Genomic DNA, 115,343 nt, shown 5'->3' with positions numbered 1-115,343 from the left:
CAGGCCTTCCGCCTCATCGGGTAGATCGCGGTCCCAGGCTTCGTGCCGCTCGGCGATCTCTTTGGCCCAGGATGTCTCGGCAAGACCGTCGACCTGGCTGAAGCTGCCGCTCTTCAGGCTGATCTCCAGGCACGTGTCCGGCGCGAAGCGATAGAAGACCTGCAGGACGAAGGCATGGAGTGCGGCGACGATGGCCATGTCGACGTCACCGGCGAGCGCGTTGCGCAATGCCAGCGTCCGCTGCGCGGTCAGGTCGAAGACGAGCCGATCGGGCAGCGGCTTGATGCCATCGTCCTCGCCGTCGTCGCCTGAGCCGTCACCCACCGGCTTGCCGTTGACGACAACACCTTCGCCATCGTCGTCGTCATTGGATCCGGTTCCGCCGTCGGCGCCCCCTTCTTCGCCTTCATCGACATCGCCGGTTTCGGCCCGCGGCTCGTCCTCGGACCGCACAAAACCGGCGTCGACCTGGAGCTTGCCGTTCGCGGCAAGCGTAACGAACACACCGGCAATGGCCTTCTGGGCGGAATCATAGCTTTGAGGGCGATCATCGATCGCATCGAGCTCGGCGCCCAGCTGGTCGAGCTTCGCCTCGATTGTCTCGTCGGCGTCCTCGGCCCGGGCATAGTCCGCATCCAGCTTGTCGTATTCGGCCTTCAGCGCGTCGTAGCGTTCGATCTCCTCGGCGCTCAGTTCCTGCGCTTCGGCGTAGATGCGCCGCATGCCGGAGGTGTGGCCATAGGGAAAGCTGATCGCCGCCTCGACCCATTTCCAGCCTCCGGCGCGGATCGCCTCGGCATCCACCTTGAGCTTGTCGAAGACGAGCTGCTCGAGGAGCGCCGCATCCTGGAACCAACCGCCGGCATCCTGCTCGAACAGGTCGCGAAGGATGACGCCGCCGGCCGCCTCATAGCCCTCGGCGCCGACATAGACGGCACGGCGATCATCGGCCCGGACCGTAGTCTCAGTCAGCAGGCGCCTGATGTAGTATGGTTCCTGCATGTGCGAGCTGGAAATCCGCTCCCAGACCTGCTCCTGGCGCGCGTGATCGTCCGTGATCGAAAACGCCATGATCTGTTCGAGCCGGATTTCGTCCTTCTCGTAAAGATCGAGAAGCTTCGGTGACACCGAGGCCAGCCGCAGGCGTTGCCTCACCGTCGCCGGCGACACGAAGAAGCGGGCGCCGATCTCCTCCGGATCGAGGCCCTGATCGCTGAGCGTCTTGAAGGCCCGAAACTGGTCGAGCGGGTGCAGGTCGGCGCGCCGCAGGTTTTCGGCAAGAGAGTCCTCTTCGGCCGAGGTCTCTTGCCCGCGGTTGACGATGCAGGGGATTGGCTCGTTCTTCGCCAGGCGCTTTTGCTTGATGAGGATGCCGAGCGCGAGATAACGCCGGCCGCCGGCGGGCACCTCGAACGTGCCCGTCTCCTCGCCCTCGCCGCCGAGCACGGGACGGACGTTCAGGCTCTGGATCAACTTTCGCCGTCCGATGTCTTCGGCCAGCTGCTCGATCGACACGCCGTCCTTGATGCGCCGGACATTCTTCTGCGACAGCGTTAGCTTGTCATAGGGAATGTTTTCCGCGGCGTTCATTGCAATCTTCTGAATGGCGTTCTTTGCCATGGTCAGGTTCTCCATGACGGGCGGCCCGGGGCCTCTCCCCGAACCTCCAAGCCCGTCAGGAAACTCCCCTCCCCCTCTGCCTCCAAATCTCACGCCGGCGCTGCCCTGCCTGGCTGCCGCAAAGCTTCGCTGGACTGCGGACGGCAGAGTGACTATATATCTTCCATCAATGTGGAAGGATTACTGTCACGCCGGGGTTTAGTACCGAAGTGCTCACCGCCAATGAGGCGGCGGCGGTAACGCAGGTGCCGCTCAAGCAGGTGCATCGCATTATCGATGCCGGATTGCTACACGGCCGTGTCGAGACACGCCGCGGCAGCCGCGTCATCATCGGAGCCGGTCTCGTCGGCCTACGCCTCGCCTGGCTGACGGCGGAGACGCTGACGCCTGCCGCGCGGCGGCGGATCGTCGAGCACGCCATTGCCGATGATGCTGCGTCCGTGGTCGCGGACGATCCGCTTAAGGTCGACCTGAAGCCGATCACCGCCGGGGTAAGGACCGGCCTCAGCCGACTGAGGAAAGCCAAGGCCATGGTGGCGCGCGATCCAGCGGTACTTAGCGGTCATCCGGCCTTTGTTGGAACACGCGTGCTTGTTCATGACGTTGCCGACATGCTCGCCAATGGCGATACGCCCGAGACGATCCGTGCCGCCTATCCGCAACTGACTCTCGACCAGATCGGGCTCGCGGCCGACTTTGCGCTCGCCTATCCGCGGCGTGGCCGTCCGCCCGTCAAGCCGGCGTGGCGCAGCACGGCGGCGAAGTCGACACGCACAATCCGTCTCGACGATCTGCCAGCCGTTTCGTGAAATTCCTGATCGACGAATGCCTAAGCCCAGAGCTTGCGAAACTGGCGCGCGAACGGGGTTTTCCCGAGTCGAGCCATGTGCGCTGGCTGGGCCTCGCAGGCGCCAAGGACCATTTGGTGACCCGGCGCGCGGTCGATGACGGCTATGTGCTCGTCACGCACAACACGACCGACTTTCGCGACCTCTATCGCCGCGAGGAGCTGCATGTCCGGGCTGGTCGCCTTCAACACCGCCCCTGGCCTGATGAGCCTCGATCTCCAGCGCCGGCTCTTTCATCTCGCCCTTTCGGAGCTCGGTGGCGAGGAGGCATGGAACGAAGTGCTGGAGATTACGGTGGATGTCGAGCGTACCGTCACCATCGAACGGTTCAACCGCCCCGACTGACGAACCTCCGCGTTCGCTTCCTGCAATCGGGCTGCGAGAAGCCGCCGCTCGCACAATGAAAAAGCCCGCCGCGGGAATGCGGCGGGCTTGATTGGACGAAAGCATTCGGGAGGAATAAATGCCGTCCCTGATCACCAAGGCCGGGAGGAGGTGACCCGGACGAAACTCGATACCGACAGGCTACTCTGTCCCGCCGAGAAGCATTAATTATGCACCAGCAGCATTGCGCTTTTGTGCGGCGCACATCTGGATCTGAGAGATGTGTTTGTGTTGCCAGCCGACGGCGCAGGCCGTCTGCTGCGCGCCACAGCGATGCACATGTTCGGACACTGGCAGCCTCAGCAGCCCAGTGACATTCATACTCCTCGGCGCGCAGCATTGCGGTATCATGCTGCCAGATCGAGCAGCTTCTTGGCCTTGCCCTCCATCTCCAGGCGAACATCCTGATGCGGCTTGTCGCGCGCCACTCGCGTAATGCCCTGCACGAAGTCGAAAATTGAGGCGGGCGGGTGCCCTTCCTCCGAAAGCACGGCATCGATGATCTTCGTGGTCTCCGCCTTGGAGAAGCCGCGCCTGCGCAGGAAGCTCTGGCGATCTTCATCGTCGCGAGCGACGGTCCGCTGCCGCGAAGCCTTGATGCCATTGACGAACGGCATGGGCGAAGACTCCGCGAACTGGATCAGCGCTGGCTCGGCTTCCAAGGCGAAACGCGAGGCGGCATATTTGGAATGCCGGAGGGTGATTTCATCGAAATTTTCTACGCCCCACAGGCATCGATTCTGACACACTGCGCGCAGGTAAAAGCTGGCGATTCCGAGCGTTCGGGCGCCGACTTCGGAGTTCCAGCAGTAGAACCCCCTAAAAAAGACGTCGGGCGAGCCATCCGGCAGCGTGCCGGCTTCGATCGGGTTCAGGTCATCGACAAGGAAGACAAAGACATCACGGTCGGACGCATAGAGCGTTGTCGTGTCGTTGGAGATGTCGACGTTCGGATTGTAGATTCCCGTTGACCAGTCGAGCACGCCAGGCACCTTCCAACGCGTGTCACCGGTGCCGTTGCCGGCGATTTTTTGGACGGCGTCGACCAGTTCTGCGTCAAATATTCTGCCGTAGTCCGGACCTGTTACCGCTCGCAGCTCGAGGCGTCCGTTCTCGATTTCCAGTGTCTTCACCTGCTCGGCGCGGTGGTTGAGGAGACCGTGCTGAAGGTTGATCGCGGCGAGCGGGGCTGGTAGCTGGCGCAGATAGGTGGCCGGCGCGCATACCAGGCTGGCGAGTTGGCCAAAACTCCAATGCGTGGGGGCAACTGGGACAGGCGCATCGGGCAGCACTAGCCTCAGGCGCTCCGGATCGTCGCGGCTGGCCTCGACGCGGATCAGCTCACTTTCGACGATGCGGGACTTGCTGCGCTCCGACCGGCTCTTCACCGTATTCCCGAGGTCGGTGAGCGACAGGTATCGCTCGTCCGCCGGCCGGCTAAACCATTACGACGACACGCGGCCGATGCGCTGGCCGCGGCTGACGTCGACCTTGTAACCGGCACGCTCGTTGCGCTTGGGCGTGTGAATTTCCATCTGGGTCATGGGTGTCGCTCCTCGGCGGGCGCCGGGAGACTCTCTCCCGGACCTTCACCCGCCGCCGCGGCCCGCCCGGCCCTCTTCCTCTCCCGGCATCTGCGCGCCACTGGAAGCGTCGGCATTGCGGCAGCGGCCGCGTCAAGGCTGACACCCAGAGGGGGCGGCGCGGGCTTCAGGAAAGCCCGCGCCGGGAACCAAGCGCCGCTTCACCTTCCGGACGCGACAGAATTCCGCTGTGCTTTCTTGCGCACCAAGACCGGGACTACCCGGATTCAGATGGTGGCCTGCTGAAATTGGACAGGCAATTTGTACTGAGATTGGGCGACTGCCAGTTCTGTTCTGGCCCTAGCCAGAAATGTATCAATTGACCCTACGTCATGATACGCGAAGGCCGTGTTGAGGCCGGACTGAGAGTGTAATTGCATGTCGAGCAGGTTCGTCCGGCCCGTGGTGGTGCAAGTTGGCCGGCATGACCGTGAGCGCATCATATTCGATGTGAACGACGCAGCCACGATCCTGCTGCGGAGTTTCCCTCATCAGACGATGAAGCGAAACCTGGCCATGGATGCATGTCTTCAGGTTCTGCGTGGTGAAGCCCGGACGCCGGTAGCGAGACGGGCCTTCGTTGTGGCGGCGTTAGAAGCGAAAATCTTACGCAGCGACTGAGGTCCAAAAATGGATCGTAGCCCTCGATGGCCTCCAAAGTGACTGGGGGAAGCCGAGCTTCACGCCCGTCGCAGCGATGACCGTGATTTGTGCAGCCGAAGCAGAACATCGAGCCCTGCCATCGTGGGAAACACCCCGACGTTCATCTGCCTGACTCGACAACGGTCAGGAAGACGGCAATATTTACGTCGATCGGAGATGGCATATGCGAGATTTGCCGAGCGACATCGATGCTGACGTTGTGATTGAAGTCGGTCGGCTTCTCGATGATGGCGAGGATCGCTCGCCTTTGCCGGTGCATGAACTGGTCGAGCGGATTCGTGCGACACTGCAGACCCGCCTTTCCGATCGAGCAATCGAGGAACTGGTCGTCGAGATGGCGGCGAAACGTGGTTTGCCTATGGTCTTCGACAAGCCTGCAGCATAGTCAATTCTTCCACATCACTTGGCAATATCGGCGAAAGCTGGCAGCGAAAATTGCCATTGCGCTCGAATCATCGGCAAGAATGGCAGGTCGAAAAAACGGCCATGGATCAGTTTCTGCCTGCCGGGCTGGCGACGTTAAAGTGTCGGCTTGACAGCTCTCATCATGGTTCTCATTTCATCCGGTGAGTGGCAACGCGTTATGCTCGAACAGGGTACAGCGGCCCGGTCGAGCTGTACGAGGATGCTCCCGGTGGCTGGTTCGTCAGTGCGTCGTCCTCCAGCGCGTCGGCCCAAAGCTTCAGGCTCAGGAGCACAGGTATAGTTCGAACGACCGAGGCCGGCCACGCCGGCTCCTTCACGGCATCGCCCCTCAGGTCATATAGGACATGGACGAACAAGCTTGGGTCGCGGCTTTCAACGCAAACTCCATCAGCAACGCAAGCCAAATCCCGACGTAACCTGGCGCGATCTTTTGGAGGTGGCTTCCACACCCGCATAGTCCGTCAGCCGCGCCAGCACGAACTGGCATGGCCGATCGCGTTGGCGTCTGCGATCTCTCACGCTCCGCGTCTGGACGATCCCGGCCAGCCGGCGCGGCTGCGGACGAGAACGGGCAATAGCCCCGCTCGCTACGACGACAGCGCCCCTCGGATAGCCCTGACCGCCGCCAGCGCTGTCCGCATCCGCGCCGTGTTGACGAATTCCGGCCAGCTCGACAGAACAACCGCCGCGAAATCCGCCACCGGGTCGATGTAGATCAGTTGTCCGAAGACGCCGCGGGCCATATAGGCGCGGCGTGTGGTATCCTCGATCCAGAACTGGAACGGTTTGATCCGCGCCCGACCGCAACCGTCGCCGATCTCGCGGCGGCAACCGACTGGATCATTGCGCGCCGAGACTGATTGCGCAGGCTGAACCAGAAGGAAGATTATCGAACGAATAGGGCCGACTACCTAGTTGCGAAAAGCCGAACCTGACTGGGCCGCCCAGGCCGAAAAAGAAGACATTGCGACTTCACGATCAGCGCCCCTGCAACATGAAGCGCATGATCAATATCTTCGGCGTCAAGCCGCTGATGAAGGCAATCGCGGCCTGATCACGCCCGCCTGCCAGCGGCCTCATCGCTGCCGCGCTCAAAACAGCGGACGTCATACGCATTCTGCAATCGCGTCTTTACACGACCTCGGTCAGAAGCGGACGTTCGCTCACAACCGGTTCTGACCCAAGTCGACATTCACAGAAGGCTTGGACTTTCAGAAAAAGGAACAGAAGCCTGATCGGCCTTTCTGCGCCAACCCGCACCAATCTGCCCTGCATCCTAGCCGGATGCGCCTGACAGCGGCCGGTTTCGGCTGCGGTCGGAGCGCTTCAGTTCGATTTGGTGTCGAATTCGACCTTGCATCGCTGGCCGGCGGGCAAACGGTTGCCGGCGTTGGGCAGCATGATGCGCACGCCGAATGTCCTGCTGGCCGCGTCCAGCACCCGGTCGATCACCTGAACCGTGCCGACATGGACTTCATCGCGCGGCTGGCTGACGGTCACCCTGACGGCGAGGCCGACGCTGAACTTGCTGTATTCGCTGTCGGTGACGAAGGCTTCGACGCTCAACGGGTCGAGCTGTGCGATCGTGGCCAGTTTCCCGTCCTGATCGAGGTACTCGCCGGCATATAGCTTGCGCTCCATGACAATGCCGTCGATCGGGCTGAGGATGACCTTCTGGCCTAGCACCGTTCTTGCCCGGGCGAGTTCGAGTTCGAGAATGCGCTTGCGCGTTTCGGCGAGCGCCAGTTCGCGCTTGGAGATCTCCATCAGCGCGATCGCTTCCTCGACGGCGTCTTTGGAGGTGACGTTCTGGCTGGCCAACCGCTTGGAGCGGTCCATGCGATTCAAGGCCAGTTGGTATCGTGTCTGCTGGGCCTCGATTTCCGACGTGTTGGCTGCCTGTTCGGACATCACGTCGATGGTCGACAGCTCGGTGTCGGCATTCAGCCGGGCCAGGATTTGACCCTTTTTGACGAGGTCGCCACGATCGATCAGCACTTCCGCCAGAAGGCCAGGCACTGTGCCCCCGACACCCACCACGATCGAAGGATTGACGACGCAATCGAACGATGCCGCATGCGCTGCGCCGGCCAGAAACACGGCAGCGATGGAGAAGATGGGTCGCAGCATTTGACGTGGCTCCCTGCTCACCGCAGCCTGTCCAGCCGCCGGCCCAAGTCTATTCGGATTTGCCGGAGAAGGCGAGCAGCACACCCAGTCGCCGATCCTGGTCGAGCAGGTCCTTGCGCTCCGATGCGTGCGCGCGTTCAGCGCGCATCTGCGCCACCCGAAACAGCGCAAGCGCGGCTCGGCGCCTGAACCAGCTTTGACGCCGGCTAGCCCACTCGACAAGGCGTGGCGGCGCGAGATCGAGAATCGGATCTTCCAGTGAAAGAATGTCCCGCGTTGACCCCCGGTCCCCCTTGCGCGCTGTGCGCCCTTCCATCTGCCGGTCGATCCGACGGGCATCGTGGCGCTCGCTCAGCACCACATGAAGCCCGCCCATTGCCAGCGCTTCCGGATCGACCTTGATGTCCACGCCGCGCCCGGCCATGTTGGTCGCGACCGTCACCGTTCCGACACGACCCGCGCCCGCGATGACATTCGCCTCGTCCTCGCTCTGCTCGGCATTCAGCACTGCATGCTCGATGCGGGCGCGGTCGAGACATGCGCTGAGTTCCTGCGAGGCAGAGACCGAACGCGTGCCGATCAGCACCGGCCGTCCGAGGGTCCGCATCGTCTCGACCTCCTGCACGATGCGGTTCCATTTCGCCTCGCGCGTCGCACAGACAATTGGCGCGAGTTTCGCGCGCCGGGGCGGCACATGGGTTGGCACTGCAAGAACCGATAGCCCGTAGACGGCGCCCAGTTCGCCTTTGACCTCGTAGGCCGTGCCGGACATCCCGGCGAGGCGCAGATAGCGACGAAAAAAGCGCTGGTAGGTGATCCGCGCGGCGGTGCGTTTGCGCGGCGTTACCTTGCAGCCCTCCTTGAATTCGATCAACTGATGAAGGCCATCGCTCCATGTGCGATCGGCCATGATGCGCCCGGTGAATTCGTCGACGATCTGAACCGTCTCGTCGGCGACCAGATAGTGTTCGCCGCGTCGGAAAAGCAGCAACGCGGAGAGTGCTTGCCTGGCCGATTCCTCGCGTCGGATGCGGTTGCGCCAGAATCCGTCGGCCGCCTCAGCGCGCGTCCAGAGCCTGTCCTTGCCTGCTTCCGTCAATTCGATACGGCGCCGGTCCGGCAACAGCAAATAGTCGACATCCTGCTGCAGGTCCTCGACCAGACGAAACGTCTTTTCCGCCCAGTCGCGTTCGTCGACGGAATTGCTTTCCTGGGAGATGATCAGTGGCGTACGCGCCTCATCGACGAGCGCGCTGTCGGCCTCGTCGACGATTGCCAGGTGCAGACCGCGCATGACTGTTTTCGAATTTACATTGCCGACCTGGCCGAAGCCGGCGAGCTTGCGGTGCAGCAGCCCGGTCCTTTGACCAAGAGCCATGCGATCGCGCAGATAGTCGAACGCAACCTCTTTGTTGCTCGCGTAGACAATGTCAGACGCATAGACTTGCGGTCGCCCTGCCCTGTCGCCGCTCTGGATCAGGCCGGTGGTCAGGCCGAGAAAGTCATAGACAGGCTTGAGCGTCGCAAGGTCGCGCGCCGCCAGATAGTCGTTCACAGTTATGATGTGAACCGGCATGCCCGCCAGCGCCGCGGCCGATGCGGCAAGACCGGCGGTGATCGTCTTTCCCTCGCCGGTAGCCATCTCCGCCACCCGCCCGTCAAGCATTGCGAGGCCGCCCAGAATTTGAACGTTGTGGTGGCGCAGCCCGAGCTTGCGCCATGATATTTCGCGCACGATCGCGAAGCATCGTTCAATGTTCGCCTGGGTCAGGCCGCTGCGGCGCATCGCCGGGCGGAACGCCGCGACCCGCTCGACAAGCTCGGCTTCGGCTATGCCCGCATAATCACGTCCGAGTACCTCGATGCGAGGCAGCGCGCGATACATCCGCCGGAGCCTTGCCCGTTCCCGTAACGGCGAGGCCGCGCCAACCAGCCACTGGTCCAGCCAGTCGAGGAATTTCGGCGCCGGGTCTTCCCGCTCGGCGCCGAGATCGAGGGCCGGAAGCAGGACGCCGGCCGGTTGTCCGGCCGCGCTCAAGCTCCCACCCCACTGCGCTCTGGTGACATCTCGGTCGCCACCTTTTATGCCTGCGGCCCGCTATCTTCGGCCGGCAGCCTCACGTCCGCGCTTCGTCCGCCCTTGTGCGGTGCAGATTTGCCGTTTTCCCGTTTTGCTTTGGCAGAAGTCGCCTCTGGCGCCGGTTCCGATTTCTCCTCGACATCCGGGCTTGGGGCGGGCATCCGCTCCAGCATGTTGGCGAAGTGCCGCAAGGAATGGAGGTGAAGATAGGTGCACTCCAATTCGTCATTTCCAAACAAGGCTTGCAGGTCGGCGACATCGATCGCCTTGAGCTTCTCGCGGTCGACCGTCATGAAGCCGGCCAGCGAATGGCGCTCGCCGCTGTTCAAATTGAACTGCGCCTGCATCGGCTGCAGCAGCCCGAGAGACTTCAGACGATCGCAATATTGCTTGGTGCGCTGAAAGCGCGATTGATAATCCTGAAGGAAGCCGAGCACCTCTTTCAGGTAGCGCGTCTGCTGTCCGTCGCTGTCGAACAGCCGCTCGCCGCGGCCCTCCCGGTTGATGCCTTCAAAGCTCTCGTCGATGTTGAGGATAAATGTTCGGCCGCCGGCATCGGAGGAGAAAACGAACGGATAGCGCCGAACGAACGCCGGAACATATTTGCCGCTCCAGTTGCCGGCATCATCGACATAAAGGTTTTCGGTCTGCTTCACGCCAAGAATGACTGCCGGCATGATCGACTGTTCGGTGCCGGCGAAAACGATCGGATATTCCGCAGCGGCCTGCGCGAATTCGACAGCGGTCACCGGGACCGAGTTCACGTTGCGGGCGAAGGCGTAGGAGCGACCTGTCTTGATCGAAACATCTCTGTGACGGTCTGAGGTCACCGGCTTCGCGTCCTGATAGAAAAGAAGCTGAACAGTCATGGAAACTCTCCTTGAGGTGGAAAACTCGGTTAAGTCGTAGTTTCTTCGATACTCTCTCGAGTAATACTTTATACATAAGTATTCATCACATCATCTTTGCACCGTGTTGTAAAGTACTATTCTTAATCCAGCGCGCCATCTGAGTAATATATTTAATTTAAACCGAAGATTACTCTCTCCGTTCATGCGCATCAAACTCGGTAAACGCGCAGGAACACCTGCCTGATCCAGCGATATGTACGTTCGTAAAGCGGCACATTGCCGTGAAAAAAGCGGACGTAAATTCGCCCGCCGATGCGGTCGATCTTGCTTGGATTGACCAGCGCCAATTCCAGATGCATCAAATTGGCAAGCACCCGCTTCTGCGAATGATCGGTCGGGTCGAGTGAAAACTCCCCACCGCCCACCGTGCTCAATGCGGCGTTCGGCAAAGTCGCGGTCAGCGAAGGCACCTCGCGTATGATCTTGGCAGGATGCGAAACCGAAGGGTCTTCGACGAAACGCACGTCAACGAATGCCGTCTGGTTGCGAACCAGGTCGGCGTCGCCTTCCGGGATCACGGCGCGCAATGTCGGCTGATCGAACCGCGTCACATAGGCCAACGTCTCGCCACGGCGCACGAACTTGCCCTCGAGATCCTTTGCCGAGGGGACGATCAGCGTTCCGCTTGCCTGCGCCCGTACCGTTAGCGCTTCGGCACGGTCGCGGGCGAGGACGAGATCGGCGCGTGCCAGCCTGAGTTCTTCGGCCACCACCTTGGCGTTGACCTTGTCTGAGACGTCGAGCTTTTCGAGGCGGCGCTCAAGCTCCCCAACCCTCAAATCCAAGAGGACAGTCCGCGCTTCCAGCATGGGATCCTCCAGCCGCAAGATCGGGGCGCCTCGCTCGATCCGGGCGCCGGGAGTGGCGACAATTTCCATTACCACGCCATCGACACCGGCATTGACGACTCCGTCGCCCGGCAGCCAGACGACGCCCTGCGCGGCCGTCGCGTAAGGCAGCGGGATGACAAAGAACGGCATGGCTACCAGCGCCAGGCCGGCTGCAACGACGGCGAAGGCCCTCCCCCTCGTCCTTCTCAATGACGGGCTCGTGAACAGGAACCACAGCTGGCGCCCCAGCGGCACACCAACCATCAGCACCAGCGCCCACCCAGCCATCATCATGCCGACGACAAAGTAACGCTGGCTGACCAACGTGACGATCGCCACCATGACGCCGATCCGGTAGAAGAATGAAGCGACGCCGTAGCTGAACAGCCAGAACTCTTCGCCTTGTGCGGTCGCTGGCGTTTCGGCGCTTTCGATGCCGAACAGATAGTGCTGCACCAGATAGCCGAGATATTTGGTCGCGCGCTGACCAAGGTTCGGTATCTCGAGAATGTCGCTCAGAACGTAGTAGCCGTCGAAGCGCAGCAGTGGATTGCCGTTGAACAGCAAGGTCGAGACGCCGCCGATGAGCATCACGTTGAATGCGAAGGCGCGCACCAGCCCGGCCTCGGCGTTCAGCCAGACGATCAGCGCCAGACAGGCTAGCAGCCCCTCGACGATAATGCCTGCCGCACCCACCAGGGCGCGCTGCCACTTATCCCGGAATGCCAGGCTCTCCGACGCGTCGACATAGGGCACCGGCATGAAGACCAGCAGCATCACGCCGATCTCATGCACTTCGCCGCCCCAACGTTTGACGGCGTATGCATGCCCCAGTTCATGCAAAGCCTTGATGAAGGGATAGGCGATCAGGATCAGCACGATATTCTCGGCCGACAGAACCCGGTCTGTTACATCGCCGGTCAGCGCCTGCCAGTTCATCGCAGCAAGGAAAATCGAATAGGCAACCAGCGCCAGGAAAGCGACGCCGCCGAACCAGGATAGGAACGGCCGCACCAGCGGATAGGTCGCATTCAGGAACTCGTTCGGATCGAACAGCCCGACGCGAATAGCCAGCGGATTGGCGAATTTCGACAGAAGTTTACGGTTGTGCTGCTTGCTGGCGCGGTCGGCGATTTCCTCAATATCGGGTGGAATGTCGCCGAACAGCACATCCGAGGCATGAAGCTGCCCCAAAAGACGGATCACCGCGTCTTGTGTAATGACCTTTTCGTGGAGGTGTTCGCAGGCGTTGTCCCACACGTCTTGCATGGTACGTCGGCCGCTCATCAGGCTGATGATGAAATAGGCCTCCGGCGTGAAGCGATGGAAGCGGCCTGAGGTCCGATCCTGCATCACATACCAGACCTGGTTGCGGAAGATCGTGCGGTGGATGCTCACCTGGCTTCGCAGCCGCGGCTTCAATTGCGCGACGCGATACCAGGACGAACTGAAATAGCTCCCGTCCATGGTCAGCCCGCCCAGCGCCAAAGGGTGAGGCGCAGCCAGTCGATCATCTTCTGGGTGTAGACGAAGAACAGCAGCCGTTCATCCACATGGGTCTTGCTGACGCCCTCCATGCCGGGACGTAGCCGCTCGAGGGACCCTGCGAGCGAAGCCTCGACCATGAACGAGTTGCGGCCGTTGCCCTGTCGCGAGACAGAGGTGATCTGTTCGATCTTGTATGGCAGCGGCTCCCTCGGCAAGGCGCTGACCCGCAACTGGCCGGTCTGGCCGATCTTGATGTCATCGATGTCGCTCTCGTCGACTTCCAGCACCACGCGATAGGAATCGAGTGGCGCGATGTGAAACAATTCCTGGCCACGCTCGACTGCCGCGCCGACCGATTGTGACAGATCGCCGGAGACGATAAACCCGTCAAACGGTGCCACCAGCCGAGTGCGCCGCAGCTGTTCGTCGATCAGCGAGAGCTGCGCGTCCGCCTGCTTGACCTGGGCCTCGATGATCTGGCTTTCGGCGCGCTCGCCACGCGCCAGCGCGCGATCGAATTCCGTTTCCTTCTGAGCCTTGGTGGTGACCAGCCGCAGTCGTTCGAAATTCAGATCCTGGTCGTCGAGCTGCGCCAGCACCTGATCCTTGCGCACCGTTTCGCCCGCCTTGGCGAATTCCGACAGGACATAGCCGCTGAATGGGGCGACGATGGTTCGCTGCACCGAGCCGCGAATGACCGCGGGCGCAGTTACCGCATAGGGCGAGGTGGCGACGCTCAGATAGGCAGCTATCGCCACCGCGGCCAGCGTCGCAATCTTGCGCCCAATGAAGCGTGGACCGAGCAGCCTCTTGATCTGGATCCAGCCCGCCTCGATCGCCTTGGTGAAGATTGTCCGGTCGTTGCGGCGTTTTTCCTCGAGTACAGGCCCGACCACGGCCGCAACTGCATCGCAAAGGTAGATCGTCTCCTGGTCAAAGCTCGCGTCGGCGGGCCGCAGGAAAGTGAGCGCGCCCGTCATCGTGCCGTTGCTCTGCAGCGGCACGGTCAGGGCGGCGCCGTTCTTGTACTGGCGTGTCAGCGCTTCGTGCGCGATGCTGACCCGATATTCCTGACCTCCGCGCGGTGGCGCGACGACCACGGCGCGCTGGTCGATTGCCTCGTCCATCGCCGCCGCGACGTCGCGCATGAAACTGACCTTGCTGTCGAATGCTGCCGAGTGGGACACCGCCGCAACGCGCGTCCAGCGCCGGCGCATCACGCCAACGGCGACCGGGTCGCAATTCAGCCGCATGGCGAGTTCGGTGACAAGGGCAGTGCAGGCGCCCTTGTACCGCTTCTTCTCAATCACTGTCGCCAACATATCGAACGCAAAGCGGCTGCGCTGCGCAGCCTGTTCGCTCTGATCGCTCATGCCACGGCGCAGATGCACCTCCACCCAGCCGCAAGCCCACTGGATCTTGCGCATGATATCGGTGAAGGCAGCGTCGTTTCGCTTCACCGCAACGGCACAGGCTCCGAACAGATGTCCGTCGATGAGGATGGGGGACGCGATAATCTGTGTGTTGTCCGCCGGGCCTGATACACTGACGCCCTGACGCTTTCCCGTGGCCATCTCGGCGGCGGCGAGAAGTCCGCTGACCGGCGACTGTGAGTTCGGCCATGCGGCGGCCAGCACATAAGGCCCGGTATCGGCTTCCCCGAGCACCAGGGCTGCTGCCGAGGCATCGGCAATCTGGCGGCACAGGAGGCCCAGCCATGCGCCGATGAACTCATCCGATGTTCCGGCAGTGCGGAAGCGTGTCCACAGCGCCTGGTCCAGAACGCTGTAACTGACGATGCCGGCATCATCCAGCGTCCTGTGGGTATCACCTTCAAGGATGCTATCGGCCATGGACACTCGTTTCGAGGCGACGCGCGCAGTTCGCGAAATGTGTGAACTGCGCCGCCATCATTGTCTCATCGCACTCCAAACAGACTGGACAGGCGCGACAACAGACCCTTGCGGTTGCTCCATTCGGCGAGACCATTGAGGTCGTCCGAAGTTGCGTCGCCATCGTCCTGATCCGCATCGGGCGCTGCATCGTGCGGACGGTCCTGCTGCCGACCCTGTGCGGCAACAAAGGTTCCGCTGGCCTCGTCAAACACCCAGTTGAGCTGGTCGCTTGCCTGCAAGCCGGAAGGAGCCCCAGTCAGCACGATATCGTCGGTCTTGGCGCTTGCATCGGCCTCTGACTTGGAATGCGCCGTACCGCCGGAAGCTCTTGCGCTCGATATCGTCGTGGCGTCGCCAACCGATTCAGGCCGGACAATGCCTGCGCTCTGGAGCAATCCATGCTCCTGCGCGCCGACAAAGACGCCCAGGCCATCATGGAAGAGCTGCGTGTCAATCACCTGACCAGCAGATCCGGCCTCCGGCAGCCGGCGCTCGCCGGCGGCCAACTCAGCCGACATCACGCCCGCCTCGCTCTCATCGTGCTCGAAGCCCGCCTGATGACCGATTTCGTGGATCAGCACCGACAGAAGGTCCATCCGTCCATCGGCCGCGCCGCCCGGCAACGCCGTCAGGTGCCCGGAGGCATCAAGCTGGAACTCGCTGCTGTCAAGAGGTGACAGGTCAACGAACCAGCCCTGTCCGGCCGCGTTGCGGTCGATCAGCACCGCGCCGAACACCGACTGTGCCAGCGCCGAGCCAGGCAGATCGGTGATCTGCACATCCAGGTTCGACAGCTTTGCAAGCTGTGTCGCGTCGAGTTGGCCGCTGACCGACCAGATCGCCATCGCCTGCGCCAGCATTGCCTTGGCCTGATCAATGCCGACCGCCGTTGCCGTGTCTGCGGCCTGGCCGAGCGAGGCGAGCGCCAGCTGATTGGAGCTGGTGCTGAACGCCGACGCGTTGGTGCGGATCTGCAGCCGGTCGAAGGACGCCCCTGCATTGCCTGTCACCAGACCGAACTCGCCATCGGCAATGGCTGCGTTGAAGCCATAACTGCCAGCGAATGCGCCGTTGACGGCGATCGAGAGGGCAGCGCCTCGTATGGTCAGCTGGACGTCATAGTCCGTCGCTGAACTGAGCGTGCGTGCGAAGCTCTGATCGATCACCGTGCCGCCCTTCGACGTCACGTGTCCAACCAAGACCTTCTGGCCGACCACATCCAGCGTGACGAACTTGTAGTCGTTGGCGCCGTAGTAATCGAAGACGATGCCAGCGGTCCCGGCGGTCTTCAGCTTCGCCGTCAGTTCCAGATAGGCGTCCGACCCGATCGCCGGGCCGACGTCCAGCAGGTTGGTGCCGGCGCCGGCCGCCGCATTCAGCCTGCCGCCCGAGAGCGTCCAGCCTTGAGCCGCGGTCTTCGACATCGGATAGGTCGGCGGCCCGTTGAACTCGGCTGCGTAGTCGAGCGTGATCTGCGGCGGCAAGACCTGGACACGGAAGTTGTCCACCGTACCCTTCGAGCCGCTGTTGCCGACACCGACGAGGCCCTTGTTCAGCGCCACCGGCTGACCATCGACGATACGCGGCGCGAAGGTGTAACTGAACCAATTCACGCCAGCCACGGTCAAATTCACGTTCGTGCCGTTGACTGCGAGCAGAACATCGTAGGCCTGGTTCGCTTTGAGCTGCACCGGCTTGTTGGACTTGACCAACTGATGCCAGCCGCTGGCGTCGCGGTAGCCCATCTCGATCTGGTCGTTCGAGATATTGATGCCGGCATATTTGAAATCCGTCGGCGAGTAATAGTCGAAGATGATGTAGGAGTTGGCCTTCCAGCCGCCCGTCGGCTTGTCGGCCGTCAAGGTCGCCGCGATCTCGTAGTAGATCGGCGTATAGGCGTCGAGATAGAGAACCGCGGCTGCCTGATCCCAGGTGCTTGCCGACTGAACAGTGAGCTTGCCGCTGGTGACGGCGAAATTGCCCTCGTCAACCGCCAGGACCTTGGCGTTGCCATCGTTGAAGTCAGCCGTGCGCAGCACGTCTCGCTTGCCGCCAGGGATGTTGCCGGCCTGGGGATCCGTCGGACCGCCGGTCTGATCCTGCCAGAAGCCATGATCCTTCTGGGTGATCAGGCCGATTTCACCTTCCACACCGCCCATGAACATATGGACGTGGCTGTACTTGTCGTCTCCGTTGATGCTGCCAGTGTCAGCGGTGCGGGTGATGTCGACGCCGTCGCTGAATGCCTGCGCGTAGAGGAAGTCGAACAGTTGCGGCGGCACCTGGCGGCTAACCGTCGCGATACCGAACGGTGCGAACGGCACCAGGTAGGTGTTGAACTCCCCGACCCAATCGATCAGGCGGTCGCCACCGGTGTTGCCGATCAGGATGTCGAGCCCGGCCCCGCCGAAAACGCGGTCCTCATACATTGGGTGCGTCTCTGGCTGGTCATTCAGCCAGTTGTTGGTCGAGCGTACGTCGTCAGCATTCAGGAGGTCGTTGCCCCAGCCGCCATAGATGTGGTCGCGGCCGGTACCGCCAACGATCCAGTCATTGCCCAGGTCACCAAAGACCGCATCGTTGCCGTCGGTGTTGCGCTGCGCAAACGCCGTCGGCGTGCCGTTTGGTGCAAAAGCGATCGCACCGTTGACCAGCGGTCCTTCATTGTCGACGAGGTTGAGGAAATACTGACGCGTGATGGGCGGTGCGCCGGTCTTCCATACCGAACCATCGTCGTTGAACATGATTGTCCGGCGCGGATCGTACTCGTCATACAGGAAGAACTCGCCGAGCCGACTCTGCACCGGCTTCGGTGCGTTCCACGGATCGGTGTCGGGACCGAACTTCAGCACGTCGCCAGGATTCCAAGGCCGCGAGAAGTCGGTGCGCACGATGCCGACGACATTGCCCGCCGCATCGAAGCGCTGTGTATAGGAATCCGGCAGAGCTTCGCCGCCGCCGACCGCGTCGTCGCCGGAACCGCCGTGGATGAAGTCGTCACCCAGGCCGCCGAAAATGATATCGTCGACGACATTGGCGTCAAACAGCGGATTGTCGCCGCCCAGCGCATTCGGCGTCAGATTGTAAGGGGTCAGGTCGACCGCCTTCTTCATCTTGCCGCCGACATTGATCGTCTGCGTCTGCACCTGTCCGGGCGTGTAGATGAACTCGTTGAGCACATCGCCCTGGCTGGTGCGCGTATCCGGATCGGTCGCCAGCAGTGGCAGCACGCCGAACAGGGTTTCGCCGTAGGTCGCGCTGTTGCGGCTGGTGAAGATGCGGCCGTCGTCACCCAGGATGCCGTCCTCACCGGTACCACCGGAGATCCAGTCATTGCCCCAGCCGCCGATCAAATCGTCGTTCTCGGCATCGCCGAACATCCGGTCATGGCCGCCGCCGCCATAGGCGGTGTCGTCACCGGTCTCGCCATGGAACTCGTCATGGCCACCGATGTCCTGCTTGGCCCATAAGCCGAACTCGCTGCGATAGGCAGGATCGTTCGGGTTGGTTCTGGAGAACAGGTCCGGACGGAAGTCCGGGCCACCCGGCGTGTAGTCGAGCAGATGGATGCCGCGCACGACGAGGCGTTCGCCACCGGCGCGCGCCGGATCGTTCACGTCGTAGTTGAACTGGACATAGAGTTGTTGCCCAGCCGTGCCGTTCGGATTGATGTCGATTTGATTGACGCCGACGATCCGCACGATGTTGCCGTTGTCGCCGATCATGGAGTCGGCATCGCGAGCAAAGCGCGAATTGGCCAGCGTGCCATCATTCGGCAAATTTTCGTCATTGCGGTCGATCTCGATGCCGGCGCCGCCGAAAATGTAATCGTCACCGTCAGGCCGCGCATTCGGATCCGTGAGGCTGAAGAAGGACGAGGAACCACCGATCAGATCATCCTGGCCGAGGCCGCCGAATATCTGGTCGTCGCCGCCACCGCCTTCGATGTAGTCCTGACCGTCGGTCGCCGCCGCGAAGGAGGCGATCACCGTGAGCGGACCGATAGGATCGGTGACGCCGCCAGATGTGCGCGATGCGCCGACATGCGAGGTACCGGCAAAGGCAAGCTCGATGCCGCCGTCGCCCTGGACCACGTCATGGCCGAGTTGACCGAACAGCTCGTCATTGCCTTCGCTACCAGCGATGTAGTCGTTGCCGAAGCTGCCGACGCCGGCCGTGCCCTCGTCGAAGGCGAAGGTGTGCAGCGCCGCGTAATCGACCGAATACTCGCTCCACCATGGAGCCCCGTCCGGATCGCGATACCGCCGCGCGATACTGTCGACCAGCAGCAGGCCGCTGTTGTCGGCATTGACCGTGCCGAGACCGGCCGGCATCGGCCGGTCGGTACGGCTGTACATCAACGTTCCGGCCAGCGTCTGGAAGCGCAGGCTGAACGTGTCATCGAACAGATTGCCGTCAGCACCGCCCTGGCGCGACAGGTAGACGTTGTCGCCGAAGACGCGATCGTCCTGCTGGTCGCCATCGAGCAGATCATGGCCGGCGCCGCCAACGATGACGTCGCGGTCGAGGCCGCCGAACACCACATCGTCACCGCCATTCTGCAGCTCGGCCGATTTGATGCCGGTAACCAACGCCAGTTCGGTCGTCTGGATGCGCTGCTTCAAAGCTGATGGCAGGTTCGGATCGTCGACGAACATTTCGATCACGCCGTGATCGGCGAAGATGATGTCGTCGAAGTCGCCGAGCACGCCGGCAGCCGCGACCGAACTCGGCCCGTAGCCGAGATGCGAAGCACCATCGCCGAAGATCACGTCGTTGCCCGCATTCATCAGGTCACGAACCGACGACTTGACCGGCTTGATCGTCGTGCCGTTGGTGTCGGCATCCGGATTGGCCGAAGGCAACGGACTGTTGTCGACCGTATCGATGAACAGCTGGCGCGTGAAGATGTTCACGTTGATGCCGCTGTCGCCATAGATGTGATCGACGCCGCGGTTGCCGATGATCAGGTCATCGCCGGAACCGCCGGCGAGATGATCGCCAGCCTGGCTGCCGTAGATCGTGTCGTTGCCCGCGCCGCCATAGATCGTCAGGCCCACGCTCGGCAGGTTTGCCGACGACGTGCCGGCGAACAAGGCGCTGGCATCGATAATGTCGTTGCCGGCGAACTTGTAGGGGTTGGCGAGCGGGAACACCCACTCGTCATCCTCATTCTCGCCGTCCTGTAGTTCCGGGAACGGATCGAACGGCTTCTCGCCGAATTCCATGCCCAAAACATTGTGCGCCTGACCGGAATACCAGATCCCGTCCTGGCTGGTGTCGCCATAGATGACCAGTGGCGAGTTCGGCCCGGCACCCCCGGTCACGATGATATGGTCGCCGCCGATGCGCGCGCCGCCGTCCAGCGTGACGTCGACGCCTGAAACGGTCATCGCAACTCCGGTTTTCGGCGTAAGCGCAACGCTCTGCAGCGTTATCACGGTCGCGTTGAGCGCCTGGATGGTGAACGTGCCGGCAAATCCGCTCAGCTGCACCTTCTGGCCCACGTAGAAGCCATCCGCCAGCCAGCTGCCGACGCTGCGTGTCAGGCTGTTGGTGGCGATGTTGACGGTCGCCGTCCCGGTGATGGTGCGCGGCTCCGCGACGTGCAATGAACGCTCGGCATAGCTGTTGAACGCGTTGGGCGCGAGCACTGTGCCGGCCGGCTGGCCGGCGCGCGTGTTCGGTGCGCTGAGCACCAGCCTGCTGCCGTCACCCCATGTCAGCGCGGAGTTGGCCGGTGCCGGCAGTGTTGCGTCGCCGATCGCCAGAATGGTGCGCGTATAGGTTTCACCGGCAAGCTGGATCACTTGGCCAACCTGATAGCGGTCCTCCGACCAGTCGCGGCCGTCCTGACGGGTGACGATAATCTGTCCACCGGTTCCGGCGGCGATGTTCATCGGGCCGGCACTTTCCAGATACATGTTGCCGCCGCCGTGGACGAGCGTCAGCCCGCCATGTTGGCCTTGCACGTAGAAGCTCTTCATCGCGTCGCTTTGCGTTGCGAGCGGCGCGCCTTCGAGCGTCAGCGAGTAGCCGTCCTGCGAGATCTCGATGATGCGGAAGTCACGCTTGCCGCTGGCATCGACCATCGTCACCAGATGTCCGGCGAGATAGCCTTCATCCGCCCATTTGGCGCCGTCCTGGCGTGTCACGATGCCGCCGGTATAAGTCGGGTCGACATCGACTTCGGCCACCACGGTCTGCAGCACGGCGTTGGTCACGGGGTTGATGCGATTGATGGTGCGCGGTGCTTCCGAGACCGGCGCGAGTTGTCCGCCGATGACGCGCATGACCGCGCCGGCGATCGCCGCGATCTGATACTCGCCCTGGGCGAAGTCCTCATTGATCGAGATGAAGTCTCCGACCGCAAAGCCGGCCCAGTTGCCGCCGTCGGTGCGCGTGACGATACCGCCCGCCGTCGTGCTGGCAACATCCACCGACTTGTTCGTCGTGATCACATCCTTGTCGAAAGCAGTGATGGTGTGGGACCCATCCGCCACGCTGGCGAGCGTCGGTCCGCTCAGAACCAGGATCGAGTTGTCGTTCGGATCCGCGCCCTCGGCCGGATTGGCCGGATTGATCAGCGCATCATTGATGGCGATGATCGTCCAGACGCCCGGCAGGTTATCGATCTTCACCGTTTGGCCGACGAGAAAGCCCATTGCTTTCCAGTCGAGTCCGGTGCGCACGATGGTGCCGCCATTGACGCCAGATGGCGTTATATCGAACGTGCTCGTCACCTGCACCGGCGGCGCAGGATTAAGTGTGCCTTCGATGACAAGCTTGTCGTTGCCTTCACCGAGCATCAGATTGACCACCTCGATGGTGCTCTTGGTGCCGTCGGTGCCGAAATCGCCGTTCGCGTCGACGCTGATGCGTCCGAAGCTGATGCCGCCTGGGAAGAAGCCGGATTCACCGAAGGTCGGATCGCCGGTCACGCCAAGCCCCAGGCTCAAGTTGTCAGCCATGTTGAAGCCGGTGAGCGTCGTCTCCGTCATCACACCGCCGACATCTTCCTTGCTGGTGTCGTTGAAGATGTTCAGCACGTCGATCTGCTGCGATTCCGGCGGCTGCTGGCCGATCGCGATCAGGAAGTCGTCTGCTTCGCCTGGCAGCTTGAGGCCGTTCTCAAGCGAACGGTCGGCGCCGGTGACGCCACCCTCGACAGCCAATGGTCCGCGCAGCTTGGACAGATAATGGCCGGAAACCGGGAAGACCTTGACGCCTTCGCGGGTGATCGGCACTTCGTATTCGGTGTCGGCGCGCAGCTCGACCGTCTGCTGCTGGTAGTAGTTGGCCGGCGTGAACACGGCCACAGCCGCGGTGCGAACCACGCGCACGTCGTTCAGCGTGTCGCCGAGATGCGGCAGGATCTGCGCGACATTGGTGCCGGTGATCTGGATCGTGGTGTCCTTGGTGTCGTTGTCGCCGCGGATGATCGCGATCTTGAAGTCACCGATCAGATTGTCGGCCGTATCGAACAGGCGGATCCACTGGCCTTCGAGGAAACCGAATGACAGCCAGCCATCGTCTTCGTCGCCAAGTCCGGCGATGGTGATCCGATAGGTCGGCACAACTCCTTCCATGACCTGCTCGAAGCGGATATTGCCGGTGTACTCGCCGTCCCGTGCCAGATCGGACAGGATGACGTCGTCCTTCGCGCCTGTCGCGGCCAACAGCCTGTCGACCTTGAAGAACTTTCCATTCGCATCGATCGAGGTAATGAAATAATCGCCGCTGCCGGCGCCGGCATTGCCGATGCGTATCTGTTGGCCGACGAAGAAGCCTTCATCGACGAAGCTGCCGAGATCGGCACCAGTGCCACGCGTAACCTTGCCCAGGCCACCTTCGTTGGAGAAGAAAAGATTGCCGTCGAATATCTGCGTTGGTCTGAGGCCGCCAATGATGCTGTATCCGGAGCCGGGCGTGACCGCGATGCCATTGACACTGACGACATCCGCCAGGCCGTCGGTGAGGACCGCGACGCTGACGTTGGTCGACGGCGCCTTGGTCAAGCGGATCGTATAGTCGTCGGTATCCGATCCATCGCCGTTGAGCAGCGTATTCCCCTCACTCTCCAGCACAACCGCGCCAGCGCTGTCATTGTCGATCACGTCGATGTCGACATAGCCTGGGCCTGAGCGCAGGTTCGGGAACACGTAGTTGTGGTTGGCGTCGACTGTCAGCGCCTGGTCGAGCTGGAAGAAGATCGCCGCTGTGTGCGGATCCTCGCGCGGGATGTCGTCGCGCGCTTCGATGCCGACGCGCACTGCATCGTCCCAGTTGCCGCTGTCGAAAGTGATGCGCCAGTAGCCGTCGGCACCCTTGAACATGCGATTGTCGAGACCGTTCGGATCATCGACGTCGTAGATCATGATGTTTTCGTCGCTGAACTCGTTGACGTACAACTTGACGACGATCGTGTCGCCCGCGTCGGGCGCCTTGGCGAGCTGCACCAGGAGTTCGTCATTCAGCTTGGTCGTGGCATTGCCTTCGATGACCAACGAGCGGCCATCTTCGGTGTTCGTTCCGGGCGTCACCTCGGTGACATAGATTCCGGGCGTGTCGTTGTCGCGCAGGTCGACCTCGACGTTGCGCACGTCCGCGGCGTCGAAGGGATCGCCGTTCGGATAGGCCGCGGCCAGCAGTGCCGGAGCGACACCGCTGGTGTCGGAGATGACGCTGTGCTGGACGACGACCACCCGATCGCCCTCGGCGCGCAGATCGTCGGGCGCATAGAGGTACACGTTCTGCGCCGTGTTCCAGTTGGTGCTGTCGAAGGCCAGCACGATCGAGCGGTCGTTGATGATCGTCGGAACGCCGTTGATGGTAATGACATGCTGGAATTCGCCGTCGGTTCCGACGACGCCGGGATCCAGCTTCGAAAGCCAGATCGTGTCGCCGATGCCATTCGGCAACGGTGCCGGATTGATCAGCGTGCCGTCTTCTTCCTGCTGTGGCGAACGTGCCGCCGAGATCGTCACATAGACGATCTGGCCGGCCAGCGGCGCCACCGCCAGCCTGACGGTGTAACTGTCGACATTGCGCGGCCCGCCTTCCCGAACAGCTGTGAAGCCGTCCGTTTCGTCGATGCGGACGATGCCCTCCTGGGGACCCGCCACGTGATAGTCGAAGCCATCGACCAGGACGCCATCGTAGAGTGGATCGCCCGAAGTGACGAGGTGGTCAACAGCGCCGGAGGCGCCTTCCAGCTCGCGCGTGATGATGTCTTCCGTGACATCGCCCGCGACATTGATCGTGTCGGAACCCAGACCGCCGATAACGCGATAGGCTACGCCGAAAGCCGTCGATTGAATGAAGAATTCGTCGTCGCCTTCAAGCCCGTCAACCTCGACCACTTCGATCGTGGTGTAGCGGACATTGAGGCCGGCGCCGAAGATACCCTTGTCGGTGATGGCGAAATCGTCGGCGAACTCCGTCCCGAGGATAACCAGCTTGTCAAAGCCGGTGCCGCCGTCGACCGAGACCGGCGCATTGACGTTGTATTGCACTTCGTCCTCGCCGCCGCCGGCGCGGATGTCCGGGGCGCGCGCGACCGAAAATCCGAGCCCGATGATCGGCTTGGCGACGCCGAAGTCGTCGAGCACGATGACGTCGTCTGTGTAGTCGTCTGGCGTCGAGTCAGCGTCGGCGAAATTGATCACGCCATCGCCATTGGTGTCGAGCGTGACCGCCGGCAGGTCGTCCTGATCGATCGTGCCGTCACCGTTCCAGTCCTGGTTGGCGACCGCCGCAATGGCGAACGCGCGGACGATGAACAGGTCGTTGTTGTCGTCGCCTTCGAGCCGCAATTCGGCCTGGTTGGCATAGACCCGGAATTCGTCGTTGCCGGTGCCGCCCTGCGCCACCATCGGCGCACTGATGCCGGGGCTCAGCCAGCCGCGTGTCGTGGCCACCATGTCGGGGAACACGTCCTGGTCGAGCAGGCCGCCGCCGAAGAACGGCGTGACGCCGTTTTCCGCATCGCCGGTGCGCTTGGTGCCGAATATCTGGCCGATGTTGAAGGAGTCGTCGCCGGCGCCGCCTTGCAGCGAAACGATCGCGGTGGTGTCGTCGGAGTAAAAATTGTCGTTGCCGCCCTGCCCCTCGATGGTGATCCGGCCATTCAGCGCGGTGTCGTAGTTGATGCGCGCGACCTCGTTCGAGGGCTCATTGTCCTCGATCGTGTCGGCATAGGTCTTCGGCTGTCCGTAGACCATGGCGACGTAGGCCGGACGGTCGGCGGCTTCGTGCGGCAGATAGTTGGCGCCGCGCAGCAGGAAGATGTCGTCGATCGGCTTGTTGCCGCCGACCAGGCCATTCTGCGATGAATCGTACCCGAAGATGGTCAGTTCATCGACACCGTCGATGGAACGCCCGCTGTCGAGAATGTTGATGACGTAATTGCGCTGGAAGTCGGTGCCTGCGGTGCCCTGCCCCGGATTATTGGAGCCAAGCGTGTAGATCTCATAGAGATCGGTGCCCGACACGCCGTCGAGCGTAAGCGTGTGCTCGGCCGCCGTCTGCATGTTCGGAGAGGTTTGCGTCGCGGTATCCTGGAGGTAGTAGACGCGGAAGCGGTCTTCGCCATCGACGTTGTTCACATTGAGGTTCTGGCTGCCATAGGCGCGCGTCTTCGAGCCGAGGAAGATGTAGCCGGCGCTGCCCTGCGTATTGGTGCCACCGGCACCCGACGTGTCGCCGAAGTCGATCGTGTCGACATCCGTGTTGCCGAAGATTCGGGTCAGCACGGTCGGTCCGGTGACCGGGTTTGCTGTCAGCGTCGGCGTTGCCGAGCCGACCGGCGCGCCGATCGTCTTGTTGCCTGGCACCACGGTTGCGTTGGCGATGATTCGGCCACGCAACACCATCACGGTGCCGAAGGCGACATCCAGATTGGCGAGCGCATGGATGATTTCGTTGGTCGCCGACACGTCGCCATAGATGTCGATGCTCTTGGCTGCCAGCGTTTCGCTGTTGGAGTCGAGCGTCACGTTGTCGCCGACGCGCAGCAGCACGGAACCCTTTTCGGCGAAGATCTGGCCATGTGCGATCGCACGCGACGCATCCGGCTGGAAGGTCGGGAAGGTCGCACCGTCTTCACCGAAGCGGGCGCTGCCACTGTGCAGCAGGTCGAGGTTCTCGCCCTGAACCGAGGTCTCGCGCACGGTGATACGGATATCGCCATCATAGGCGTGCGCCAGCACCAGCCGCAGATTGCCGGCGGTGCCGCCGGGAACCTCCGGCGCTTCGGCCAGGTAGATGTTGTCAGCGGCTTCAAGCGCGACGTCGTCATCGCTCGAACCGCGCGATGAATCGATCTCGAGGTCGTTGGCAAAGGCGCCGATGGAGCCATTGCCGTTGGCGTCGAGGTCGATAGTCTGGCCCATCACGTCGGCCAAGTCGTCGCCCGCGCCGTTGTTGCGTGAATCCAGGATCGAGCCCGCGACGGTCCTTAGCGACACATCACGGATCGTGTGGACGGTATGTACATGCATGTCGCCGACGACTTCGTCGAGGAAGATGCCGAGGGTCGAATCCGCACTGATGTCGAAGGCGCGCAGCACACCAAACCCGCCGACGCCATTGCGGTTGTCAACGTTGATCTCGAGGAAATTGCCCGGCTCACCAATGCCGCCCAAGGGCGAATTGATGTCAAGCAGCGTCGGGTTGAGCACCTGAGCGGCGACCTGGAAATGGGTCGGATTAAACAGCCCCACCCCAGCGGCCATGGTGATGTTGCGGCCGGAGACATCGGCCTCGATCAAGGTCGGGTTGCCGTTGTCGTCGCGCGCATCAAGGATGCGCCGCGGTGAATACAAAAGCACATCGGAAGCGTTGGAGCGAATGCGCTCGACGCGCATGTCACCGGTCTTTTCCGTCAGCGCGATATAGCCATTGGTCAGCACGTCGAGGTCGCCAGCGCCGGCGATCTCGGTGATGCCAAGCACGTTGACGGTGGTCGCCGTCGGCGCGGGATTGGCTGCCGCGACGATGATGTCGCCGCCCGCAACGACCGAGCCTGCTTGCAGGCCGGGCAGCGTACGCAGGCCGGTTGCCGGGTCGAGGCCCCGGAAATCATAGGTCGACGCGATTTCCGTGTTGCCGGTGGCGAAGACGCCACGGCTCAGCGACGGGATAGCTCCCGCATCCGGCCGGAATTTATTGTAGTAGGTCTGTCCGCCGGCAGGCAACGCTGGCGCCTTGACCAGCAGGCCGCCGGACTGACCGTCGCCGAACTGTTCAACGCTGGCTTGCAGCAGCACGTCCGCCGTATTGCCGGCCTTGATCCGGTCGATCTCGACGATGTAGAAGCCGCCGGCCGGCGCCTCGCGCAGCAGCGCCTTGAGGTCTAGGTTGATGTTGCCGAGCGCGTCAGCGGTGAAGGTTTCAGCCGAAATCAGGCTGTGCAGATCGGTCAGCGCGCCCGCCGGTGCCAGATCGATGGCCGTGCCGGCCAGGGCGTTTGCCAACGTGGTCGCCAACATGACGTTCTGCCCATCGGGCGAAGCGATGATGTAGTAATAACCGCCGTCGGTGAGCCCGCCGATGGCCGTGGTCACGGCATCATAGCGGACCAGCTGGCCGGTATAGAAACGGTTCTCGACCCCAAGGAATACCTGGTTCGTCAGGCCGGCGACACGGCCGGTGTCGAAGCCTATGCCTAGCGGCAGGCCGGCGCTGTCGACGATGTCGATGTTCACGCGCGCACCGGTCGCGCCGATGTTTTCGTCGGCGCGAATGTTCAGGATGTGCGTACGGATCAGCGACTGGCGGCCATCACTGCCCGTGACGCCGCGGTCGTTGGTGGCGAACACCGATCCGTCGGTGTTGACGATCGACGTCGTGCCGATCGGGTTGTCGATCTTGCCATTGATATAGATATCGGAATGGCCACCGGTGTCGGTGATCTCGATCAGCGTCGGCGCGACTTCGCGCACCACGTTGAAGGTCAATGTCACGCTCTGCGACGGATTGAGCCATGCCAGCGGCTGCTCGTCGGTGACGACATCGATATTGTTGATAATGATGTCCTTGTCGGACTCGTTACGGATCGACACGCGCTGCAACGTATCGCGGAACGTCCAGGTGCCGCCTGCGCCGGTCATCGAGTTCGAGTCGAACACCACGTCGCCGGGACCCGGATTGACGATGTTGTTGACGACAATGTCGTTGCTTTGGATTGTGCTGCCTTGGCCTTCGGTCGCGCTGCCGCCACCTGCGGTGTCGTTGACCGACACTTCGACCGCCACATCGATCTCGCCGTCGGCGCCGATGACCAGTTGCTTGATGACCAGTTCGGGTGAGCGGCCCGAAAGGATCAGCACGTCGGAATTGAAATTGATCGATTGCGGCCTGTCATCTGGGCTGCTGCCGCTGGATCCGCCGGCGGCGAGCGAGCGCTTGCTGTCGTCGGCGTTATCTGTCTGCGAGATCGAGCCGTTCACGGTCGAGGCAAAAAAGGCCAAGTGCTCGGCCGAGCTCCCGGGTTCCTGCGGATAATCCGGATGTCCGAGCACGGCATCATTGTTGTCGCGCGGACCGGCTGTCACCAACGCGCCTGCCGCACCGAAAATCTCGGATGAGACGTCGGTGTCGTTATGAGCGTCGGAATCGACGAAGCCGAACAGGCCCGTGGACCGGGCATAGGATTTCGCATGCGTGTCGACATTGTCGTAGCGGGTGATGAGGTCGACGCCTTCCCAACCCGTCAGGTCGGCGCCTGCATTGATCCGCACCTGCGCATCCGGCCGTGCCGTGATCGTGCTTTCGGCCTCGCCCTCGCCATAGAATCCGGCGCCGCGTCCGTCGCTACCGGAGAAGACATGGAACTTGTCGACCCGCGCCGCAAGCGAAGTGCGCCGCGCGCTGAGCACGGCATTGGCTGCCAGCGAGACGATCGCGTCGGCCTGGTCGGCGTCCGGATCGGCGTCCGGGGAACCAATATTGACATGCGTGATGGCGTCGCCGTCACCGCCGAAGCCGATGCCGGAGGCGGTCGATTTGGCCGTCACATCGACGGATGCATTCGCCGTGGCCTTGGCCAATTGACCGGCAAGAACGATGGCGTTGGAGCCTATTGTCGAAACCGTATTGTATTCGATGCGGACATCGGTGGTCGGGTCGGCCAGGCCGACCGCACCGCCAGCGCTCGACTGCGAGGAGGCGCTGGTAATGGCATTGCTTGCCGAGGCAAGCGTGAAGTTCTTGCCTGCGGTGATGCGCGTGCCATCACTGATCGTCGCCGTGCTCGTGATGTCCTGATAGCTGCGCGCGTCGGCATCACCGATGGCAACGAAGCCGCCCGTGCCGTTGACCGCGTAGGAGGACGTGTTGGTCGTCACCGATGTGCTGACGGTGACGTCGCCCACGGTCGTGATCTGCGTCGCGGAGATTGTCGCCGTCACGTTCGGATTGCTGATGATGTCGGCGTCGTTAATCTGCACGCCGACGAAGCCGCCACCTGACCCCTTGGCATAGGCCGAGGAGACTCCATCGCCCGATTGCGGAGCGATTTCGCTGAGCGGAACTTCGCCCGGGCCAAACAGGAATTGTCCCGGCGACGCCGATGTAGCGCTGTCGCTGATGTCGATGCGCAGTTGCTGCTCGCTGTCGGCGGCTGCCGAGATGTCGACCGCAAGCGCCGCAAAGCTGTGATTGCCGTAAGGCCCGGGCAGGCCCGTCGGCGCCAGGATGATCTGACTGCCGCCGCTCGGCGCATTCCACAGTTCGAACGTGTTGTCGCCAGCGCCGCTGACGCCACGCACATAATAGGTCTTGCCGTCTTCGAGCCCGCCGATCGGCAGATTCCTGGCATTGACCAGCGAATGCGTATCACTGGCGCCGACATTGAGCGCCGGATTGGCGCTGAGGCCCTTGTTCGGGTTTAGCGCGATGATCGGCTGATCGAAGGTCTTCGTCAGCGTGCCCGCGGTGACGCTGTTCGCGACAGTTAGGATCAGCGTGCTACCGGAAACGCTGGCGATCGTGAACGTGCCGGAATTGGCGCCGCCGCCGCCGATGAACAGCGTGCCGGCTGCAAAACCGTTGTCGGCCCAGTTGAGGCCATCAGTGCGGGTAATACGGTCACCAAGGGCATTGCGAACGAACTGCACCTCTTCGGTGATCGCGTCGTTACGCTTGAGCTGGATCGTCGAGGGGTTGACGACATGCACGCGATAGGTCTGGCCGTCGACCAGGCCGCCGATCGCCAGACCCGTTCCTCCGCTCGCATTCTTGACGTCGTAGACAACGTGCTCGCCCTCGACGAAGCCGTGCGCCAGCGCGTTCCCGTCATCGTCGAAGAAACGGATGTTGTCGGCGTTGGCATCGGCGATTGGCGAGCCGTCAGGATTGAGGCTGCTCGAATTGACGTCCACCTGGCGACTGACGAAGGTGCGCGCGTCAGGCGCCTCATAGGTCACCGCCGTCCCGTTGACGAAGCCATGCCCGGCGATGGTTATGCTGTTGCCCGCGACATCGTCCGGCTGGAAATTCTTGAGGTAGTTCTGTGGGTTGACCGCCTTGTCGAAGCTGTTCACCAGCTTGATGTGCGACCCGTCGATGACCAGCACATAATAGAGGTTGCCCTCGGTCAGCCCAAAGCTGTCGACTGTTTCGTCCGGTCCCGGATAGTAGCGGACGGCATCGCCGCTCAGGAAATTATGGCCACCCGCGAACTCGATGATCTCGGTGTTTGGATCGATGTCGGCAGCGTTAAAGACGGAGCCGAAATAGAGCGTGTTCGGATCTGTCACGCCGGCATTGACGACATTAATCACGCTGTACTGACGGTTCACAGCCGAATCGTCCGGATCCGGCCAGTTGAGGCCGGGAATGACGGCGCCGCCACTTCCGGCATCATATTCGACCGTATCGCCGGTCACCAATCCATGCCCGTTCACGGTGATCGTGTTGGCGGTCCCGTCGACATCGACGATTTCGTAGGTCGGCTGCACGCCGGGGATCGGCGAGGCGGAAGCTTCGACCAGGATATCGCCGGTCGCATTGATCACCACGCCGGCGCCGATCGAGCTTGCAACCGTCGGGCTGACATGGGTCGTCGCATCCGAAGCGCCGGCCCCGAAAATGCCGCCTATCGAAATGCCGACAACCTTGGCGTCGCCCTCGGTTTGCGCCTGTGCCTTCAGCCGCACATTGCGCGCCGACTGGATCGAGGTGTTGTTGCCGATCGAGGCGCTGACCGATGATGGACTGGCCGTTGCGACCGCACTGTTGATCGTCAGTGCGCCAAGAACGCCGCCGCCGGCGGCTTCAGCCACGGCGAGCGCGCCATTGACAGCGAGGGCTTCGATCATGATGTCCGTGACCGAGACGATGTTGGCGTTCATCGCGGCGTTGCTCTGGCCATTGGCCTCGGCTTCGGCCACGGAAGCACCTACCGCCGCCGCGCCGAACGAATTCGCTTCGGCATTGGCGACGGCATAGTTGCGAATGCGCGACTTGATGTTGATGTCACCGGTGATGGTGAATGCACCGCCGGCGCCGATCGTGGTGTTGGCAACGGCATTGGACCTCGCGGTCGGCACCGAGCCCTGGCCGCTGAACAAGCCGCCGCCGGAGGCTTCCGCATAGGCCTTCGCGCCGCGGTCGGTCGCCGTCTCGCCATCGTAATTGTGCGACGACAGCATGACGATGCCGCCAGCGTGAATCGTCGAATTGCCGCCGATCGATGCGGTCACCGTCGGGACGACATTGACTGTCGCCAGGCTGGTGCCGGCCGCCAGGGCGCCGACCGAAAGCGCGAATATGTCGCCGGTCGCATCGTGCAGTGTCCACGCTTCGACCGTGATGAGGCCTGTCGCCTTGATATTGGCGCCGCCGCCAATCGACGCCTCCACGTTCGGCTGAACATCGACGAAGGCGAAATTGAAGGTCAGCGCACCGAGCCCGGCAGCCAGCGCGAAGGTGTCGGAATCCACATTGATCGTTGAGTCCGCATGGACCGTGATCGCCCCGACAGTATCGGTTTGACCGATCTGACTGCCCGCGCCGATCGTGGCCAGGACTTCCTTGGTGTTGTCGTCGTCATCGCCGATGGTGACGTCGCTGTAGGAGGCACCGACGGCCACAGCGCCGGCCTGTATGCCGGTCGTCAGCACGTCAAACGTCTGGTTGCTGCTCGCCGAGACCGTGAGGCTTGCGGCGCCGTTGACCACTGTGTTGTCGAGCAATCCAGCCTGAACGCGACTGGTATCGTTGACCACCGCGACCGATGCACCGAGGCCGACGAAGCCGGCCTGCAGGGCGACGGTCGTGACATCGACATTCTGGCCGAATTGGCCTTCAACGCGGATGGCATTGCCAGCCTTGAGGCTTCCGCCGGCCTTCGCTCTCACCTGGCCCGAGACATTGACGACGGAAATCGATGCGCCCAGGCCGACAAGACCGGCGCCCAGGCTGCCGACCAGGATGTCGACTTTCATCTGTTCACGCGCATTCACGACGATGTCGTGTCCAGCCTCGACCGTTGCACCGCCTTCGACGGAGGCAGTGGTGCCGCGCTCGTCGGTGACGGCGGCGGTCAGCTTGTTGGTCAGGGCGCCGGAGGTCAGCGCGTTCGCGCCAACCTTGTCGCGGGCACCTTCAACACCGGCCTTGACCCGTGAGTCGGCCGTATTGCTGTTGGCGCCGCTGCCGAAGCGGCTCAATTCCCCGGTGACGCCTTCGACGCCATCGTCGGCCTGTCCGCCGGCCTCGTTGTTGGCGGTCTTGGGACTTCCGTCGTCCTTCGTCGCGTTGCCGCTGCCACCCTGGTTGTCCTCATAAGAGTCGCTGAACGCCTCGCCGATCGACCAGACCGACACGGACGCGCCGAGCCCGGCGACGCCGATGCCGCCGCTGAAGGCGAAGCCACGCAGAACCTTGATTGCAACCGCGTTGACCGAGACGTCGCCGCGCGCCCGCACCATGGCGTCGGCATTGATCGCGGCAACCGTGTCGTTCTTGATGCTGCCGAAGTCGATGCCGCCGGCCAAGCCGACGAAACCGGCGCCGAGAGCACCCGCAAAAGACGTGACCCGGACCTCGTTGGCGGCGTTGACATAGACGCCCTGCGCCGTCGACACCGTGCCTGGATGGGCGAGGTAGTTTGCAGCGCCCTGATTGATGTCGGCGCCGACGCCGATCAGCGCCTTGGTGTCCGAATTGAGCAGCGTCACGGTGACCGAGCCGGCCAGGCCGACATAAAGGCCGGCCGCACCGGCGACCGTGACGTTGGTGACCTCTTCCGAGGATTCGGCCTGCACGATGACGCCATGCGCCTCGACCGTGCCGAACCCGCTCGGATCGCTGCCACCAACGATCGTGCCGGTCAGCACGCCGCCAATGCCGGCGCCGTTGCCGGACGCGTCGATGCTGGCATTATCGCCGATCGTCGCTTCGGTCAGCTTGTCGATATTGACGACCGCGACCGATCCGGCGGCGCCACCGCCCGACAGGCCGATGGCGACCGCACCCGCGACAACCACCACCTCGGAATCGTCCTTGGCCATGACGGCGACGTCGCCGCCGGCGACAAGTGTCGCGTTGGCGCCGACGCGGGCATAGGTCTCGGTGTCGAACGAGAGCACCGAGACGCCGCCCGCCAGGCTGACCGTGCCGCTGAAGGCAAGGCCGGCGGAGACGACGATGACCTTTTCCTTGGACGTGGCGATCACCGCAACGTCGTTATTCGCCTTCACGTCCGCGCCGTCATTGATCGTCGCGAACGTGTCGACCTTGATCACCGACACGTCGACGCCGGGCGCGCCCGCGCCCGCGCCGCCAAAGGCCGCACCGGCCCCGACACCGACATGGCTGAAGTCGCTCGCCGCCGCGACCAGGACGGACTGTCCCGCATTTCCGGGGCCGGCCATGTCCTGGTTGATCTGCGCGTCGGCTCCGATGAACGCCTTCGTCTTGGTATCGATGACGTTGACCGCCGCACCGACAGCCACGCCGACCGAACCGCCGCCGCCGACCGAAATTGCAAAAGTCTCGACATCATCCTTCGCCGAGGCCGAGACGGCCACGCCACGGAAGCCGCTGTCGACCGTCGCGGTCGCGACCCGGTTCTGGGTCAGTCCCGGATCCTGCTGGACGTCGTCGCCGCCCTCCTGGTCGAGGTCCTTGAACTGGGTAAGGCCTGACGGCGTACCGGCCTCCAGGCTGCTCGCGGTCGGCTTGTTGCCGCTCTGCGACTCGAAGCTCGACATCGCCTGGCTGCCCGCATATTGGACGTCGTAGCGGCCGGTTCTTGCCGCTACCGTGCCGTGGCCCTCGCCGGTGACGCGTGCGCCTGCGCCGATGAAGGCATCGGTCGCCTTGTCGACCACCGCAACGCCGGCCGCGACGCCGACGCCGGCACTGCCGCCAATCGCCACGCCGCCAACGATCAGGTCCATCTCGGTTTCGTCGAGCGCCTGGACGAGCACGCTGCCGCGTGCCCGCACATCCGTCAGGCCGCCGATCGGCGCCAGCGGGTCCGATCCAATGAAGGCGCGGGTTTTCAGGTTCAGCACGAAGACGTCGGCCGTCAGCGTGACGCCAGCGCCGCTCGACGCCCCCGCAGCCACGGAGAACGAACCGATGTCCTCGTTGCCGGTTGCTTCGACCGTCACATTGCCGTCGACGTCGATGTCGGCGCCCGCCTCGATCGATGCCGTCGTCGTCTTCGTGAGCGTCGACACATTGACGCCTGCACCGACGCCGACATTGCCGGCAGAAACCGCGAGCGAGCCCGCGACTGTCAGGATATCAGTTTCGTCGCTTGCGAAGACCGAGACGCCGGGATCATTGGCGAGCGTCTGGCCGGAAACCTTGCTGTTCGCGCCGATGCGCGCCGTCGTTGTCTCGGTCAGCACCGTCACGGCGACCGAACCGGCGACCGCCGCCTGCGCGGAAGCCGCACCGGCGGCTGCGATGATCAGCACGTCATCGGTGGAAGTCGCCGATACGGAGAGGCCGTTTGCCCCACCGGTGACCACGTCGGCGTCGCCATAGAGCTCCGCCTTCACGTCGTCGAGGTGGACAAACACCGTTCCTGAAACGCCGATACCAGCGCTTTGGCCGAACGCCGCCGCGCCGGCCAGCAGGAACACGTCCGCATCCCCGGTCGCCGTCACGGAGACATCTCCGCCGGCGCCCAGATGCGATTTGTTCAGCGTGCTGCCGGCCTCGACGAAGGCCTGCGTCGATGTGTCGAGATAAAGCACGCCGACCGACGCCGCGACACCGGCCGAGCCGCCGGCGCTGCCGCCGAACGTCGCCGCGATCGAAGTGATGTCGTCGAAGGAGTCGGCGTTGATGACGATGTTGCCCGCGGTCGTATCCAGATCCGCCCCGCCGCCCATCCAGGCGCTGGTGTTGCGTGTGATCACCTGCACGTCGAGGCCGATGCCGACGCCGGCATTGCCGTTCAGCGTCAGGCCGATGCCGCCCGCCCCGCTGACCACGGTCAGCAGGTCTGTCGCCTCTATCTTGATGCCGGTTCCGGCCTCGAGGTCGGAGTTGTCGTTCACCGAGGCGTGCGTCTCCATGAAGATCACGTTGACGCTGGACGAACCACCGACGGCAAAGCCGCCGGACGCGCCGGCGATGCCGGCAGCGAAGCTGGTGACGGCCAGCGAGCCGATGACCGGCAGGGTCTCCGTTATCGGTAGCAGTTCGGCATGCGAGGTGACATTGATCGCGCCCTGCGCTTCGGCGTCGAGATTGATGCCGGTCTGAGCCTTGGTGTTGAGATCATTGACGATGTTGACGGTGACCGCGATGCCCACGCCGCCACCGCCGCTGCCGGTGCTCAAAGCCGCACCGCCGGCCAGGTTCTGCATTTCATTGAGACTGACGGCGCCGATCTCGATATTGCCGGTGTTGGCATCGAGATCGACATTGTCGCCGACCGAGGCCAGCGTGTTGACGTCAAGATAGTTGACGCCAACCGAGCCGCCGATCGCGGTGTTCTTGGAGACCGCGCCGGAGAGGGCGCGCGCCTGGAACGTGTTCTTCTGTCCATTGCCGGTCGCGGCGCGGACCTCGATCGATCCGGCGGTCAGATCGGCGCCTGAACCGATCATCGCGTTGTTGTCCAGAAGCACGATGTTGAGGCCGATCGCGGCGGCAACGCCGGTATTGGAACTGGTGTTCGTGGACGTTGCCGTGGCCAATGCCCGGGCGTCGGTCGTGCTGATCGCCTCGACCTTCATCGCACCGGTGCCGGATATCGTCACATTGCTGGCGATCTGCGCCTGGTTGTCCGCATCGAGGAAGTTGACGGCGATTGTCGCAGCCACATTGGTACCGCCGGAGCCGTTCCCGCCCTGCGTGCCCTTGCCGGTCTGCCCACTGCTGTTGCCATCGGCCTGGCCAAGGCTGCTGCCGCCGCTCTGCGTCGGCGTCTTGGTGCCGCCGCTCTGGTTCTTGGCCATCGCGGTCTGGTTGGTCGTCTCCTGATCGGAGCTGGCACTGTCGGTTGTGCCATCGGACTTCTTCGTGGATTGGCCCTTCGAGCTCGCCTTGGACTCTGCCTTGGTGTCGAGCGTCGAGGTCGCGGTGATCGTCACCGTGCCGACGTTCTGGAAATTGCGGCCGAGGAAAGCGTCGTTGGTGACTTCGCCGATATTCAGCGCAATCGACGCGCCAACGCCAACGCTGCTGCCGGCAGCTTCGCCATCGGCAAGCGTGTGAACCGTACCGGTGTGCGACGCTTGCGCGGCCAAATTGCCCGTCAGCGTGATCGTTGCGCCGCCGCCGGTGCCGATGTGCGCATCCGTATCGTTGTCGAAATAGGCGACAGCAATCGCGCCGCCGATACCGGTAGCGCCTGCAGCGCCGGCCTTGGCCGTCGTTGTCAGCGTGTCATTGGATGTCGCGGTGACCGTGAAATTGCCTGTCGTCCCGTTGACCGTCTCGCCGTTCTCGACGCCGGCAAACGTGCTGTTCAAGCCGATGCCGAGCGCGATCGACGCGCCGACGCCGACACTGCCCGAGCCACTTCCGGCCCCAGAGGAGGTCGCCGTCGTTGTGGTTACGGTCGTATTGATCGCCGTGAGCAGAACATTGCCGCCGGTCAATGTAACCGTCGCGGCACCACCTGCCGGCTGATCGGCATGGTCGAGACCAATCACCCCAAGCGTGTCGGTATCGGCGAAGCTCAGCGCGAACGAGCCGGCCACGCCGATATCGCCGCCGCTGGCGCCGGAGGTCGACTCAGCGCCGAAACGATGCGTCACGTCACCGCCGACGTTCTTCATCTTGGCTTCGGCTTTCACCCCGTCGGCCGTAATGATGCTGCCCGCCCCGATTGACGCCTCGTTGCGCATCGTCGCGATATTGATCGCCACAGCGACACCGACAGCGGTGCCGCTGTCGCTCGTCTTTGCGGTGCCATCGGCTTTCGCCGTCGCGTCCATATTGTTGGACGACTGTAAATTGAGTTCACCGACGCCAGCGCCCTCACCGGCAACAACCGTGCGCCCGTCATTGATCGATGCCACCGCCAGTGATGATGAGACGTTGAGAGCAAGCGCTGCCGCGACGCTGACGTCACCGCCGCCACTTCCACCTGAACTGTTGGCCGACTTGCTGGCGCTGTCGCCATCATTCGACTTGCTGTTGGCAAGACCGACTTCCTTGTCCCGTTGCTCGTCGGCCTTGGTGTTGCCGTCCTCGTCTTTCTCGGCGCCGGCCGCGCTCGCAATCGACTCCGCCTTGCTGGAACCGTCATTGGCGGCCGACAGACTGATCGATCCGTTCGAACGAAGATTGCGGTTCGATGTCGAGAACGCACGGTTGTCCACGAAGGCAAGCGCAATCGCCGCGCCGATCGCCGTCGAGCCGATGGCATCCCCATCGGCCAGCGTCGTGCTGACGCCGTGATTGCTGGCGCTGGCCGACAAACTGCCGGTGATGTCGAGTTCGCCGCCGGAACCGATGGACGACTCGGTATTGTTGTCGATGACGTCGATCGCCACCGCACCGCCGATACCGACATCGCCGCCTTCCGCACCGGCTTCCGCCGTGGTCGCAGCTGTGTGGTTGCCCGTCGCAGTCATGGTGACAGCGTCGCCGGCAACAATGTTGGCGTTGTTGCGGATCGATGCCGAGGTGGAATTGTCGACGATGGTCAGTGCGACCGAACCGCCGATGCCGAGTTCGCCCGCAGCGCCGCTCGCGTCGTCGGGAACCGCATCGGTCTCGACGTTGGTGGTGGAGTTGGCGGTGAGCGACAGATCCGCGCCGTTCAGATTGATCGAGGCGTTTGCCGCGATGTCGGCGGAAGCCTCGGTGATGACGATGTTGATGGCCAGCGAACCGGCCACCTGCGTCTTGGAGCCCTCGCCTGCGCCGGAAGTCGCCTGGGCGACGAAGCTGTCGCCGGCCGCAATCGTGGCGCTCAATGACACCGCACTCGCCGACAGCGACGAGGCGCCGCCGAGATAGCTGCGTGTCGTGACGTCGGCGATGCTCAGCGCCACTGCAACGCCGATGCCGGTCGCGCCCCCAGCGGAAGAGTTGGTGTTGGTGCCGTCCGCCGTCGCCGTTACACTATCCGTCGATTGCGCGGTCAGCGTGATCGCGCCGCTCGATGTAAGGGTGGAGGCCTGAACGAAGGCTTCGGTCGTCGGCCGATAGTCCGACACCGTCACCGCGCCGGCAAAGGTGATATCGCCGCCGCTGGTCGTCGCCTTGTCGGACGTATTGCCGTCCTTGTTGGCGTCCTTCAGACGTTCCTCGGATTCGTTGTCACCGCCCGCACTTTGGTCGGATCCGCCTGCCGTCGACCTGGCAATCGTCGTAATGTTGCTGGTCAGCGTCGCACCCAGCGCGATCGAATCCGGCGTATTGCCGGCATTCGCGCCAATCGTCGAGCCGCCCGAGACATTGGCGCGTGTCGTCGCATTGACCTCTGAAACCGCAACGCTGGCGCCCTTCCCGCCGCTACCGCCATCGGCCTCTGTGGTCATCGTCAAATTGCTGGTCGCAGTCAGCGAGACCGCGCCCGAGACACTGAGCACGCTGCCGGCGAGCACCTCGGTGATCGCGTCGCTGACCAGAACGGTGACGGAAACCGCGGCATCCTTCTTTTCATCGTTGTCGGAACCGGCATCGGACTCGTCCTTCGCGGTCAGCGTGACGGTTACGGTGCTCGACGCCGACAGGCTGGCTGCGGTCACATTGGTGCTGCTGAACTTGACCCGTGCTTCGGGCAGGATCGTCGCGATGACACCCGCGAGCGGCCCGACCTCGGCAGTCTCGGCTTCGACATTGGCTGTCGCGGTTGCGGTGAATTGAGCCGCGCCCGTCACGATGATCGTGGCGCCGGTCAGGTCGATGATCGCCTCCGGGGTCGCGAAATACGCGCCACCCGTGATTTTCCCATCGTCCACCGCCGCTGCAGTCAGGGTCACCGAACTGGCATTTATGATGCTGGAAACGCTGATCTTCTCGGCATTGACGTTAACGGCGCCGGCAGTCACCAACCCGGAGATCGTCACCTCATCCTTGCCGTCCTGGCCGTTGATGAAGATTGCGGCCGAACCGAGGTTCACCGCACTGATCGTCAAGGTATCCTTCGAAAAAATGGGAATGCCCAGATCATCGCCCAGATTGATGGTCAGACTGGTGCTGGGTTTGTTGAAAGTGATCGATTCGAATGTCGGAATGAGGGAATCCGACGACAGCGTCAGTGTCGCGCCGTTGTCGGTCAGAGTCGCTTCATCGTCGGCATTGCTGGTTGTGATGACCCGGTCCGCAACGACACTGTTGTCGATGATCGGTTCGAGTCCGTCATAACGGAGCACGACACCGTCACGCGTGATTGTGCCCGACGTCTGACCAGTGGCTACATACTTCACCGAGGCGAAGGTGCCACCGTCGAGAACCATGCTGTCGAAGCCGGTATCGCCGCCAGCGATGACGCCATTCAATTTTCCGGCTGCACCAACAAAAAAGGTGTCCTCGTTGCCAGCGGAACCGATCAGGTTCTCGACCGTAACGAAGGACACCCCAGCAACATCACCCGAACCGTCGCCAGTGAGATGCCAGTCGGTGTCCTGCGGGGGCCCGACCACAGCGTCGCTGCCGGCGCCGCCACTCAACACAACCCTGCCAGCCAGGGCGGGGTCGATCTCGCGCAGCACAAAACTGTCGTCGCCCACGCCCGCGTCAACGGTCAACGAGACCGCCGGAACTGCAAACCTGTAGGTGATCAGATTGTTGAAGGCTCCAGCGTCAAGCATCGCCAGATTGTCATTGGAACCATTTGAACTTCCGATGCGGATCATCCGCGCCTGCCCGGAACTGTCGGCGTAAATGCGCTGGCTGGCGGCCGTGTCATCCTCGACCGCGCCAACGCTCGCCAGCCCGATGCTATGGGTCAACGCTCCGGCTTGCGCGGTAATGTTGCCCGACTGACCGGCGTCAGTCGCCAGCCGCACGGTGTCAAAGCTGCCGCCGGTCATGGCAAGCGTGTCGTTGCCGCCACCACCGTCGAAGCGCACGTCGAGCGCCGCCAGGAAGTTTTCGCCGAAGTCTATGGTGAGCTTGTCGTCGGCAGTAGTGCCGCGCACCACGATATAGTCGACCTGCTGCACGTTACGCTGGTCGACCAGCGTGTCCGACTTGTTGTCATAGATCTGGATCGCCTGGATTAGATTGTCATAGCGCAGCGAATAGTCGGCGCCGGCCAAGTCGTTCATATCGACTGCGAAAGGCAAGACGTCAGCTGACAGCAGATAACGCGGCTCAAGCGCTTCAAGCGCCAAATTCGGCAGATCTGATGTCTTACTGGGCCGTCGGGCTCGCCCCGGCGAGCGCCTCAGGAGCGAACTCGCCAGCCAGCGACCAAATACACCAGGGACTGGCGTCTTCTCTTTGTTGGCTAATCTCTTCTGAAATGCTTCAAAAAAAGCTGGCCTCGACAAAATGTTCATTTTGTCCCCCCCCGATATAGCAGTTTGAGCTAATTGACCGCAGGCTAACGTACATTCGAAAATTCCTGAACGCAAGGCGATCACGAGACTGCGACCTGGCTATCTATATGTAAAATTTGTCTCAATGTAGCAAATGTAAGTATATTTGTAATATCCATGCTCGTATCAACAATTTTCTCCGACTTATATGAGAAGAAACATCCATATGACAGTAAGTATCGCAATTAGTTTTTTTTATTTTTGTATAATTTAGGCTGGATTCGCGAGAAAGATTAACAACATAGCTTAAATTATTATTTGCTGTTGAAGTTTCTTCGCGCAGTTTCCGTGACGGCAGGTAGGAAATCTGATGAAGCAGTTCGGCACGAATGTCGCGCCAAGCCATCATGGCTGTGAATTCGCAGGCCCGCGCACCCCAACCAAGCGGAGCGGCCATGATCGTGAAACGGGATCCTGTTTTTTCGCCGAACAGGACCCGGTTTTGAGGAGTTGAAGGGCAGGCCCGGTGGGGGCCCGATCAGCGCGGTGGCGGTTGCTAAATCAATGATCGTGGTCGGGCCTGGAGGATGCGCCAGAATGGTTGATTTCATTAGCCTTTTCAGGCCAGAATCAGACGTCCTGCGGTATTTTTCCGTATGATTCCGCGATCGACGACTGGCCATGGTGAGTTGTCGCTCCGCAGCATCGACGTTTCGCTGGTTCAAATCACGGCCCCCGTAAGCGCGGTGGCGCTGGAGGGGTTGCGGCTACAAATGACGTCCTAGATTAGCCTACAGCGGGCTGCGCCCGATCCGCCATTGATAGGGTGGTGGCGAGCCGTTCACCGCGTAGTCCCCGACGATGCGATCCTTGTAGATGCGTGGGTTGTGGGACGACAGGGTACGGGCATTGCGCCAATGGCGATCGAGGCCGACCGGCTTCCTGGTCGAGGACGCACCCAACGCATCGAAGATAATCGTCGACGCCTCAAGAACCAGGTTTGTGACAACCGTCACCGCCTGCGATGTCTCGAGTTCGGCGATAGCGTTGGCCTTTTCCTCCGCATCGGCGTTGCCGGCGAAGTGTGCCTGATAAGCGCGTTCGATGGCCTGCGCGACCTGCAAAACGATGGCGCCAGCCGCATAGGCGTTGCTGCGAATACGGCCGACGACCTGAAGCACCTGCGGATCCTGGCTTGAGCGCGGGCCGGCTGCATTGGAGTATGAGCGATTGCGCGCGGCGACGGCGGCAGCAGTCTCGTTGGCCATCGCCCGGCCGATACCGGCAAGGGTGGCAAGATGCACCAGCTGGTAGAAGGCGGCGCCATAGCGGAACTTGTCATCATCGACGACGACATCGTCCGGGTCGACGGTGGCATCGGTAAAGATCGTGGTGCCGCTGGCCGTGAGCGTCTGGCCAAAACCGTCCCAGTCGTCGATGACATCGACGCCCGGATCGTCGCGACGCACCTGCAAGACGATGCCTTCCCCGTCGAGCCCCGTCGCACCGACATCGATCCAGTCGGCAAACAGCGAGCCGGTGGTGTAGTATTTGGTGCCGTTGAGCACCAGCCTGTCACCCTTGTTCGAGATGCGGGTCGAGAAGGCCTCCTGTTTGGCATCGCCGATCTCGGTCCAGGCATTGCCGGCGATCTCGCCGTGGACAATCCGCTGCGCCCAGCGCTTGCGGCTCTCGCCGGTCGTCTTGTTGACGACATCCTCGACAAACCCAAAATGACCGCGCAGCGCCTGGGTGATATTGGAATCGGCCTCCGACAACTCAATCAGGATGTTGGCGAGTTCGGGCAGCGTCGCGCCTAGACCACCTTCGGCTTCGGGTATGCGCAGCGCGCCCAGGCCCGCCCGCTTCAATTTCGCAATCTCCGCTACCGGCAGTTCGCGGCCAAGCTCCCGCTCGACCGCGCCGGCGGTGATCTCACCAAATATCGGCCGGAACCGTTCTGCCAGTGTCTCATAGCGAGCGCTGGGGCCTGCGCCCCAGGCGCTATCGATCTGTGTCATGTTGCATTGTCCTGAAATTAGCTACCTCACCCGGCACGGGCGAGGCGGTCAGTGTGGTTTGGTGGCATTGGCACCGCCCAGGTAAAAGTCCTGGACATCCTCACGGGCTCGCAGTTCCTCTGCCGTTCCCGACAAAACGACGCGACCGTTTTCAAGGATGTAGCCGTAATCGGCATAGCGAAGCGCGAGATTGGCGTTCTGCTCGGCAAGCAGGAAGCTGACGCCCTGCTCACTGTTCAGGATGCGGATGATCTCGAAGATTTCCTGCACGATGATCGGCGCGAGCCCCATCGAGGGCTCATCCAGCAGCACCAGGCTCGGCTTGGTCATCAGCGCGCGGCCGATGGCCAACATCTGCTGTTCACCTCCGGAGGTCAGGCCGGCCTTGACCTTCCGCTTCTCCTTGAGGCGCGGAAACCATGTGTAGATCCGTTCGACGTCGCGCTGCAGGTCTGCCCTGCTCGGTTTGCGGACGAAGCCACCGGAGAGGATATTTTCTTCGACCGTCAGTTGTGCAAAGCAATGGCGGCCTTCCAGCACCTGCACCACGCCTTTGGCGACGAGCCGAGACGCCGAGAGGCCGCTGACCGCCTCGCCCTGCCAGACGATGCTGCCGCGGCTGACCTTGCCGCGCTCAGGTCCGAGCAGATTGGAAACCGCCTTCAGCGTCGTTGTCTTGCCCGCGCCATTGGCGCCGAGCAGGGCAACGATCTTGCCCTGCTCGACCTTGAGCGACACGTCGCGCACAGCAAGGATCGCCTGACCATAGAGCGCTTCCATATTCTGGATCTCGAGGAAGCTTCTTGCTGCAATGGTCATAGGTCGATCCTGTCGGTGCGGGTTGGTGTCAATTCGTTGCAACGCGGGGCTCGATGCCCTTTTCCTTGGCATAGGCGGCTGCTTTTGCCTTGATGACGTCGGCAAACAGCGAGGCATCGGCCTTGATCCAATCGGTCCTGGTATCCCAGGACTGACCGTTCCATTGGATGATCTTGGCGGCGATGGTTTCGCCCTTGTGATTGTCGATCGAGGTTTTCAGCGGGCTGATGAGGCCTTCCGCGCCAAGCTCGGCGATCCGCTTCTGATCGATGTCGAGGTTTTCGAGCGCCCACTGGCCTTCGGCGGCGGTCAATGGCCTGTTGCCGAATTTCTTATGGCCGGTGCGCAGCGCCTCGACGAAGGTGATGGCTTCGATCACGCCGTAATTGTAATAAACCGTGCCGAACTTCGAATTGTCCTTCAGGTCGGACTTGCCCTTGTCGAGGATATTGTCCTTCAGCGTCTTCAAGATGCCGTAGTTGGTGCCCGGCGGGAAGACGGAGACGGCGAGATAGCCCTTGGCGGCAGCGCCCGCCGGGCGGGCATCGTCTTCCGAACCGCTCCAGATATCGCCGATGATCCGATCGGCGGGGAAGCCGACGCGAGCCGCTGTCTTGATCGCCACCGGCGTCATGACGCCCCAGCCGCGCAGGAAGACCCAGTCGGCGCTTGCACGGCGGATTTGCTGCCACTGTGTCTGCTGCTGTTCGCCGGGATGCGGAACGGGGATCTGGATATCCTCGAAGCCGTATTTCTTGGCGAGGATGCCGAGTGGCTCGATCGTATCGCGGCCATAGCCGGAGTCGTGATAGAGCGTGGCGATCTTCAGGCCCTTGAGCTTGTCGTAGCCGCCCGCCTGCTGGGCGATGTAATCGACGATGATCTGGGCTTCGCTCCAATAGTCGAACACCAGCGGATACTGGTAGGGAAACACGCGACCGTCCGTGGCGATGTTCTGGCCACCGCCAGGGCTGACGATCGGGATCTTGTCGATGCGCGCCTTGTCGGTGAGTGCGACGTCGAGACCGCTCGAATGCGGATAGATTGCCGCCGTCAGCGCGCCGTTATAGCCGTTCTTGTAGCGTTCGTAGCATTCGATGCCGCGCTCGATCGTGTAGGCCGTCTCGCATTCCTGGACCAGGATCTTGACGCCATCGACGCCGCCCTCGACCTCGTTGATATAGCGGAGATAGTCGATATTGCCGGCACCGAACGGGATGAACGATGGAGCATAGGGCCCAGTGCGGTAGGTAAACAGCGGATAGAGCTGTTGGCCGGTGCCGTCTTCGGCGAAGGACGCGCTGCTCATCAGCGTGACGGCCATCGCGGCCGCGGCCGCCAGCGACATGGTCTTGGTTAAAAATGACATCGTGCAACCCTTGTTTGAGTGGTTTGGAGAAAGTGACGACTGATGCTTGGGAGGAGGCGAAAGACCCGGCGCCGAGGTGTTTCGTCTTGTCTGAGTTCAGTTGGATGATCGTGCTCGCGAGCGAAGGGCTTCCACGCCGCGCCTTCTGAGACCGGACAATCCATCCGGTTCCTTGATCAGCAGCACGACGATGATCGTGCCGAAGATGATGTGCTGCAGGTTTGCCAGCGCACCCTGATCGCCGAGAAATGACAAATCGATAATCAGCGACAGCCGGTCGAGCAGGATCGGCGTCAGCACGATGAAGGCGGCACCGAGAAAGTTGCCGAAGATCGTCGCCACACCGCCGATGATGACGATGAACAGGATCTGGAACGATTTATCGAGATTGAACGCATGCGCATCCGAGGTGCCGAGATATCCGAAGGCCCAGAGCGCGCCGGTGATACCCAGGAAAAACGAGCTTATACCGAAGGACAGCAGTTTGCGGCGTGCGACGCGGATGCCGATGACCGAGGCAGCGACATCCATGTCGCGGATCGCCATCCATTCGCGACCAACACGGCTTTTGACGATCGCGAAGGCCAGCGCGATGAGCAGCACCGTGGTTGCAATGACCAGATAGTAGCGGCCGGTGGCCGACTGGAGATCGTAGTCGAGGATCTGCAGTCGAGGCGCCGATATGGTCAGCGACTGGCTGTCATTCGAAAACCAACTGAAATTGGTGAACAGCCATTCGAAGAAGAACTGCGCGCCGAGGGTCGATGCGCCGAGATAGAAGCCCTTGATACGCAGCGACGGCAGCCCGAAGATGACCCCGGCAATCGCCGCGATCAGGCCGGCAATGATCAGAACCACCGGCAGCGGCAAGAACGGCGCGCGCAGCAGCAAATTGTAGGTTGAGAAGGCGCCGATCGACATGAAGGCAGCCGAACCAATCGACACCAGCCCGGTATAACCCATCAGCAGATTCAGGCCGATGCCGGCAAGCCCCATGATCACCGTAGGGATGATGATCGAGCTCAGCCAGTAGTCGTCGGCAATGGTCGGCACCGCAAAGGCGGCGATCAGGCCAACGACGACGGCGATAGCGCCAACCCCAAATGCAGGCTGGCGGATCGGCCTGGCCGGAGCGGATTCCTGCAGCGTGGTCACGATCAGACCCTTTCGATTTCGCGGTCACCAAACAGGCCGGCCGGACGTATGAGCAGGAAGCCGACAGCGAGGATGTAGGCAAACCAGGTGGAAACGCTGCCATTGACCAGCGGGCCGATGTAGATGTCGGCCAACGCCTCGGTCGCGCCGACAAGCAGGCCGCTGGCGATGGCCCCCGGGATGGAGGAGAAGCCGCCGATGATCAGCACCGGCAGCGCCTTGAGCGTCACCAGAGACAACGAATATTGCACGCCCTGGCGCGATCCCCAGACAAGACCGGCAACCAGGGCCACGATGCCGGCGACGCTCCAGACGATGCGCCAGATGGCAGGCAGGCGGATGCCGATCGACTGCGCCGCAAGCGTGTCGGAAGCCACCGCCCGAAGCGAGATGCCCATGCGCGTCTTGTTGAACGCGATGGCCAGCGTGGCGACCAGCGTCAGCGCAATCAACGAGGCAATGATGTCGAACTGGCTGACGTAGATGCCGCCGACCTGTACGGCGACATCGGGGATGCCGAGATCGAGCATGTGAACATCCATGCCCATCAGCAGTTGGGCAAAGCCCTCGATGACATAGCTCAATCCCAAAGTGGCCATGAACAGCGTCAACGGATCGCGGTTTCGCAAGGGCCGCAGCACCAGCCATTCGATCAGGATCGCCATCACCACCATGGCAAGCGCTGTGACGATGAAGGCCAGGGCGAATGGCATGCCTTTCTCGGTGAGGGTGACGAAGGTCAGCGCCGAGAAAAGCAGCATCGCCCCTTGCGCGAAATTGAAGACCCCGGATGCCTTGTAGATGAGCACGAAGCCGATCGCGACGAGTGAGTACATCACTCCGGCAAACAGGCCGCTGACCAATGTTTCGAAGAAATAGGACATGAGTTCCTCAGTGAACCGTGCCGAGATAGGCGGCTATCACGTCGGGGTTTTTGCGCACCTCGTCGGGTGCCCCGTCCGCGAGCTTGCGGCCGTAGTCGAGCACCACTACATGGCTTGCGAGGTTGAGCACGATGCCGACATCGTGCTCGATCAGCACCACGGTCGAGCCGAAGACGCGATTGACCTCGCGGATGACCCGGCTCATCTCCTCCTTCTCTTCCTGATTCATGCCGGCCATCGGTTCGTCGAGCAGCAGCAGCTTGGGGCCGGAGACCAATGCCCGGGCGAGATCAACGCGTTTCTGCAGCCCGTAAGGCAAGGTCGAAACTATGCTTTCCGCATGACGGTCGAGCCCGAGGAAAGCCATGGTGCGCTCGGCGCGGGCAAGAAAGCCCCGGCGCTCGGCGCTGTCCCTGCCCAGCCGGAAGATGTTTTCGAAAAAGTTGGCGGTGCCATGACGAGACAGACCGGCCAGCACGTTTTCGCGCACCGACAGGCGGCGAAACAACGCATTGTGCTGGAAGGTCCGGCCGACGCCGAGATGGGCTGCCTTCTGCGGATGGATTGCCTCGAAGCGCAAACCGTCGAAGACAATGTCGCCGGCGTCGGCGCGATAGACACCGTTGATGACATTAAGAAGCGAACTTTTGCCGGCGCCATTCGGCCCGATCAAGGCGCAGATCTCACCCTTGGCGACGCTGAAACTCAGCGCATTCAGGGCTCGCACACCCTTGAAGGACAGCGACACGTCGTGGAGTTCGAGCAGGTCAGTCATCACGCATTCACGGATTTCAAGCGGGACACCGAGGCGCGTTCGGCTTCGCGACGCTTGACGGCCTCGATGTCGCGGTACCCGTCGGCGGGATGCGTCCTGGGAAGATAGGGTCCGTCGCCGAACAGCTTCTCGCGCAATGTGCCGGGCTTGTAGGCGGTGGGATAGACGCCGCGCTTCTGCAATTCCGGTACGAGCAAGTCGACGGCGGCCTCGAAGCTTTCGGGCGTTACCGCATAAGCAAGGTTGAAGCCGTCGACATCGGTTTCATCGACCCATTCCTGCAGGATGTCGGCGATGGTGCCGGGCGAACCGACGAAGACCGGCCCGACGCCGCCGATGCCGCCCCACTTCGCCAATTCCTCGACGGTCCAGGCCTTGTCCTTGCCGGCGAAATGCTCGACCATCGAAACGATCGCATTGGTCTCGACCTTCTTGAGCGCATCGGTTGGCGCATACTGGCCGAAGTCGATGCCGCTCCAGCCGGACATGAACACCAGCGAGCCGTCATAGGACGTATAGCTCTGATACTCCTCGAAACGCTTCCGGGCCTTTTCATCCGTTTCATCGATGATCAGCGTGGTGAGGTTGTAGATCAGAACTTTCTTCGGATCGCGGCCGGCCGCAGCGGCCTTTTGGCGGATTTCGGAAACATAGGCCTTAAGCAATGATTTGGTCGGCGCGCCCACGAAGACGCACTCGGCATGCGCAGCGGCGAAGGCCTTGCCGGGACCGGAGGCGCCCGCCTGATAGAGAACCGGGGTGCGCTGCGGCGACGGCTCCGACAGATGGTAGCCGGGCACGTCGAAGAATTTGCCCTTGTGGCCGATTTCATGCACCTTGCTTGGGTCGGTGAAGATGCCGCGGACGGGATCACGCTGCACCGCACCCTCTTCCCAACTGCCTTCGAACAGCTTGTAGAGCACCTCGACATATTCGGCGGCGACCTCGTAGCGGTTGTCATGGCTTTTCAAGCCGGCCTGGCCGACATTCTTGGCGCCACTTTCCAGATACGAAGTGACTATGTTCCAGCCGACACGACCTTTGGTGTGGTGGTCGGCGGTCGAAAGGCGGCGGGCGAATGTGTAAGGGTGTTCGAACGAGGTCGAGGCGGTAATGCCGATGCAGAGATGTTCGGTGGCAAGCGCGATCGGCGCGGCCAGCTGCAAAGGATCATTGACCGGAATTTGCGCCGCTTGCTCGATCGCGTGGTAGTTCGAGCCCTTGTAGACATCGTAATAGCCGATGACGTCGGCGATGAATATGCCGTCGAAAATACCGCGCTCGAGCGTCCGGGCCAGGTCCTGCCAGTAGTCCAGATCCTTGTATTTCCACGATCTATCGCGCGGATGCTTCCACAGGCCCGGGGATTGGTGGCCAACGCAATTCATGTCGAAAGCGTTGAAGCGAATATGCCGACCCATCCGTCACTCCTTTGATAGCCCTGTCGGGCGACTGCGGGAGGAAACTACCGATAAGGCGGCCGTCAACGAAGGCAGAATATAATGTCTATAGATTATATAGAGAATTATTATTCCGCCTTGAGCGGGGATCATGGCACGCCTGCCGCCAAGGAAGCGGTAGAGGCAGCTATTCATCACGTCCGGTGTGGCAGCATCGTCTCGGTCAAGGAAGCCGTTGCGGCGACCCGAATATTAAACCCGTATTTGCAAGAGACTGACTACGAACTGGTCGAAATCATTGTCGACCGGGCCACGTTCCACGGGCAGTTCGTGTGCTTCGACCTTAAAGAGCCCTGATGGCACTTCACTGGTTCAACCCTCCGGTCTACGTCAGGACCGACCGCCCAGGCATCCGCTTCGGGGTCAGCCACGGCGAGGGTGCCGCCGAGCAGCTTCTGAAATGGACCAAGCGAGGCCCTAAGTGGGCGGTGGAAATCTGCATGGCTGCTATGGAAGGCAACGTGCCCACACAGGAGGTCCGCAGGGCATTCGAGGCGGCTGCCAAGGAAGACAAGATGTTCCTCCCCTGCTTAGTGTCTCCTGCACAATTCGGCAGCGTTACATTTCAACGGCTTGCCCCGCGACCAAAGGCCATTCGGAACCCGAGGCTGCCCGCGATCCGCTGCTGCCGCGCCATGATCCAGGTTGCCCGAAGCCATGGCTTAGGTGCCTAACAAGGAGCAGGCCCGTTAATCTCGGAGTGGCCCCCAGCAACAAGAGCTGGAGCGTAATCGAGCTTCACGCGGGTCCCGAGGCGAATGCGCTCGACCCCGGGCGATATGCATCTCGTAGCGCTTCTCGAATTCGACAGCGCCGACGACATTCGTCGGCTTTGGGCACGCCCGAAGGTCAGGTGTCGCAAGCGATCTCGCAAATTGTGCCGATGGCGGCCTGATGGTGTTCGACACAAATCCCGTTTGATCTGAAGGCACTCTGCACTACGTTCGACTCCCGGCAACCGGAGGGGCCACCAAAAATGGACAACAACGCGGCGCAATTCACCGGGAACATCCCCGAGAACTACGACCAGGGCCTCGGGCCAATGCTCTTCGCCGACTATGGCGCCGACATCGCGCGGCGCGCGGCCGCCAGGGCCCCGAAGCGGGTGCTGGAGACGGCGGCCGGCACCGGCATCGTCACCCGCCACCTGCGCGACCTGTTGCCGGCCACCGTGCATCTCACGGCAACCGACCTCAACCCGCCTATGCTCGAGATCGCGCGGTCAAAATTCCGGGACGGCGAGCAGGTCGAGATCGTCCCCGCCGACGCCTTGGCACTTCCTTTCAAAGACGGCAGCTTCGACGCGGTGGTCTGCCAATTCGGTGTCATGTTCTTTCCCGACAAACCGAAATCCTACGCGGAGGTGCTCCGGGTCCTGGCGCCCGGCGGGCAGTATCTGTTCAACGTCTGGGACTCGCACCGTTACAATCCCTTCGGCCGTATCGCGCACCAGGTCGCAGGGAGCTTCTTCCCGGCCGATCCGCCGCAATTCTTCAATGTTCCGTTCTCCTACTCTCACATCGATCCTATCAAGGAAGCTCTGATCGAGGCCGGGTTCGGCGATATCGGCATCGCTGTCATCCGGCTGGAGAAAGTCATTCCGGACCTAGCCGCATTTGCGCGCGCGGCCGTCCACGGCAATCCGCTCGCCGATCAGATCCTCTCCCGCGGCGGGGTCGAGCCGGACCAGGTCGTAGAGGCTCTGCTCGACGCGTTCCGCAAGGAATTCGGCCCCGGCCCGAGCCGCATGCCGCTTCAAGCGATCATGTTTTCGGCGTCGAAGCCGGAATAGCCGTCATTCAGTCGGGGCAACGGGATGATCTGGCCGTTGCGGACAGATTTGTCACAGATTGAAAGCCGACATCGCGGCGACCACGCTGGTTGTCGTCGCGACTCAGCGCGATCAAAGCCACCACGGTCGAAACGAGAGTCGCCACCGTACGTCGATTTGGATTGTGCGTCAGTGCTTCCACCCGGCACGCTGCAGGTGGAGCAAGTCGGATGAAATGAAGCCGATCGGCGACCGATGCCGATCAGGGATGGGGCACGGAACGCACCATCTGCCGGGCCGGCTTCTGCAGAAGGAACCGAAGCATCGCGGTATCGTTGATCCTTACGATTAGATCAAGTTGCAGACGGGGCTTCAAGTCTGGTTGATGATCTTGTTGCTTCGGATGGACCGATTTTATGGCTCGCAGCGCCCTCAAGCCGGCGAAGGCAGGCTCGCCATCGCAGAGTGTGGCGCCATCACCTGTGGAGATACAACTGGCGCTTGGAGACATGGCCCGCGCAAACGATACGAGACCCAATCGCCATGGGAAGACAGTCTTCGTAGAATGTGCTGATGGAAATCTCGGCGGCGGCCCTTGCCTCGGACACAAGCGGCAATGGCGTAATCGGGTTGGGAATCTCGACGATTGTGAGCAGGCAGGCGGTTACACCGCCGAGCATCAGTCGCACCGCATTGTGGGCAAGGACGCGTTTCGTCCCGTTTCCTCCGAAACAGATCGCCCTTCATCTTGGAAACTCGCCGGCAATCGAATTGTTCCACCTTGCTGGCGTCGCCCGCATTCGCTCACGCAGCGGCTTTGGCATCGCACAATGATAAGGAACCACGCGCACGACGCGGGATGCGTTGCCATGACCGCTGTGCAGAACAGGCATCGCAATAGTTCCAATGGGTTCGTTGCGTTTGGCGCCAACCGCCACTATGAAACGGAAGATTTCGCCGACTGTCTTTCAAGCCGCCAGGAGAGTTTCGTGACAGAAAAAGCTGAAAGCAATGCCGACAACCTGATCGAACTCACTGCCGCAGTCGTCTCGGCCTATGTCTCGAACAATCCGGTTCCGGTCGGCGACTTGCCTACCCTCATCGATCAGATCCACGCCGCATTGAAGGGCACAGCTGGCGGCGGTGTTGCGCCGGATAAGTCAGCGGTTCTCAAGCCTGCCGTGCCGATCAAGAAATCGGTCACTCCGGACTACATTGTCAGCCTTGAGGACGGGAAGAAGTTCAAGTCGTTGAAACGCCATCTCGCGACCCACTACAACCTGACGCCCGGCGAATATCGCACCAAATGGGGCCTGCCAGCGGACTACCCGATGGTCGCGCCGAACTATGCCGCAGCGCGCTCGGCATTGGCCAAGACGATGGGACTCGGCCGAAAGCCGACAGAACCGGAAAAGCCGGCGCCGGTGAAGCGGACGCGCAAGAAGACCGCGGCCTGATTGCTGCAGATTCATCGGCCTACGCAGTCCGGACACAAAAAAGGCGGGAGTAACCCCGCCTTTCCTTTGCAAAGAAGGCTTGCAGCAATCTGCTGCGCCGGCCTTCCGATTGAACCAATTCCCGCGCGCTCTTGTCGAGCGACTGCCAGTACATCCGTGACTTGCCGCGTCGTTCCGGCTTGTGCCGGGCCGCGCGAGAAACAATTAGCCTGCTTTGCTGAGATTGCCCGCTGAGGACTTGCCCGTACGGCGGTCCTGCTCGATCTCAAAGTTAATCTTCTGGCCATCGACGAGGGTCGAAAGACCTGCGCGTTCGACAGCGGAAATATGGACGAAAACGTCCTGACCACCATTATCGGGCTGGATGAATCCAAAACCCTTGGTGCTGTTGAACCACTTCACGGTTCCAGTCGCCATATGCGTATTCCTTCGTAACAATTGCAGCGTGATCCGGCGATGAAGCCGAACCGGTTCATATCGAGACTTTGGAGATAGATGCAGCAAAAGCGAGAAATCGCAAGGCCCGGATCGATCGGCCGAAAATATCAATAGCCTCTAAATGGGGCTGCGCGATAGCTGCTGCAAGAGGCAAAAGGCATGCCTCCAACGCAGCACATTTCTTGGACCAGACATTTACCTGGCACGGGTTATCGTTTGATTTTTTCAACGATGTCGTCGCTACCGAAAATCCCGCGTCTTCACCTTAATGCGGTCGATGTGCTCATTGGGATCGACGATATCGCGCGTTTTCGGCATGCCGCGCGGATCGACGCCCCATCCGCCATGATGGGCCTCGTCACCGCGGCCGTGTGGCAATGGAAATGGCGTGTCGCGGTTTCCGACGCTGGCGAGTTCGGCCGAAAGATCGGTCAACTCGTGCGCGATGAGATGCACCACCTCCCCTTCCCGCTGGATGCGGCCGCGCACACCGAGCATGGCCGACGAGAGAAGGACGCGACGGAATTTCTCGTAGATTTTGACCCAGACGACGACGTTGGCGGCGCCGGTCTCATCCTCCATCGTGAGGAACATGACGCCTTTGGCCGAGCCCGGCCGCTGCCGGACCAGCACCAGGCCGGCGGCCTCGAGCCACCGTTTGTCCCGCGCCTGCATGGCCTCCTCACAGGTCACGATGCGACGCCGGCGTAGATCGGCACGCAGAAACGACACCGGATGGCTGCGCAAGGTCAGCCCGACATGGCCGTAATCCTCGACAACCTCGCGACCCGCCGTCATCGGCTTGAGCGTGATGGCGGGCTCGTGGATCTCCGTCACCGTTTTGTGTTCACGGGACGTGGCGGCCGCGAACAGGGGCAAAGGTTCATCGCGTAGCGCCTTGATCGCCCAGAGTGCATCACGGCGGGCAAGGTTCAGATCCGGCAGAAATGCGTCGGCCTCGGCGAGCTGGACAAGTGAAGCCGCTGGCACGCCGGCGCGGCGCCAGAGATCGTCGACCGAGAGGAAGGGTTCGTCGGCCCGCGCCGCGACGATCGCGGCCGCGTCATCATTGGCGAGACCCTTCACCACCCGCAGGCCGAGCCGGACAGCGAAGCGATCTTCGACGTCGGTCGGCTCAAGCGTGCAATCCCAGCGGCTGGCATTGACGCAGACCGGTCGCACCTCGACGCCATGATCGCGAGCATCACGCACGATCTGGGCCGGCAGATAAAAACCCATCGGTTGCGAATTCAGAAGCGCGGCGCAGAAGACATCCGGATGCCAGCATTTCATCCAGGAGGACGCGTAGGCGATCAAGGCGAAGGAGGCGGCATGGCTTTCGGGAAAGCCGTAGCTGCCAAAGCCTTCGAGTTGGGAGAAGGTCTTTTCGGCAAACTCCGGGGTATAGCCGTTGTCGATCATGCCATTGATCAGTTTGTCGCGGAACTTCGAGACGCCGCCGGTGTGCTTGAAGGTGGCCATGGCGCGCCGCAGCTGGTCGGCCTCGCCGGCCGAAAAGCCAGCGCAGATCATGGAGACCTGCATTGCCTGCTCCTGAAACAGCGGCACGCCCAGCGTCTTGCCCAGCACACGTTCGAGCTCCGGTGTCGGAAACGTCACCTCCTCCGTGCCATCGCGCCGGCGAAGGTAGGGATGGACCATGTCGCCCTGGATTGGGCCGGGACGGACGATCGCGACCTCGATGACCAGGTCGTAGAAGGTGCGCGGCTTGATGCGCGGCAGCATCGACATCTGCGCGCGGGATTCGATCTGGAAAACGCCGAGCGTATCGGCCTTCCTGATCATCGCGTAGGTGCGCGGATCCTCCGACGGGATCGTCGCCAGGTCGAGGGCGATGCCCTTGTGCTCGGACAGGAGATCGAATGACTTCTTCATGCAGGTGAGCATGCCCAGGGCCAAGACATCCACCTTCATGAATTTGAGGGCGTCGATATCGTCCTTATCCCATTCCACGACCTGGCGATCCTTCATCGCCGCCGGTTCGATCGGCACGAGATCGTCGAGGCGATCATGCGTCAGGACGAAGCCGCCCGGATGCTGCGAGAGGTGGCGCGGCGTGCCGGCAAGTTGCGCGGCGAGTTCGAGGGTCAGGCGCAGCCGCCGATCGCCGAGATTGAGGTTGAGCTCGCGGGCGCGCTGCTCATCGACCGCCTCACCGTGGCCCCAGACCTGCGAGGACAGAAGTTTGGTTATATCTTCGGGCAGGCCGAGCGCCTTGCCGACATCGCGGACGGCGCCCTTGGTGCGATAACGGATGACGGTGGAGCAAAGTGCTGCGTGGTCGCGGCCGTAGGTCTCATAGACCCACTGCATGACGATCTCGCGCCGTTCGTGCTCGAAATCGACATCGATGTCGGGTGGCTCGCGCCGCTCCTGGGAGACGAACCTCTCGAACAGAAGGTTGTTGCGTTCGGGATCGATGGAGGTGATGCCCAGCACATAGCAGACGGCTGAGTTGGCGGCCGAGCCGCGGCCCTGGCAAAGAATGTCCTGGCTGCGCGCGAAGCGGACGATCGAGTTCACGGTGAGAAAGTACGGCGCGTATTTGAGCGTCTCGATCAGCCGCAGCTCGTGTCTCAGGATTTGGGCCACCTTGTCAGGCACGCCCTCGGGATAGCGGCGGTCAGCACCTTCCCAGGTAAGCTTTTCCAGCGCCTGCTGGGCCGTCAGCCCCGGCATGGTCTTCTCCTCCGGGTATTGGTAGGCGAGTTCGTCGAGCGAGAACTGACAGCGGTCGGCGATTTCGATCGTGCGCGCCAAGGCCTCGGGATAATTGCTGAAGAGCCGTGCCATCTCGTCGCCCGGTTTGAGATAGCGGTCGGCATGACGTACGCGCCGGAAGCCGGCATCATCGATGGTGACGTTGTGGCGAATGCAGGTGACGACATCCTGCAGCATGCGGCGGGCCGTCACGTGGAAGAGCACGTCATTGGTGACGACGGTGGGCACGTGCATCGCCGTCGCAAGATTTGCCAACTCGTGAAGCCTGAGCTGGTCGTTCGGACGCCTGCGCAAGGTGAGCGCTAGATAGGCACGATCGTCGAAGGCGTCGCGCAACCGCCGCAAACGAACGGCACAAAGATCATCGGCTTCGTCCGGCACCAGGACAGCAATCAGACCTTCGCCATAGGCGACGACATCATCCCATTCGAGATGGCATTTTGCCTTGCCCGCCCTGCCCTTGCCGAGCGACAGCAGGCGGCAAAGGCGCGAATAGGCCGGCCGGTCCGTTGGATAGGCCAGGATCGACATGCCGTCGGCAAGATCGAGACGGCAGCCGACGGTCAGCCGCACGCCTGTCGCCTTCGCCGCTTCGTGGGCGCGCACGATGCCGGCAAGCGAATTGCGATCGACGACAGCCAGCGCTTCGATGCCGAGCAGTGCCGCCTGCGCGAACAGCTCTTCGCAGCTACTCGCCCCACGCAGGAAACTGAAATGCGAGGTGACCTGCAGCTCGGCATATCGGGCCGCGCCAGTCATCCGAAGATCCCATGCATGAACCATTTATGCGATCCGGTCGCGGCGTCTTCGCCGTCGCCGGCGCGATAGACCCAGTAGCGCTCGCCGCTCTCATCCTCGACCTGGAAATAGTCCCTCACCGCCGCGAGCTCGGCGTCGCGCTTCCACCATTCCCCGAAGACGCGTTCCGGACCATCCGCCCGTTTCACACGCCGGCGGACGCCGCGCCAGGTAAAGGTCACGGGCGGATGATCGGGAAGAAGTGCGACCGTCTCGATCGGCTCGGGTCGCGGCAGTAAGCGGGCTGGGCGCGGCCAATGGCCGGGCCAGCCCTCGCCGGTATCAGGTGCAATTGGGGCAATGCGTTGAACCGACCGTTCGGGGACGTCGCTCTGCACCGGCGCGAAGCGATAGAGCCGGTCCTCGCCGACACGGTTGGCGAGGATGTCGATCACATCCGACACATCGGGTTCGGACGCCTCGGCGAGCGAGGAAATCATCTGCCTGGACCGCAGCGGCTCGGCAGCGGTCGCGGCAAGCCGCATCAGCTCGATGCCGAAGCCGGGATCGATAGTTTCTATTTTATCTGTGAGAAGCCGGGTCAAGCGCTTCGTGTCACGCACCGGCATTGCTGTGCCGACACGGATCGCCTCGATGCGGTTGTCGACGCGCAAGAACAGAAGATCGAGCCGGCGTGCGCCAAGCCCTCGCGTCTCGAGTGAGGCGCACAGTTCAGCGACCAGCTTGCCGGTATAGCGCGCGATTGTTTCTGCCGCGCCGATCGGCTCGGCAAAATTGCGGCGCACTTCGACGATCTCCTCCGGCCGGATCGGCTCGATCGGTTCGCTCACGCGTCCGAACGCCTGGTCGAGGCGGCGGCCGGCCTCCGGCCCAAAACGCAAGGCGAGCGACGCGCGTGGCGTGCCGGTGAGATCCGCAATTGTCTCGAACCCCAGCCGCCTCAGGCTATCGATTGCCACGGCGGGCAGGCGAAGGGCAGCGATCGGCAAAGGCAGGATCGCTTGTGCAATCTCGCCGGATGGAACCACAAGCGTCTGCCCTGTACTGAAGCGGGCCAGAGCGTGGGCGGCACCCCAGCTGTCAGCGACCGCGGCACGCGCGGCGAAGCCGGAGCCGCCAAGCCGCGCCACCATTTCGGTCAGCATCGCCGCCTCGCCGCCATGCAGATGTTCGGCGCCGGTCGTGTCGATGACGATGCCGTCCGGTGGATCCGAGGCGACGACAGGTGCATAGCGGCGCAGCGCCCACAACGCCAACCGCTCGAGCGCGATCTCGTCGGCCTCGGGCTCGGCATCATGGACAATCAGGCCCGGGACCAGCGCCTGCGCCTTGCTCGCCGGCATGCCGATGCGCAGGCCGGCGTTGCGTGCTGCCGCGTCGGCCGCAAGCACGACACGGCGACGACCATCACGGCCGATGAGGACGAGCGGCGTCTCAGGCGGAGGCGCGGCGTCGCCCGATTTCCTTCTGAAGCGGTCTGTCGGCCACATCGGAAGGAAGAGCGATACGACCCTTGGCATCGCAAGCCTCCACTATGAAATCTGCACTCTCTCCTGCACGGCATCGGATCAGTTCAAGCTGCCAGCGCGCACGCCCGACTCCCTGTACAGGCAATGGCGTCGACGGCAGGTCCGACACCCGCCAGCGTGTCTCTGCGGCGGTTGGCTGCCCAAAATCCGTTGCCTCCGTCTGCCGACGCCAGCGGCGAATGGCGATGCCGATGGCGCCGGAGCTTTCGGCGGCGAGCTGAAGCCGCCGTGAGGCCGTCATCGAAAGCCGTGCAATCTCGGCAACGACAGCGCCAAAACCTCCGCGAAGACCCTCTTCGAAACAGGCAAGAACGGATTTTTCGTCGCCGGCTTCGACATAGATTACCCGTCCCGGAGGAAGGCCGGCCTGTTCGATCGCAGGCGCGAACAGATCGGGCCGGGTAACGCACCACAGCACCTTGCCCACCGTGCGCGCGGCAATACCGGCAGCGAAGAGTGCCGCCGCTGCGCCATCGACGGCGCCATTGCCACCGCCCGCGACCTCGTGCAGACCGCCAAAAGTCAACCCGCCTCCCGGCAGAACCCTGTCGATCGCGGCCACTCCGAACGGCAAAACCATTCGGGCGCGCGCCTTTCCGCCTTCGAGGCGCGCGATGCGTTCTCGAAGGTCGGAAATGGCAGCAGGGGGCGCCGATACACTCATCTGACCCTTGAAACGCGGAAAGCCCGTGATATGTTCTACATTTGTTCTCGTCTTGGCCAAGAGTCAACCGGGATGATGTCGTGCCCCGCGGAAGGAGGGCATTCGATGCTCTCGGAAACCTCGGATGAGACGACGCACTGTTTACCGCGGCGCTCGAGACGGCTCGCGAAACCGGCGACCGCTGATGCTCTTTTCGTGTTACGATGGCTGGGATGGCGCGTAATCTCGACCTCGGCAATATGGCAGAGGCCGAAAGCTATTTTGCCCTGGCGCAGGAAGTTTTGCGCCCCCAGCACGGGCTCAACCCCAAAGCGCATGTCGTGCTGCCTTTTCTTGACTGATCCGGGGCGAGGAGGTTGTCCATGTCCACGAGTAGTGTCGACCGTCCGCTGCAGGCGGGCGACCGGGTACCGAATATTGTGTTCGAGGCGCGCCTTTCTCCTTCAGGGCCGGATTGAGCTGCGCCATCGCCGCGACATGGCGCCGGCAGAATGGACAGTGCAGGCCCTCGAAACAAACCGACCAACAACGGGCTGCGGCCTCGAAAATCGTCGAGCGCGATCTTGCCGTCGCGCGAGATCGGTAGAATGTCTCGCAGTGGTCAAGACCCCGGTCGAACGTGCGCGGCTCTACTTCCGTTACCATCCGCTACCCGGTCTTCTTAGCGCATCCGACCCGGAGGGCGAACCCTCGCGCCGCGGCCCGCATCGAAAAACCTTCCGTCCCGCCGTTCGGGTTGGAGCCCTCCATGACGGATTCGGAAGGTGGTGCCCTTGAACTCTCTCAACCGCTGCATGTGGGGATCTCCTGTTTTGTTGTTGTCGAACCGCATCGGCCCGAGCCGGCGACGGCGAAATCACCCAATAAGCGAAGCCCGAGATGGACGGACGCGCGGGACGCTCGGCGAATTTCGATCGAAACACCGAATTATGAATCTACATTCGCTTGTGCTAATTTAGCTAATGAGAAAGTAAAAGGGGAGATTGAACAATGTCTACATCGCGTCGTGCACTGCTCTCCATGATGGGTGCAACTGTCGCATACGCCGCCATTTCTGGCATCGCCTCTGCGAGAGGGGGAGGCGGAGGTGGCAAGGGCGGCAAGGGCGGCAAGGATGGCGCGATGGACATTGGTTCCGGCCTAGTTCCAGCGAGCGGAACCAGCCCAAAGCAAGTTAAAACTTTCAAATCTTTCCAAGGCAAGGCATGCAACCGTGATTACAAATCGCTTTGCGGAACGACGCCGATTGGCAAATGCGATCTTCAGAGCAAGATGGGGCAGTTGTCACCCGCCTGTAAAACTTTCGTTGAACAGCATCGCTAAAACAGAAGAACGACGTCGTCAGTGTGTCCGAGAAACGGCATTGGTGGACCGTGCTTCTAGTCTGTTAAGAGCCGTTCTTCGCTGTGCCGACGCCAAATATCGTGGTGGGGAACCGGCAGCTTCAGCTGCGCATCGTAAAACGGCGGACGTTCAGGTAGACCTGTACAACGTCGTCATCTGATCCGATACGGTCATCCGCGCAACCACCTACCGCTCACTCCGTGTGCGCGTCGAGGAAGGACTGCATCACGGCGAAGTTCTGGTTCCTCCCAAAACGGCAGGCGCGATCAGCGTGGCGGTGGAATCGACGCTCTCGCAGAACGCGAAATCAAATCAGATCGCGCAACCTGATCGCCGCTCGTCCTTGGCGGGGTCAAGCAACGCCGCGTTACGCCCGGGCGACTGATTCCCCACCGTACATCGTCGTGCGCCGGCTCCAGCCCCCCGCAACCTGCCAGGACGCCGCCTTGCTCCACGACGAAATAGGTGCTGTCATCGACAAGCTGCGTGTCCAGCCCATGATTGAACGGCTGGATCGGATCTGGGTGTGTCAAGAAAGGGCTTCTGAAGTTCGGCGACGCCGCATCCATAAGCACGGTGATGGCCGCGAGATCCTCGCGTCGCGCGATCCGGTGCCGCAAGTCTTCGTTGGCCATGTCAGACGGCCCCGCCATGTTCATTCTGGCAGCCCGGCCAAGCGATAGCCCTCCACAAAATGCCGCCGTACGTTTTCATCGCGGAAAGGTTGCGAGGCGGACCAATGCCGGATTGTGAAATTCGGATTGCTCATCATGAACATCTGTGCCTCCCGGCGCGCCTCCTCAGGACGCCCGAGTTGTGCCAGGCTCGCCGCAAGGATGCGGCGCGATGTTGTTCGATAGGTTTCGGGCCTGCGAAGCGTCTGGACGGCGGACTCGTAGTCGCGCAGTGCATATTGGGCCTGCCCCAACATCCAGTAATACCAACCGGGTGGGTGCGGGTTGAGCCGGAGCGCCTTGCGTACGTGTTCGACGCCATCGGCTGGTCGACCGTTCAGCGTAATCAGATCCGAGCGCATCGCCCATGCGTCGGCATAGTTCGGATCCAGTTTCACGGTAGCATCGAACTCAGCATCCGATTCAGCCCAGCGACGTTCATGTCCGAGGATGATGCCCAATACCCAGTGGTTCCCGGCATCGTTAGGATCGAGCGCGACGGCCTGTTGTGCTTCTGCCAAGGCCCTTGCCCGGTTGGGGTCCATCGGCTCGCCCCAGAACTCCCAGCCCAACCAAAGGTTCAGCGCCAACCAGCGGTGCGCCTCGGCATATTCCGGATCAAGTGCGATCGCCGCTTCCAGCAGGAAAATGGCCTCTTTCGCGGCAATTGCCGTTTGCATACCCAATGCCCGCGCACGTACACAGAGGTCATAAGCCTCCAGGTTAGCAGGTCTGTTGCGCGCTGGTTGGGTCGTCAAACGGCCGGCTAAGGCCTCGATGATCTTGCCCGTCACCTCGTCCTGGACTGCGAAAATATCCTCCAAGCTGCGGTCGAACCGTTCGGCCCAAAGGTGGTCCCCTCCGATTGAATCGATCAATTGGGCGTTGATGCGAACTCGTCTCGCAGCCCGCCGAGCGCTACCCTCCAGGAGATAGCGCACACCAAGCTCGCGAGCGATGCGGCGTACGTCCACATGCCTACCTTTGTAAGCAAAGACAGAGTTGCTGGCGATGACAAACAATCCGCTGGTTCTCGATAGGTCCGTGATCAGGTCTTCGGTCAGGCCATCGACAAACGCCTCTTGTTCCGGGTCGTTGCTCATATTTGTGAACGGAAGGACGGCTATGGAAGGCTTGGCGGGTAATGGCAGTGGCGCCTTCGCCGCCGGCCCCTGATACTCCGAGATGGTCGATGACACGATGCGATAAACGGCCACCGGCTCGGCGATGTTCTTGATCGCTTGAGGGCCAAGTTCGTCGAAACTGAAATCAAGCTTGCGCTTAACCTGGTCGTAGACGCTGCCAGAGATGCAGATGTCACCGGGCCCGGCTATTGCCTGAAGCCGCACAGCGACAATCACGCCATCACCGAAAAGGTCGCCGCCTTCGACAACGACATCACCCAGATTAATCCCGATGCGTAGGACAATGTGACGGTCGTCAGCGCGATCCTGGTTCGCTGCGATCATCCCCTTCTGGAATTCGACTGCGCAAGTCACGGCGTTCACCGCACTGGCGAACTCAACCAGAACGCCGTCACCCATCACCTTCACGATACGGCCGTGATGCTCGCGGACGAGTGGCTCCAGGATTCCCCTACGCCGCTCCTTTAAAGCGGCCAGGGTGCCTTGCTCGTCCCGTTCCATTAGCCGACTGTAGCCAACCACATCGGCAGCCATTATGGCTGCAAGACGGCGTTGGGCGCGTTCTTCGGCCATTTTGCATTTGCTTTCACAGAAAGCAGGGGCTCGGATTGTATTGACGCCCATTTCAAAAGTCTATCGGACAGGGCTTCGAAACTGGTTTGCCAGCATCTAAATTGGGTGAGCCAATGGCCGATTTCCCACCTAGTTTGGTCGTCATCGGCCCAATTATAACGTCACAGAAGGGTCATGACCCCCGGTTGCATCCAATGTCGCCTATCGGGGAGGGAATTGGCGAATAAAGGTCCGGACCGGGTTGATTTGAGCCGTTGCGCGAACGGCGGCTCTGGATAAGCGCCGGGAAAGACACCACCTCTCGCGACCTTCCCTTGTCGCGAAAAATAATACCGCGTCGCACGGCGGTCCGATCAGGGAGGGGTTGCCGGTTTGCATTTGCCATCTTGATGGTGAAATTCTAAGCCTTGAGGTCGCGCACTGACGTCAGCACCGGGCCCGACTGCCGGCATGCCAGTTCCACGGCAGAAGGTCCTCAAGCCGTGTGATCTGTGTCGGCGATGCGAGAGAGAACATTGGCCAGCCAGGCTTGCGGATCGACGCTATTGAGCTTTGCGGTGGTGATCAGCGTCGCCATGAAGGCGGCCCGATCAGCGCCGCGATCGGAGCCTGCAACTTGACCAAATACAGTTCGCAAGCCCCCGCGACGGACAAACTACTCTTCGTAGTTCGGGGCTCCGAATATCCGTCGGATCACCCTGTTAGCATCCGCGTGAAAGCAGCGGCCATGGCTGAGCACAATTCGCTGCGGCTGCCATGAGTGAATCGTTGCGATGGTCGCCTTCGCCTTTCGCCGCTGGACGATCAGCGGCAGGCGCATTCCGAAGAATATTTGGCCATAGGGATGATACATCCCGACGATCTTGGTCGCCGTTCGCCACGGTTCGGAAATCTTGTCCAGTTCGATGTTGATGATCGTATCGGTGAGTATCAGCGTCCTCGAAGCCTTATGGAAGAAAATGAACTCCTTGAAATAGCCGCCGGGAAAAAGCAGTTGGTCGATCTCCCGACGCCATTCTTCGGGCGGACTGACGTCGAGATCTCTCGTGAAGTCGATATCCACGTGCCGTGCCCGTGCCCGCCGGCGCACACCTGGAGAGGCCCAGGAGATCGTTTCAGGAAAGGCCCTCGCCCATTCTCCGATGTGGGCATAATGGAATTGGTTGGGCGACACGAGATGGCGAACCCTCCCCAGGCCGCGCAGTTCCCTAGCCAGTCTCTCGTCGAACCTGATCGGCGAATGGAGGAAGAGGTCGCCGTTTGAGAGGCGCACGACTGTCATTCGGGTGGTGAACGGAAGCGGCAGTTTGATTCCGCCTACAGTCAAATATTCCAATGGTCCATCGACGATGCCGATGTCCGGCGCGAGCGGCTTATAGACGTTGATTGGCTCGTAGAGAGATGCACCCATGTTTCAAGTTCCAAACATGAGAAAGTGCATCCGTCCAGTGCAAATCACCAGGCCTCATCCGAACGATTCGCACGGCCGGATACGCTGGGTAATCCCTTTCCTTCAAAGCTGTCCCCCAATTATCCCGCGCGCGCTGGCGATCTGCCGCAAGCAGCGCTGGAAATTCATGACGACATCCTTGTTCCTGTCGCGGCGCTCGCTCAAGGCCACGCCCAATTCCGGCATGCCGGTCTGGCAGGACAAGCTGTTCATCGGGCTGGCGCGCACGGCGGCCGATGCAACGGAATACTTCCAGATCCCGACCGAACACGTTGTGGAGATCGGAACGCAGGTGGCTGACAATGACGACGCTCTCCCTTGCGGCCTCTCCTTCGGCACCGAGTATGCCTATGTGGACCTAGGTTCGAAGCAGATACTCGACAATGGCGAAGGGCTGACAGTCAAGGACGACGTGGCCTTCCACACGCTGAAGGCCTTCGTCAATTTCCGCTTCGTGGAGTCAATTTGACTTTCGGCGCCGGCTGTCGACCGCGAGATCAAGTGTCGATTTCAAACTCCACCAAGCCATATACTTTCTAGGGTCAGGACCTATTAATCTGGCATCAACTGCCAAGAGCCATCGCTTTCGGAATAGGCCACGCGCCAATTGCAGACATCGGAACCAAAACGTGAGCCTAAGGGACCACAGCAAAAATTGGCTGCATTGGCAGGCCGCGACGACCTTCGAAGCACGCTTCCTAAGGAGGTTTGGCTCTCACCAAATACCCGGGAGAAGCCGCCATCGGACCCGCGCGGCGTAATCCGAATAGCCCGCAAGCTCCGCGCGAAGAATTCGGTCCTCCGTGATGGTGCGGTAGAGCAGAAACGGCAGGCTAAAGAGCACAACGAGCGCAGCCGCAAGCCACGATCCGAGCGCGGGTCCGCTCGCCGCTATGATCAGAAATCCAGCGGTGTAACCAGGGTGGCGGACGAAGGCATAAGGCCCCGTGCTGACGACGTGCTGGCCGCGGTCGGTCTGGATGCGAATGACTGAGGAGAAAAACCGGTTCACACGCATAGCCCATAGTGCAAGGGCGTAGCCGGCCGCGACCGTGAACAGGCAAACGCCCTGAAGCCAATCGGGCACGTTGTCGCTCCAATGGAAACGGCCACGGTCAAGCCCGGCAACGATCCAATGCATGAACAGAACGAGCGAGAAGACCCTCAGCGAGAGCGGCGGCTTCTTGCCACCCGGCCGCATGCGTTCGCGCAGGAGGTCCGGATCGAGCGCCGCGAACGAAACGATCATGACGACAGCGAAGATTGCGAGATAGGCCCAAAAGCCCGGGACAGCGATCGTGCCGGCCGCTGCGAACAATGCGGCAGCCGCGGCGACCACAAACAAACCTGCCTTGAAGTAAGCCGAGACGGGCATAGCTACCTTACCACCTCAAAGGAGAAGGGAAATACGGTGTCCAGTTTACCCCCGATGTCTGGCTTGGGCCAACAGGGGACGGTGGCATTTGCCACTTTCCAGGCAGCCAGATCAGCTGCGTATCACGCGTATCCAGAATCTGCTCGACGCGAAGACCGCTTGCAATCTGGTTACTGCGGGGAAACTTGATGTGCGAGGTTACCACTACCAACAAGCCCGTTGGTAGATCGGCTTCGGTCGAGCGGATTGGTGCAGCGGCCCTCGGCGTGGGCCCGCATCGTCAAAATGCCCGTATCGTCCCATACAGTCCCCTCGGCCAATCGCGACGTCTGGTCCGAAGGTTCAGATCATGGACACGCAATCACCGACACGGCCATTCGCCGATGGCTGCAATTGAGAACGTTGCCGATCAAGGTCCCGATCGGACTGGTGCGTACTCATTCGATTCGAAGACGTGATGATGAACGCGCCCGGTGAACATTTTCAGCAATTCTCCGGTCACGTCGCGGCTTTGAAACCTGACATTGGACTGCAGCGCCCGGCTGCAGGTATCCATGTCGGGATAGCGGATGGCAAGCGCCATGGCATAGACGGGAGCGCCGTCGTCACGCGCGGTGCCGTCCAGGACGCGCACCTCTTCCGCCCCAGGAAACTGCGTCCACAGCGGCACCAGCCTCTCCTTGACGAAGCGCCGGAACTCGCTCTCGCGCCCGGCGTGGATTTCCCCTTCGAAGAGGGCGTAACGAATAATCATGTCGGAGGTTTCCCGATTTTCTGCGGTTGAGAAGGCTGTCGCCCGATGGCGGAATGTGAAAAACCGGACAGTTCCGGATTTGCGGTGGGATGACGCCACGGTGCGGGCGCATCACTTGATGCGCCCGCCCCGCTGCGCGGCTACTTGCCCCAGATCTTCTTGTATTCGTCCCGGTAGCCATTGCCGGGGTCGAACGCATTGTTCGGGCCGCCGTCGAACTCGACATTGTCGGCCGTCACGACATGCAGCGGCGATAGATAGCCCGACCATTTTTCGCCGGCGATGGCGCGGTTGAGCTCGTCGACCAATTGCCAGCCCTGCAAGTTGAGCGGTTCGGCGACCGTCACTTTCTGGAACTGGCTGGCGCGGATGCGCTGATACGCCGATTCCGAACCGTCGCCGGCGGCGACATTGATCGGCGCGTCGGTGCCGGCTTTGCCGGCGGCGGCGAGCGAGGGCCCCATGAAGTCGAAATAGAGGTCGTTGATCGCTAGTGAGTGGGTCCAGGCGTCGCCGTATTTCTGCAAGAGCGACGTGGTGAGCTGCGGCATGCGCTGCGAGGTCTCGGCGATCGGTGTGTCGACATATTCGAGCACCTTGCCGCCCAACCGCTCGATCTCCGCCTTCATCTTGTCGGCTTTGGCGATGGCGATGGCGTAGGTTGAATCGGTGAAGATAACGACGCCGGGCTTGCCCTTGGCATCGGCATAGGCCCAGTCGGCCGCGGCCGTGGAGACTTGCATCGCGTCGGTCGACACGTTGGCGAACACGCCGCTTTTCTCGTCGGGCCCGATCACCGGCCCGGCATGCCAGGAGACCAACGGAATGCCGGCGGCCTTAGCCTGTTCCAGTGCCGGCGCCTGCTCGATGGCGTCGAAACCATTGATGACGATGCCATTCGGCTTCAACGCCATGGCCTGGCCGAAGGCAGCGGTGCGGCCGCCGATCGAGCCGGCGCCGTCAATCACCTTGACTTCCCAGCCGATCGCCTTGGCCGCTTCCTCGACGCCGTTGGTGACGCCCAGAATGCCGCCGTTCTTGAGGTCGCCGGCGAGCACGACGATCGTCTTGCCTTGCTGCGCCTTCGGACCGGTGGTCGGACCATCCCAGGCCGTGACCTTCTGCGCATATTTCTGGACGACCGCCATGGCGTCGGCCATCGCGTCCGCCCGGGCCTGGCCGGCGAACAGGGCCGGAGCAGCGATCGCGATCGTCATCAAGGCGACGGACGTTTTGAGGAATGTTCTGCGTTGCATGTTGGTACCTCCCTTGGTGTCAAGAAATTGCATGATCTTTCCGAACTCGGCTTTCGATTGGGGTTGGCGTCATGTCACTGGCTGATATCGCCCGCCACCGGACCAACGCCGGCCGGATGTGCGTTGACGTAGATGGCGTAGAGGGATGTCTGCGCCGTGAAGTAGAGGCGGTTGCGCTTGGGACCGCCGAAACAGACATTGGAAACAAGCTCGGGAACCAGGATACGGCCGATCAGGGTTCCGTCCTGTGCATGGACGCGCACCGAGTCGGCGCTGGAGGCCCAGATGTTGCCGTCGCGATCGACGCGGAAACCATCGAATAGGCCTGCCCCGCATTCGGCAAGGATGCCGCCTGCACGCGCCGACCGGCCGTCGGCAAGGTCATAAATCCTGATGGCGCGCGGCAGGCCGGGCACGTGGCTGGCGCCGCTGTCCGAAACATAGAGGATCGTCTCGTCGGGCGAGAAAGCCAGGCCGTTCGGCTGCACCATATCGGTGATGACGGCGCTCACCTCGCCCGAAACCTCGTCGAACCGGTAGACATGGGAGCCGCCGATCTCCGCTCTGGCGATCTTGCCCTCGTAGTGGCTTTCGATGCCGTAGACCGGGTCGGTGAACCAGATCGTGCCGTCGGATTTGACCACCACGTCATTGGGTGAATTGAACCGCTTGCCGGCAACGGTCTCGACAAGCGTCCGCCAGCGCCCGTCATGCTCGAGCCGGGAGACACGGCGTCCGCCATGCTCGCAAGCAACGACGCGGCCTTCGCGGTCGAGCGTGTGGCCGTTCTGATTGTTGCAATGGGTCTCGAAGACACTGACGGAACCATCGCCTTCGTCGTAGCGCAGCAGCCGATCGTTGGGGATGTCCGACCACAGCAAATGCCTTGCGGCCGGTACATACACCGGTCCTTCCGCCCAACGGCTGCCGGTCCATAGCCGTTCGAGCTTGGCATGCCCGATCGTCAGCTTGCGGAACCGATCGTCGAGAACCTCGTAGTCGCTCATTTCATGATCCACGGGGTTGGTTCGGCTAGTCACTTCGAAGACTGTGCCACAGTCTTGATGCTGGCCCTGTGGCTCGCGCCGCGCTTGCGCTGGGCGTAGCCGGCAATGCCGATGGCAACGAGCAGCGTCACGCCGTTGAACAGCGGCTCCACGAAGAACGAGCCGCCGAACTGCTGAATGCCGGAAATACCGACCGCCAGGATGATGACGCCTGTCATCGTGCCCCAGACATTGACGCGTCCGGGCTTGATCGTGGTCGAGCCGAGAAAGGCGCCGACGAGAGCCGGCAGGAGATATTCCAGCCCGACGCTGGCCTGGCCGATGCGCAGCTTGGAGGCGAGGAGCACACCGGTGAGCGCCGTCAGGAAGCCTGACGAGATGAAAGCTCCGATGACAAAGCGGCGCACCGGAATGCCGTTCAGCGCCGCGGCCTTCGGATTGGCGCCGATGGCATAGACGTAGCGGCCGATCGGCAGATATTCGAGGATGATCCAGAGCACGACGGCAATGCCCAAGACGTAGAGGCCAGTGATCGGAAGCCCGAACACCATGGTGCCGTTCAGCGCGTAGAAGCCGTTGGGCAACACGCCGACAACTTGCCGGCCGCCAGTGTGCCAAAGCGCCAGGGCATAGAGAACGGTGCCGGTGCCGAGCGTGGCGATGAAAGAGTCGATGCGGGCGACTTCAACCAGCAGGCCATTGAGGAAGCCGGTCGCGGCGCCGAGAAGCAGCACGATCATCACCGCCAGCGGCCACGGAACGCCGAACATAGTCTGCAGGCTGATGGCGAGGATGTGCCACAGCACGATGCCGTAGCCAACGGTAAGGTCAATGCGCCCGGAAGCCATCGGGATCATCGCCGCCAGCGACAAAAGCGCGATGATCGCCTTGTCGGAGATGATCGAGCGCAGGTTGAGCAGCGTCGGGAACGTGTTCGGCAGCAGGATCGAAAACAGCAGGATCAGCAATACGGTGAGGATCACAAGGCCGTAGACCGGCAGCAACCTGATGATCTTCTGGCTAAGTGGCAAGCCCGCCATTTCGCCGCGGGTCGGTTCGAGTGCGCTGGATTCGATCGATTGCATGGCTTTGCTCCGGAAAAGTCAGGCGGCTTCGGAAGCCGATGCCGCGGTGATCACGGCGGATGTGGTCAGGTCGTTGCCTGTGAGTTCGCGAACGATGCGTCCTCGCGAAAACACCAAAGCGCGATGGCAGATATGGGCGATCTCTTCGAAATCGGTCGACACCACGACGACGGCGAGACCGGCTTCGAGCGCGCGGCCGATCAGCCGGTAGATCTCGGCCTTGGCGCCGACATCGACGCCGGCGGTCGGATCCTCGGCGATCAGCAATGTGCGACCGGTATGGAGCCAGCGCCCGACAACCACCTTCTGCTGATTGCCGCCGGACAACGCCTCGATCGGCAGGTTCGGGTCGTTGGGGCGCAGTCCGACCGAGCCGCCGATCACTCGGGCGAGAGCAGCCTCCTTGTGTGGCGCCAGGAAGGAGAACAGGCCGCGCTGACCGGCGCCGGGATTGAGGAAGCTGTTCTCCCGGATCGACAAGGAGGCCGCGATCGACTCCTCTGTCCTGTCGCGTGCGATCAGACCGACGCCGGAGCCCATGGCGGCGATCGGGCTCGACAGGTCGGGCGCAACACCATTGATCGTCACCGATCCAGAAAAAGCCTGGCAGCCAAACAGCGCCCGGCCGACCAGCTCCTGCCCGGCGCCGCGCAGGCCGACCAGGCCGAGCAGCTCACCCTTGCGCACGTCGAAAGATACCGGGCCGGCGCCGGCGCAGACAAGGTCGCGCACGGCGCAGATCGTCTCGCCGGTCTGCGTCTGAGCCTTGCTGAAAACCTGGCTGACCGGACAGCCGACGATCATCTCGACCAGTTCGTCGGGTTTTGTATCGGCGACCTTCTTCTCACCGACCAGCCTGCCGTCGCGCAGCACGGCGACCCGGTCTGCGATGCGGAAAATCTCATCGAGGCGATGCGAGACATAGATCATGCCGACGCCGCGCTGCTTGAGCGGACGGATGGCGTCGAACAGCCGCTCGACCTCGTCGGCCGGAAGGCTGGCGGTTGGCTCGTCGAGCACCAGCACATCGGCCTCGGTGGCCAAGGCGCGGGCGATGGCGACCAGTGATTTTTCGGTGCGCGTCAGGTCCTGGACACGCGTCGTCGGGTCGAAGTCGCAACCGACGAGCTTCAGCGCCTCGTGGGCACGTTGTTCGGTGGAACGCCAGTCGATCAGACCAGAGCGAAGCGAAAATCCCTGGGCGAGCCCGACATTCTCGCCGACCGTCATCCATTCGATCAGGCCGAGATCCTGGTGAATGAAAGCGACGGACTGGCGCTGGTTCGGCCGCGGCGGCCGATGATGATAGGGCTCGCCGCGAAACAGGATGTGGCCGCCATCGGGCCGGTAGATACCGGCGAGCGTCTTGATCAGCGTCGACTTGCCGGCGCCATTCTCGCCGAGCAGCGCCAGAATTTCCCCCTTGTGCAGATCGAGCGTCACGTCGGAGAGCGCGCGGGTGCCGCCGAACTCCTTCGTAATCGACTTGAACTCGATCAGTTTTTCCTCAGCCACGAAGCGTTTCCTCCCGAGATCGCAAAACTATGTTATCGATAACATTTCTGGGCGTCAAGCGGCAAGATCGAAGGCCCCCGATCAGCTTATCTTGCCGTCGAGCAGTCGCATCATCTCGGCCGAATCCCTAGGCCCCAGTCCGGCGGCGCACAGCAGGCGGTGAAGCTCCACGACCTGCCCTGTCATCGGCAGGGGCGTCTTGGTCTTCAGCGCGAAAGCCTGCAGCGAATCCAGATCCTTCAGCATATTGTCGATGCGGCCGGTCGGCGAAAAATCACGGGCGGCGAACTTCCCCATGAACTCCTGCATGATGCTGGAATCGGCACGGCCGCCCTTGAGCGCCGCCGGGATCGCCTTCGGATCGACTCCGCCCGCTTCGGCGAGTTTTACGGCTTCGGCGACGGCCTGGAACAGCACCGCGCAGAACAGCTGGTTGATCAGCTTGGTCGTCTGCCCTGCCCCGCTCGGCCCCATGAGCGTGTAGTTGGCGCAGAGATGCCGCATCACCGTACGGGCGTGTTCAAAATCGGCCGCCTCACCGCCCGCCATGATAGTCAGCCGGCCGGCCAATGCGCCCGGAACGCCACCCGAAAGCGGGCAATCGAGCCATTTCATGCCGGTCTCGGCCGAGAGCCTGCTGGCCATTTGCGCGGTGTCGGCAGGATCGATCGAGGACATGTCGATCAGCAGTTTTTCGGGTGACGCACTCGCCGCGACACCGCCATCGCCAAACACCACCGAACGCACGATATCGGCATGGTTGAGGCTGAGGATGACGAAGCTGCTCACCCGTGTTGCCTCGGCAACTGACGCGGCGGCAGCCGCACCCTTTGCAGTCAGGGCGGCGACCTTTGCCTTGTCCAGATCGAATACCGTAACCACTTGCCCCGTCTCGATCAGACGGGTGGCGATCGCCGACCCCATGATGCCGGCGCCGACAACGGCGACTTTTACTGCTTGCGTCATCTCAACGTGCCTTTTTCCTTGATCCTGACAGGGGCGAACCCCAAAGGCGCCCAGCCCCTGCAACGCCGCATCGGCAATCCTGTCGACGGGCGCGGCGATGTCCACCGTGACCACCAGCGGTTCGTCGCCGGGATACTCCAGTGTGGCGAGCTGGCTGTCGAGCAGCGCCGGTGGAAAGAAATGGCTGCGTCGCTCGGCGATCCTGGCCTGTAGCAAGGCATGTGACCCGTCCAAAAATACGAAAAGCAACCGCCCGCCAGACCCGTGGCGAAGGCGATCGCGATAGGATTTCTTCAGCGCCGAGCAACTCGCGACGAGCCCATGGCCTTCCTCATCCGCATGGCGCAAGGCTGCACCCAACAGGTCAAGCCAAGGCCAACGATCATCGTCGGAAAGCGGTATGCCCGCCGACATTTTCTCGACATTGCCGCGCGGATGCAGCGTATCGCCTTCGACGAAGGCAAGCCCAAGCCGCGCGGCGATCTCGACGCCGACTCTCGTTTTGCCACAGCCGCTGACGCCCATCACGACGATGAGCGGGGGCTCAAAGGCAGGTTGTGATGCCGCCATCGACATAGAGCGTGTGTCCGTTGACAAAGGATGAAGCCGGGCCGGCCAGAAAAACCGCCGCGCCGACCAGTTCGCCGACATTGCCCCAGCGCCCCGCCGGCGTGCGGTTGGTCAACCAGGCCGAAAACTCGGGATTGTCGACCAGCGCCTGGTTGAGCGGCGTCTTGAAGTAACCCGGCGCGATGGAATTGATTTGCAAGCCATGCTTCGCCCAATCGGCACACATGCCGCGCGTCAGGTTGCGCACAGCGCCTTTCGTGGCCGTATAGGGCGCAATGTTCGTCCGTGCCAGTTCGCTCTGCACCGAGGCAATATTGATGATCTTGCCGCGCCGCCGCGGGATCATGTGCCGCGCCGCCGCTTGCCCGACGAAGAACACGCTGGAGATGTTGGTGCGCAGCAATTCATCCCACTTGTCGGCGGGAAACTCCTCGAGCGGCGCCCGAAACTGCATGCCCGCGTTGTTGACAAGGATGTCGATCGCGCCGAGCGTGGCCTCGATCTCGGCGACGCCTTTGACGACCGCTGCGTGATCGGTGACGTCGAAGACGGCGCTGTCGACCTTGTGTCCCTTCGCTGTCAGTGCATCCGCCGCCGTTCTGACTTTTTCGGCGCTGCGTCCATTGAGCACGATTTCGGCGCCGTGCTGCGCCAACCCCTCGGCCAGCGCCAGGCCGATCCCCTGACCCGAGCCGGTGACCAGCGCCCGCATGCCGGTCAAATCGAACAATGAACTGCTCAAATGCTCCTCCCGAAGAATGTCCCCTGAAGTGGTGCGATTTCCATCGCGCCGCGGCCAGACCCTATTGACATGAATGTTATCGATAACATAGTCAATGGGAAAAATGAACTCGCACAGGAGATGACGCGGTGACCGACATTTTGATGACAGGCCCCTATCCGGCTTGGGACATGGGAGACCTTGAGGCGAAATATCGCGTCCACAAGCTTTGGCAGGAAGAGGACAAGGACGCGCTGCTCTCAAGCCACGCCGGCGCGATCCGCGCCATCGCCACGCGCGGCGAGCTGGGCGCCAGCGCCGCTCTGATGGCAAAACTGCCGAAGCTCGAAATCGTTTCCTGTTATGGCGTTGGCACCGATGCCATCGACCTCGACTACGCCAGGGCGAACGGCATCCGTGTCACCAACACGCCGGATGTCTTGACCGAGGATGTGGCCGATATCGGCATCGGGCTGCTGCTCGCCGTCGCGCGAAAAATCCCGCAGGCAGACGCCTATGTGCGCGATGGAAGCTGGCGCAAGGGCAATATGGGGCTGGTTACGCGTGTCTGTGGAAAAAGGCTGGGCGTTGTCGGCATGGGCCGCGTCGGTGCGGCGGTGGCGAGGCGCGCGGCTGCCTTCGACTGCGCAATTTCCTATTTCGACAATCGCAAGCGCGACGATCTTCCTTATACTTTTGTCGGCGATCTGCTCGAACTGGCGCGCGACAGCGAATTTCTGATCGTAACGCTGGCGGGCGGCGAAAGCACGAAACACATCATCAATGCGGCGATCCTGGCAGCGCTCGGAGCGGACGGCATCGTGATAAACATCTCGCGCGGCAGCACGGTCGATGAGACCGCGCTGCTCGCCGCGCTGGAATCCGGCGCGATCAAGGGCGCCGGGCTCGACGTGTTCTGGAATGAGCCGACAATCGACGAGCGCTTTCTGAAGCTTTCCAACGTCGTGTTGCAGCCACACCACGCCAGCGGCACGGTTGAGACCCGCAAAGCCATGGGTCGACTTGTCCGCGACAACCTCGCCGCCCATTTCGGCGGGGAATCCTTGCTGACACCGGTCGTTTGAGAAAGGATCGCGTTCATGAAGTCGATCGTCATCCATGCGGCAAAAGACCTGAGGATCGAAGAGACCGATCCGGGCGTTCCTGGCGATGGACAGGTCGAGATCGCCGTCGAAGCGGGCGGTATCTGCGGCTCGGACTTGCATTATTACAACCATGGTGGCTTCGGCGCGATCCGCCTTCGTGAACCCATGATCCTTGGCCACGAGGTTGCCGGCACGGTGCAGGCGATGGGCGGCGGGGTTTCCACCCTCGCTGTCGGCGACCGCGTGGCTATCTCGCCCAGCCGGCCCTGCAATGCCTGCCGCTACTGCCTGCAAGGCATGCAGAACCAGTGCTTGAACATGCGCTTCTATGGCAGCGCCATGCCCATGCCGCATATACAAGGGGCGTTCCGCCAGCGCCTGGTCGCGGAGGCGTGGCAATGCCACAAGGTCGCGGATCACGTTTCCATCAACGAAGCTGCCTTCGCCGAGCCGTTCGCGGTGACGCTGCATGCCCTCAACCGCGCCGGCTCGCTGCTCGGCAAGCGCGTCCTGGTCACCGGTTGCGGGCCGATCGGCGCGCTTTGCATCCTCGCCGCGCGCGCCCACGGCGCGCGCGAGATCGTCGCCACCGATGTCATGGACGGCGTGCTGGCGAAGGCGCTTGAGATCGGCGCCGACCGCGCGATCAATGTCGCAACGAACAGCGAAAAGCTCGCCGCCTATAATGTCGATAAAGGCACCTTCGACGTGATGTTCGAGGCCTCCGGCAACGAGCGCGCCGTGCGGGCCGGCCTCGATGTTTTGAAGCCGCGCGGTGTGCTGGTGCAGCTCGGCCTCGGCGGCGACGTGTCCCTGCCGCAAAACCTCATCGTCGCCAAGGAGATAGAGATGCGCGGGAGCTTCCGCTTTCACGAGGAGTTCGCGCTCGCCGTCGACCTGATCAACAGCCGTCGGGTAGATGTCAAACCGCTGCTGACCGGCGTCTACCCCCTCGACCAAGCGGTTGCGGCTTTCGAGATCGCTGGAGACCGCAGCAAATCCATCAAGGTCCAGATCGCGTTCTGAAGATCCTTTGGTTGCACCGGAGGCGCATCGGCAGATTGCCTTAAATGACGTCGGCGCCGATCGCCGCCAGCGCGGCGCGTGCCACGTCGGAATCCTGCTCGCCGGTTCCCGAGCCGACACCGATGCCACCCGCCAGGCGTCCGCCGAAGCGGATCGGCAAGCCGCCAGGCAAATTGGTCACACCGCCCTGTGAGGCGATCGCGGCCGAGAGCGCCGCCTCGAACGCCATGCCGCCGGTGGCAGCATTGATTGACGCCGCCGTGCGCGCCTTTGCCTGCGCCGTGCGCAGGCTCAAGAAACGTGCGCCGTCCATACGCAGGCTGGCGAGGGTCTCACCGCTCGCATCGACGACCACAAGACATTGCGGCACGCCCATCGTGACGGCGCGCGTGGCTCCGGCAGCGACGGCTTTCAAGGCGCCGTCATGTGTGAGACTGATGGTCTCTCGAAACATCACCATTGGAGCCGCCTTCGCCGTCTCAGATTTTGATGCAGGGCTCAGGTGCTTTCGCGCTCGACGACGCGATAGCCTGTGAGGACGATTTCCTGTTGGTGCTGCTTCTCGCCGCCGCGGATGATCTGGATAAGCCTGCGGGCAGCCTGTCGCCCGATGCCATAGCAGTCCACGTTCACGGTGGTGATGCCGGGATGGCAGAAGGCGGCAACCTCATAGTCGCCAAAGCCGGCAATGGCGATGTCCTGCGGGACCCGCATTCCACGACGCTTGCATTCCATCAGCGCACCAAACGCCGAGAGATCCGAAACGCATAGCACTGCTTCGGTGTCCGGCCAGCGTTCCAGCATGCTGACAACCGCCTGGCCGCCTTGTTCGATGGAGATCGGTGGCACGCCAAAGGAAACGAGGCGGCCGGTCGGCAGGCCGAGTTCTTCGATAGCTCGAATGAAGCCTTCGCGCCGCTGACTGCCGCGTGTGTCGCGCGAGGTCGTGCCACCGATGTAACCGAATTTGTGATAACCCTTCTTGGCGAGCGTCTTGACGAGAAGGCCCATGGCCTCTTCGTTGGAGAATCCGACCACCTGATCGATGGGCTTCGCGGGCAGCTCCCAGGTTTCGACTACAGGGACGCCAGCGTTTTTAAGAAGCCGACGGGCGCGCTCCGTATGGGCGCCGCCAGTCAGAATGATGCCTTCCGGCCGCCGACGGAGCATCGCTTCGATTAGCTTTTCCTCCTTCTCGACCGTATAGTCGGTGTAGCCGAGCAGAAGCTGGAGCCCCGTGCTCTCCAGTTCATCTGTAATGCCGCGCGCCGTATCGGCGAAGTTGGAATTGTTGAGTGATGGAACCATCGCGGCGACAAATCCAGTCTTGCGCGAGGAAAGGCTGCCGGCCGATTGGTCGAGCACGTAGCCGAGGTCGTTGACCGCGACCATGATCTTTTCCCGCGTCGCCTTGGAAACGCGACCCCCTTCCTTCAGGGCCCGCGAGACCGTCATGGTCGACACGCCCGCCCGCAGCGCCACGTCGACCATCGTCGGGGCGTAGCTCTCGCCCGGTCTCGATGAGGCTGCCTTGGCCATCAGCGCTCTCCACCGGCCGGCCGCGTCGATCTGACCGAGGCAAGCGCCAGACACTCAGTTACGAGGTTTATCTGGCGTCCTGCCGCGTTCATGAGCCACCTCTTAGAATCGGATCGAGTTCGATATGTTATCGATATCACCGAGAGCTGGCAACAACCAGGTCGTCAGGTCCGCCTTTGGTTCCGGTTCGTGGAAACTTCTCCCAATTCCAGATCGCGGTGCGGTGCAACTCAAGAACCTCGCCGATCCGGTCCGAGTTTATTCGCTGCAAGTCGGAATCCCCGCTCAGGCGAAGCCCGCCCCGCCCCCGGCGGTACCCAGACAGAAGAAAGAAGTTCGTCCACCTGCCATCCAAATTCGATCTCAGCGAAGCGACCGAGAAATTCCCGGCGGCGTCGAAGGTCGATAGATCAGGTCGGCGTACTGGTATGCGGACATGCGACCGCTGTCCCTATCACTGACTCGAGAAATTAGTTGCGATCGACAGGCTTCTGCCAAATGCGGCCTACCTCGTTGAGCCGATCAAGCCGGACATCATCTTCAGAGAGATTGGCGAGCGACGGCCCTTCAGAGGTAAAGACCACACCTGCGGCCTCCAATGCTCGTCGCATGCGAGTGAGGTTGCCGGCGCGCGGAACTCTGTTGCCATTCTCAAACTCGCGGATGGTGTCTGCGCTCACATCGGACCTGCCGCCTAGTCGCACACGGGACCAGTTCAAGAGGGCTCGTGCTGCTCGCGACTGCTCTGCTGTAAGGATTTGCAAAACGACCCTTCTCGCTACTGACTTCCCGCAGAACAGCGTGACGGACCGAAGGTTCCGATAGAATTTCATCAACTGCTAATGGAACGGCAACTCCGAGTTTTATGGCCTCTATCGCGTTGGGAGGTAGCCATGCCTTCGGTGAGATTGCGAGACTTAAGTCCTGTGCTGAACGGCAAAGGTCCCAAGCGCGAAACATTTGGCTCGGTCACTCATTACGGGGCTGCCGGCGAACATCTGTCCCTTCATCGTCGGTTGATGAGCGCCCGTCCTTGTAGCACGCCTAGTGGCGGCTGCTCATCATCGGGAGGTTGGACATGGGAAGCCGCCGGTCAGCGACGACTGGATCCACGAAATCAAGTATGACGGCTTTCGCACCCAGATGGTGCTCGATTGGGCCGGCGGTCGCGCTTTTACCAAGATGGGGCACGATTGGTCCAAGCGCTATTGGCCGATCGTCACGGCGCTGGAAAAGCTCAAGGCGAAATCACTGATCCTCGACGGCGAGATGATCGCGCCCGAGGAGTGCGAGGATTTGCGCCCGCGGCCGGCGATCGAGCGCAAAGCGATCCTGTGGGATCTGATCAAGCCGGCTGACGGCATTATCCAATGCAGCCAGCATGTCGAGGGCGGCGGTGCGGAGTTCTTCGAGGCGGCCGAGAAGATGGGTCTCGAGGGCATGGTTTCGAAACAGTACCGCAAGGGCGTATTGATGCTGGCCGCTGCCTTGTTGCTTGCATCGGCTGCGTTCGCGATCTGGTGGGCCATCTTTCGATGAGCACGCGCGGGGTCAACTTTCTGGACAAATGGATGGCAGAACATCTTCCAAACGCCATCACCGACGATCCTGTGGCCATCAGCGACCTTGCAGACGAGGCGATGAAGGCGGCCGACAGAGAAGGGATTCCCGCCGACGAAATCAACGAAGAAGTCTTGAGCGTGCTCGAGGTCATTTTTTGATGCCATGCAGCATCGCGGCAGCATCGCGCCGGCGGCTTGGCAGGCTGATGGGCACGGCAGGGAAAAGCCGGCGGACGTCGTCTTGGGGAAGGCGTCGCCGGCAAGTGGCAGGCAGTTGGGCGGGGGTGGGCGGTAGCCTGCCAATTCATTCGCGCCGGCACTATGATCTCAACTGACCTGCTTAGCTAGTGGTAAATTAGCGCGGCCCATCTGGTCTCAGATTGCCGGGACAAAGTGCCCGAGAACTCCTCCCCGGCCATGCGGCCCGACACCCTTTTGACAGAGGGAATGCCAACAAGGCGCCGGGCCTAGCCGACGAGCTGTCTGCGGAATCGCCCGCCGTCATGCGCTGGTCGGTCACGCCCTACAGCCGGACGAACTCGTCGAGCTGCAGGCGTATTCGCTGCCCTTCCGCGAAGGCTAGGGCGAGCGATTCCAGTTCGAATGACCGGGTTAGTTCCTGGTCTTCCCCGACCACCCGGACGAACCATTCGCCACAGGCTTCGACCACTTCGATGCAAGCATGCCTCTTGCCGTTTGGTATGTCACTATCCATCGCATTGCCTCCCGCAACATGAGGACAATCGCGAATTTATATGAGTGCTCAAATCGACCACAAGGCTTGGTACAGATCGTACAAATCGTAGGGAGCGCAACCCCTGGCTCCCGATCGAGGACGTCGGCCGGCAATTGGTACCAACCCGTCCGCTGGAACAAGAAGGCGGCTCCGAGATGGGCATGTCGAGTGACCATGTGCGGTCCTCAGCGATGATCAGTGTTCGGTCACCGTGTGCCTCCAGTCCATAGGAACTCGACGATCTGCCCGGCTCGACGGCCAGCTGATAGCAGCCGTTGTCTTGCTTCTCGTCGCCGGCTAGGAGGCGGAGCGCCCAGCCATGGCCTTGCGCCCCGGCGATGACGCGCTCGATGGGCGTCGGGGCTGTCGAGCAGCGTCGGGTTCATTTCGTCAAGCCAGGCGACAGGGAGCCACCGCCGGCCGCGCACGCCCTCGTCGGCCGCGACACAGGCCGAGCACAAATCGTGCTCGACCCAATGGCACGCTATGCCGTCCGTGACGCAGGCGTTGTTTTCGGTGCAGCCGCACATCCGGCAGGCGCGGATGTGCTCGACCACGACCTGGTTACGGTCTGGCGCGAACAGGACGCAGCGACCGCTGCCAGAGAATAGGCGGCGAGCCGCGAGGGAGGCCGCTAAGAAACATGCTAAGAAGCGGGCGCGGACCTGCAGCTTCAGCAGGCTATGGCCCCGATGAGAACTCGCACTCCAGTTTGCGCGGCTGGGAAGATTTCGAGAAGGACGGACTCCTGCGCTGATAGGCCGGGCGCACAAGCAGGTTAGAACATTTGCCTGCGGCGTGCGAGATGCGCAAGGAGGGCCGTCAAACGCATCGCATTCAGGACCCGCTTCGCAGGGACACCGCCCTTGCGCGCCATCTCGACACCCCAATGCATGTGGTCGAGCTCGCGGATCGAATGAGCGTCAGGATTGATGCTGAAGATGCAGCCCTGATCGAGTGCCTTTTGATGCCAGCGCCAGTCGAGGTCGAGGCGCCACGGATGTGCGTTGATTTCGACAGCGACGCCGTGTTTCGCACACGCTTTGAGGACTTTGTCGACGTCAAGATCATAACCGGGCCGGCGCAACAGTTGGCGACCGGTCATGTGCCCGATGATTGTCGTCCGAGGATTTCCGATCGCCTCAATGATACGCTCCGTCTGTTGTTTCTTTGGCAACTTGAAGCGGCTGTGCACGCTCGCGACGACGAAATCGAACTGCTCCAGGATATCATTCGGGTAATCGAGCGAGCCATCCGCCAGGATGTCCGCCTCGATGCCCTTCAGTATGCGAAATTTTCCATTGTATGCCTTGTTCAGCCGGTCAGCTTCGCGGTGCTGTTCAGCAATCTCCTGCAACGAAAGGCCGCCTGCGTAGTGAGCGGACTGCGAATGATCGGCGACACCATAGTATTCGAAACCGCGCCTGCGCGTGGCTTCAGCCATTGCCTCAAGCGTTTCAGTACCATCGGATGCGATCGTGTGAGAATGCAGGATGCCATGCAGATCTTCATCCCGAATGAGGACGGGTAGCTTCTGCTTTGCCGCTCGCTCAATCTCGTCCCTGCCCTCGCGCAATTCAGGCTCGATAAACTGCAAGTCTAGAGCTTGGTAGATTTCTTCTTCTGTCGCTGAAGCGATCAGCTTTCTCCCGCGATGAAGCCCGTCGGCGTTTAGGGTGAATCCCTTATCGGCGGCGAACGTCTTCAGTTGTTCGAGGTGGTCTGCCGAACCGGTTGCTTCGAGCAGGCGTGCGCCAAAGTGCTTCCTGTCCGTGACAACAAGCCTGAGGGTCGTATCCTGGATACCAGTCGACTTTCTGGCCTGCGCTACCAGAGCGAAGTCGGAAACGAGCTCGCAACCGCGCCGGAAGTCACCGGCAATTTCGACGCGCGAAAACTCTGGATGCTCTTGCTTCACCGATATGACCGCATGTTCGAGAAGAGCGGCGGCCTTATGCAGGTGAAGTTGCGGTTCGCCGCTTCGTACAATGGCCAGGTTCTGTAGGAGCTTTGTCTGAAGCGCGGCGCCGAGGCCTTTGACTGGGCGTATGCGGTCTTCTCTTGCTGCCGCCTCGAGCTCCGCCAGCGAGTTCACGCCGAGCGCCTGGTGAAGCTTGAGGATCTTATCGGGACGAAGCCCGGGAATGGCAAACAGCTCCATCACGCCCGCTGGAACATCCTCGCGCAGCTTCTCAAGGCTTGGGTGCGTGCCGGTATGGTAAAGCTTGGTCACGATGTCTGCGATCGCGTCGCCGATCCCCGGGATCTTGGTGAGGGCGCCGGCGGCGATGATCCGATCAAGCGGCTGCGACAGCGCCGTCAGACTGTCCGCCGCGCGCAAGTAAGCCTTTATGCGATAAGGATTGTCGTCGCGCAGGGACGATCGTTGCGCGTATTCCCTCAAAAGACTGGCGACGGTCCTCGCATCGATTTTTGCCATGGCTTCAGCCAAACGAGGCCGATCTCCGCGGGTTCCAATCAGGCAAGGCCATGAGCGCCGCGTTGCCCTTTGAATCCCGGCTTTACTGCCTCTTCCCGTGTCGGATGCTACAGATCGGGCAAGGATTGGTCAGCGCGACCCCATCCCGCCAGAGCTTTGGAGGCTGCGCGTTTGTTTAATTCAGGGGCATCGCCCACGTGGAAATGAGAGGGCGCATCTATTGTCTTCATCTCCGCCCACGTGATCGGTGCCGCGACAGGGGCGCCCGGACGTGATCTCGCGCTGTAGGGCATGATCGCGGTCGCCCCGCGCTGATTGCGTAGATAGTCCACAAAGATGCGACCCTTGCGGCGCGCCTTTGACAGCACGGCCGTGAAATGGGCCGGATCGCTCTGGGCAACCGCTTGCGCCAGGCGAGACGCGAAGTCCTTCACCTCTGGCCACTCGGCGTCAGGGGTGAGTGGCGCGATGACGTGCACTCCTTTGCCTCCCGTCAGCATCGGGAAAGTCGTAAGCCCCAGCGATTTAAGGATGGCGCGGAACTGAAAGGCAGCTGCACGAACGGCCTCAAAATCGAGGCCCTCATCGGGGTCGAGGTCGAACACGAGGCGGTCGGCCTTTTCGACATCTTCGATCCGAGCCCCCCATCCATGCAGCTCAATCGTTCCCATCTGGACGCAAGTCATCAGTCCGTCGGTATCGTCGATATAAAGATATGGTTCCTCGTGCCCATCCTTCTCCGTGATGCCGACGTGGTGGACTTTGTCGCCAAAGCTGCCGGCGTCGTGTTTTTGGAAGAAACACTTCTTCGCGCGGCCCTGTGGGCATCGAACCAGACTGATCGGCCGGCTGCCGACCCAAGGAAGCATGATCGCCGCGACCGCTGCGTAATGGTCGGCGAGCTGTCCCTTGGTGATGTTGGACTCCGGATAGATGACGCGTTCACGGTTACTTATCGCGATGGCGGTTGTCGCAGACCCGGCGAGATCGGCTGCATGACGTTCCGTCTCAAGCACGACCGCCTCCGGCTTCTTGTCTTCGCGGAGACCAAGGTAGCTCGGATGTCGTAACGTCCCTTCATTTGTCATTTCGGTGAAGGCAATCTCAGCGACCAGCTTCGGACGGAGCCAGTGTGCGCCGCGCACTTCGGCGCGTGGTGCGTCGACGGTCGCTGCCTTCTGCTCAAGCGGCGCCATGATCTTCAAGAGACGAAGAAGTTCAGCGGTATCGAAGCCGGTGCCGACTTTGCCGGCGTAACGCAGCTTGCCGCCGTCATGAACGCCAAGGATCAAGGACCGAAACGCTCGGACCTTGTCCGACGGCGTCCAGCCGACAATTACAAATTCCTGCCGCCTGACGCATTTGATCTTCAGCCAGCTTGCGCCCCGGGACGCCACATAACTCGAATCCGCAAGCTTTGAGATGAGGCCCTCAAGACCGGCTGCGCAGAAGCGATCGAGCAGCTCTTCTCCGCGGCCGACGATATGGTCGGAGTAACGAAGGACCGGATTTTTCGCTGGCAAGATCGCCTCCAGCTTCGCCTTGCGCTCAAGAAGAGAAAGCCTTGTCAGATCCTCGCCGTCGAGCTGCAGCAGATCGAACGCATAAAAGTCGATAGTCGTTGGGGCACCCTTCAATGCATTCTGAAGCGCCTGGAAGTTAGATCTTCCTTCCGCATCGACAACCACTGCCTCGCCGTCAATCAGGGCGGAGCGTACCTTCAGCTTGCGAGCCTCGGAGAGGATCGAGGGAAACCGGCTAGACCAGTCCAGACCAGATCGAGTGTAGGCTCGCGCCTCGCCACCGCCGACGGCAACGAGAATACGATAGCCGTCGTATTTCATCTCATGGATCCAACGATCGCCGGCAGGGACCGTGTCCACGAGTGTTGCAAGCTGCAACGGCCGGAAAGCGGGCGGCGCTAAAGTGACCTCGTCACGAGCGGGCGACTTCGCTTGACTAGCGCTCGACCCATTGATTGCCTTACGCGACGTCGGCTTGACCACTCTGACCTGAGCCATACTCAGACACGAAATAGCGTTATCAGCGTCCAACGCGCGACCAATGCTTTAGTTTCGCTGCAGGCCGTATTGCTTTTCGCGATCATTGCCGACCCGCTTGATTAGCGCCGCGGCCTTAAGGCCTGTGCTTCCTGCCTCCGGCCCTTCCAACTTCCCGATTTGCGCACTGCTCACTGCCAATAATCAAGAGCAGGAACGCGCGCCCCTTCTGCCATCGGCTTTAGAAGCCCGACATTCCGGTTCCTGCCCCCTAAACGGCCTGTCAACTTTGCGCCCAATTCTCTGCCGTTGGTTGCAGCTTGGTGCTTCCTGAAAGCAGACACGTCCCGGCGACCACGCTGGAGTGTAGTCGCGCTGAAAGCGGCTTGGCAGCCAAGCCGTGCTAGTTCAGCGTTGCCAGCAAGCGTGCGGCCGCCTGGAGATCTGCTGTCTGCAGGCCCTCCCTGAATTGCTCGAAAATCGGGTGGAGAAGGGCCCGAGCGTCCTTGTGTCGTCCACGAGCGGCCAACAGAGAAGCAAGATCGACTGCTGTTCGCAACTCCCATGCTCGTGCCCCCTGATGATCGCTAAGTTGAAGTGACCGCCGATAACAGAGTTCTGCTTCTTCGCCGGCGCCAGGTTGCAAAGCTGCAAGAACAAGGTTGCCCTTTACGCGCAGCAGCTCCGGCAAATAGCAAAGATCGCCGTTTGCATCGACCTGCCTGATCGTCTCCTCAATCAGGGAGAGCGCTTCCGCTGACCGGCCCGTCGTGGCGAGGCCCTGAGCGAAGGAGGTGTTGAGCGATGTGGTGAGCATTTCATAGGGGGCGGCGTGGAGCTCGGCGAGTGAGTATCGAAGACTTTCGACACCGTCGCTCGCATTGCCCTGACGGGTGGCAATCTCCCCTCTGAAACCTCGCCCCAGCGCGAGATAAGGCCCGAGGGAATGAAATTCGGCCCGGGAGAAAAGCCGTTCGATGTGTTCTTCCGCGCTCTTCGTATCTCCGACCCACAGGAACAGCGAAACCGCCCAGACAAGTGCGATGGAGAGCGTCAGAGGATGGTCCAGAACCTCCGCATCCCCGATCGTCATCAGAGCGCGCACCACAGCCCGATCGGGATGGCCTTGCAGCCAGAGTGTCCTTGCCAGGATCGCACCGGCGAGAATCCTGCCGTCGAAGCCGAGATAATTCGTCGTGGTTTGGTTGGAACGCGGCCCGTGCCGCAATGCTGTTTCGAGCGCGGTCCGGGCTCGATCGAGTTCTCCGCTGAGGTGAAGTGAGATCCCCATCAGGGAATGCGCCAAAGTGGTGGAGACATGGTCCTCCAGGGTTTCGGCGATGACGGAACAGCGTTCCGCATAGTGCAGCGCGGTTCTGAATTCTCCCGTACGCATATGGAACATCTGCATCGGACCTAGAATCCGAAGCTGGTCGAATGCGTCGCCACGCCGATCGGCAATGGCGAGACTTCTGTCCAAAGCCACGCGCGCCGCATCTCTTCCACCGCGCGTGAACATCAGCGAAACGCCGAGCGCTGCCTGAAGATGCATCTCGTCCAATCCGCCGCTGGTGGTATCGTCGAGGGCAAGCATCGCCCGCGACGCCCAGCGATGACATTCGGTGAGCAAGGACATCGACAAAAAGAACGGCGCCGCGGCCGCAGCCAGCCGGACACCCAATTGCGTATCGCCGTCGCGTCCGAAACACCAATCCAGAGCCACTCTCACGTTGGCCAGGCCAGCGAGGTGAAGCGACCGTTGCGTGGCGGTTGCCAAGCTCGGCCACTCGGCTCCCGTTTGCTCCAGCCAGTGCAGGTAATGGGTCGCGTGACGTGCGGCCAGGGTCGCGAGCTCAGTCTTGTCGGCATTGAGCTGAAGGGCGTAAGCCCGGGTCGTGTCGAGCAGGCGATAGCGCATCGTTGCCCCGGCAGGCCTGACCGCTACCATCGACCGGGCGACCAGGCTGTCTATGGCGCCAAACACGAGATCGTCATCGACGTTTGCGCTTGTCACGACCTCGAGGACCGCATCGATCGAGAAATGGCCGACGAAGACCGCAAGCCGACGAAGCAGATGGCGTTCGAATTCGGACAACAGCCCGTAGCTCCAGTCCAAGGTGGCCTGGAGGGTCTTCTGCCTCGGCGGCGCGGTCCGTTGTCCCGGCCACGATAGTGTTAGCCGCTCGCCGAGAAGTTCGGCGGTTTTTTGCAGGCCGTAGCTGGCAACCCGCGCAGCCGCCAGCTCGATCGCGAGCGGCAGACCGTCGAGCTTACGGCAAATGTCGGCAATGATGGCTGCATCCGCGTCTTCAACCTCAAGGCGAGCGCCGCTGGCTGCAGCGCGTTCCAGAAACAGCTGGGTCGCCGGGTAGCTGTTCACCAGGGTCACGGTGAGGTCCGGATCGTCCGGCGCGCATGCAAGCGGCGCCAGCCTGTGAACGTGCTCGCCTTCGACCTGAAGGGGCTCCCGGCTCGTTACCAGCAGGTGGACTTGCGGCGCAGAGGCGAAGATGCGCGCCGCCAGGTCCGCCGCCGCGTCGATGACATGCTCGCAAGTATCGAGGATCAGGAGGATCCGACTGTCGGCCAGATAGGCTGTCAGACTGGACGCCGGGTCGTCGGATGGGAGGGAAAGCCCCAGCGTCGAGGCTATGGTCGTCGCAATCAGGCTCGGATCGCTCAGCGCCCCGAGATCGATGAAATGCACGGCGCCCGCGAATGCTTCGACCAGGTCATGACCCACCGCCACGGCAACGGTGGTCTTGCCGACACCGCCGGCGCCGACGATCGTAACGAAACGCGCGCCGGCCAATTGCGTTGAGAGGGCGGCGGCATCATCGGTCCGGCCCACCATCCGGATCAGGCGGCTTGGCAGATTGGCCCGCGGATAGCTGGCGGCGATCTCGCTCTGTACACCGTTTTGACCACCCGATCGAGAGACAGGAGCTACAAAGCAGTAGCCTCGCCCCGTCAGGGTGGCGATGTAGCGCGCGCCGTCCTTTCCGTCATCCAACGCCTTTCTGAGATTGGCCATGTGAAATCGCAGACTGCCTTCTTCGACGGTAACGTCGGGCCAGACATGGGCCAGTAGATCCGCCTTGCTGACGATCTCGTTGGGACGCACAGCCAGGGTTGCCAGTAGATCGAAGGAGCGCGCGCCCAGGTTTACAGGCATGCCTTGCCGAAGCAGGAGCCTTTCGCCCAGCGCTAACGTAAATGGACCAAACAATATCTTGTCGCTCGTCTGCGCGGCCGGCAATCTCATGACATCATTCTTCGCTGCATCCTGAAGACTTGGGAATATCCGGGCTGAGGTCTAAGACCTGTACCGCATAGCCGCCGGCAAGCGCGGATTTCGTCGCGTCGACCAGCGATTCGAGGCGGGACGTTAGGGCAATCCTGCCCCAAGAGGTGCGGTTACTGGCGGGCGCTAACACTCCATCACAGTGCATAACGGGCGCCCCAGGCGATCTTTCTCTATGTGTCGAGGCAGCAGAAGCCTCTGCTGGCCGGCGCAGGAGAATGACCATGCCTGAAGTGTCGTCGTTGCTCACAAGGCGAAGCCTGCTTCGGCCGCAGGTTTCATCGCACTTGCGCGCTTACCGGTAGCAAAGCCACACCCCGATCTCCCAACGATTTTCCAGGTACCCTTCCAAGGAACATAGACATCATGACCCAATCTGAAAAGCTATTGTACACCGCCAAGATCCGCACCACTGGCGGCAGGGATGGCACGTCGCGCAGTTCCGACGGCCGACTGGACATCAGGCTTTCCACGCCGGGCGACCCAGGTGGCGGCACCAATCCGGAGCAACTGTTTGCAGCCGGCTGGTCGGCCTGTTTCGAGGGCGCAATGGCAATCGCTGCCCGCAAGATGAGCATCATGCTGCCTGCAGGCCTCGCAATCGACGCGGAAGTGGATCTGAACGTCGCCGACGGCGCCTTCTTCCTTGGCGCACGGCTCAATGTGAGCCTGCCCGGGCTCGACCGCGACATTGCCCAGGCCGTCGTGGACGCAGCGCATCAGACCTGCCCCTACTCGAAGGCCACGCGCGGCAACATCGACGTCGGGATCAACCTGATCTAGCCCGCCGATCATATTAACCGATCGGCGCAACCACTCTCGGCAAATGTCGTCACGACAAGGTGCACCAATGGACGCATTCAAGACCCCGGAAAAGATCGACCATCATCGTCGTCATCTCTTCGGCATCGCTGCCGCGACGGTCGCGGCAGCGCAACTCGGCGCGATCGGCATTGCGCAAGCACAGGGCGGCGGAACGGAAACGACCGCTTCCCCCACACCAAGGCCACGCACCTCTTTCTCCTCGATGAAGCAGATCGACGCGGGCTTGCTGAACGTCGGATATGCCGAGGACGGTCCCGCGGATGGCGCCCCGGTCATCCTCCTGCACGGATGGCCTTATGACATCTACAGCTATGTCGACGTCGCGCCACTGCTTGCAGAGGCAGGGCACAGGGTCATTGTGCCGTACCTGCGCGGCTACGGTACGACGCGGTTCCTGTCGGACGTAACGCCCAGGAACGGTCAGCAGGCGGCGCTTGCGTCAGACATCATTGCCTTGATGAACGCGCTGGACATCCAGAAGGCAGTCGTCGCCGGCTATGACTGGGGTGCGCGGACGGCCAACATCATTGCCGCGCTCTGGCCTGAGCGCTGCAAGGCGATGGTGTCCGTCAGCGGCTATCTCATAGGCAGTCAGGAAGTGAACCGGAAGCCGCTGCCGCCGAAGGCAGAACTGCAATGGTGGTATCAATATTACTTTGCCACCGAACGGGGACGAGCAGGTTACGAGAAATACACCCGGGATTTCGCTCGCCTCATCTGGGAGCTTGCCTCGCCGAAATGGGCTTTCGACGATGCCGCTTTCGAACGCTCCGCAGCTGCATTCGACAATCCAGACCACGTCGCCATCTCGATCCACAACTATCGTTGGCGGCTCGGCCTGGCGGCAGGCGAACCCAGATATGATGCCTTGGAAAAGAAGCTGGCGGGGTTTCCGGAGATCGGGGTGCCGACGGTGACCATGGAAGGCGACGCGAACGGCGCGCCGCATCCCAATCCAGCGACCTACGCCAAGAAATTCTCCGGCAAATACGAACATCGGCTGATCTCGGGCGGCATTGGCCACAACCTGCCGCAGGAGGCCCCGCAGGCCTTTGCGCAGGCGGTCATGGACGTCGACAAGTTCTGACGGCCAGTCAAGCGGAGCTTTCCGATGAAACCTATCTACCTCCTACCGTGCGTGTTTGCGATCCTTGCGTCATCCGGCCTGGCGGCTGTGGCCGTGACAAATGAAGATGCGAAGCCGCGGGCTTCATCGCCGATCTATGGCGTCACGATCCCCGATGGATATCGGCAATGGGAACTGGTCGCGCCGGCCGAGGAAGCAGAGCCCCTGAACGAGCTTAGAGCGGTCCTCGGCAACGTCGTGGCGATCAAGGCATACCGCGACGGAACGTTGCCGTTCCCTGACGGGACCGTTCTCGCAAAGCTTGCTTGGAAGCATATCCAGTCGCCCGAATTCGAATCCGCCTCCGTTCCCGGCGCCGCCACGACCGTCCAGATCATGGTCAAGGATTCGAAGAAATACGCCGCCACCGGCGGATGGGGATTCGGCAGGTTTGTCGATGGCAAACCGGCCGACGAGACCCAGCATCGAACCTGCTTCGCCTGTCATGAGGCGCGCGTCCAGGGACATGACTACGTCTTTACGCGGTACGCGCCTTAACGGGCTCACTGGAGTCCGGCCCGAACGCCCCTGCGGGGTTAGGCAACCTATGGAAGGAGACAGCCATGTCCCAAAGATGGCTTATCACTGGAAGTTCGCGCGGCATCGGCCGTGCCTTGTCGGAAGCGGTCCTGACCGCCGGCGTCGTCTGGTGGCGACCGCACGCGTGCCCGCGCATATGGCCGAGCGCGGAGCGCTACGGCAACGCCGTCCGAGCGGCCGCACTCGACGTCACAGACCCGGCCGCGGCACAGACAGCTATCCTGCGGCTCTCGCCGCGTTGGATCGTGCGCCTGCCGCTCGGAAGCGATGCTGTGAAGATCATCGGGCAGGCCGACACCGCGAGGCTGGAGGAGCTTGAGAGATGGCGCGAGTTGAGCGTGTCCACGGATTTTCCACCGACAGGCAACGCCGCCCAGGTCCAGTTCAAGGAGACTCCGGAACATCTCCGTTCCTCGCCTGCGTCAATCACGATAAAGCCGCACCAATCAAGATCATCGAAAGGATATGTATGACGAAGAAATTACTTGCAGGGCTGGCGATCGCCGCAACGATATTCGGCAGTGCGCATGCGCAGTCCGAGAAGCCCACCGTCGTTCTGGTTCATGGCGCCTTTGCCGACACCTCGAGCTGGAACCGTGTCATCGAAATCCTCGAGAAGGATGGTTATCCCGTCGTAGCCGTCGCCAATCCCTTGCGGGGCGTCAGGAATGACGCCAAGTATGTTGCCGATATCCTTTCTGGCATTGGATCACCCGTCGTTCTGGTGGGGCATTCCTATGGCGGGTCGGTCATCAGCGAAGCCGCCAACAGCGATACCAACGTCAAGGCGCTGGTCTATGTAGCTGCGTTTGCACCGGAAGCTGGCGAAACAGCTGCCGGGCTGTCCGGCAAGTTTCCCGGCAGCACGCTCGGTCCCACCCTTGCTCCACCGGTTTCGCTTTCAGGCGGCGGCAAGGATCTCTACATCCAGCAGGACAAGTTCCACGATCAGTTCGCAGCGGATGTCTCCGATGCCGAGGCGAAGCTGATGGCCGCGACGCAGCGGCCCATCACCGAAGCGGCGTTGAACGAGCCCCAGACCGCGCCGGCTTGGAAGACAATACCAACGTGGTTCATCTATGGCGACAAGGACAGGAACATCCCCCCGCAGGCTTTCGCATTCATGGCCGCGCGGGCGCACTCGCGACAGACCGTCGTGGTCAAGAGTGCCTCGCATGTAGTGATGGTATCGAACCCCGAACCCGTCGCAAGGCTGATCGAGAGTGCAGCCGCGGCAAAGTAGCCGGTGCGCCCGCCGGTCTCAAGCAGCTGATGGTCGAGGGCGGCTTTCCTGACGGCAACGTCAAGGTCCACGGCTGGGGCAACAAGGCCTGCACCAGGGCCATATCGGTGGCCCGTGCGCGCCTACGGCCTGTGGCGGGATCTCAACAAAGACGAGGAATACCCGCTGATGGTCTGGGCGTTCGCCAAGAAGGGTTGAGTGGCGGAAGCTGCGCTTCATCGCGGTCGTGGCCAGGGGTCTTGAAAGCTTGGACGCTTGACCGGGTCCGCCGCCAATGACCTACTTCGAATTCGAGGAGGCGTTGGCGAATGGACATTCGAGCGACACTGACGGAGATATGCGAAGCCTTCAACGCGCACGATCTTGATCGCATCATGGCGTTCTTCGCCGACGACTGCGTTCTGGAGATGCCGAGGGGAGCGGAGCCCTGGGGAACTCGTTGCGAGGGCAAGCACAGCGTAAGAGACGCGCTGGCGACGCGTTTTGAAGGCTTGCCCGATGTCTATTACGGCAAGGCTGAGCATTTTGCGGACGAGGCTGCCGACACCGGCATGTCGAGATGGACCCTCACCGGCACCACCCGTGAGGGCACGAGAAGGGAAGTCCAAGGTTGTGACTTCTACACGTTTCGCGACGGAAAGGTGATCCGCAAGGACTCATACTGGAAGATCGTGGAGTAGGAGTTGGCATTCCTGTCTGATCTTTTCGTCGCCCCAAATCCCACCACTAAGTGGGACTACGCGATGCGCCTTGCCGCTCTCTTCTACGAGATGCCAATCAAGCGCGGAAGACATTCGAAGCCGCTGCCAGGAAAGATGTTCCTCCCTCATGGTTGGGTCTCCTGGACCAAGCCCGACTTTACTCCATGTCCGGCACGTCGCCACCAAGGTTGTCAGCTCGCCATATTCACCCACCCGAGGGGCTAGCTTGAGCTGACCTTCGCGTTGTGGCCGCGTCCGCGGACAGCCGATGCCGGACCGCTTTGGTTATGGAAAGGGTTGATTTTCGATGGAGCGCATTGCACATTTCGCCCCGTCGCAGGCGTCCGAACGGGGAGAGCACGATGAGAGCGTTCATGTCCAACAAGAATGGAGCTGATCACAAACAGGACATGAAGCGTAATGCAAACACGACTCCGCAGCGCCGCCTTGCAAGCAGGCACGCCCCGTAGCGACCGGAAACCCTGGCTGCCGAGTGCAGCGAATATCGGCCCAACGGCTGAAATCGATTCAACTGATAACCCGCTTCCCAGAACGCGACCTACTCGCAGCAAGCCGTATTCGCGTGCCAGGAAGTTCCTGTCCTATTACAGGCCGCATCTGCCGCTGCTGGCGGCCGATCTCGCCTGCGCGCTGCTGGTTTCGGTGACAGCGCTCTTCCTGCCTCTCTGCGCCAGCTACGTCACCAAACATCTGGTCCAGCTTCCCGGCGCACCGGAAGCCCTCAATCAGATCTATTTGATGGGCGGGGCCATGCTCGCCCTGCTGGCGGTGGAAGTGCTCGGCAGCCTGTTCGTCGACTATCAGGGCCACGTCATGGGCGCGAAGATCGAGAGCGCGCTGCGTAAGGAGCTGTTCGAACACTGCCAAAAGCTCGCGTTCAGCTTTTACGATCGCCAGCGGGTCGGCCAGTTGATGAGCCGCATGACCAACGACTCATTTTCGTTGGGCGAGCTCTTCCATCACGGGCCTGAGGATATGGCGATCGCGGTTTTCAAATTCGCGGGCGCAATTCTCCTCCTGGCCTATATCGACCTGCCGCTCACCTTGCTTATCCTCGGGGCTACGCCCTTTGCAGTGTTCTACGCGTTGCATTTCAACCGCCGCATGAACCGGGCGCTAAGGCTCAGCAAGGAGCGGATCGCGGCGGTCAATGAACGCATCGAGGATTCGCTTGCCGGTATCCGCGTTGTCCAATCCTTTGCCAATGAGGACCTCGAGATCCGCCGCTTCGACGAGGAGAATGCCCGTTTTCTTCAGAGCCGTAGGGAAGGCTACAGGAGCGAGGCCTTCTTCTCGGTCGGGAACACGACCTTCGCACAGCTTATCACGGTCGCCGTCATCGTCATGGGCGCCGTCAGGGTCGTCAATGCCGAGCTCGGCGTTGCGGATATGATGACCTTCCTTCTGTGCGTCGCGGTGCTCGTCGATCCCGTCAAACGCCTGGCAAATTTCGTGCGGCTCTGGCAGGAGGGTTACACCGGCTTCAGTCGGGCGATGGAGATCTTGGAGGTGGAGCCGGAGATCGTGGATCGGTCGGCTGCCTCCGACATCTCCCGCCCGCGCGGCGCCCTGGCGTTTCGCGATGTCGGCTTCCGTTACGAAGAGGACGGGCCACATGTTCTCAAAGAACTGTCCCTCGATATTGCTCCCGGCGAGTTCGTGGCCCTCGTCGGCGCCTCCGGCGTCGGCAAGAGCACCTTATGCGCGCTGATCCCGCGCTTTTATGAGGTGAGTGAAGGCGCGATCCTGATCGACGGTGCCGACATCCGCGACATCGGCTTGAAGTCGCTGCGGCAAAGCATCGGTGTCGTGCAGCAGGACGTCTATCTGTTCGCCGGTACGGTGGCGGAAAACCTCCGCTACGGGCGGCCGGATGCGTCGGAAGCCGAAATCATCGCGGCGGCAAAGGCGGCCAACGCTCACGATTTCATCATGGCGCTCCCGAATGGCTACGCCACGGATATCGGACAGCGCGGCGTGAAACTGTCCGGGGGCCAGAAGCAGCGCCTCACCATCGCCCGCGCGTTCCTCAAGGATCCAGCAATCCTGATCTTCGACGAGGCTACGAGCGCGCTTGACAATGAAAGTGAGCGGGCCGTCCAGGCCGCATTACTCGACCTTGCCGAAGGGCGGACGACGATCGTCATCGCCCATCGGCTTTCGACCGTTCGCAATACGGACCGGATCCTGGTGCTGACCGAACAGGGGATCACAGAACAGGGGACCCATGAAGCTCTCATCGTTGCCGAAGGAGCCTATGCCCACCTCTACAAGGCGCAGGCCAGCATCTAATCGGCGTGCGCATGGAGGAGCGCGAAAGAACGACCCCGCCGCGGACTTCCGCTAGCCCATAGATCTGGTCCAGCCGAACGAACATAATCTTGCGGCAGGTTGCGGAGCGGCCACCACCCAAGTCGACGCACTCGATGCGCGCCTTGACGTTGAGGTTGAGGGTCTTGATGGCATGGACATCCCATGCAGGCTGATTTCGGCGGCAGCGGATAGTCGTGCATCTTGAGCCAAGCGATGCAATCGGTCCGGCTCTTGCGTATCTCGATCAGCGAGAAGCGCTTGACATGCCAGGCTTCGAAGCTGGCTTGTCGTGGATGGTCGAGCCCCATCCCATTCGCAACACTTTCAAGGCCTTAGGCCAGCCGAACAAGGATATCGTCGACGACACTCGGGACGGTGCCGGCCGTGTCGATATTGATCCCGACGGGAATGTATTCGCGGGTCCCATGATAGCGGAGTACCAACGCACGCTCGTCTGGCTCGAAACCCGGCTCAGTTGGCCGTCCATCCAGACGTCGGTTCAGCGTCTCGACATCTATTTCGAGCACGAAAATCTTGTCGAATAGGTGCAGGAACTTATGGAAGTTACGGGAGCCGCCGCAGAAGAAGGTGACTGGGTGGGTGGTGTCGGCGACCAAGGATCGGACCTTGTCGACAGGCCAAATCCAGTGCGCGTAACTCCAGGCGATGCGGTCCGCGACGCCTTCAGGTGGTCCGGCCAGTGCCTGGCCTGTCTCGGGGTCGCCGACATAGGCCAAGACCCGGTCACCATGAATGACGTGGTAGCCGCGCCGTTCCAGCTCGGTAGCGACCGACGTTTTTCCAGTGCCGGATCCGCCTTCGATCAGATAGTTCCTGATGCCCATGGGCGCCGTTTACCACGGCTTTCAATTCGGTGAGAAGAGACTCTACTGCGGACGCTTCACCAACGAATTCACCTAATCAGAGGCAGCTTGGTGTCGGAGACGTCACCGCCTCCTTGCCGTCGCGCCGGCGAAGCGGCGCTCAGCTAGAAACAGGCGAAGTGATTGGAGCTCCGAAGCTTGGCTAGCAGGATGATGGCCGCTCCGCGGGGGTCAACCTTCGCTTGCTCACTCAGCGGAGACGCATACCAGGCAGCCAATTCTGCCACCAAAACAGCGATGTCCCCGTTTACCGATGCGCATTTAAGTTGTCCGTTCTTCGCCATCACGATTATTGCTGTGCCCGTGACGCCATACCCAATCGCGGCCATCCGCTGAACGCAGCTATCGCCGTCGACACGAACGTCGAAAAGAACCGATCCTGCGGTTTTCTCCGCAGCGTCAGCCACACGATCACAGAACGGCCGATGCAGGCCTTCGATGTTGCCAAGTGACTGCTCAAACAACGCCAATTCAACATGTTCCGCCACCATCGCCACGAAAATGCGCGTCGGCTGGCACAATCGGCAATAGGCCAGGTCTGATTATCCCCACACCAACCGCCCTCCCGATTCGTTCCACGTTGCCTCTTTATGCAACTTTCGAAGCACAAATCATGAACAAGGGATGACGGGGCATTCGGTTCAAATTCGCCGCTAACGTCGGCTTCGCGCCCAATGTCCGGCCGCAATAGATCAGTTTGCGACTTCCCGAAAGCAGACCTTCGTCCTTAATGCCCTTTACGATTCGGATCGCGGCGCTGAAGATCAGATGGGTCCGCGAGAGGTGGTCGACGCGCAATAGCAATGGTCTCGTAAGGTGCCACGTACGCCATCTCAAAGGCTCCGCCCAGAACCTTGGTCATCGCAAACAGTGCGGCACCGATGCCTAGTTTGGGGAGCAGTCTTGAATGGGTGACTAGGTGGGTGGCGATATCGGCCATGGCGTCCTCCTGTAGCCATGAGCATCGCCTAGGTTGACGCACGGGTCCTTGGCGCGAACCTGAAAAATCCTGAACAACACTGAAGTTCGCTTTCGCCGTGGCTTCAGCTAAGCTGCTGTACTCGGACGCGACAACTGTCGAATGGACATCCACTTCGGACCTTACCAGCTGAAACGCGCGGAACGGCAATTGCTCGGCCCGGGCGGGCCGATAGAGCTTCCATCGCGTTGCTTCGATATCCTTGGCGCGTTGCTGAAAAAGCCGGAATCGGTGGTCGGTAAGCTCGAACTCTTCGACAGCGAATGGTGGTGGGGGACAATACCCTGCAGGTACAAATGTCTGCGCTGCGCAAGGCGCTTGCTGGCGCCCGGGTGCTCGAATTGCATCCCACGTTTCGCTACAGCCGCCAGTGAGCAGGCGGCCTCAGTAAGATGGAAACTGTGAGTTATGCGCAGCGCCATCTATGGAAAGCGCTGCAACTCGGTCGGCGGGTGCTAGCTTCCAACTTGTATTTTCCGCCTATCTGGGTTTCATAAGTCGGCAAATAACTTAGGGAGGAATTCAACATGATAAAAAGGGCAATTCTCGGCGCCAGTATCCTTGCCGCCGGCATGTGGAGCGCGTCGTCATCGGCGTCCGCCGAAAGCCTGACCATGTATTGCGGCGTCGACGAGGTCTGGTGCCAGCAGACGGCGCGGGCCTTCGAGGAAAAGACCGGCATCACCGTCGACATGACCCGCAAGAGCGCCGGCGAAATCTACGCGCAGCTGCGCGCCGAGGCGGCCAATCCCAAGGGTGACATCTGGTGGGGCGGCACCGGTGACCCGCACCTACAGGCGGCCGAGGAGGGTCTGACCGAGGAGTACAAATCACCCCTGATCGATCAGTTGCAGCCCTGGGCGATCAAGCAGGCGGAAACATCCGGCCACCGCACGGTCGGCATCTACTCCGGCGCACTGGGCTTCGGCTATAACAAGGATCTGCTCGTCAAGAACAATCTGCCCGAGCCGAAATGCTGGGCCGATCTGATCAAGCCGGAATACAAGGGACAGATTCAGGTCGCCAACCCGAATTCCTCAGGTACAGCCTACAACATGCTGGCGACGATCGTCCAGCTGTTCGGCGAGGAGAAGGGCTTCGAGTACTTGAAAGCCCTGCACAAGAACGTCAACCAATACACCAAGTCGGGCTCGGCGCCGATCAAGGCCGCCGGGCTTGGTGAAACCACGATCGGCATCGTCTTCATCCACGACGCCGTGTCGCAGGTCGTTGCCGGCTTCCCGATCGTTCCGGTCACCCCTTGCGAGGGAACCGGCTACGAGATCGGCTCGGAATCGATCATCAAGGGCGCCCGCAACATGGAAGCCGCGAAAAAATTCTACGACTGGGCGCTCGAGGCCGATGTCCAGTCTAAGGCGCAGGATGCGGGGTCATTCCAGGTTCCGTCGAACAAGGCGGCAAAAACCTCCGACAAGGCGCCTGACCTCTCTGCCATCAAGCTGATCGACTACGACTTCAAGAAGTATGGGTCGAGCAAAGAGCGCAAGCGCCTGCTGAAAAAGTGGGACGAGGAGGTCGCGTCGCTGCCGCAATAGCAGATGCGCTTTCGTCAAACCCGCTGGCCCCTTGAACCGACCGCCGTCCTTTGGATGGCGATCGGATGGGTGGGGTTTGCCTTGCTGCCCTGGTACGGCATCGAGGACGGGTTCTTCGGCCTTTCCTGGCTGTTAGACGGCTACCCGTTCGAAAGCAAATTCGCACCGGCGCTGGTTCTGGCCCTCAAGGGCGGGAAACTGTGGTTGGCGCCGCTCGGCTTCCTGCTGGCGGCGCCGCTGCTTCTGTGGGGTCGCAACAAATCCGATCCGTTTTTCGGCCGGCTGCTCGTCATTGTCGGCGCTACTGGATTTGGCTGGCTTCTGTTCCAGGGCTTCGCCATCGGATTGCACGGCTGGCAGTTCAGCTGGCTGACCAGCCTGTTCGGCGATCTTGGCGACCGCCAGTTCGGCATGGGTTACGGCGCCCTGCTGGTCAGTGGCGCCTTTCTGTTCCTGTTCACCCTGGGTATTGCCGCACGCGGTGCCGTCGGCGGCGACGTATTCGTCGTCAGCTCAATCGGCTTTGTCGTCGCGGTGGTTTCCGTCTTCATCTTCATGCCGATCCTGATGATGCTGGCCAACGCCATGCAGACCGACGACGGAGGCTATTCGCTTGTCGCGTTCCTGGCCAAATTGTTCAGTTCGCGCCTCTGGAGCCTGGCTTGTCTGGCCGGCGGCAGCCGCTGCGGCGTTGCCTGGAACTCGCTGCTGCTCGCTGTACTCGTCGGTCTGCTGACCATGTTTCTGGGGCTGGTGTTCGCGCTTGTCGTGACACGCACGGGTTTCCGCCACGGCAAGCTGCTGCGTGCGCTGACCGTGTTGCCGATCATCACGCCGGCCTTTGTCATCGGCCTTGCCATCATCCTGTTGTTCGGACTGTCGGGCGCAGTGACACAGAGCGTCGCCGGCGTCTTCGGCATCCAGCCAACACGCTGGGTATACGGACTTCCCGGCCTGCTCATCGCCCAGGTTCTCGCCTTCACCCCGATCGCCTTCCTGGTTCTGATCGGCGTTGTCGAAGGCGTCAGCCCGTCCATGGAAGAAGCCTCGCAGACGCTGCGCGCCAGCCGCTGGCAGACCTTTTGGACCGTATCCTTGCCGCTGATGAGGCCAGGCCTCGCCAACGCCTTTCTGCTCGGCTTCATCGAAAGCATGGCCGACTTCGGCAATCCGCTGGTGCTGAGCGGCAATTACGATGTCCTGTCGACGGAAATCTTCTTCGCCATTGTCGGCGCGCAGAACGATGCGGCACTTGCGGCGATCTTGGCACTGGTGCTGCTAGGCTTCACGCTTGGCGCCTTTTATGCGCAACGCTTCTGGATCGGCAGGCGCTCCTATACCACTGTCACCGGCAAGGGCGACGCCGGCGTCCATCCACGCTTGCCGGAGGGGCTGACACACGCGCTATATATCATCGCTGGGATATGGACGGCGTTCACCGTGCTGGTCTACGCGGTGATCTTCTATGGCAGCTTCGTCAAGCTGTGGGGCGTCGATCAGAGCCTCACATTGCAGAACTACAAGAAGGCATTCTCCATCGGCTGGAATGAATTCGGCATCCATTGGTCGGGCTCGGCATGGAGTTCGTTCTGGACGACGATGGAAATAGCACTGATATCGGCGCCGCTGACCGCAGGGATAGGACTTCTGACCGCCTACCTTCTCGTTCGCCAGAACTTCCGTGGCAAGAATGCCTTCGAATTCGCGACGATGCTGTCGTTCGCGATTCCGGGAACCGTCATCGGTGTCAGCTACATCATTGCCTTCAACGTACCGCCGATCGAACTGACCGGAACCGGCATCATCCTCGTGCTGTCGTTCATTTTCCGCAACATGCCGGTAGGCGTGCGGGCCGGCGTCGCCTCCATGTCACAGATCGACCGCAGCCTGGACGAATCCTCGCTCACACTTGGCGCCAACTCCTGGCAGACCTTCAGACGCGTCATCCTGCCATTGCTGAGATCGGCAATGCTGGCAGCGCTTGTCTATTCCTTCGTGCGTGCGATGACCGCAATCAGCGCCGTCATCTTCCTGGTCAGTGCGCGCTACGATCTTTCGACCAGCTACATCGTCGGACGTGTCGAGAACAATGAGTACGGCATCGCTATCGCCTATTCGACGGTACTGATCGTCGTCATGCTGGTGGTCATCGGCCTGATGCAGCTGGTCGTCGGCAGCCGCAATATCGGCCGGCGCGGCATCCAGGGGGGCGACGGCGGCTGGAGCGTACGCACCAATGTCAGCCTGCCCGCAACGCCAGGCGGCCAGACGACAATAGCAGGAGCCGGGTGATGGCCGAAATTCGCGGCAATGCAGCCTCGGTGACTTTCGAGCATGTCACCAAGACTTATCCAGGTGCCAGTACGCCGGCGGTGAACGACATCTCACTTGCAATCGAAGCCGGAAAGCTGGTGACACTTCTCGGACCTTCCGGCTGCGGCAAGACGACGACGCTGCGCATGATAGCCGGCCTGGAAATGCCGTCCAGCGGCCGTATCCTGATCGGCGGCGACGACGTGACTCGGCTGCCGGCCACCGACCGCGACGTATCCATGGTGTTCCAGTCCTATGCGTTGTTCCCGCACATGACGGTGATGGAAAACGTCTCCTACGGTTTGCGCTTCTCCGGCCATGGCAAGAAGGAGGCCGCGTCCCGCGCCCGCGCCGGGCTGGAGTTGGTCGGCCTGACCGGTTTCGAGGCGCGCCTGCCCAGCGAACTGTCGGGTGGTCAGCAGCAGCGCGTGGCGGTGGCGCGCGCGCTGGTGCTCGAACCGCAAGTGCTGCTGTTCGACGAGCCTCTCTCCAACCTCGACGCCAAACTGCGCCGGCACGTGCGCGAGGAAATCAGGGAGATCCAGATAAAGCTCGGGCTGACCGTGGTCTATGTCACGCACGACCAGGAAGAGGCGCTGGCGGTTTCGGACCGCATCATCGTCATGAACAAGGCAGTGGTCGCACAGGACGGCACGCCACGCGAACTCTACGATGCGCCAGCCGACGCTTTCGTTGCCGACTTCATCGGTGAAGCTAATATACTGCATTGCGAGGTGGTCTCAGTGCAAGGGGACGAAGCGGCCGTTCGGCTCGGTTCGCTTACCTTGAAACTGCCGGCGCGTGGGCACCGGGCCGGCCCGGCGAAGCTGGCCGTCCGTCCAAGTCGCATCGAGATCGGTCCTGCCGGCGCGCCGCAGACGATCGCAGGTACGGTCGTAAAGGTCACCTATGCCGGCAGCCATCTCGAACTGGTCATTGCCACGGCGCTTGGCGACGTGTTCGTGTTGTCGCGCAACGTCGATGAGCCGTTTCAGGAGGGCCACAGTGTCGGCATCGGCTTTCCGGAGCGCGGCCCGGTTCTGATCAAAGCTTGAAGGGTTCGACGCAGAGGTCGCGAATCTGGGCGAACACACCGTTGCCGGCGCAGATCACCAGCGTGCCTTTCTCCAGAACGGTCCTCGGGTCCGGCTTGACGATTGTGCCGCCGGCTTCCTCCACCAAAAGCATGCCGGCCAGGCAATCCCAAGCGTTCATGTGCTCCTCGACATAGCCCAGCAACCTGCCGGCAGCGACATAGGCGAGCATGAGCGCACCCGAAGCGTTGCGGAAAAACACGCCGCCTTCGGCAACCAGAGAGCGGATGAGCGTAACGATATTTTGCATCTCGGCGCGGTTGGAGAAGCCGATGCCGACCGAACCTTCGGTCAGGCTGGTGACGGCACTTGTCCTGATCGGCTTGCCGTTGAGAAACGCACCACCGCCCTTGCGGCAATGGAAGGTCTCGCCGGTGGAGGGCTCGTGGATGACGCCGACCACGGTATCACCATCCTTGGCGCAGGCGATGACCACGCACCAAGCCGGAATGCCGCGCACGAAATTCGCAGTGCCGTCGATCGGGTCGATCACCCAGACATGCCCGGTCGATCCGGCGACCGAGGCATGTTCCTCGCCGACAATGCCGTCGTCCGGATAGGCAGCTTTCATCGCCGCGCGGATGAACAGCTCGACCTCTCGGTCGGCCTGCGAAACCATATCCTGATGGCCCTTGCTCTCAATGGTAAGGCTGTCGAGATCGCGGAAATATTTCAGGCCGAACTCACCGGCGCGTCGCGCGAGATCGATGGCGAAATGTTCACGCGCTTTGTTATCGGATGTCATGGGTCCTTCAGAATATGAACGCGGGCTGGAAACGGGCTGGGTGGAGAAACGTAGCGGTAGAGATGACAGGGTGCAAATGATGAGCCCTGCACCTGCGCGAAATCGTCGTCGTTTGTACGGTCAAGATGTGCGCTACTGCGTGGAGGGCTCGCCTGATTGTCTTGCTCGCCGGTCAGCCCTGACTATCCCGCATGAGCTGACCGACCACGACCAGCGCGCCATCCAGGTACGCCTCAGTGATGGAAGCCGTTGCGCCGAAGGTGGGCAAGCGCGGTCCTTTACAAAAAGCAGGTAGCTAAGCGGTTACCTGCCCGTCACGGCGTCCTTGTGGACTATCGAGAGCTTCGGTGCCTGGGCTTCCCGGATGATCTTGGCGGCCTCGTCTCTAGTGATGCCACCTTGCGGGCATAGTAAGCTGCCTCCGCTTCAAGCCCGCCCTCTAACGGCGCATCAATCGCCTGCTTTGCCTTCTTCTTCTTCTTCCCCATGAGGCGAATCATACCACATCTCGATGCTTAGCTGAACGGTCGTTTCTGAGGTGTCTAAAATTTCAAACCGAGACACTAGCGCCATCCACCAATCCTTGACGAGATAGGCGCCGATCTTGCCGGCAAACGAATCGACCAGACCTAGCCGAAGGTCCAGGCGCTCGGGCATCGCCGCCGCCGAGCGCCCCACGACCCATCTCCAGTAGGTTGATCGTCTGCAATCTTCCTTGCAGAGCCAGAAGACGACATCCGCTTCCGGTCCAAAGTTGTCTTCGGGCAGCAGCCAGTGGGTGAGTTCCCAGAGGAAGCCTGATGGACCATGACACCCTCGAAAAATTGAATTTGGAAGAGTGCTGGAAAAATCTGACAGGGTTGGGAAAACAGGATCTGACACGCGGGACCGCGTCGGTTCGCCCCAGCAATCGACGCTTTTGCTGGTTGTTGCCGCGCTTCCGGGCACGTTCTCATACTGGCAGTGCCGCTCGCTGAAATTGCCAAACCGGCAGGTCGCTGGTTTTCTTTTGCACTCACTCCGGGAGTTACTGTGATCGAGCTTGACGTGACGTGGAAGCGAATCCTTGGAGGGCTCGACTCGGTCAACCGGCTTCAGTTCATGCTGGACGATGGTATCTTCCAGCCGAGTTGTTCTGGCGTATTCCACAACGTCTGGCCGACGTCGGACGCGACCTGGCATCAGCAGGATGAACTCCTGGAACTGCTGCAGTTCCATCAGCCGATGGAGGATTTCCTGGAAGGCAGGGATCGCGTGTTCTACGATCAGCTACCCGATGTCATTCAGATCTATCGTGGGTGTAGCAGGGATCGCGTGCACGGCCTGTCTTGGACGACCGACCGACGGATTGCCGAATCCTTCGCAAGGGGCCATCGCGGAGTCCCGGTGCCAGAGCCGGTCGTGGCGCGAGTGAGCATCCCCAAATCAGCGGTCCTGGCAATCTCAATCGAACGAGGTGAAAGCGAGTGCTTGTCGATCCGGATAGCATTTCGGCCAACGCGATGGAATTGGCGTGACGACACGTCCGGATCGACTCCGCAGCGAAACGCCATTGCACTCAATCTTGTTGTCGCCACTCGTCACTCGTTTCAGGCGAAGGCGCGCTCTCCGATCCTTCCGGCGTGATCTGGATGCGCCCGGCCGGTTCTCTGGATTCACGGAGTCAAGACGGGCCGGGAGACCTATGCGGGTGGGAGGAACATGCTCTCCTCCTTGGCCGCCGCCTCGAATGCCCTGCGTACCTCCTGAGTGGGCACGTTGCCTTCCATTGCGGCCATGCAGGTCTCAACCGCCTGCTTCCACTTAGGGCCGCGCTTGGTCCACTTCAGGAGCTGCTCGACGGCACCCTCGACGTGGCTGACCCCGAAGCGGATGCCAGGACGGTCAGTCCTAACGTAGACGGGAGGGTTGAACCAATGGAGAGCCATGAGGGCTATTCGCGGCTATCAAGGGCAATAAACAGGTCCAAGGCGGTCGCCACCATCACACCTTGGCTTTCCGCCAACCGGCCCACCATGCTTGCCACTGCGAGCAGAACCAGCGCTCGCCTCGGGCCGGATTCACGCGCGTTGCCGAATAATATGCTTGGCCGGCGATGTGATAGATGCGCTCGCCGCGCTCGTTAATGTTCCCCTTGATGTCGCAGCCCATATTCCGCGCCGCGACATAGCTCGGTGAAGTGCCGTACGAATGGACCCGCGGGAGCTGGCGCTGATCGCCGCAAGCAACGGACGTAAACCAAAGTAGTGCAAGAACCATTACGAGGTGACTGGCGCGATGCGCGTGCCACCATGGCCTTCGTCGTCCTGTCCATTTGAGATGAACTGCTTTGCCCATCGCCCTCTCCCAGGAGGGAGAATGCGTCCGTTAGGAGCGGAAGTCTAGAAGTTACAGATACCGAGGGACGCCTAAGCTTTTCGCCTTTACGCTTTCCTCGGCGGCGTTTTCGCAGCTGCCTTGCGGCCAAGGCCCATGGATTTTGCGAGCGCTGATCGCTGGGCCGCGTAGCTCGGCGCCACCACAGGATAGTCTTTCGCAAGACCCCACTTAGCTCTGTACTGGTCCGGTGTCATGCCCAGCAAACCTAGGTGGCGTTTCATAGATTTGAACTTGCGCCCATCCTCGAGGCTTACGATGTAGTCGGGAAACACCGACTTATTCGGATTTACCGCTGGAGTCAGCACTGGTGGCGGTGGGGCGACGGGCTCTATTAACCCTGACAGAGCAGAATTGACGCTGAGGATCAAATCCGAGAGACCCGACACCGGAGTCGCGTTGTTCTGAACATAGGCGGCGACAATGTCTGCGGTCAGCCCCAACAGATCGATGCCCGACTGCTCGCTTGCGTCGTCCATAGTTCGGTCTCCTTGTTGACTATCTCGCTCCTACGCGGGAAGTTCAGTGAGCGCAATCACTGCACTGTTAACACCAACTATCCGTGCTGGTGTTAACAATGAGCCTCGGCGCCATCGCATGACCAACGGTGTGCTGAAAATGGGCGTGACGCAGGCCTGCCGGCGCTCATGGTTTCACCGCTTTCGCTCTCCATGCGTATGCCATACGAGCCTCGACGACGTTCGGGAACAGTTCGGTCGTTGTTTCCGCTAGCCGTGGTTCGATCGGTATGCCTTGCTCACCCGCCACGAAGATCACGGCGACGCGCGCGCCTCCTAGCCTGTCAGGCAGGTGGTCGAAGCACAGCCTTGCCGCGATCAGCGACGCGGCATAAGCGGTGAAGAGAAGCCAGACCGCGCGTTCGCAAAGCGGCACGGCAACGGTGCAGCGCGTGCTGAACGGCAGGGGCGCTGTCACGCCAGCCGATCAGCCCAATCCGGCAAGAGCTATTCGATGGCTCGTATCCTTATCGACATATGATGTCCTCGCGCTCCGCACAAAATCGGCGAGTTCGCGATTGAAAGCGGGAGGGTGTCCTCGATAAAGGGGGCGTGTCCGACTTCGGAATACCAAGAAGCGCTGCTCGTGAGGCATATCTGAAGGATGTGCTCGCCCATTGCCGGCAGAACCACCGTATCATCGCGGCCTTGGGTCATCAGCACGGATTTGCGCAGTGTGGCCAGAACGTCGTCGGAATTGACCGCGCGAGTAACGAGCGCGGCCCGCACCCTTGCCGGAACGACGATGTTCCAGCACAGCGCGACCTCATATTCGGCCTTCGGCAGTGGCCGCGCGGTGCAGCCGTGCACGAATTCGCGCATCGCCTGGATGTTTGAAGGAAGGTCGTCCGCCGTCGCGCCGGGCACGTGATCGAGAAAACCCGGGCCGATCAGGACCCCGAACACCGCGCGGTCGAGCGGACCGCCGCACCCACGAAGTTGATGCCGGCAATCGCGTCCTGACCGTATGCACGCAGGTAGTCGCAGATGATGAAGCCCGCATAGGACCAGCCGACGAGCACCGGTCGGTCGAGCTTGAGCTGGTCGATGATCGCAGCGATATCATCTGCCCATGGCTTCGGCTCGGTATACCGCTCGTGTGCCTCGGGCGCTTCCGACATCCGTGGCCGCGAAGGTCGAAGGCGACGAGGCGAAAGCTTTTCGCCAGCCGGCTCTCATACTGTTTCTTCCAGCACAGGTGATTTTGCGACCATCCATGGATGAAGAGGATGGCTGGAGCGTCGAACTTGCCCCATTCTCGCACATGCAGCTTCACGCCGCCTCCGCCGATCACAGTATGGATCTTCATCTCGGGTCCTCCTTTGCTTGAATGGCGCCGATGGTCGCCGCCTGGCGTTAGCGGGAGTGTTGTCGCGGGCGTTGAAATGAGCGTAGGAATTCCAGGCTGCGGAAGCCGCGGTGGCGCGGGCCCGGCCGTTCCCTCACTTCGGGTGGGCCATGAAGGACCTGACTTCCCGCATGAAATCGGCAAAGGCCGGCTCGTCGCCGAGCAGGATATGGTTCGTGCTGTTGAGGTCGACGAAGCGCGCTCCCGGTATGCCGGCCGCGAGTACCTTGCCTTCCTCGAAGGGAACCACGGCATCGTTCCTGGCATGCAGCACCAGCGTCGGAACGCCGACGTCTCCCAGCATCGCCGAGACGTCTATGTCGCCGAAAGTGGTGTGAAGCAGGCTGGCGTTGAGTGGCGACGTGGTCTGTCTCTGGAGATCGTTGAACCAAGCCATCTGCTCCCGGCTGGCACCCGGAATGAATGCCTCGGTGAACAGCTGGCGGAACGCGGGATTGTCCTTGCCCCATCCCTCGCGGATCAGGGTGGTCATCGCGTCATGCGTGTCGAACTGGTGGCTGTCACCCCGCTTTCGCCGGCCCCTTGCATAGCCGCCATAGAGGATCAGACGCGATACGCGCTTGGGGTGGCGGACGACATAGGCGATCGATATGGCGCAGCTTTGCGAGACGCCGAGCAGGGGGAACCTGTCGAGACCACTTGCGTCGGCTACGCTTTCCAGATCAGTGACCATGGCGTCGAAGGAGACGTCGCCGACATTCCAGTCGGAGAGGCCGTTACCGCGCTCATCGTAGCGGATCAGGGTATTCCGGGTCGAAAGCGAATCGATCCAGTGTCGCCACACCGGGCTTTCCCATTCGTATTGCAGGTGCGACATCCAGTGCGCCGCGCGAAGCAGCGGCGGGCCCCTGCCCGAAATCGCATAGGCGATCCGAACTCCGTCCGGGCTGCTGCAATAGTGTATCTCCTGGGAACGCTGGGCGCCCGTCGCGGAGCCTTCGGCCAACGCCTGGTGCTCCTCGCGCGCCAGCGGCGGTTGCAACGCGCGCTGCCTGGCCGCGGCGGCCAGCGATCGAACCTCCAAGGCGATCTGCTTGTTGGCCGGATCGAGGGACTGCAGTGTCTCCGCGTGCGAAAGCGCCCGCTCAGGGTCCGAGCGCAGTCGCTCGACAAGCGCCTGCAGGATCATCAATCGGGTGCGATCCAAGGTGTCGCCATGGAATGTGCGCCACGCCTCGAACACCGGGCAGCGCGGTAGATCCAGATCCTCAAGGAACCTCCCCCGGAACAAGGCAGCCGTCGCCTCCAGCCGTTGGGTGTCGAGTGAGCACACATCGCCGGCGGTCAGGTGGGCGACCCCCCGCACATCGACGTCGACACCGGTAGTGTCGAAAAGCACGCTGTCCCGATCGGTCCTGAGACAGTGATCATTGTCGTCGATGATGTGCCTGAGCTTCGAGAGGCTCCATCGCAGCGAAGCCCTCGGATCGTCCGGGATGTCCCAGAACACCTGGCACAGATGGTCGCGCCGCTGCCTCCGGTTCGTCACCGCCAGATAGGCGAGTAGAGCGCGGGTTTTCTTCGACGGCGGCAGCGCGATCTCCCGGGCGTCCCGCAGGACAACCAGTTGGCCAAGCATCTTGATCTCCAGTAGGCCCTTCATTTGGGACACCGATCGCCTATGCCCAGTCTTATCCGCCATGCCGCTCGGTGTAAATTTGCCGATCTTGGTGGCGTTGCGGTGTCACGGGCGTTACCTGTCGCTTGGCGAAGGCGGCGATGGCGGCCCAGTTCGCTCCCACAGAGGAAAGGGGAAGAGCGCGTCCCACTTCGAAATCCCCGCACCTTTAGATGCTGGTCATGGGGACCACGCTAGCGCCAAAGTAGCTCACAAAACGCTCAGGGACCTTCGTTGTCCCGGTTGATCTCCGCTGTCAGGATTTTGTCGGGGCAATCGACGAGTGGGACGAGGTTGGCTAGTCCCTTCACACGCTGCGCAAGCGAAAAACGAGGACTTCATGCGACGGGCTCCAGTTTTGCTCCCTCGCACGGGCTCTTCCTGATCTGGGTACCTAAGCGTTTTCGAGGGGTGGTGGTTTGATAGGGTCGACAGCTGCGTCCGGGATGGTCGATGGTCACTGAAGAGGGTTTGCCGCATTCGACAGCCACAACCGCGCATCCGAGTACATCGATGACTGGATTTCGCCGGCTACGCCATTGGCCGGTCCATCGACGCGCGTTTGACAGTCGCTGCCCTGCAAGCGGCAATTGCCGGAAGACAGCCGCCGCCTGGCTGCATTCATCATTCCGATCGCGGATCGCAATATGCGGCGGAAGCCTATCGACACTTCTTGGCAGATGCAGGGCTGTTCGGTTCGATGGGACGCAAGGGCAGTCCCTATGACAACGCCAAGGCCGAGAGCTTCATGAAGACGCTCAAGGTCGAGGCCGTTTACCCGATGGCTTTCGAAACCTTCGAGGAAGTCACCGAGCACCTTCCTCGCTTCATTGAGGAGGTCTACAACAAACGAAGGCTACATTCGGCGCTGGGATATCTCAGCCCGCAGCAATTTGAGGATCAACACGTCCGGCAGACCGGTCAAAACGCCGCCTGATAGATGTTCGCCCCAAGGGGCGCACTCCAATCCGGGGTCAGTTTTGGATGCCGTTTGACAGACATGGCCTCGCACCGCGCGGCCGGTGTCTCGGAATATTAGATGCGCGTCACCCTATCCGGGCTTTGGGATTTTGCGACTGAACGGCAGCAACGAGGGGTCATTGTTACGCGCTCGCCAAGCGGAAGAACGCGCCAGTTGCTGACCTTCATGGCGTTTCTCCAAACCTGCCGTTCGCGCTACGATCTGATGCGACCACCCTTCTCTATCCTTCGTGGGGAGAAATTCTGCGGCAAGCCTTGACCCTAAGTCGGACGTCCTTGCCGCGGCACGACAGATCGAAAGCCGTCATTCGGTTGGAGAAACGAGTCTCTTCTTGGCCTTCCAGAATTTGAGCGATTGGCCATCGCCTAAATCCTTGATGCGCTCTTCGACAATTTGATAGCCAAGACGCTCGTAGAATTTCTTGGACGGAAGTGAGACGCTTAGAATCGTCTCTCTGAGACCGTTTTTTCGAGCCCGCTCCTCCAAGTCTTGCATCAACAGCTGCCCGAATCCCAATCGTTGTCTATCAGGATCGACAAAGACAGCCGTGATTTCCTGGCCGTCAAGACTTGCAGTCGCGATCAGTTGGCTACCCTGTTCCGCAACGAGTGTCACTCCTGTCTCAATGCGCTGCAAGACCTTTTCCTCAGAGTGGAATTGCTTCAAGAATGCGATCGCGCGTGGAGGGTAGACGCCGCTGTAGCTGGTCTCGACGGTCCTGAAAATCAGGCGACTCAGAGCTGGGAGGTCGTCGATTTCAGAAGAGCGAATATTTATCTTTGGGCTTTCGGTCATGACTGCATCCCCAACCCGATCAAAGCATTTTAGACGTCGACCCGCCTGTAGCGTGAATGTCGACTCTAAAACCCGAATGTCCCGAATTTGGCGCCAACTACTTGTTCCGTTGCCGGCATCGTGCGGCAAAAGTTCCACCCTAGCCAGTCCTTCGACCCTGATGACGGGCGTTCTGCGGCTCAGGTGTATTAACCAACGGGAAGCGCCAACTGCGGACGCTTGAAGCGAAGTGCGCAATGACCGCTCCGTTGGCTCAAAGAGCGTTCCCCTCCGCCGGGTTTCGCTCTATCAACTCCGCCACAAGGCGTTGCAGCCGCCAGAGGTTGCGGTCGCGTATCCCCTTGGCTTCGAGGTGAGAAACCGTGTTGAGCAAGTACTCGGCCCCGGTGCCCCAATGACCGCAGGCCCGGGCCAGGACATCGGCAACTGCTTCAAGTGACTGACGACCGGCATAAAGAGGCGAGGCGCGGTTCATAACAAAGGTCAACGCCGGCGTGGCTCCCGAGGCGGTCTCGACCGTGATCCAGCGCGGCATGCTGTTGGCCGGCTTATAGGTGAACTCGCGTCGAACAATTTGCCGAATTGGCGTTCGAGGTTGTCCTCTGGTAGGTTGTACAGGACGCCGCTGCATTGCCCTCCACGATCGAGGGCCATCATAAGGCCGGGCTGCTCCGGCGTGCCCCGAAAGCGGGTCATGCGAAAGCAGAAAGCGCGATGCCACCCACGAGCGAGGCCTACCTGCTCACCGATATGCTCGATCTCCGGCTTCCAGATCAAGGAGCCGTAGGCGAACAGGCGGGTCGGTGCCTTCGGGGCCGGATGAGTTCGGATCATTTGCTCGACCCAGCTGTCGTAGTCGGCATCGGTGTGTAGCTCGGCACCTGCCGTCAAACCCTGGTCTTGAACGACCTTGTGGACCCGCGCGACGTGGTCCGCGGTCAAGGTCAGCTTTCTCATTTGGCTCGGCATCCCGTGCTCCATCGGATCAGGATCGCGTATCCTTGGCAGATGCTACGGGCGTTGCAAGATACGAACCGATGCACGGCTTGAATGCGCCAATTCCGGACTTTCTAGGAACGGAACTCGCCTTTCAGTGTTGCAATGCCGACGGTATCCAGCCGGAGCAATTTGTCGAAAAACCTAGTGACGGAAACGGTAAACGCGCGCCAATTGGTTCGGCACCGTCATGAGTTCGTTCGCAGTTCTGAAGCCAGCATCACGGGCCATGCCAATCCAAGTCGCGGCCGTCTCGGCATAGTCGGACGCGCGACTGTGGCTCTCGAAGGCGTCGAACTCCTCGTCGGAGATCGCTGCCCAATCCGGCCGCATCTGATGAAATCGCTTCATCCATCCCTCGCGATCTTCGCCCTCGAGGCGCGTCGGCTCCCAGATCAAGAAAAGACCACCTCGTGGCAGTAGGCTATGGATTTTGCGCATAAAGGCCACCTTATCCTGCGCAAGGAGGTGATGCAGCGACTGGCCAATCCAAACAACGTCGAGGGGGCCCTCCCAGGAATCGATGGCCACTACGAAATCCTCGCAGCGCAGTTCGACCGGACAGGTGAGAGTGGCAAGCGCTGCCTTCGCAACGTCGAGCGACGGCTGAGATATGTCGATGCCGACATAGCGTGCGACATTGCTGCCAGCCAGTGCGCCTGCCGAGCCGGGAGCGGTCCCGCAGGCGAGATCGGCAAAGACGAAGCCGTCGGAAGCCTCATCGAGCAGAACTTGGCGCAGCATTCCATAAACCTCCCTGTGGGCCATGTAGTTCGCCGCGACAACCTTCTGGTATGTGGCAAGACCTTTCGCGAATAATTCCTGATCGGACTTCATAGACCCCTCCTCTACCAAAACGGCCATCATGCGTGCAGCCGAAGACGGGTGACGAGCGTGGCGAGTTCCGCTTGGCGGTGTGTGTTGGTCTTGGCGAAAACGGCTTTGAGCTGGGTGCGCGCGGTTTCGCGGCTGATGCCGGGGGCAATTGCCGCCGCATTGATGCCATCGCCCGACGCGAGGCGAGCGGCCAGCTTGGCCTCGGCTGCCGTTAAGCCAAATGCAGCGCGCAAGCGCAGTGCATCCGGGCGCGCCAGAGACCTCAGGTCGATAAGCAGGAGGACGACGCAGCCGGCCATGAACAGATCACTGCCGAATGTGCTCAGCGCCATCACCTCTGCCAGAAGCCATGGCCTTTCGCCGCGGCTGATGACCACCGGTGCCGCGGGAGGCGCTCCGTCCCGCCGGCAGCGCAAACCGCGGGAGAGCAGGCGCCGCAGCCGGTCGTTGCTGCAGGGGTCATCGGTTGCCGGGCGACCTCTCACAAGGTGGAACTCCTCGCCAATCAGCTTCTGTGCCGAAAGGTTCAGGTGCTTTGCCCGGCCCTCTTCGTCGAGCAGAATAGCCGCGCAGCTTGCTCGTTCAAGCGACGAGAGCTCCGACACCTGCTGGAACGCTGCAAGCCACTTGGCGAGCCTTACGATCCTGCCAAGGTGCGGGCCGACGGCCGCGAAACAGCGGGTTTCCCCAGGAAAGAACCTGCCACGACGCCCGCCACGATAAAGAGGCATGCTCCAGCGATGTTCATCGACCATGAAGGGCGTTGACGCATACCAATCCCGTGCCCCGGGACGAGCAATCTCTTGGTAATATGGCAGCGTCCTGCGCTCCTCTTCCGTGGAGATCTGATCTTCGATGAGCGTCGTATAGCCTGCCCGGCGGAATGCGGGCGCTCTTCTGACGTGCGGGTCCGGAGCGTCGGCTTCATTGCGCAGCCACAATTCGTGGAATTCGGCGTGTTCGGTAGAGACGGGCATCTTCGGCGGCACCTCTTCATCGTCTGAGAAGAAGGTGCAGCTTTCGGCCCCCAGCGACTCTGCAAGTAATTGCAAGGCGCGAGGCCACTCGGCCGGCGCCAGGAGCGCATCGTAACAGGCCTCGATGGCCCGCTCAGTTCGTTCCACACGCATCGACCAACTCCGTGGTCGGGAAGGTAAGATTCAGTAGCACGTTGTGCCTCGGAGAGACAGCGCGCTATGGCGCACACTATCAAAAGCGCAGCCCGGTTCACCCATCCGGGTGATGTGAGACAAAGTCCCCGGCAGCATCCTCCCGTTTGACAACCGGATGGAGGCGCCGAGATGATGTCCTTCATTCCAGGCTTCGCTGCGCGGAAAAACCCAAACGGGCACGAGGCGCGGTGCTGGCAGTGCGGTCCGGCGACCGGCGCTGGCTGAACCCGCGTCCGCCGCGCGAGAATGCGACGGAGATGCCGCAGGCGTGGCATTGCTGGCCGCCCTCGGGAAGTCGGCGGACCATATCGGCCGCCGGGCCTGACGCCGAGATCATGTCACACAGCGCGGCAAGGGCAACTCCGCCACGTGCGTCTGATGCCAATATCCTAAAACACACCACCAATGCCTATGCCCGCGCCAATGTCTGGCGGGGGGGCTGCGGGGCGTTCAGGGGCGACCTGTGAGCGTTTCGCAGTCTTGCGATTGGAGACTGCTTTGGTTCGCGAAGGGCCGGCATCCGAAGCAACTTTGCCCGGCTTGGGCTTTACTATGACGGGCTGCTTGCAGATTCTGCCGGAGCGCAGAAAGAGATCGCCGAGCAGTCCGACGGTCGGGTCGGTCGTCGACGCGACCTGTTTGGTATTTTTGTAGAAGTCGGTGAGGGCGCGGATGGAGCCGGTGCCCCAATCGCCGTCAACCTGCATCCGGTAGCAACCCAGGCGACGAAGCTCCGTCTGAATGCTGCGTGCAAGATCGCCCGCCTTGTCCTTATCCGCTTCACCCGCCGATGTGCCGACAATGAGTGTTTCGAGGCCGGAGACGACGCTTTGGCGGGCGTCTTCAACAGTTTCAGCGGGAGACAGATTGGCGACCTGAGTGCCAACCGGCTCCGGTAAACCGGCTGACGGTGCCGCAATCTCGACCGACCGCAACGTTTGCCCGACGATAAGCACGGCAGTTTGCAGGTCGTTGGAGGCAAGTTCGACCTGCAATCTCTTCTTTGCGATGGGGTCCGCCAGAATTCGCGAAAGGCTTGCGCTCAACTGTGCTGGATCGAGTACCTGCTGCTCTGTGAAATAGAACTGCTCGCGCAGGTTCGATTGATCCCACGGCACTTGACGACCAACCGTCAACGCTTCGGTTTCGTTGCGGACGCGGATCATCATGTCCGAGATGCTGAGCCCTGGGATCTCAAGATTCTTCAGCAACGCAATGGTAAATGGGCTGTTTTCGCCGCCGCCATCGGCCGTGACATTGCCGGGCTGGGTGGCGAAGGCAACGAACGTGTTTTCACCGACTTCAACTTGCGCCAGACCATTGCCGGCGCCGGCGCCGGGACCGAGCGGATTGTTGCGGCACGCGTCCAGGAATATGAATGTCTGGCGATCCCGGCGCGCGAACCTCGCGATCACATCATTCAGCCTGATGGCGCCGGCCTTTAGTTTTTCCAAGCTTTCGGGATCGGGCGTATCGATCGGGAGCAGGTAGTTTTCGCCAAGCAACTGCACGCCGTGGCCGGCGTAGAAAATCAAAACTCCACTGGCAGTCGGCAGCTTTGCATCAGCTTCTCGAAGTAGTTTGGCGAAACCCTCGGTCGAAAGATCGGTTCCCGTCAGCACTTCGAAATTTAGCCGCTTCAGGCTCTCTGACAGCCTTGTGGCATCGTTTGCCGCATTAGGGAGATGCTCAAGCCGGGGACTTTGATAGTCGGAATTGCCGATCACGATAGCCAGCCGGTTACGGGATTGTGACGATGGGGTTTGCTCGATCGCCGCGTGAGCGGCAATCGCGGCGGCAAAGAGCAAAAGCAGAAATGTCGGAATTCGTAAAAAGGAACGGTAGTGATAGATCATGTCAGCATGCCATTCCGCCGTGCGACAATCGTGGAGGCGTCGAAACGTGCCACGAAGCTGATGCGATCCTACTTGCGCTTCTGGACCTCAGCCGAAGACCAACAGATTTTTATACCAAGAAGCGCTTCAAAGATAGGGGCCGGAGTTCCCGGTACGACATACACATGCATATGGCATGCCTTCGATAAAGCGCCCCGCATCGCGGCCGGTTGCATACAAACCACGGAGAAGTGGTTTTTCTGGGACGCTCAAATTCCTGTAAACACCGGTACGACCGTGCCATGTATCTGGAATCGATCCGCGTTCAGTTTGTTCTTTCAACGAGTTGCGTCGTCGCGCCGAACGGGCAAAGCGGCATCCTACAGAAGGCATCCTCCAAAACCGGCACAATCGCATATTCGCCAGCGGAGATCGAACTGTATCCTCACAAAAAAGCAAGTGCTATGTTTCGAAGATGCGAGAGCGTCGTTGTGACGATCCAAAAAATGCATTGGCGGAAAATCGCAATTTGGGCTTTTTGGGGATTTGCACGGAGACTTATTCGCGGAGAGGGAATGATGGCCGGCAGGAACCGGATGTTGGGCTTAAGCGGAGTATCCGCGCTGGCGATTGGCGCCGCAGCGTTTTTGGCGCCGGTTGAAGCTGAAGCCTGCCAGGCGTTCTCGGGCCTAAGTGGAGGCGCGCCGAACGTGACGATCCTCTGCCCGGCCTCGGACCCGGCGACGGCGCCATTCTTAACCAGCTATCCTGTCAGCGGAGACCCTTTCTATGATGGCAATGGCGCCGATTTGCTCATCATCTCTGGCGGGCAAATCCTGGCGACAGAAACACTGACGCCTTTCGTCGATGAGACCTTTCCGTTGGATGCCAGCACCGGCGAGGTCGGTATGCTGGGCGGCGATGACAGCGTCATCGTCTCGGACGGCGCCATTGGCGACACGGCGACTCCGTTGAATCTCAATCTTGGTGCAGGTCTCAACCAGTACCAGATGCTGGGAGGTCTTGTGACCGGATCGGTGATTGGTGGCGACAATACCGACACGTTTAATCTCAACGGCGGCACCATCGACGGCTCCCTCTTCGCCGGCGGTGGCGACGACAGCGTTAGTATCGGCGGCACGACCTCGATCGCTGGGGATACCGCGATCGGACCTGACGCCGTCGGCCTCGAGGACGGCAATGATACCTTCCTAATGACAGCCGGCACGCTCGGCGGCGCCGTGAGCGGTGGCGCGGGCAATGACACGATCGATCTGCGCGGCGGCACGATAAACGGCTTCATCGAAGGCAATAACGGCGACGACCGGATTTTCGTATCCGGCGGCGTTCTGACCGATGAAATCATCGGTGACCTAGGCGACGATACAATCACCATCAGCGGCGGAACGATCGCCGGGCCGGTTTCCGGCAACGACGGCGTTGACCATATCAGCATCTCGGGCGGCACCATTGGCACAGCGGCTGTGCTGACCCAAGTCGATCTCGGTACCGGGGTCAATACGTTCGACATGAGCGGCGGCACGGTCAACGGATCTGTTTTCGGAGAAGGCGGCGGCAATACCTATACGATCAGCGGTGGCACGGTCACCGGATCGCTGTTCGCCGGCGGCCTGAACGACAGCGTCACGATTTCGGGTACCGCCAACATCCAGGGCAATGCCCTCGGCGGCTTCGAGGGTATCGTGCCGGATGCCATAGAATTGGAAGACGGCAACGATA

At 61.5% G+C, this 115,343-nt stretch carries 80 protein-coding genes and 10 pseudogenes (1 of these 90 running past the window's edge); 30 read left to right on the top strand and 60 right to left on the bottom strand.

The window, feature by feature from the left end; all coding sequences use genetic code 11:
* Positions 1-1,620 carry the 5' portion of a ParB/RepB/Spo0J family partition protein gene (locus NKH02_RS03970; RefSeq protein ID WP_352876554.1) on the bottom strand. It extends 531 nt beyond the left edge of the window, so the window shows 1,620 of its 2,151 coding nt (coding positions 1-1,620); it begins with the start codon at positions 1,618-1,620; its stop codon lies off the left edge, out of view.
* Positions 1,621-1,829: 209 nt separating this feature from the next.
* Between NKH02_RS03970 and NKH02_RS03965 the strand changes: the two genes are divergently transcribed.
* The 3 genes and pseudogenes from NKH02_RS03965 (at position 1,830) to NKH02_RS03955 (ending at position 2,813) form a co-directional block, all read left to right on the top strand.
* Complete coding sequence (locus tag NKH02_RS03965; protein WP_352876551.1) at positions 1,830-2,429, top strand: DUF433 domain-containing protein; 600 nt, start codon at positions 1,830-1,832, stop codon at positions 2,427-2,429.
* A pseudogene (locus NKH02_RS03960) lies at positions 2,363-2,614 on the top strand (DUF5615 family PIN-like protein); the annotation flags it as partial. The gene NKH02_RS03965 and the pseudogene NKH02_RS03960, both read left to right, overlap by 67 nt.
* 19 nt (positions 2,615-2,633) lie before the next feature.
* Positions 2,634-2,813, top strand: coding sequence for a hypothetical protein (locus tag NKH02_RS03955; RefSeq protein WP_352876628.1), 180 nt, complete (start codon positions 2,634-2,636; stop codon positions 2,811-2,813).
* Between the two features lie 386 nt (positions 2,814-3,199).
* On the opposite strand, the pseudogene NKH02_RS03950 reads toward NKH02_RS03955, so the two are convergent.
* Positions 3,200-4,396: pseudogene (locus tag NKH02_RS03950) on the bottom strand (DUF932 domain-containing protein).
* A gap of 417 nt (positions 4,397-4,813) precedes the next feature.
* Between NKH02_RS03950 and NKH02_RS03945 the strand changes: the two are divergent.
* Entirely contained in the window at positions 4,814-5,056 is a 243-nt protein-coding gene (locus NKH02_RS03945; RefSeq protein WP_352876548.1) for a DUF982 domain-containing protein, read from the top strand.
* A 205-nt stretch (positions 5,057-5,261) separates the two neighbouring features.
* The gene (locus NKH02_RS03940) at positions 5,262-5,483 is read left to right on the top strand and encodes a hypothetical protein (protein WP_352876545.1); all 222 of its coding nucleotides are present in this window, start codon (positions 5,262-5,264) and stop codon (positions 5,481-5,483) included.
* Between the two features lie 628 nt (positions 5,484-6,111).
* On the opposite strand, the gene NKH02_RS03935 is transcribed toward NKH02_RS03940, so the two are convergent.
* The 16 genes and pseudogenes from NKH02_RS03935 to NKH02_RS03860 form a co-directional block, all read right to left on the bottom strand.
* Positions 6,112-6,267 carry a hypothetical protein gene (locus NKH02_RS03935; protein ID WP_352876542.1) on the bottom strand — a complete coding sequence of 52 codons (156 nt, stop codon included), beginning with the start codon at positions 6,265-6,267 and terminating at the stop codon, positions 6,112-6,114.
* A gap of 583 nt (positions 6,268-6,850) precedes the next feature.
* Complete coding sequence (locus NKH02_RS03930; RefSeq protein WP_352876539.1) at positions 6,851-7,654, bottom strand: efflux RND transporter periplasmic adaptor subunit; 804 nt, start codon at positions 7,652-7,654, stop codon at positions 6,851-6,853.
* 49 nt (positions 7,655-7,703) lie between these two features.
* Positions 7,704-9,692: a preprotein translocase subunit SecA gene (locus NKH02_RS03925; protein ID WP_352876537.1), complete on the bottom strand. Its 1,989-nt coding sequence runs from the start codon at positions 9,690-9,692 to the stop codon at positions 7,704-7,706.
* A 44-nt stretch (positions 9,693-9,736) separates the two neighbouring features.
* Positions 9,737-10,603, bottom strand: coding sequence for a SapC family protein (locus NKH02_RS03920; RefSeq protein WP_352876534.1), 867 nt, complete (start codon positions 10,601-10,603; stop codon positions 9,737-9,739).
* A 191-nt stretch (positions 10,604-10,794) separates the two neighbouring features.
* The gene (locus NKH02_RS03915) at positions 10,795-12,942 is read right to left on the bottom strand and encodes a peptidase M50 (RefSeq protein WP_352876533.1); all 2,148 of its coding nucleotides are present in this window, start codon (positions 12,940-12,942) and stop codon (positions 10,795-10,797) included.
* A gap of 2 nt (positions 12,943-12,944) precedes the next feature.
* Positions 12,945-14,816, bottom strand: coding sequence for a GAF domain-containing protein (locus NKH02_RS03910; RefSeq protein WP_352876530.1), 1,872 nt, complete (start codon positions 14,814-14,816; stop codon positions 12,945-12,947).
* A gap of 65 nt (positions 14,817-14,881) precedes the next feature.
* On the bottom strand, positions 14,882-40,561 hold the full coding sequence (locus tag NKH02_RS03905; RefSeq protein WP_352876623.1) for a hypothetical protein: 25,680 nt from the start codon (positions 40,559-40,561) through the stop codon (positions 14,882-14,884).
* Between the two features lie 6 nt (positions 40,562-40,567).
* A pseudogene (locus tag NKH02_RS03900) lies at positions 40,568-40,795 on the bottom strand (LEPR-XLL domain-containing protein); the annotation flags it as partial.
* Positions 40,796-40,916: 121 nt separating this feature from the next.
* Positions 40,917-41,231: a hypothetical protein gene (locus NKH02_RS03895; protein ID WP_352876527.1), complete on the bottom strand. Its 315-nt coding sequence runs from the start codon at positions 41,229-41,231 to the stop codon at positions 40,917-40,919.
* 334 nt (positions 41,232-41,565) lie between these two features.
* Positions 41,566-42,795 carry an acyl-CoA dehydrogenase family protein gene (locus NKH02_RS03890; protein ID WP_352876525.1) on the bottom strand — a complete coding sequence of 410 codons (1,230 nt, stop codon included), beginning with the start codon at positions 42,793-42,795 and terminating at the stop codon, positions 41,566-41,568.
* Between the two features lie 48 nt (positions 42,796-42,843).
* Positions 42,844-43,614 carry an ABC transporter ATP-binding protein gene (locus tag NKH02_RS03885; protein WP_352876522.1) on the bottom strand — a complete coding sequence of 257 codons (771 nt, stop codon included), beginning with the start codon at positions 43,612-43,614 and terminating at the stop codon, positions 42,844-42,846.
* Positions 43,615-43,642: 28 nt separating this feature from the next.
* Complete coding sequence (locus NKH02_RS03880; protein ID WP_352876519.1) at positions 43,643-44,983, bottom strand: ABC transporter substrate-binding protein; 1,341 nt, start codon at positions 44,981-44,983, stop codon at positions 43,643-43,645.
* Between the two features lie 96 nt (positions 44,984-45,079).
* Complete coding sequence (locus tag NKH02_RS03875; RefSeq protein WP_502913774.1) at positions 45,080-46,129, bottom strand: branched-chain amino acid ABC transporter permease; 1,050 nt, start codon at positions 46,127-46,129, stop codon at positions 45,080-45,082.
* 11 nt (positions 46,130-46,140) lie between these two features.
* Complete coding sequence (locus NKH02_RS03870) at positions 46,141-47,022, bottom strand: branched-chain amino acid ABC transporter permease (protein WP_352876513.1); 882 nt, start codon at positions 47,020-47,022, stop codon at positions 46,141-46,143.
* A gap of 7 nt (positions 47,023-47,029) precedes the next feature.
* On the bottom strand, positions 47,030-47,797 hold the full coding sequence (locus tag NKH02_RS03865) for an ABC transporter ATP-binding protein (RefSeq protein ID WP_352876510.1): 768 nt from the start codon (positions 47,795-47,797) through the stop codon (positions 47,030-47,032).
* Positions 47,797-49,218, bottom strand: coding sequence for an LLM class flavin-dependent oxidoreductase (locus tag NKH02_RS03860; RefSeq protein ID WP_352876507.1), 1,422 nt, complete (start codon positions 49,216-49,218; stop codon positions 47,797-47,799). Before NKH02_RS03860 ends, NKH02_RS03865 begins: the two co-directional genes overlap by 1 nt.
* A gap of 81 nt (positions 49,219-49,299) precedes the next feature.
* Here NKH02_RS03860 and NKH02_RS03855 point away from each other — a divergent pair, with 81 nt between their 5' ends.
* From NKH02_RS03855 to NKH02_RS03840, 4 genes are all read left to right on the top strand, one after another.
* A complete protein-coding gene (locus NKH02_RS03855) occupies positions 49,300-49,554 on the top strand; it encodes a hypothetical protein (RefSeq protein WP_352876504.1) in 255 nt (84 codons plus the stop codon).
* Positions 49,554-49,931: a DUF982 domain-containing protein gene (locus tag NKH02_RS03850; protein WP_352876502.1), complete on the top strand. Its 378-nt coding sequence runs from the start codon at positions 49,554-49,556 to the stop codon at positions 49,929-49,931. The genes NKH02_RS03855 and NKH02_RS03850 overlap by 1 nt, the downstream gene beginning before the upstream one ends.
* Positions 49,932-50,233: 302 nt before the next feature.
* Positions 50,234-51,049: a class I SAM-dependent methyltransferase gene (locus NKH02_RS03845; protein WP_352876499.1), complete on the top strand. Its 816-nt coding sequence runs from the start codon at positions 50,234-50,236 to the stop codon at positions 51,047-51,049.
* Between the two features lie 968 nt (positions 51,050-52,017).
* Entirely contained in the window at positions 52,018-52,485 is a 468-nt protein-coding gene (locus NKH02_RS03840; RefSeq protein ID WP_352876620.1) for a Ros/MucR family transcriptional regulator, read from the top strand.
* 204 nt (positions 52,486-52,689) lie between these two features.
* Here the strand turns inward: NKH02_RS03840 and NKH02_RS03835 are convergent, their stop codons facing one another.
* The 4 genes from NKH02_RS03835 to NKH02_RS03820 form a co-directional block, all read right to left on the bottom strand.
* Positions 52,690-52,902, bottom strand: a complete 213-nt coding sequence (locus NKH02_RS03835) for a cold-shock protein (RefSeq protein ID WP_282753690.1) — start codon at positions 52,900-52,902, stop codon at positions 52,690-52,692.
* A 261-nt stretch (positions 52,903-53,163) separates the two neighbouring features.
* Positions 53,164-56,424, bottom strand: a complete 3,261-nt coding sequence (locus NKH02_RS03830) for an error-prone DNA polymerase (protein WP_352876496.1) — start codon at positions 56,422-56,424, stop codon at positions 53,164-53,166.
* Positions 56,421-57,944 carry a Y-family DNA polymerase gene (locus NKH02_RS03825; RefSeq protein WP_352876495.1) on the bottom strand — a complete coding sequence of 508 codons (1,524 nt, stop codon included), beginning with the start codon at positions 57,942-57,944 and terminating at the stop codon, positions 56,421-56,423. The genes NKH02_RS03830 and NKH02_RS03825 overlap by 4 nt, the downstream gene beginning before the upstream one ends.
* Positions 57,859-58,617, bottom strand: coding sequence for an ImuA family protein (locus NKH02_RS03820; RefSeq protein WP_352876494.1), 759 nt, complete (start codon positions 58,615-58,617; stop codon positions 57,859-57,861). Before NKH02_RS03820 ends, NKH02_RS03825 begins: the two co-directional genes overlap by 86 nt.
* A 212-nt stretch (positions 58,618-58,829) precedes the next feature.
* Between NKH02_RS03820 and NKH02_RS03815 the strand changes: the two genes are divergently transcribed.
* Positions 58,830-58,958: a hypothetical protein gene (locus NKH02_RS03815; protein ID WP_352876493.1), complete on the top strand. Its 129-nt coding sequence runs from the start codon at positions 58,830-58,832 to the stop codon at positions 58,956-58,958.
* A 91-nt stretch (positions 58,959-59,049) separates the two neighbouring features.
* Here the strand turns inward: NKH02_RS03815 and NKH02_RS34510 are convergent.
* Positions 59,050-59,197, bottom strand: a pseudogene (locus tag NKH02_RS34510) (AhpC/TSA family protein); the annotation flags it as partial.
* 2 nt (positions 59,198-59,199) lie between these two features.
* Between NKH02_RS34510 and NKH02_RS03810 the strand changes: the two are divergent.
* Together NKH02_RS03810 and NKH02_RS03805 are read left to right on the top strand one after the other, a co-directional pair.
* A pseudogene (locus tag NKH02_RS03810) lies at positions 59,200-59,295 on the top strand (AhpC/TSA family protein); the annotation flags it as partial.
* A gap of 312 nt (positions 59,296-59,607) precedes the next feature.
* Positions 59,608-59,940: a hypothetical protein gene (locus tag NKH02_RS03805; RefSeq protein WP_352876490.1), complete on the top strand. Its 333-nt coding sequence runs from the start codon at positions 59,608-59,610 to the stop codon at positions 59,938-59,940.
* A gap of 676 nt (positions 59,941-60,616) precedes the next feature.
* Here the strand turns inward: NKH02_RS03805 and NKH02_RS03800 are convergent.
* The 3 genes and pseudogenes from NKH02_RS03800 to NKH02_RS03790 all read right to left on the bottom strand — a co-directional run bounded on the left by NKH02_RS03800 (position 60,617) and on the right by NKH02_RS03790 (position 63,764).
* Positions 60,617-62,353: an adenylate/guanylate cyclase domain-containing protein gene (locus NKH02_RS03800; protein WP_352876489.1), complete on the bottom strand. Its 1,737-nt coding sequence runs from the start codon at positions 62,351-62,353 to the stop codon at positions 60,617-60,619.
* Positions 62,354-62,779: 426 nt separating this feature from the next.
* Positions 62,780-62,966, bottom strand: a pseudogene (locus NKH02_RS03795) (transposase domain-containing protein); the annotation flags it as partial.
* A gap of 42 nt (positions 62,967-63,008) precedes the next feature.
* Complete coding sequence (locus tag NKH02_RS03790; protein ID WP_352876487.1) at positions 63,009-63,764, bottom strand: DUF4336 domain-containing protein; 756 nt, start codon at positions 63,762-63,764, stop codon at positions 63,009-63,011.
* Between the two features lie 115 nt (positions 63,765-63,879).
* On the opposite strand from NKH02_RS03790, the pseudogene NKH02_RS03785 reads away from it, so the two are divergent.
* Positions 63,880-64,098, top strand: a pseudogene (locus NKH02_RS03785) (KUP/HAK/KT family potassium transporter); the annotation flags it as partial.
* Positions 64,099-64,518: 420 nt separating this feature from the next.
* Here NKH02_RS03785 and NKH02_RS03780 read toward each other — a convergent pair.
* The 8 genes from NKH02_RS03780 to NKH02_RS03745 form a co-directional block, all read right to left on the bottom strand.
* A complete protein-coding gene (locus NKH02_RS03780) occupies positions 64,519-65,178 on the bottom strand; it encodes a methyltransferase family protein (protein ID WP_209886115.1) in 660 nt (219 codons plus the stop codon).
* 409 nt (positions 65,179-65,587) lie between these two features.
* Entirely contained in the window at positions 65,588-65,932 is a 345-nt protein-coding gene (locus NKH02_RS03775; protein WP_352873605.1) for a hypothetical protein, read from the bottom strand.
* Positions 65,933-66,072: 140 nt separating this feature from the next.
* On the bottom strand, positions 66,073-67,188 hold the full coding sequence (locus NKH02_RS03770; RefSeq protein WP_352876484.1) for an ABC transporter substrate-binding protein: 1,116 nt from the start codon (positions 67,186-67,188) through the stop codon (positions 66,073-66,075).
* 74 nt (positions 67,189-67,262) lie between these two features.
* Complete coding sequence (locus NKH02_RS03765) at positions 67,263-68,195, bottom strand: SMP-30/gluconolactonase/LRE family protein (RefSeq protein WP_352876482.1); 933 nt, start codon at positions 68,193-68,195, stop codon at positions 67,263-67,265.
* A 29-nt stretch (positions 68,196-68,224) separates the two neighbouring features.
* Positions 68,225-69,280, bottom strand: coding sequence for an ABC transporter permease (locus NKH02_RS03760; protein ID WP_352876481.1), 1,056 nt, complete (start codon positions 69,278-69,280; stop codon positions 68,225-68,227).
* Between the two features lie 18 nt (positions 69,281-69,298).
* Complete coding sequence (locus NKH02_RS03755) at positions 69,299-70,795, bottom strand: sugar ABC transporter ATP-binding protein (RefSeq protein ID WP_352876478.1); 1,497 nt, start codon at positions 70,793-70,795, stop codon at positions 69,299-69,301.
* A gap of 81 nt (positions 70,796-70,876) precedes the next feature.
* A complete protein-coding gene (locus NKH02_RS03750; protein WP_352876617.1) occupies positions 70,877-72,286 on the bottom strand; it encodes a gluconokinase, GntK/IdnK-type in 1,410 nt (469 codons plus the stop codon).
* A 19-nt stretch (positions 72,287-72,305) separates the two neighbouring features.
* Positions 72,306-73,043 carry an SDR family oxidoreductase gene (locus tag NKH02_RS03745; protein WP_352873620.1) on the bottom strand — a complete coding sequence of 246 codons (738 nt, stop codon included), beginning with the start codon at positions 73,041-73,043 and terminating at the stop codon, positions 72,306-72,308.
* Positions 73,044-73,216: 173 nt separating this feature from the next.
* On the opposite strand from NKH02_RS03745, the gene NKH02_RS03740 reads away from it, so the two are divergent.
* Both NKH02_RS03740 and NKH02_RS03735 read left to right on the top strand, forming a co-directional pair.
* Positions 73,217-74,137 carry a 2-hydroxyacid dehydrogenase gene (locus tag NKH02_RS03740; RefSeq protein ID WP_352876614.1) on the top strand — a complete coding sequence of 307 codons (921 nt, stop codon included), beginning with the start codon at positions 73,217-73,219 and terminating at the stop codon, positions 74,135-74,137.
* Positions 74,138-74,152: 15 nt separating this feature from the next.
* Entirely contained in the window at positions 74,153-75,184 is a 1,032-nt protein-coding gene (locus NKH02_RS03735) for an L-idonate 5-dehydrogenase (RefSeq protein WP_352876476.1), read from the top strand.
* 40 nt (positions 75,185-75,224) lie between these two features.
* Here the strand turns inward: NKH02_RS03735 and NKH02_RS03730 are convergent, their stop codons facing one another.
* The 3 genes from NKH02_RS03730 to NKH02_RS03720 all read right to left on the bottom strand — a co-directional run bounded on the left by NKH02_RS03730 (position 75,225) and on the right by NKH02_RS03720 (position 77,556).
* Entirely contained in the window at positions 75,225-75,644 is a 420-nt protein-coding gene (locus tag NKH02_RS03730; RefSeq protein ID WP_352876474.1) for a GlcG/HbpS family heme-binding protein, read from the bottom strand.
* 38 nt (positions 75,645-75,682) lie between these two features.
* Entirely contained in the window at positions 75,683-76,723 is a 1,041-nt protein-coding gene (locus NKH02_RS03725) for a LacI family DNA-binding transcriptional regulator (protein ID WP_352872549.1), read from the bottom strand.
* A 470-nt stretch (positions 76,724-77,193) separates the two neighbouring features.
* A complete protein-coding gene (locus tag NKH02_RS03720; protein WP_352876472.1) occupies positions 77,194-77,556 on the bottom strand; it encodes a helix-turn-helix domain-containing protein in 363 nt (120 codons plus the stop codon).
* Between the two features lie 214 nt (positions 77,557-77,770).
* Between NKH02_RS03720 and NKH02_RS03715 the strand changes: the two genes are divergently transcribed.
* A complete protein-coding gene (locus NKH02_RS03715; protein ID WP_352876470.1) occupies positions 77,771-78,262 on the top strand; it encodes an ATP-dependent DNA ligase in 492 nt (163 codons plus the stop codon).
* 32 nt (positions 78,263-78,294) lie between these two features.
* Positions 78,295-78,444 (top strand): hypothetical protein, encoded by a 150-nt coding sequence (locus NKH02_RS03710; RefSeq protein WP_352876468.1) that lies wholly within the window; start codon positions 78,295-78,297, stop codon positions 78,442-78,444.
* Positions 78,445-78,808: 364 nt separating this feature from the next.
* On the opposite strand, the gene NKH02_RS03705 is transcribed toward NKH02_RS03710, so the two are convergent.
* The 4 genes from NKH02_RS03705 to NKH02_RS03690 all read right to left on the bottom strand — a co-directional run bounded on the left by NKH02_RS03705 (position 78,809) and on the right by NKH02_RS03690 (position 86,726).
* Complete coding sequence (locus tag NKH02_RS03705; RefSeq protein ID WP_352876466.1) at positions 78,809-79,000, bottom strand: hypothetical protein; 192 nt, start codon at positions 78,998-79,000, stop codon at positions 78,809-78,811.
* Positions 79,001-79,799: 799 nt separating this feature from the next.
* Entirely contained in the window at positions 79,800-81,461 is a 1,662-nt protein-coding gene (locus tag NKH02_RS03700; RefSeq protein WP_352876612.1) for a DNA polymerase/3'-5' exonuclease PolX, read from the bottom strand.
* 107 nt (positions 81,462-81,568) lie between these two features.
* The gene (gene ligD / locus NKH02_RS03695) at positions 81,569-83,482 is read right to left on the bottom strand and encodes a DNA ligase D (RefSeq protein ID WP_352876464.1); all 1,914 of its coding nucleotides are present in this window, start codon (positions 83,480-83,482) and stop codon (positions 81,569-81,571) included.
* A 382-nt stretch (positions 83,483-83,864) separates the two neighbouring features.
* Positions 83,865-86,726, bottom strand: a complete 2,862-nt coding sequence (locus NKH02_RS03690; protein WP_352876462.1) for an ATP-binding protein — start codon at positions 86,724-86,726, stop codon at positions 83,865-83,867.
* A 405-nt stretch (positions 86,727-87,131) separates the two neighbouring features.
* Between NKH02_RS03690 and NKH02_RS03685 the strand changes: the two genes are divergently transcribed.
* The 8 genes and pseudogenes from NKH02_RS03685 to NKH02_RS03650 all read left to right on the top strand — a co-directional run bounded on the left by NKH02_RS03685 (position 87,132) and on the right by NKH02_RS03650 (position 93,513).
* The gene (locus tag NKH02_RS03685) at positions 87,132-87,548 is read left to right on the top strand and encodes an organic hydroperoxide resistance protein (protein WP_352876460.1); all 417 of its coding nucleotides are present in this window, start codon (positions 87,132-87,134) and stop codon (positions 87,546-87,548) included.
* A gap of 67 nt (positions 87,549-87,615) precedes the next feature.
* The gene (locus tag NKH02_RS03680) at positions 87,616-88,677 is read left to right on the top strand and encodes an alpha/beta fold hydrolase (RefSeq protein WP_352876458.1); all 1,062 of its coding nucleotides are present in this window, start codon (positions 87,616-87,618) and stop codon (positions 88,675-88,677) included.
* A 24-nt stretch (positions 88,678-88,701) separates the two neighbouring features.
* Positions 88,702-89,214: a cytochrome P460 family protein gene (locus NKH02_RS03675; protein ID WP_352876456.1), complete on the top strand. Its 513-nt coding sequence runs from the start codon at positions 88,702-88,704 to the stop codon at positions 89,212-89,214.
* Between the two features lie 65 nt (positions 89,215-89,279).
* A pseudogene (locus NKH02_RS34505) lies at positions 89,280-89,477 on the top strand (SDR family NAD(P)-dependent oxidoreductase); the annotation flags it as partial.
* 248 nt (positions 89,478-89,725) lie between these two features.
* Positions 89,726-90,499: an alpha/beta fold hydrolase gene (locus NKH02_RS03665; RefSeq protein WP_352876452.1), complete on the top strand. Its 774-nt coding sequence runs from the start codon at positions 89,726-89,728 to the stop codon at positions 90,497-90,499.
* Positions 90,500-90,507: 8 nt separating this feature from the next.
* A pseudogene (locus NKH02_RS03660) lies at positions 90,508-90,697 on the top strand (SAM-dependent methyltransferase); the annotation flags it as partial.
* A 110-nt stretch (positions 90,698-90,807) separates the two neighbouring features.
* A complete protein-coding gene (locus NKH02_RS03655) occupies positions 90,808-91,179 on the top strand; it encodes a nuclear transport factor 2 family protein (RefSeq protein WP_352876451.1) in 372 nt (123 codons plus the stop codon).
* Positions 91,180-91,620: 441 nt separating this feature from the next.
* Entirely contained in the window at positions 91,621-93,513 is a 1,893-nt protein-coding gene (locus NKH02_RS03650) for an ABC transporter ATP-binding protein (protein ID WP_352872563.1), read from the top strand.
* A gap of 353 nt (positions 93,514-93,866) precedes the next feature.
* On the opposite strand, the gene NKH02_RS03645 is transcribed toward NKH02_RS03650, so the two are convergent.
* From NKH02_RS03645 to NKH02_RS03635, 3 genes are all read right to left on the bottom strand, one after another.
* Positions 93,867-94,379 (bottom strand): DEAD/DEAH box helicase family protein, encoded by a 513-nt coding sequence (locus NKH02_RS03645; RefSeq protein WP_352876449.1) that lies wholly within the window; start codon positions 94,377-94,379, stop codon positions 93,867-93,869.
* Positions 94,380-94,522: 143 nt separating this feature from the next.
* Positions 94,523-94,909 (bottom strand): hypothetical protein, encoded by a 387-nt coding sequence (locus NKH02_RS03640; RefSeq protein ID WP_352872597.1) that lies wholly within the window; start codon positions 94,907-94,909, stop codon positions 94,523-94,525.
* A gap of 236 nt (positions 94,910-95,145) precedes the next feature.
* Positions 95,146-95,358: a hypothetical protein gene (locus NKH02_RS03635; protein ID WP_352872566.1), complete on the bottom strand. Its 213-nt coding sequence runs from the start codon at positions 95,356-95,358 to the stop codon at positions 95,146-95,148.
* Positions 95,359-95,924: 566 nt separating this feature from the next.
* On the opposite strand from NKH02_RS03635, the gene NKH02_RS03630 reads away from it, so the two are divergent.
* The 3 genes from NKH02_RS03630 to NKH02_RS03620 are packed head-to-tail and all read left to right on the top strand — an operon-like array spanning position 95,925 to position 100,321.
* Complete coding sequence (locus tag NKH02_RS03630) at positions 95,925-96,953, top strand: ABC transporter substrate-binding protein (RefSeq protein ID WP_352876447.1); 1,029 nt, start codon at positions 95,925-95,927, stop codon at positions 96,951-96,953.
* Positions 96,954-97,007: 54 nt separating this feature from the next.
* The gene (locus NKH02_RS03625) at positions 97,008-99,245 is read left to right on the top strand and encodes an ABC transporter permease (protein WP_352872569.1); all 2,238 of its coding nucleotides are present in this window, start codon (positions 97,008-97,010) and stop codon (positions 99,243-99,245) included.
* Positions 99,245-100,321: an ABC transporter ATP-binding protein gene (locus NKH02_RS03620; protein ID WP_352876446.1), complete on the top strand. Its 1,077-nt coding sequence runs from the start codon at positions 99,245-99,247 to the stop codon at positions 100,319-100,321. The genes NKH02_RS03625 and NKH02_RS03620 overlap by 1 nt, the downstream gene beginning before the upstream one ends.
* Here the strand turns inward: NKH02_RS03620 and NKH02_RS03615 are convergent.
* From NKH02_RS03615 to NKH02_RS03570, 10 genes and pseudogenes are all read right to left on the bottom strand, one after another.
* Positions 100,311-101,105 carry an inositol monophosphatase family protein gene (locus NKH02_RS03615; protein WP_352872571.1) on the bottom strand — a complete coding sequence of 265 codons (795 nt, stop codon included), beginning with the start codon at positions 101,103-101,105 and terminating at the stop codon, positions 100,311-100,313. The genes NKH02_RS03620 and NKH02_RS03615 overlap by 11 nt on opposite strands.
* A gap of 450 nt (positions 101,106-101,555) precedes the next feature.
* Positions 101,556-102,323, bottom strand: coding sequence for a hypothetical protein (locus NKH02_RS03610; RefSeq protein ID WP_352876444.1), 768 nt, complete (start codon positions 102,321-102,323; stop codon positions 101,556-101,558).
* 464 nt (positions 102,324-102,787) lie between these two features.
* Positions 102,788-103,033 (bottom strand): DUF982 domain-containing protein, encoded by a 246-nt coding sequence (locus tag NKH02_RS03605; RefSeq protein WP_352876442.1) that lies wholly within the window; start codon positions 103,031-103,033, stop codon positions 102,788-102,790.
* A gap of 55 nt (positions 103,034-103,088) precedes the next feature.
* A complete protein-coding gene (locus tag NKH02_RS03600; protein ID WP_352876440.1) occupies positions 103,089-103,442 on the bottom strand; it encodes a sunset domain-containing protein in 354 nt (117 codons plus the stop codon).
* 86 nt (positions 103,443-103,528) lie between these two features.
* Positions 103,529-103,960 carry a Ros/MucR family transcriptional regulator gene (locus tag NKH02_RS03595; RefSeq protein ID WP_352876437.1) on the bottom strand — a complete coding sequence of 144 codons (432 nt, stop codon included), beginning with the start codon at positions 103,958-103,960 and terminating at the stop codon, positions 103,529-103,531.
* Between the two features lie 166 nt (positions 103,961-104,126).
* On the bottom strand, positions 104,127-104,417 hold the full coding sequence (locus NKH02_RS03590; RefSeq protein ID WP_352876435.1) for a hypothetical protein: 291 nt from the start codon (positions 104,415-104,417) through the stop codon (positions 104,127-104,129).
* A gap of 29 nt (positions 104,418-104,446) precedes the next feature.
* Entirely contained in the window at positions 104,447-104,905 is a 459-nt protein-coding gene (locus NKH02_RS03585; protein ID WP_352876433.1) for a hypothetical protein, read from the bottom strand.
* On the bottom strand, positions 104,890-105,120 hold the full coding sequence (locus NKH02_RS03580; RefSeq protein ID WP_352876431.1) for an alpha/beta fold hydrolase: 231 nt from the start codon (positions 105,118-105,120) through the stop codon (positions 104,890-104,892). Before NKH02_RS03580 ends, NKH02_RS03585 begins: the two co-directional genes overlap by 16 nt.
* 38 nt (positions 105,121-105,158) lie before the next feature.
* Positions 105,159-105,308: pseudogene (locus tag NKH02_RS03575) on the bottom strand (alpha/beta fold hydrolase); the annotation flags it as partial.
* Between the two features lie 133 nt (positions 105,309-105,441).
* Positions 105,442-106,971, bottom strand: coding sequence for a bifunctional AfsR/SARP family transcriptional regulator/alpha/beta hydrolase (locus tag NKH02_RS03570; RefSeq protein WP_352876430.1), 1,530 nt, complete (start codon positions 106,969-106,971; stop codon positions 105,442-105,444).
* A 532-nt stretch (positions 106,972-107,503) separates the two neighbouring features.
* On the opposite strand from NKH02_RS03570, the gene NKH02_RS03565 reads away from it, so the two are divergent.
* On the top strand, positions 107,504-107,923 hold the full coding sequence (locus NKH02_RS03565; protein ID WP_352876610.1) for an integrase core domain-containing protein: 420 nt from the start codon (positions 107,504-107,506) through the stop codon (positions 107,921-107,923).
* A gap of 348 nt (positions 107,924-108,271) precedes the next feature.
* Here NKH02_RS03565 and NKH02_RS03560 read toward each other — a convergent pair whose 3' ends face one another.
* The 6 genes from NKH02_RS03560 to NKH02_RS03535 all read right to left on the bottom strand — a co-directional run bounded on the left by NKH02_RS03560 (position 108,272) and on the right by NKH02_RS03535 (position 113,624).
* The gene (locus NKH02_RS03560) at positions 108,272-108,763 is read right to left on the bottom strand and encodes a GNAT family N-acetyltransferase (RefSeq protein WP_352876427.1); all 492 of its coding nucleotides are present in this window, start codon (positions 108,761-108,763) and stop codon (positions 108,272-108,274) included.
* Between the two features lie 253 nt (positions 108,764-109,016).
* Positions 109,017-109,298, bottom strand: coding sequence for a gamma-glutamylcyclotransferase (locus NKH02_RS03555; RefSeq protein ID WP_352876425.1), 282 nt, complete (start codon positions 109,296-109,298; stop codon positions 109,017-109,019).
* Positions 109,247-109,597 carry a gamma-glutamylcyclotransferase gene (locus NKH02_RS03550; RefSeq protein WP_352876607.1) on the bottom strand — a complete coding sequence of 117 codons (351 nt, stop codon included), beginning with the start codon at positions 109,595-109,597 and terminating at the stop codon, positions 109,247-109,249. The genes NKH02_RS03555 and NKH02_RS03550 overlap by 52 nt, the downstream gene beginning before the upstream one ends.
* A 306-nt stretch (positions 109,598-109,903) precedes the next feature.
* Complete coding sequence (locus NKH02_RS03545; protein WP_352876423.1) at positions 109,904-110,596, bottom strand: class I SAM-dependent methyltransferase; 693 nt, start codon at positions 110,594-110,596, stop codon at positions 109,904-109,906.
* Between the two features lie 26 nt (positions 110,597-110,622).
* Positions 110,623-111,726: a helix-turn-helix transcriptional regulator gene (locus NKH02_RS03540; RefSeq protein WP_352876422.1), complete on the bottom strand. Its 1,104-nt coding sequence runs from the start codon at positions 111,724-111,726 to the stop codon at positions 110,623-110,625.
* A gap of 431 nt (positions 111,727-112,157) precedes the next feature.
* Positions 112,158-113,624, bottom strand: a complete 1,467-nt coding sequence (locus tag NKH02_RS03535; RefSeq protein ID WP_352876420.1) for a caspase family protein — start codon at positions 113,622-113,624, stop codon at positions 112,158-112,160.
* A 281-nt stretch (positions 113,625-113,905) separates the two neighbouring features.
* Between NKH02_RS03535 and NKH02_RS03530 the strand changes: the two genes are divergently transcribed.
* Positions 113,906-115,343 (top strand): calcium-binding protein (locus NKH02_RS03530; protein ID WP_502913771.1); only part of this gene is annotated, 1,438 nt, incomplete at its 3' end.

The organism is Mesorhizobium sp. M1396 (genome assembly GCF_040317725.1).
Lineage (GTDB): Bacteria > Pseudomonadota > Alphaproteobacteria > Rhizobiales > Rhizobiaceae > Mesorhizobium.
The sequence above is the reverse complement of the archived record's forward strand: the minus strand, read 5'-3'. Positions and strand labels throughout refer to the sequence as shown.

Coding starts and splice junctions, on each gene's coding strand:
- NKH02_RS03825 (WP_352876495.1), bottom strand. CDS start 57,944: ATGCCAAGGGTCGTATCGCTCTTCCTTCCGATGTGGCCGACAGACCGC.
- NKH02_RS03860 (WP_352876507.1), bottom strand. CDS start 49,218: ATGGGTCGGCATATTCGCTTCAACGCTTTCGACATGAATTGCGTTGGC.
- NKH02_RS03885 (WP_352876522.1), bottom strand. CDS start 43,614: ATGACCATTGCAGCAAGAAGCTTCCTCGAGATCCAGAATATGGAAGCG.
- NKH02_RS03615 (WP_352872571.1), bottom strand. CDS start 101,105: ATGACATCCGATAACAAAGCGCGTGAACATTTCGCCATCGATCTCGCG.
- NKH02_RS03570 (WP_352876430.1), bottom strand. CDS start 106,971: ATGAAGGGCCTACTGGAGATCAAGATGCTTGGCCAACTGGTTGTCCTG.
- NKH02_RS03545 (WP_352876423.1), bottom strand. CDS start 110,596: ATGAAGTCCGATCAGGAATTATTCGCGAAAGGTCTTGCCACATACCAG.
- NKH02_RS03555 (WP_352876425.1), bottom strand. CDS start 109,298: ATGCCGCGCTGGATCACGGTCGAGACCGCCTCGGGAGCCACGCCGGCG.
- NKH02_RS03540 (WP_352876422.1), bottom strand. CDS start 111,726: ATGCGTGTGGAACGAACTGAGCGGGCCATCGAGGCCTGTTACGATGCG.
- NKH02_RS03635 (WP_352872566.1), bottom strand. CDS start 95,358: ATGGCCGATATCGCCACCCACCTAGTCACCCATTCAAGACTGCTCCCC.
- NKH02_RS03630 (WP_352876447.1), top strand. CDS start 95,925: ATGATAAAAAGGGCAATTCTCGGCGCCAGTATCCTTGCCGCCGGCATG.
- NKH02_RS03675 (WP_352876456.1), top strand. CDS start 88,702: ATGAAACCTATCTACCTCCTACCGTGCGTGTTTGCGATCCTTGCGTCA.
- NKH02_RS03730 (WP_352876474.1), bottom strand. CDS start 75,644: ATGGTGATGTTTCGAGAGACCATCAGTCTCACACATGACGGCGCCTTG.
- NKH02_RS03895 (WP_352876527.1), bottom strand. CDS start 41,231: ATGGCCGCTCCGCTTGGTTGGGGTGCGCGGGCCTGCGAATTCACAGCC.
- NKH02_RS03740 (WP_352876614.1), top strand. CDS start 73,217: ATGACAGGCCCCTATCCGGCTTGGGACATGGGAGACCTTGAGGCGAAA.
- NKH02_RS03760 (WP_352876481.1), bottom strand. CDS start 69,280: ATGCAATCGATCGAATCCAGCGCACTCGAACCGACCCGCGGCGAAATG.
- NKH02_RS03580 (WP_352876431.1), bottom strand. CDS start 105,120: ATGTCGGAAGCGCCCGAGGCACACGAGCGGTATACCGAGCCGAAGCCA.
- NKH02_RS03620 (WP_352876446.1), top strand. CDS start 99,245: ATGGCCGAAATTCGCGGCAATGCAGCCTCGGTGACTTTCGAGCATGTC.
- NKH02_RS03650 (WP_352872563.1), top strand. CDS start 91,621: ATGCAAACACGACTCCGCAGCGCCGCCTTGCAAGCAGGCACGCCCCGT.
- ligD (WP_352876464.1), bottom strand. CDS start 83,482: ATGGCTCAGGTCAGAGTGGTCAAGCCGACGTCGCGTAAGGCAATCAAT.
- NKH02_RS03735 (WP_352876476.1), top strand. CDS start 74,153: ATGAAGTCGATCGTCATCCATGCGGCAAAAGACCTGAGGATCGAAGAG.
- NKH02_RS03945 (WP_352876548.1), top strand. CDS start 4,814: ATGTCGAGCAGGTTCGTCCGGCCCGTGGTGGTGCAAGTTGGCCGGCAT.
- NKH02_RS03850 (WP_352876502.1), top strand. CDS start 49,554: ATGGCACTTCACTGGTTCAACCCTCCGGTCTACGTCAGGACCGACCGC.
- NKH02_RS03765 (WP_352876482.1), bottom strand. CDS start 68,195: ATGAGCGACTACGAGGTTCTCGACGATCGGTTCCGCAAGCTGACGATC.
- NKH02_RS03640 (WP_352872597.1), bottom strand. CDS start 94,909: ATGGTGGCGGAACATGTTGAATTGGCGTTGTTTGAGCAGTCACTTGGC.
- NKH02_RS03890 (WP_352876525.1), bottom strand. CDS start 42,795: ATGACACAGATCGATAGCGCCTGGGGCGCAGGCCCCAGCGCTCGCTAT.
- NKH02_RS03655 (WP_352876451.1), top strand. CDS start 90,808: ATGGACATTCGAGCGACACTGACGGAGATATGCGAAGCCTTCAACGCG.
- NKH02_RS03820 (WP_352876494.1), bottom strand. CDS start 58,617: ATGAGTGTATCGGCGCCCCCTGCTGCCATTTCCGACCTTCGAGAACGC.
- NKH02_RS03855 (WP_352876504.1), top strand. CDS start 49,300: ATGTCTATAGATTATATAGAGAATTATTATTCCGCCTTGAGCGGGGAT.
- NKH02_RS03625 (WP_352872569.1), top strand. CDS start 97,008: ATGGCGATCGGATGGGTGGGGTTTGCCTTGCTGCCCTGGTACGGCATC.
- NKH02_RS03610 (WP_352876444.1), bottom strand. CDS start 102,323: ATGGAACTGCAGCAGTTCCAGGAGTTCATCCTGCTGATGCCAGGTCGC.
- NKH02_RS03605 (WP_352876442.1), bottom strand. CDS start 103,033: ATGGCTCTCCATTGGTTCAACCCTCCCGTCTACGTTAGGACTGACCGT.
- NKH02_RS03845 (WP_352876499.1), top strand. CDS start 50,234: ATGGACAACAACGCGGCGCAATTCACCGGGAACATCCCCGAGAACTAC.
- NKH02_RS03790 (WP_352876487.1), bottom strand. CDS start 63,764: ATGGGTGCATCTCTCTACGAGCCAATCAACGTCTATAAGCCGCTCGCG.
- NKH02_RS03800 (WP_352876489.1), bottom strand. CDS start 62,353: ATGGCCGAAGAACGCGCCCAACGCCGTCTTGCAGCCATAATGGCTGCC.
- NKH02_RS03720 (WP_352876472.1), bottom strand. CDS start 77,556: ATGAAATTCTATCGGAACCTTCGGTCCGTCACGCTGTTCTGCGGGAAG.
- NKH02_RS03805 (WP_352876490.1), top strand. CDS start 59,608: ATGTCTACATCGCGTCGTGCACTGCTCTCCATGATGGGTGCAACTGTC.
- NKH02_RS03910 (WP_352876530.1), bottom strand. CDS start 14,816: ATGGCCGATAGCATCCTTGAAGGTGATACCCACAGGACGCTGGATGAT.
- NKH02_RS03560 (WP_352876427.1), bottom strand. CDS start 108,763: ATGACCGAAAGCCCAAAGATAAATATTCGCTCTTCTGAAATCGACGAC.
- NKH02_RS03955 (WP_352876628.1), top strand. CDS start 2,634: ATGTCCGGGCTGGTCGCCTTCAACACCGCCCCTGGCCTGATGAGCCTC.
- NKH02_RS03750 (WP_352876617.1), bottom strand. CDS start 72,286: ATGGGCGTCAGCGGCTGTGGCAAAACGAGAGTCGGCGTCGAGATCGCC.
- NKH02_RS03835 (WP_282753690.1), bottom strand. CDS start 52,902: ATGGCGACTGGAACCGTGAAGTGGTTCAACAGCACCAAGGGTTTTGGA.
- NKH02_RS03870 (WP_352876513.1), bottom strand. CDS start 47,022: ATGTCCTATTTCTTCGAAACATTGGTCAGCGGCCTGTTTGCCGGAGTG.
- NKH02_RS03710 (WP_352876468.1), top strand. CDS start 78,295: ATGGCAGAACATCTTCCAAACGCCATCACCGACGATCCTGTGGCCATC.
- NKH02_RS03920 (WP_352876534.1), bottom strand. CDS start 10,603: ATGACTGTTCAGCTTCTTTTCTATCAGGACGCGAAGCCGGTGACCTCA.
- NKH02_RS03935 (WP_352876542.1), bottom strand. CDS start 6,267: ATGGCCCGCGGCGTCTTCGGACAACTGATCTACATCGACCCGGTGGCG.
- NKH02_RS03930 (WP_352876539.1), bottom strand. CDS start 7,654: ATGCTGCGACCCATCTTCTCCATCGCTGCCGTGTTTCTGGCCGGCGCA.
- NKH02_RS03690 (WP_352876462.1), bottom strand. CDS start 86,726: ATGAGATTGCCGGCCGCGCAGACGAGCGACAAGATATTGTTTGGTCCA.
- NKH02_RS03600 (WP_352876440.1), bottom strand. CDS start 103,442: ATGGGCAAAGCAGTTCATCTCAAATGGACAGGACGACGAAGGCCATGG.
- NKH02_RS03745 (WP_352873620.1), bottom strand. CDS start 73,043: ATGCGGGCGCTGGTCACCGGCTCGGGTCAGGGGATCGGCCTGGCGCTG.
- NKH02_RS03705 (WP_352876466.1), bottom strand. CDS start 79,000: ATGGATAGTGACATACCAAACGGCAAGAGGCATGCTTGCATCGAAGTG.
- NKH02_RS03905 (WP_352876623.1), bottom strand. CDS start 40,561: ATGAACGACTTGGCCGGCGCCGACTATTCGCTGCGCTATGACAATCTA.
- NKH02_RS03865 (WP_352876510.1), bottom strand. CDS start 47,797: ATGACTGACCTGCTCGAACTCCACGACGTGTCGCTGTCCTTCAAGGGT.
- NKH02_RS03535 (WP_352876420.1), bottom strand. CDS start 113,624: ATGATCTATCACTACCGTTCCTTTTTACGAATTCCGACATTTCTGCTT.
- NKH02_RS03595 (WP_352876437.1), bottom strand. CDS start 103,960: ATGGACGACGCAAGCGAGCAGTCGGGCATCGATCTGTTGGGGCTGACC.
- NKH02_RS03700 (WP_352876612.1), bottom strand. CDS start 81,461: ATGGCAAAAATCGATGCGAGGACCGTCGCCAGTCTTTTGAGGGAATAC.
- NKH02_RS03915 (WP_352876533.1), bottom strand. CDS start 12,942: ATGGACGGGAGCTATTTCAGTTCGTCCTGGTATCGCGTCGCGCAATTG.
- NKH02_RS03940 (WP_352876545.1), top strand. CDS start 5,262: ATGCGAGATTTGCCGAGCGACATCGATGCTGACGTTGTGATTGAAGTC.
- NKH02_RS03815 (WP_352876493.1), top strand. CDS start 58,830: ATGGCGCGTAATCTCGACCTCGGCAATATGGCAGAGGCCGAAAGCTAT.
- NKH02_RS03880 (WP_352876519.1), bottom strand. CDS start 44,983: ATGTCATTTTTAACCAAGACCATGTCGCTGGCGGCCGCGGCCGCGATG.
- NKH02_RS03550 (WP_352876607.1), bottom strand. CDS start 109,597: ATGATCCGAACTCATCCGGCCCCGAAGGCACCGACCCGCCTGTTCGCC.
- NKH02_RS03830 (WP_352876496.1), bottom strand. CDS start 56,424: ATGACTGGCGCGGCCCGATATGCCGAGCTGCAGGTCACCTCGCATTTC.
- NKH02_RS03685 (WP_352876460.1), top strand. CDS start 87,132: ATGACCCAATCTGAAAAGCTATTGTACACCGCCAAGATCCGCACCACT.
- NKH02_RS03645 (WP_352876449.1), bottom strand. CDS start 94,379: ATGGGCATCAGGAACTATCTGATCGAAGGCGGATCCGGCACTGGAAAA.
- NKH02_RS03780 (WP_209886115.1), bottom strand. CDS start 65,178: ATGCCCGTCTCGGCTTACTTCAAGGCAGGTTTGTTTGTGGTCGCCGCG.
- NKH02_RS03770 (WP_352876484.1), bottom strand. CDS start 67,188: ATGCAACGCAGAACATTCCTCAAAACGTCCGTCGCCTTGATGACGATC.
- NKH02_RS03665 (WP_352876452.1), top strand. CDS start 89,726: ATGACGAAGAAATTACTTGCAGGGCTGGCGATCGCCGCAACGATATTC.
- NKH02_RS03725 (WP_352872549.1), bottom strand. CDS start 76,723: ATGGCCAAGGCAGCCTCATCGAGACCGGGCGAGAGCTACGCCCCGACG.
- NKH02_RS03680 (WP_352876458.1), top strand. CDS start 87,616: ATGGACGCATTCAAGACCCCGGAAAAGATCGACCATCATCGTCGTCAT.
- NKH02_RS03775 (WP_352873605.1), bottom strand. CDS start 65,932: ATGATTATTCGTTACGCCCTCTTCGAAGGGGAAATCCACGCCGGGCGC.